Genomic DNA, 115,343 nt, shown 5'->3' on the forward strand with positions numbered 1-115,343 from the left:
GCTCAACGAGGCTAAAAAGCCCCCAGTAACCGGCGCCTCAAGCTACGCAACTGCCGCCTACTGTCGGCATCGAGGGAAGAGGCCACTACTACAAAATCACCACGCTGGGCATCATGATAAAGAACGCCAATGGTCTGGCGCAAGTCTTTATCTTTAATTATAACCTGCCGCTTTGCACGTACTTCGGCTAGCATTTTCAGCGGTATTGAATCGAGACGTCCCTCCCCTTCCTGAAATACCACTTCGTTTGCAGCATTGTACACGCGGGCTTCTTCCTCGGGTAGCGTACGATAAAACTGACGCAGATATCGCCGGTAAGAAGCTCGGCTAGCTTCGTCGCTCCGGTTGGTGCCATCCAGATAGACGTGAGCTACCACTCGGGTGCGGGCCAGTAGGTTAGCCGTAAAAAACTCCTGGCGTGATTGGTAGGTGAAATAGTATATCACTAGCGAAAACACCATCAGAGTGACGGCCAGAATGGCAGCAAACTGTAGCGCCAGACGCGTCCGAATGGTCATAAGAGAATACTAAATGATGCACTACTGCTGTGCTAAGGGCACAATTCTGTTGCTTACGGCCACTGACAGGTACGCAGCCAGCACAAAAAAGCCCCCACCCTATTCTTCCTTCATTACATAGCCCATTCCTACCAACGTGTGAATAAGCTTGGGAGAAAAATCCTTGTCAATTTTCTTGCGCAGGAAGTTGATATACACGTCAATAACGTTGGACCCTGTATCAAAGGATGTTTCCCAAACCTGCTCCAGAATATCGACCCGCGACACCACCCGCTCCTGGTTGCGGAGCAGGTATTCCAGCAAAGCAAACTCACGGGCCGTTAACTGAATAGTCTGGCTGGCGCGCTGCACCAGCTTGCGGCCCGGATCCAAAGTCAGATCGGCTAGGCGCAGAACAATTTCCGGTGATGGGCTCTCGTGGCGCCGCCGCACTAAGGCCCGAATCCGCGCCAGCAACTCCTGAAAGGCAAAGGGCTTCACCAGATAGTCGTCGGCGCCGGCATCAAGCCCCCGAATCTTATCATCCGTTTCGCCCAGCGCCGTCAGCATCAGAATAGGAACCGCAGAATTTTGGGTGCGCACCTGCCGACACACGTCTAAGCCGTTGAGGCCAGGCAGCAGATTATCCAGAATCAGCAGATCGTAAGGCTCAGCCAAAGCCCGTCGCAAACCAGTTGGACCGTCGGTTGCTACCTCTACGGTATGCTGCTGCTCAGTTAAGCCTTTTTGTAAGAAGGCCGCAACTTTAGGCTCATCTTCTACCAACAAAATTTTCATAGACAAGTATACGAACCGCCTTTCAGGAACAAAGATTTGCCCCCAAGTGGCTCTTATTGAATGGTGGAAAGCTGCTTCTGACCCGCTTCTTATCAAAGCCAAAAAACTTTAGTGATGTAAATCCGTAACTACCCGGAATTGTTAAGTACAAAATTTTATTATAAATATTTAACTATTTCTTGATATAGAATAGAATGCGAATTACTTTTACTATATAGTACTAAATAAGCTTGTCATTTTTACAGTTTCGCCTGCTTTTTGCTCCTGACTTTCATTCTTATTCACTGTCCCTCCTCTAGAACACACCACTTTTTTTATGATCCGTCCCCTCTACGCGTTTGCCATACTACTACTTAGCGGCATAACATCCTGTGTTTCAACCAAGGACATCAGCTATTTACAGGACTCCGATTATTCCGGCACTCAAGCCAAAGCAATAACCAATGAGCGTCAAGAGTACAAGCTTGCGACAAATGATGTACTGAACATTACGGTGCAAAGCGCACAGCCCGAACTGACACAGGTGTTTAATCTGAATACGGGCCAAGGAAACTTTATCAACGGTGACCCTGGCTCCCAGTATACAAACGGTTATGTTGTTGATGCGGGGGGCAATATTACGCTACCCACTGCTGGTCGACTGCCTGTTCGAGGGCTTACGGTATCAGAAGCCCAGCGCGTCATCCAGAATGCCGTAAATAACTATGTACGGGGCGCAACTGCTTCGGTTAAATTGGTCAGCTTTAAAATCACCGTATTGGGTGAGGTCCGCAATCCTGGCTACTTCTTTATCCAAAACCCACAGGCTACCATATTGGAAGCCTTGGGCCTCGCCGGTGATCTTACCCCGTTAGGCAACCGTCGCAACGTTAAATTGATCCGTCAGACCCCAACAGGCTCAGAAGTAGTATTGCTGAACCTTACCAAACCGAATTTGCTTTCCTCACCATACTACTACCTGCAGCCAAACGATGCAGTATATGTCGAGCCAGAGTCTGCGCTCACCCAACGGGCTAACCTCACCAACCTAAGCCTGGTATTCGCGGGCTTAACTACAATAGCCGTAATAACAAACTTAATTATATCTGCGAACAGGTAATATAAGCTTACGACAGCCTATGCTCTGCTGAACTATAGCGGCATAAACCCATAGTACGTACCTTGTATATAAACGCAGGCTTTTCCCTTTTCAGTTACCCAGATGAACAAGCAGGAATCTTCGGATGAGCTGAACCTGAGCAATTTGCTCTTCAAATTTGGTCGCTATTGGTATCTTTTCGTCATTATACCAATCGTGTTGCTGGCTGCGACTTGGCTCAAGGTTCAGACCACGTCACCAGTATACCGTTTTCACTCCACCATTCAGCTGGCCGATCGGGCGACGCCCGGCTCGCGCAATGTTCAGGAAAGGCTTACACCTACTGAAAGCCTGAATAACCTAACCAGTGTCGAAGATGAGATAAGTGTGCTTTCCTCTGCTTCGCTGGTACAGCAAACCCTCAAAAAGCTTGACTTTGAAGTATCTTATTTTGACGTTACCAACTCATTTCTCAATAAGCTTGGCGACTTAAAAATCCAGGAGCATTATCAGGATGCCGGCTATACAGTAAAGCTTGATACAATTGCCCCCAGGTAACCGGAGTGTCTCTATTTCTGGAGCTGCGCCCCGATGGATTTTATCATATTCAGGGCGAGGCAGATAAAGCATACCTAACGGATATGCGCACGGGTACCGTGCTGGAAACCATCGACGACTTTACTATTAACGAAGTAGTACGTCCCGGTCAACTGTTACGCACGCCACACTTAACTCTTACCATCACACCAACCGATTCCGTTAGGTCGTTACCCAAGGTAGCTAAGCGCTATTTCGTTATTAATCATCCGGATGCGTTGGTTGGTGAATATCAGGGCAAGTTGATTGTAGAGCCTACGGAGCGTTTTGCTCGAGTACTACGGCTCACCAGTAAAGGATCTGTAGCAAGTAAGGAAACGCGCTTCCTGAATACCCTCATGGAAACGTATGTGCTCAATGATCTGGTTGATAAAAACCGAAAAGGCAGCAAGACCTTTGAGTTCATCGAGTCACAGATTACGAAGGTTGCCGATTCTCTACGGCGTTCAGAAGCCGCGCTTGCCTCCTTCAGAGCTTCGCGCGGCATGGTTGACGTTGGCGTTCAATCAAGCTCAGGCATAGGTAAGATTAGCGAGTTAGAGAGCCAGAAGGCCCAATTATTGGCTACCCGGCGCACATATGAAAGCGTTTTAAGCGCTCTTCGTACTAATTCGAGTGAAGAGGCAGTTAGCACATGGGCAAGCGCAGGCGTTAATGACCCAGTACTCGATAACCAACTTAGCGACTTGGCACAGCTTACCAGCCAGCGTGCTGGTTTGGCTGTAAGTGCGAATGATGATAACCCAGTATTGCAGGCATTAGACAGCCGAATCCAAAGCCGTCGGCAGTCACTCCAGCGCAGTCTTGGAGGCCTGATACGCTCTTCCGATGCAACACTTGCTGATATAACCAATCGCTTGGCTTCCATCAAAACGGCCATTAATCAGATGCCGGAAAATGAGCGGCAGATGGCTCGTTTACGCACCCAAAGCACTCTGAATGATCAGAACTATAACTTCCTAATGCAGAAGCGGACAGAGGCAGCCTTGATGCTGGCGACGAACGTGAGCGACAAGAAAATAGTAGACCGCGCTCAATTGTCTGATAGTACCCCGGAAAGTCCCAAAGGCAAACAATTGTACATGTTTGCCGTATTGGCTGGGCTAATGCTTCCTGCTGGCTTTCTTCTGTTGCGCGACCGCACCGCTCAAACTGTTCAAAGTGCTGATGAGCTCAAGCGCGTTACAAATGCTCCATTCCTGGGTCTGATAGCCGATGCTGGTCGTAAAATCCGGTTGGCCCGGATGGAGATGCCGCGCTCCGCTGTTACAGAATCATTCCGGACTGTGCGTGTAAATCTGCAATATGTAGCGGCTGGCCCTGATCGACGTGTTATTGGCTTTACCTCCTCGACTTCCGGTGAAGGCAAGACATTTTGCTGCACCAATTTGGCTGCCGAATTAGCTCTTTCCGGCAAACGCACTATTCTGATCGAGACGGATATGCGTAAGCCTACTGTAGCGGGCTACTTTGGTTTCGACTCCCGTCATGCAGGCTTGTCTTCTTACTTGAATGGAGAATGCTCTTTGGCTGAAGCCATACAGCAGCCTGATATTCCTAACCTGACGATTCTAGCTGCGGGCCCCATACCTGAGAATGCGTTGGAGCTGCTGGAAATGCCACGCATGGCTACACTGATAGCTGAGTTGCGTAAATCATATGATTATGTAATTGTGGATGCTCCTCCTTTGGGCCTCGTATCGGAGTATTATATTCTGAATCAATACACAGATGTAACGATCTTTGTAGTTCGTCATCGTTATACACAGCGCAATATGCTATCGCAAGTACAGGATTTGGCTCAACGCCAAACCGGCAACCAGCAGCTTTATGTATTACTGAACGGCGTTAATTTCTCATCTACTTACGAGTACCGCTATAAGCGCGAATCGGCTTACTACACAGCTTAAATTCGCCATGCGTAACTGTCGAGCTTGACAGTTTTGCTCCAAGATTTCCTGTGTCAATGAGCCAGAATCTATCCTCACGTATCCTGCACAGCATTAAATGGACCACGACGGCCACCTTCGCGATTGCCGCGATGCAGGTAGGCTACAGTGCCTTAATGTCGCGCTTGCTTACTCCGGCCGATTTTGGCTTAGTTGGTATGGCTGGAGTTGTATTAAGCTTCGGCAGCTATTTCGCTCAAATGGGCTTGGAACAAGCCCTAATTCAACGTACCGAGTTAAGCGATGATGATGTACGGGTAGCCTTTACAGTTTCGGTTCTGCTAGGAATTACTTGTACTACAATACTCTGGTTTGCTGCTCCTTTAGTCCCACTCTATTTTAAGAACCCCCACGTCGTACCAATTCTACAGGTAATGGCGGTAAGCTTGTTAATTACTGGCCTATCGGCTACGGCTGTTAGCCTGCTCAAGCGTCGTATGGCCTTCGAGACACTCAGCAAAATCGAGGTCGCTTCCTATATAATTTCTTATGGCGGTGTAGGCTTAGGAATGGCGTTTCGGGGTCATGGTGTCTGGAGTTTGCTGGGAGCAACGATTACTCAAGGCATCTTATTAGGTATACTGGCTTATTGGAACGTCCGTCATAGCATACGCCCACTTTTTAATTGGAGTGTTTTTAAACCACTATTTGCCTTTGGTGGTAAAGTTTCAGTTATAAGCTTTCTGGAATTCCTTGGGGCCAATCTGGACCAGTTATTCATTGGCCGATTGCTGGGTGTGCGCATGGTTGGTATTTATAACAGGGCATTTATGCTGGTGTATTTACCCGTGCACAACATGACGACGAGCATAGCGCGGGTATTATTGCCAGCCTTCAGTACACTACAAAATGATCGTAAGCAATTATGCCAGTCTTATCTAACTACCCTTTCTCTTACTAGCTACATAGTATTACCTACATGTGTGGGAATAGCCACTACAGCCGAACCTTTGGTTCGGGTAATGCTCGGTGATCAATGGCTGGAAGCAATTCCTATCGTTAAGATCGTAGCCTTTGTTGTAGGGCTAAACATGCTTTCTACTTTTGGAGGCATTTTATTTGAATCACTGGCAGATCTCAACTTCAAGTTGGGTTTACAAGGCAGTTATGTAGTAGTTCAGGCATTGCTAATGATCTATGCTAGTCGATTCGGGCTGATAGGGCTGACGGGGGCTATGTTAGTGGGGGAGGTACTACGTCATATAGCTTATCTAGTAGCAGGTAGGCGTCTTCTAAGTTACTCTTTATTCGATATTGTATCGACTTACTTACCAGCTGTTGTAACTGCCTTAGTGGTAGGATCAGCTTCTTATGGGCTCACAGTACTCTTTACAGGTTCGGGAGTACCAGCCTTGGTGCAATTGCTGGCTCATATATTGCTTTGTGCATTTTTACTAATTGGGATGCTAACGGTTGGCATCAATCGTCCTATCCGCATGCAACTCGATGAGCACGTATTGAGCAAGCTTAGCTTTTTACGACATGCCCGTCCTTTTAGCCAGATGCGCTTGACGGTGGCTAAAGTACGGCTACGGTTAGCTCAGGTAATTCAACGCAAGCTTTTAGGCTCTATAGTAGGTAACTTGCCTGGTACCGCTTTGCGTTCTTTGGAAGAAGTGTGGGGTTGGGAGGCTGTTAAGCCACATGTGCGCACGATGCGCACCTTGTCATTACCTACTACTCAATACTATAGTTTTCCTGAACATTATCCGCCCTACTTCCGACGTCATAAATCATTTGAAGCACGGCTGGCATATTGGCTTTGCGATGTATGCGTAGCTCCCGCCAACGGGCTGACCTGGCTTCCAAACGTTGACTACGTATTATCTGAAAGCATTGGTGATGTACGCCGACTTATGGGCTGGGGCAATATAATGCCACACTTACACTTGCTACACACACGCCGTCCTACTCAACTCACTGAGACCGGCTTAGTAGTAGCAGCTGCACCTTCTCCATATTTTCACTGGCTTTTCGAGACCCTCCCCAACCTGCTTACCGCATTGGAGATAGCTCCTGATGTGCGAATTCTGGTTCCCACACATTACCCTGTATTTGTACGTCAAGCATTAGCGTTGCGACTAGGCGACAGCTTTAGTCAAAAAACTATTGTAGCTGACGAGCCTGTGCGCATCCCCAATTTGCTCCTGTTGCAAACCGAGGTTGATGCAGGCTTTGTGCCTCCCATAGCAGTGGATATACTGCGAACTACCTATATTCCGAACTACGAACAGTTGCCTTCTGGCCATCGTGATATTTATATTTCACGGCGTTATGCACCTAGAAGAGCTATGGCCAACGAAGTAGAACTTGAAAATGCTCTGCGTGAACGGGGATACGAAATAGTCTACTGCGAGAAATTAAGCTTTGCAGAGCAGATAAATTTATTTAGTCAAGCTAGAACAGTAGTTGCTCTTCATGGTGCGGGACTTAGTAATATAACTTGGTCCCCAAAGGGCTTCGGGTACTGGAGGTGTTTCCAAATGGTTATTTCAATGACTGTTATGCACGCTTGGCCATTCAGCTTGGGTTTGATTATAGCTATGCTACATGTGGGCAGGTTCAGGGCAAAACTGCTTCCGGTACGATTTCGGTAGCAGATGTATTAGCGCGCCTACCAACTCTAGCGCCTCAAGTGTCAGGGTTTGCACCTGTTCTTCAGTAAGCCTGTATGCTTAGGGCTATAACTTTAATTTGTTGTACTTAATGAAACCTAATTACTCTGTTCTGATTAGCAGCACTGATAGCTACTCCGATTGTTGGGTGCCCTTTTTTACTCTGTTCAAAAAATACTGGCCGCATTATCAAGGTAGAATATTCCTTAGCACTGAAACTAAAGACTTCTCCTTTCCTGGGCTAGATATTACATGTACGCGGGTAGCGCGCTTTACAGGAAGCGCTAATACCCCCCATGGCGAGCGTTTGCTAGAAGCTTTTAAGCAAATTGATACAGATATCGTCGTGTATTTACATGAGGACATGTTTCTAGACCATTTTGTATCGGAAGGAAAGGTACAAAAGTTTGCAGATACCATGCTTGAACACCAAATGACCTATATAGGCTTGGTAGAAAGTGGAAATCAAGGTCCATTTCATCAAAGTGAATTCCCTGACTTGTGGGAGGTTGATCATTCTGATTCGTATTTATTTAGTGCGATGGCTTCAATGTGGAATATCAGGCGCATAGCACGCTATTTTCGCGCTCATGAAAATCCATGGCAGACAGAGTTTTACGTCAACCGCCGGGTCAAACCTACTAAGGAGCGCTTCTACACTATTAATCGTGATCTTTATTCTTATCCTGACCGCGCCATTATGCCATTTGCTCCTGTCACAGGAATTTACAGGGGCAAATGGCACCGGGATGCAGTAGTAGAATTGTTTGCGGCAGAGGGATAGAGGTTGATTATTCTCTTCGGGGCTTTTATGCGCCCGGTATTGACGACGTAGATCCACCGAAGGAGCTTTCATTTAAAAAGCTGGTGTCAGTTGTTAAGTCTAGAATATGATGAATATTGTTACTAGTCTTTGCGTAGACGATACCACAACGCCAGGATCACTGTATCCACAGTTATTAAATATAAGCGCTAGTAAGCGGCGACAAGTGTACTGGCAGTGTGTGGCCGTATTTTTTGCAACATCTATTCGCTGCAATCCAAAAGCTAAACACATCCTTTACACAAACGATCAGGAATTAGCTACATGGAACGGCGTTGACTTTCGCGAGTTCTTAAATACTATAGGAGTAGAAATTAAACTGCTAGCCTTTGAAGCGTTTCGACCTCCAGAGCACTTCACTACAGAATTCCGAAACGCTTTTTACAAGCTCGATGTGCTTCGCGCTTTGTCTCATCCGGATGCGGGGCAATATAGTCTGCTCCTAGATTCAGATTGTGTTTGGACTCGGCCCGATCCAACGCTTACCCGTTTAGTACAGAGTGATGTTCTTTTGCTCTTAGATGCAGAGCCTAAATCATTGCCTGACACGAAAATACATGGACTAAGCCGCCGCGATATGGGCGACTTATACCGAGAACTCGATCCGGACTATCCAGTCGCTTCACCAATCCACTTTGGGGGTGAAATCATTGGTGGTAGCCGTGAGCGTTTAGCAGAGGTGATACAGGAACTTAGCAAAAATTGGGATCAAATAGTACGAGATTATCCTACTTCTCCACCCACTTTTCGCAATAACCGCAACATCTTTGATGGTGATGAGTACATAAGTAGTTTCGTGTACAACCGTCTGCCTCGTCCTTGGGCCGACGCCAGCCCTTATATTCGACGTATTTGGACTAGCTACAGGAATACAAATGTGCGCCCTTCAGATGCGTCACTTTCGCTGTGGCACCTTCCTAATGAGAAAACACAGGGTTTGCCTGTGCTTAGTCGCAGAGTAGTGAATCGTGATTCCCAATTCTGGAAATTGCCCCCGAAGCACTGGCAGACTACTTAGGTAGCTACCTCGGGGTTCCGCATCCTGTTTGGCGACCACGTCGTCTTCTCACCTTGGCTACCAAACTTCCACGGCTATTAATAATTGCAAAGCGGTTTCTCAATCGATCTGCTCCTGCTAGCTGAACCTTTTACTATTGACGTGTCCTGCGATGAGAATCGGACTTTCTACCCCTATAGATGTTGATGCATTACGGCCTTACTTAGATGTCGCTGATGCTGTTATCCCTAGTGGTATGGGGGCAGTGCCATCACTCCATTAATCCAGGGATTACTCGAAGCTGGTCACCAAGTATCTGTTTATTCATTAGATCCAAAGGTTACAACTCCAGTAGTACTACGTGGTTCTCAGCTGACAATTTATCTGGGCCATTTTCGGCCGCGTGCACGTCAGCGTTGTCCAGATCTGTTTAGGCAGGAAGGGAAGGAATTAGCCCGGTTTATTCATCAGGATAAGCCAGAAATTGTTCATGCCCACTGGGCTTATGAATTCGCATTAGGAGCACTGATGAGTGGTTATCCTCATCTAATCACTCTCCATGACAATCCATGGGTGGTTTTACGGTATGTCCCTGATGCTTATCGGGTGGTTCGTCTCTTGCTTAAACTACGGATCTTACGTTGGGGAAAGAATTTCACTGCTGTCTCACCGTATATAGCTGAGGCACTAAAGAGTAAGAATCGCCATCCAATCGTAGTGCCTAATGCGGTTCGCCCAGCTCCAGGAGGCCCTCGTTCATTTCCAACTGGTCCCCGACGGCGTATTATCTCAATGCAAGCGGAATGGTCGTCATTGAAGAATGTAGACACAGCCCTACTTGCATTTCGCGAGGTGCGCCAACGTCTGGGTTCAGACGTTGAGTATTGGCTGTATGGCCCCAACTATGGTTTAAATGGACAAGCTCATCAATGGGCTAAAGCACATGGGGTAGCTGAAGGTGTACACTTTGCAGGGAAAGCTACACACAATGAAATAATTACCCTTTTGCCTGATTTCGACGTAATGCTTCATCCATCACGTGAAGAATCTTTTGGAATGACCTTAGTAGAAGCAATGCAGGCTGGGGTTCCAGTAATAGCAGGAGCTAAATCGGGAGCAGTTCCTTGGGTACTTGATTATGGAAAGCATGGAATACTTACCGATATCAATTCGCCTGCAGCAATAGCGGATGCTTTGTGTCATTTACTGACTCAGCCCCAGCTGTATGAAAAACTAAGTAGAGAAGGAATCACAACTGTGCAGGAGAGGTTTTCGATACCTATCGTTACTGCGGCCTATGAACAGCAATACCGCCGGATACTTGGTCAAATTGCCCCCCAGGCTGTATCTACATTGTCTTACTAGTCTCGCTGATTACAGCTACCACTATGAAGCTACGTTATCGACTTTTATACGCTATTCCACTGTTGGCTATATTAATATTAGACGTTATTTTCTCAACTCTGATTACTGGGCGCATAGAGGTGGATGAGTTTGGAACTTCGGCTCCATCGCCACTTGATGGGTATCCTGCTTTAGTTATTGCCGGTTGCGTGCCTCTAAGTATTCTTTTGTATAAGTACCTGACCGGGATAGCTCGCTACGTATTCTGGTGTGCCCTAGCAGGTGTAGCCTTTCTGATGGCCGAATCGTACTTACGTTATGGTGTACCAGCGGTATATCCGCATGTGTTTCAGAAAATATTGGTGCTGTTTACCTTACCTGCTATGTATGGGGTATACAGAATAATTGGACGTATTACACTAGCAGATCTGATAAAAATGATCTGGGTAGCTCTAATTCTTAATGTGAGCCTTTTCAATCCTGAGGCTCTCAGTATGGGAGCTTTTGTCAATCACGAGCGAGGATTGGTGGCGTCGTCTGTTTATCTATTGGTTTTACCCTTGCTCTACCACTTTAATACATACCTGCAAACGCGCAAACTATTACAACTAGTACTGTTTTTTGTGGTTGCAACTGCCATCCTATTTTTTCAGCACCGAACCGTCTGGGTTGTATCCGTTCTTACTTTAACTATTAATGTTGCTCTGTTAATTCGTGCAGCTAGGCATCGTCTAAGTTTCAAGGCTTTATTACCTCTAATAGGCATTCCTATCATATTCTTACTCTTAACGCTGACTACGTTGGCAGTATCAAATCCTAAGGTACTAGCCAAGATATCCTCGAATATAGCTGACATTGAAAATTACGATAAGCAAGGTACAGGAGGATGGCGAGCCGCACAGGCAAAGTCTTACTGGCCTTTTATTGTTGATAATCCAATAGCCGGAATGCGGTTTAAAGGATTCGAGCTACCTATTCAATTCTATGATCCTGACCAACCAACCCTGGTAGTATTCCCTGATGGCCATGGTCACTTTTTACATAGTTTCTACATCGATGCTCTGTTCTATCTCGGGATAATAGGATTAATACTTTTATCCATGCCTCAGTTATACGCGCTTTTACAACTGCTAAAAGGCCCTGGCATGGACCCTGAAACCCTAACATGGAGCCTTTTCTTAGGGACTAGTTTGGTATATGGCTATTCGTACAGTCTACCTCCATACTTTTATGGCTTAGCTGGTTTCGCCTTTAATCGCATAATGACCTTAGCTGAACTTGCCTCTAATACTACATCTGAAAATCAGATTTCTACCTCTGTCAGTAGTCCTTCTCAGAGTACCCCAGCCGTTCCCCTATCAGCTTAATTCATGCTCGTCAACGCTTCAACTGGTTCTACCGATGCGACGAACGGTTCAATACCTCGTACGGCAGTTTTGTTTTTGGTCTTCAACCGCCCGGATGTAACGGAGCGTGTGCTGGCTGCCATTCGTGCTGCACGTCCACCCCGTTTATATATTGCCGCTGACGGTGCCCGGGCGGATCGGCCAAGCGAGGCGATTGCCTGTGATACGGTGCGTCGTCTGATAGAAACAGGCGTAGATTGGCCTTGTACAGTAAAAACACTTTTTCGGGATCAGAATCTTGGGTGCCGTCGAGCAGTGAGTACTGCCATTGATTGGTTTTTTCAACACGAGGAAGCAGGTATCATTTTAGAGGATGATTGCTTACCCCACCCCTCCTTCTTTTCTTACTGCGAAGAATTGCTTGACCACTACCGTGATGATACACGAGTAATGCACATAAATGGCAGCAACATCATGCGGGGTTGGGTCAAGGACCCTGATTACTCTTATTATTTCTCTCGCCATTCTGCTATTTGGGGATGGGCTAGTTGGCGTCGGGCGTGGCAGCACTATAATGTTGCTACCCCCTTGCTGCCCGAAATTCATAGCAAAAACTATTTATGGCGGCATTTCTTTAATCCCTTAGAAGCGCGCATGTTGTTACGTCCATTATGGGCGACACACACAGGTAAGCTTGATACTTGGGATTACCAATGGTCTTTTGCGCTACTTATTCAATCAGGCCTAAGTATCATGCCTGCCGTAAACCTAATTAGTAATATTGGCTTTGGAGAGGACGCCACTCATACAGTAAATACTTCCCACCCATTAGCTAATCTACCAACTGAGCAAATCCCTTTGCCCTTGCGGCATCCTAGCTTTGTAATTCGTGACACCGTTTCAGACTATCGGGAGCTACGTAGTACACTTCGCAATAAGATATTGGCTCGCTTGCGTTCCGTTACTACTTTATTATAAGCATGACGATGTTGTATATAACTATAATGCAACTGTTACTACAAAGTAAAATAATTACTATTGATTAGAGGAAGGAGATAGCTAATATGGTGTGTCCATCAGATTACGATATTTTTTGTTTAAAGCTCCTTATTGTTTTGAGCATTTAGCCTACTGCATAACATGCTCCCCCTACTCTCCCTGCACCGAAAATACTCCATATTTTACATTCTCTATGCTTTAGTGGTGCTGAAGTGATGCTTCGGCTGGCAGCTCCCACTATACAAGCTCAGGGTTTTGAACAGCATATGCTGGCCGACGGCGCCGTAGTAGGTGACTATGCTCCTACTTTGCGAGATGCAGGGTTCATAGTACATCACCGACCTTATAACAATTGGTCAATAGTGCATTTATGGCGCTTATACTGCTTTTTAAGGCAACACCAGTTTTCGGTAGTCCATAATCATACTGAACAAAATTTTTTTTGGTATCTCCTAGTAGCACGATTAGCACGTGTCCCTCGCCTTGTGTCTACTATACACAATAACTTTGTCTTCCGTGGTCAAGTACGCTGGCGTCGTAGCACTTACCGCTGGATAGCACGACGCTTATTCGGAGCTACTTTCACCGCTATCGGCCCTTCAGTAGCTCAAGTTGAAGCCCACACTTATTATAATCCTACTGTTCTGGTACCTAATTGGCTAGACGAGCAGCGTTTCATACCTGCCCATAACGCAGCAGAACGAGCAGAAGCGCGTCAGCATTTCGCTATTCCCACGGATGCCGTAGTTATAATATCAGTAGGTGGCTGCTCTGCTATTAAGAATCATAAAGTCGTTTTAGAGGCATTGAAAGCCTTACGACCAAGGGTAGCCCAACAGTTGATTTATCTACATGTAGGCGAAGGAATTACCCACGCAGCGGAGCAGCAGCAAGCACACCAGCTAGGAGTAAGCGATGCTGTAAAGTTCGTGGGCCAAACGCATAACGTGCGTCAAGCTCTATTAGCTGCTGATATTTATGCAATGCCCTCCTTGTTTGAGGGACTAAGCATCTCGCTCCTTGAAGCATTAAGTTGTGGCATACCCGCCGTGGTATTTGATGTATATGGGCAGCGCGACTTGGTAATTGAAGGTCAAACAGGCCGCTGTGTTCCTACGACTACTGAAGCATTCACAGATGCTTTGCAGGAATTGATTGAGCAACCTATCCTTCGCCAACGTTATGGCAAAGCTGGCCGTGCATTTGTTCAGCAGCACTATTCTATGCACGACTCTCTTTCTAAACTGTTACGTCTTTATGGATCTTCAGTTAAAAAAGATGCTTTACTAATTCAGTCAACTATACAGAATTAGTTGGCTTGATAAGCCTGTCTTCCCTCGTTTGCTTCTACTATGCTTCACATTGTTATTCCCGTTTTCAATCGCCTCTCGTTCACTTTAGCGTGCCTAGACTCACTACGTAAGCAGACTGATCAAGATTTTAAGGTAGTGATAGTAGACGATGGTTCTACAGACGGTACTGCGGCCGCATTAAATGACAAGTACCCTGAAGTGAAAGTGCTTACCGGCACCGGATCTTTATTTTGGACTGCTGGTGTAAATCTAGGCTTGCGTTATGCCTTGGATCAAGGAGCCACTTGGCTGATGACGATGAATAATGATGTTGTCGTCTATCCTGATTTTGTAGCCAACATGATGAAGGCGGCAAATAGCCGCCCACCTGCGCTTTATGGAGCGTATGAGTTAGATGCTGTAACACAAGAGCCTATCTATAGCGGAGGCTGGCTGAACTGGCGCACTGGCAGCTTTCGGCGCCTACTAGATGACGTGGCTCCGGATCAGCGTCGGGGGCAGTGGCCTAGTCAAAACTTACCTGGACGCGGCTTACTAATTCCGCGTGTCGTATTTGATCGGATTGGTTTGTTTGCGGCTGATATTCTTCCGCATTACTATGCTGATTATGATTTTACGCACCAAGCTCGTCTAGCTGGCTTTGAGGTTTACTTAAACTTTGACGCTCGTTTGGGTACGTATCCTGAAGAAAGCGGTGACCAGCATAATCGTAAGCGAAAGAGCTTGAGAAATTATTATAACCACTTATTCAGTATCAGAGGCGGGGCCAACTTGCGCGACTTTACTCAGTTTGCCCGGCGTAACTGCCCACCGCTTTATCTTCCGCTTTTCTTGGCTAACGGATATATGCGCAGAATTCTCGGATACTGGCTCTAACGCAGGGTTTTAAACCTGATAAGCAGGAAAAAAAGCCCCCACAGGCTACACTGTATTACAAAATACAGTGTAGCCTGTGGGGGCTTTTTTTCCTGCTTATCAGTCTATTTTCAAATTCTTGGCACTTAACATCTAAAATACCATACAGTCATCAGCTAATAATTATATTAATAAATACAGATACTACATATTTAGCCATGCAAAACTCAATACACACTATTATTGGAATGTTCATAAAAAAATAATTTTGTACTTATTATATATGATCGGTAAATAAACCGGATCTCAACATAAAATTTTAATATTTCCAAGTATGTAGATGCAATTCTCTTAATTAATCACCAAAAATGTTCAAAAAATATCGGCCTTATTATTGCAAAACAGGGTTTCTATCATTTATATTTATAAAATGGTTGTTCATAACTGACTGAATAAATATAAATGACAGCATTTACCTCTTTCTACTACTATAAGAATATTTACTATGTATACCTACTTATGATAAGCATGGTACAATTCTATAAATCTTGCAAAGGGGCATTTCAATTAGATTTTGTATAACATTCGGTGAGGCTCAATCCTCTCTAACTTACATTTTGAACGAAACATCTGGAGATAAATTAAACTCAAACTAATGAAGCGATTCTACTCTAAAGCTTTCATCAATTGGCTGTCCTCTGCATTCGTACTGCTATTGATGCTAAGTCCGGGTTCCTTACCAACCTGGGCACAATCCACTGAGGTTATTTATAGTGGCCCGATCTCCATTACCAGAGGCGGAACATACAGTGGAAACTGGCGGAGCCTAGACTCTAGGACACCTGCTATCTCTATCGAGACGTCGGAGCCAGTGATTATTGAGAACTCAAATATTCAAAGCGCGGGCATCCTGATAAGAGCACACCATCAGAACAACGATGTTACTATTCGTAATACACGTGGTCTTGGTCTAAAGCCTTCTATGGACAATGTGCGGCAAGGGCGCTTTTTTGATGCAAGCAATTTCAAAAATGCCCACTTAGAGCACAACTATATGGAGCAAACCTCTGGTATCTACTTAGCTAGTTACGTAGGGGACCGGAGCAGTAAGCAAACTATTAAAGTACTCTATAATCAAGCACGTAATATTGATGGCCGGTACCGCAACGGTGGTAAAGAGTTTGTGCAGTTTGTACAATTTAATGGCTTACAAGGCCTACGCGGAGTTGAGATTGCTTGGAACGAAATCATTAATACTCCTAACGAAAGTAGCGTTGAGGATAATATCAACTTTTATAAGTCGAATGGTACTGCCGATAGCCCTTTCTTAGTACACGACAACTATATTAAGGGAGCCTATCCTATACCTGCCACTGCAAACAGCTATTCAGGTGGAGGAATCATGCTCGGTGATGGAGATCCAACGTCCCTAGCTGAATCTAGTGGCTTTGTCAAATGCTACAATAACCAAGTGGTAGGAGTATGTAATTATGGTATTGCTGTCGCAAACGGCCATGATATTGAGATCTACAACAACCGTGTAGTATCTAGCGGTTATATTGGAGATCAATATTTATACTCCTCTAATGTAGGCATTTACACTTGGAATAGTACGACCAGTATTGATACTGATGCTTACTTCTTCAATATCTCAGCACACGACAATCAGGTTGGCTATGTAAAAAAAGGTCATTGGGAGGATAGAAATGATTTGTGGTTCCGCAACATTCACTACAGTAAGAATAATACCGCACTACCTAACCCTGTTACTCTTCAGACTGAACAAGCAGAGTGGACTTCTTGGCTAGAGAAGATTAAGAGCCAGAATATAACGCCTGGGCTAATTGTAAAAGCCCCTACGCCCGCACCGAATGTGGCCCCGAGCATAGCGCTGATGGCGCCCACCAATAACCTGGCCTTGCCGCTGGGCCAGACCCAGCTGCTGACGGCCACGGCCACGGATAGCGATGGCTCGGTGCAGAAGGTGGAGTTCTTTCAGGGCAGCGCCAAGCTCGGGGAAGTAACCGCCGCCCCGTATCAGCTCAACTGGACTGCCGCCACGGCCGGCACGGTCGCCTTCACGGCCCGCGCCACCGACAATGCCGGGGCTACCACCACAAGCGCCACGGTCACCGTCACCGTCAATCCTGCCCCGGAACCAGCCCCCACCCCGGCGCCCATTTTTGCACCTGCGCCCACGGCTCCAGCCAATGCTGCTTTTTATCGGGGAATTAATATTAATGGTAACTCCCTCACACTTGATGGCAATAAGTGGGAAGCCAGCAGCAGCGCAGCTAATGTAAATATTGAAGGAGAGTACTTCTCAAACCAGAACGTTACGCTCAATCCATCAACTGATGCGGAACGCACTCAGATGATTCGCTCATCAATCGGAAGCCGGAATGCAGGTATTGAGTTTTCGAATGTTTCTAACGGTAACTATTTCGTATACTTATACATATGGGAAGATAATTTCTCCATACGTTTCAACGTCAGTGTACAAGGCCAATTAGTTCAGAGTGATGTTGTGAGTGGGTTAGCTGGTAGCTGGACTCGCTTAGGACCATATGCGGCGGCAGTTACCAATGGTCAGTTGAGCATTAATGCTACAGGTACTGACAACGCAAATATCTCAGGGGTAGAACTATGGAAATCTACTCTTGCGCCAGCCCCCGCTCCAGCTCCTACGCCCGCACCGAATGTGGCCCCGAGCATAGCGCTGATGGCGCCCACCAATAACCTGGCCTTGCCGCTGGGCCAGACCCAGCTGCTGACGGCCACGGCCACGGATAGCGATGGCTCGGTGCAGAAGGTGGAGTTCTTTCAGGGCAGCGCCAAGCTCGGGGAAGTAACCGCCGCCCCGTATCAGCTCAACTGGACTGCCGCCACGGCCGGCACGGTCGCCTTCACGGCCCGCGCCACCGACAATGCCGGGGCTACCACCACAAGCGCCACGGTCACCGTCACCGTCAATCCTGCCCCGGCGCCTACGCCAGAACCTACTCCTACTCCGGCACCTACTCCTACCCCGGCACCTGCCCCAACGCCGACACCAACACCCGCTCCTGCCATAGCGCAGCTATATCGGGCGATAAATATCAATGGTGGGGCAATTACACTGGACGGTAATAAATGGGAAGCCAGTACTGGAGCAACTAATCTGCAGATCAGCGGCACTTTATTCTCTAACCAAAATGTCAAGCTGCGGTCGAACCCTGATGCTACTCGTGCGCAGATGATTCGCTCATCAGTGGGGGGCAAAAACGTAAAAGTGCAACTGGCTAATGTGCCTAACGGAGTCTATAACATATATGTGTATGTATGGGAAGACAACAAACCAGAGCGTTTCAGCTTAGCACTCAACAATAAGACTGTCTTAACTAATTATAATAGTGGTACAGCTGGCAATTGGGATAAAATAGGTCCTTTAGCGGTTACGGTTTCTGATGGATTTATTCGACTAGCGAGTTCTGGTGGCGATGCCAACATCTCCGGTATCGAGGTTTGGACCACTCCCGGCAGTACACCAGTTCCGAGCAGCACACCAACTACTCTAGCTACTACGAACTCGGTTTCTACCCAATCATTTCCTAATCCTTTTGAAGATGTAGTAACTATTCAAACCCAGCTGAAAACGGCTGAAACGATGAATGTTGCGCTCTTTAATCAAGTTGGTCGCCTAATTGAGAAACGGAGCATTAACTTCAGTGCGGGCGTTGCTCAAAGCAGTATCGACATGAGTTCTCTAAATCTGCCTACCGGCCGATACTACTTGATGTTCATGTCAGGAAGTTTGTCAGGCAAAACAATCAAATTGACCAAGTGACTTTCTTTCCTCATCAAACAGAAAAGCCTGACCTAAATGGTCGGGCTTTTCTGTTTGATACCTACCATGTGTGGACGGCAAATGAGATTACGGTTATGATTCGAATAGGCTTAGCAGGCAGAACTATATAACTGAATTTTTATCCGAATGTACAAGCCCGTTATATGCATTTTGACGAGTTAAATTCATAAAATCATTTTCTGAAGCTCTTGTAACCATGCAGCATAAATCGCTAAGGCATATCTGTTTAACTGTCCATAAATGGATTTACAACGCAATAAATTAATTTAATTTTTACATTAATTTATTGCACTTTAAAATTTTGCAAGTACATTTATTGATAATTGATTACAACAGGACTATATAGTTTCCTCATCTGTACATGAAAAGGGCTTTAATAACCGGTATCAAGGGTCAGGATGGCTTCTCCCTAGCCGAGTTACTATTAGAGAAAGGCTATGAAGTGCACGGAATCAAAAGACATGCTTCCCTGTTCAGTTACGAGCGAGCAGATGTGTCGTACCAGGCTGGTTGTCTGAACAATGTCAGTTTCAACTTACATTATGCTGACCTGACTGATGCCGCTACGCTCACGCGACTTATGCAAGAGATTCAGCCAGATGAAATCTATAATCTCGGGGCTGTTTCCTATATGAGCGCCCCATTCGAGACACCGGAGTATACTGTGGAAGTTAATAACCTTTGTACGCTACGAATTTTGGAAGCTGTCTGCGCAACCAATTTAGTTAACAGCGTACGCATCTATCAAGCGGCGGCTCCACAAACAAGCAATGCATTACAGCGGCAAGCTGAATCGAAACCCAAATCTCAGCATACTTCTTTCCCTTACATCACCACCAAGCTTTCATGTAGCCAGCTGATTGCTAAATATCGGGCGGCTAATGGGCTATACGCTTGCAATGGCTCCTTATTCAATTATGAGATTCCGCGTCGTGGCGAAACGACACTGATTCACAAAATTATTCAGGGATCTGTTCGTATTGCCTTAGGGTTGCAGGGCACGTTGTATCTCGATTCGCTTGAAGCGCGTCATGATTGGGGTTACTCTCAGGATTATGCAGAAGCTATCTGGCGCGTGTTGCAGCAGGAAACACCCGAAGATTATGTTATCGCTACTGCTGTTATGACTACCGTGCGTGAATTTGTACGCCTGACTTTTGCCGAATTAGGAGTTGACCTCGTGTTTCAGGGCGATGATGCTGGGGAGGTTGGCTACGTAGCAACCTGTCATAACCACGACTTTGCTTTAATGCCTGGCCAGACTGTTGTTGCAATAGATTCAGCCTATTATCGTGCCCACACCGTAGAACCATCATTGGCAGAAGCCAGCAAGTCTCGGCGGCAATTAGGATGGAAACCTCGCCACAATCTCCACTTGTTGGTGCAAGAGATGGTTCAGCATGACTTACGTCTCTTCAGTCGACAGACTTCCTTGATTAAATCTAGTCAGCAAGCGCTGCTTCAACCCAATTAATACACTGCCTCTTCTACCCAACCTCACCATTCTTTTCTTTCGCTTTACGTTTTTCCGATGGAGTTATCTGCCAAAATATATATTGCCGGTCACCGCGGCATGGTTGGCTCGGCCATTGAACGCCGCCTGCGAGCTGCGAACTACCAAAATTTGGTGACGCGTACTTCTCAAGAGCTGGACCTGCGCGACCAAGCAGCAGTTGCAGATTTTTTTGCCAATGAACGTCCAGAGTACGTTTTTTTGGCTGCCGCTCACGTGGGGGGCATTTATGCGAATAGCACCTATCCCTCCGATTTTCTTTATGATAATCTGATGATTCAGGCTAACGTGTTGCAGCAGAGCTATGTGCATCACGTTCAGAAGCTACTGTTTTTAGGTTCATCGTGCATCTATCCACGCCTGGCATCGCAGCCATTGCGTGAAGAATACCTGCTTTCCGGTCCTTTGGAGCAAACGAACGAGCCATATGCCATAGCCAAAATTGCCGGTGTGAAGCAGTGCCAGGCATATCGTCGGCAGCACGGCTGTTCGTTTATCTCGGCTATTCCCACGAATATTTACGGCCCTCACGACAACTACCACGCACAAAACTCGCACGTGTTACCCGCGTTGCTGCGCAAGTTTCACGAAGCCCGCATAAACGAGTCGCCTACGGTCGAAGTATGGGGAACTGGTACGCCCCGCCGCGAATTTCTGCACGTGGATGACTTAGCTGACGCCTGTCTTCACCTTATGCTACGCTACGATGGCTCGGAACCCATTAACGTAGGTACCGGCGAAGACATCTCCATTGCCGACTTAGCTCGCTTAATTCAGCGTATCACCGGTTACCGTGGAAAGCTTCGCTTCAACGCCTTAATGCCCGACGGAACACCCCGCAAAATACTGGATGTCAGCAAGCTAGCTGGCATGGGATGGCGCGCTTCAACCCCGCTCGACAAAGGCTTGGCTGCTGTTTATGCTTTGGCAGAGTGGGAGTCGGAACATCAATCGATGGGCGAATCGGTATCTACAAATTAGCCGTATCCATTCGCAAAAAAGCCCCCAGAAATTATCTGGGGGGCTTTTTTAATATGGTATGATTAATTAACCTTTTTGACTATATGCTATATGGCTGATAATAAACTGTTTACGCTTTCTAAGTATTTCTTTTTGGAGTAACGGTCTAATAGGCGCAATCTTGACTCATCAATCGAAGCATGACTCAAACTGAGTACTTCTTTTAGAGCTTGAGAAAAAGAATCAAAATTATTTAGTTCATATTGACCTGCCCTCACATCATGTGACAAGATCTCGGCCACGGCTGTATTGGCAACATAACAGACTGGAGTATTCAAGAAATAAGCCTCAATAGCAGGAAGCCCAAATCCTTCCATTTCAGATGGAAAAATTAGAGCGCGTGCCTTCCGAATAGTATCTACAAACTCAGCGTTGCTCAATCTGGATTTCAGCGTCACTCCTTTCATTGCATGGGCCATTTGTGTGACACCTGACGTAAAGTTTCCAACCATATACAAAGGCGGGACTTCCGACTCTACCGTTTGTAGTTGCTGCCAAAGCTGCAGAAATTGCAGTGTACATTTATGTGGCTGATCGGAGGCTAAATGCAATACATAATCACCTTTATCAGTCTGACTTGCAGGGGATAAATCTTCAAAATCTGAAGCCTCATAAGTCACATGGATTTCTGGAACTGCAATACTATATCGGTCAGCAAAGCTGAGAATCTGCTGCTTTGCATTCTGCGATACAGTAAGAATATGATCGCTCCGACGAATACTGGCTTTCATAAGTCCTAGCCAATAGGCTAAATCTAGGCGAGAGCGGGTTTCCGGGTAATGATCTGCATAGTGCTGCAGTAGGGTATCATGCATAATGCTGACCACTACTCCTTTGGGCTTACTCACATATGATATATAGCCCTTTGGATAAAGCCATATATCTGGCTTTAATCCGCTCAGAAAAAGCGGATGCAAATTATCAGTCAGGATTCGGGAAGCTTTTCCTCCATCAGTACGCCAAGGCAGAGCGTGCCGGTTTACATCCTGGTGCTCAAATTGAAAGGATGATTCGGATACAATCTGTGAAAGAGAATAAGCTGGCATTCCTACCAGACTTCCCATCAAGGTTTTAGTTATCGTTGTAATCCCAAGGCTGCGGTCACGATGCGGATTTTGGTCCGCTAAGTAAAATGCGATTTTTTTCATTTAAAACCTTAAGAGCTACGGCAGAACACAGTTTATTGCCTACTCTGCCGCAGTTAAATATTGACCTACAAGAATTTGTAAGCTCGCTTAATTGCGTGCACGATACACCGATTGCACTGGGCGACCCACCAAGTACTTATCAATTCCTTCATCCAGAGCCCGACGGTAAACCCCCAAGGCCTCATGCACGCGCTCAACAGTGGTGTCTACTACGGCTGGTGTATGGGAATAGCTGATTACAAAGGATGGCAGCAGCAATCCACGACGCAGCGTTTCTTGCAGGAAAAGGGTACGAAAAGCCTGCGAGGGCTGCCCTTGCGCATCGCGAGAACCATAAAAAAGGCAGCAGCTTTGCCCAAAAATAGGCACGTTCTCCTCTAAGCTATGATCGCGAACGGCGGCTAGTAAGCCCTGCCGCAACCGCTCGCCCTGCTCATTGAGATGCGCTATTACGGGCTCCTGCCGGTATATCTGCATTACCGCCCGAGCAGCCGCAAACGAATGCGATTCGGCACCATACGTTGTGGAAAGCAGGAACACCCGGTCCCGGTCTTTCTGACGCAAGCCACCTAATTCCATCAGCTCACGCCGGCCAGTGAGAGCTGCAATCGAGAAGCCATTGCCGAGCGCTTTGCCGAAAGCGCTCAAATCGGGTCGTACACCGTGCACTCCCTGTCCGCCGCTTATATGGGAGCGAAAACCTGCTACTATCTCGTCGAAGATCAGCACTACTCCGTGTTGGGTACAGAGCTCTCGAACGGCTTGCAGATAGCCCGGAAGTGGTGGCATATCGCGCTCCACTTCCATGATGGCCGCCGCAATCTTATTAGGATGGGCCGCAAATAAGGCCTCTAAAGAAGCAATATCATTGTAGCGGAAGTGCAGTGACTGTTCGCGTACGGCTTGTGGAATACCCGCGCTAATGGCTGTAGTGCCAATAAACCAGTCATCGACTGAGAAGAATGGATGATCAGCACACACGGCTATCAGGTCGCGGCCCGTGTAGGCGCGAGCCAGCTTGACGGCGGCGCTAGTAGCGTCAGAGCCATTTTTGGTAAACTTAACCATGTCGCCGGCCTGCGTCAGGTCCAGAAATTCCTCGGCGGTTGCAAGCTCCAGGGTAGCGGGTCGGCCAAAGTTTACCCCCCGCGTCATCTCGGCCTGCGCCGCAAGCACTACCGGCGCATATGCATGCCCTAGCGTGACGGAGCGCAGACCCATTCCATATTCAATAAACTCATTGCCATCTACATCCCACACCCGACAGCCCTCACCCCGCTCGATGTACGGCGCCATATGCTCCGGAAATTGATCATCTCCTTTTGCATACGTATGGCTGCCACCAGGAATTACGGCGTGAAAGCGCTCCTGTAGGGCTTTTGATGCGGCGAAGCTCGGCTCGGCGTGGCTACGGCTCACAGGCGTGACGACAGGGTTGGAAGATGAGTTCATAGCAGATGATACGTAGCAACAAGCAAATAATTTTCTAGTGTCTTACCTATTCGACGCGGGCGAGCAGGTCGCAGGCCACCAAAGCAGCGGCCGCGCGTGCTATCAGCGCGTAGGGCAAGCCCGATTGCTCCGCTATAGCAAGCAAAGAATGTTCTTCGTCGGAAAGGTTGAGCAACCACAGGAGCGCCATCTGCCAATCAGCGCCTTCTGTGCCACCGCCAACACCTTTGTAAAGCCCCCGACGGCCTAGTTGAGGCTCGCCATACGGACTTAGGTTACGGTATCGTCGATTAGTATCGAGCACGTCGCAGACTTGGCTAAATAAATCAATGGCTTGGCTCAGGTGCTCGGGGCGCACAAAATCGAGATTGTCGGCGGAGGTGTGATACTCGGCAAACTCCCCGAAAGGCGTGCGCGAAAGACAACCGACAGGCAGGTTAAAACCCGGTGAGCAATATTGGCGCTCATCGTAGCCGTAGGGCGAAAAGGGGCGTATCTCGTGCGGTAAACGCGAATCACGCAGTACCACGGCCACAGCCCGATCAACATCGGCGGCACCGCGGCGCGATTTCTTGTAGGTGAAATTGCTAGGACCACCCAGCAGGGTAGCAACCAGTCCATGCTGGATGTGCTGAACGGTTTCAGTGTTCCGGCTTAGCCACGTAATTGAGCCAATAGTGCCGGGAATAAATACAAACCGATAGGAATACTGACGCGGCTGCTCCGCTAAGTGCCGAGCCAGAAACGTAGCCACTGCCATACCCGAAAGGTTATCATTGGCCAGCGACGGATGACAGCAATGACAGGAGATTAATACTTCCTCCTCGCTGCTACCAAGTAGAAATAATTCCCCATACGTCAAGGCACCTGCTGTGTCCAAGGTGCTATCAATACAGACCTCATAGCGACCTTCCGGCAGTGCCAAGCGGTCGTGGTGGGCAAGACAGAAGCCCCAGTTGGGTTGATAATACGAGGTGCGATACGGTATCAGGTCGGGCTGATCGGGCAGCGAAAACAAGTGCTCCTCTAGTTCAGCACGCGTAAACCAACCTTGTACAGGCGTGCTGTAGTTGAGCACATGCAGGTTATGCTGCCGAAAATCAATAACCCGCTCCCCTTGCTCATTCTTCACCCAAGCATCCCTAATATTCCATTCGGCCGGCACGGTCCAGTCGAGAGCGGGCGTACCGCTGGGCACTTCATGAATGACCAGTTCGGGCAGATACTCGCGCAGGATAGCCAACGTTTCGCGCACGCCATTGCCGGTAATGCTGCGGCAAATGGGAAACAGCCGCTCCATCAATCCAAACGGCGTGCTTGGCTGCTCAGCGCCTTCCACCACAGCTGAGGAGGCCTGGGGGGCTTTTTTGGAGAGTGGAGAAGTCATGCGCAGAAACAGCAAACGTAAGTTGAACGCTACCCTAAGCCAAGAAGCTCATTACAGAGAAGCTGGGGGCTTTTTGGAATCGTATTGCTACCAACTCCCCAGCTTCTCTATTAAAATAAGCAGGCTTATTCGTAAACCTTAACTTCCGGAATGGGCACCACAAATTTGCCCCCCAGCTGCGAACCTCCGCCATTTGCTCCATGATTTCCTCCCGCAGATTCCAGGGCAAAATCAAGACATAATCGGGCTTGGTTTGCTTGATATGATTGGGGTGGAGAATAGGAATACGCGTGCCGGGTAGGAAGTTACCCTGTTTGTGGGGGCTCAAATCGACGGTATATTCCATGAAATCGGTGCGGACACCGCAGTAGTTGAGCAAGGTGTTGCCTTTGCCGGGCGCACCGTAGCCAACTACCTTCTTGCCTTCGCGAGCCGCCTCAATCAGAAAATCCAGCAGCTTGCGCTTGGTTTCCTTGGTCTTTTCCTCAAAGGCCGCATACAACGCCAAATCAAGGATACCAGCTTCTACTTCGCGCTCCCGCAACTCGGCCACGCGCGCCGTTACTGGCTGCGCTTCGTGGGCGGTGTGGCGGGCAAAGATGCGTAGCGACCCGCCATGAGTTGGCACCTCTTCCACGTCAAATAGCGTGAGGCCATGATGGGCAAAAATGCGCTCTACAGTATTGAACGACAGATAAGAGAAGTGCTCGTGATAAATCGTATCAAACTGATTTCCCTCGATCAGGCGCAGCAGGTGCGGAAACTCCATGGTAATAACGCCTTCGGGCTTGAGTAGCACCTGCATGCCGCCCACGAAATCGTTGATATCGGGTACGTGAGCCAGCACGTTGTTGCCCAGCAGCAAATCAGCCTGACCTACCGTTGTTGCTACGTGCTGAGCGGTGTCGCGTCCGAAAAAGCGCACCATCGTGTTGATGCCCTTTGCTTGCGCATATTCTGCCACGTTGGCGGCTGGCTCTACTCCCAGCACCGGGATGCCTTTTTCCACGAAGTACTGAAGCAGGTACCCATCATTGCTGGCAATTTCTACTACCAGGCTGCTGGAATTAAGGCTAAACCGCTCCGCAGCCATATCGGTGTAGCGCTGGGCATGGCGCAGCCACGATACCGAATAGGAAGAGAAGTAAGCATAATCGTTGAAAACCTCCGTGGGGCTGACAAACTCATCAAGCTGAACCAAGAAGCACTCGTTGCACACACGTGCATGCAGAGGGTAAAATGGCTCGGCCATATTAAACTCCGATGGCCGCACGTGGTTCTGACACAGGGGCGACGTGCCCAGATTGACGAACGTATAGGTAAGCGGCGTACCACAAAAACGACACGGACTAGCAGGCGGCGGCGCAAATTTAGTGTACGCTTCTTCAACTGCGCTGGCAGAAGTAGACAAGACAGAAGCAGTGGAGGATGGAGTAGATATTCCCATGATGTGGGGTAAAAAATCGTTTAGGACCTAAAAAAGTAAATCAGCGACACAGATTCAATTTCAATTATGGATTGCTGGCCGCTTTACAGCAATGGGTAAAGGATGTGGGCAAAACCGCGCCGTTTTACATTCTGACTGCTAGTTGAATATCCGGATGGTTACGATCTTTTTCAGATAGCAGCACAGGTTCAAAAGGCCATTCGATCCCAATGTTCGGATCGTTCCAGCGCAAAGCCCGCTCAGCTCCGGGCGTGTATTTGGCCGAAATCTGATACGATACGTCGGTATTGTCTTGCAGGGTGATGAAGCCGTGCGCAAAGTACTCAGGTACGAACAACATGCGATAGTTATCGGCGGTTAGCTCCACTCCTATCCACTGCCCATACGTAGGCGACTGCTCACGCATATCCACAATCACGTCGTAAATGCCCCCCGTGTGCAGCGCACGAGCTTGCTCTCGCCGTGGGGGGCAATTTGATAGTGCATGCCCCGCAAGGTGCCGCGCTTGGGGTTAGAGGATATACTAGCTTGCCGTGGCGGCTGATGAATGCCATGCGCGGCAAACTCATCTTCACACCACGCACGCGCAAAAAAACCTCGCTCGTCCGATAAGCGCTCCATATCGATAATAAAAGCGCCGGCTAGCTTAGTTTCAGTAAAGATCATCTTCTAATCGAATAAAAGTCCCTCCGCACGACTCGCGTTTTAGAAGGCATTGGTAATAGAAAGCTTAAGCGCTTACAGACTCGGTAGCTACTACTGCTGTATCAGCCCACTCCAAATCGGCGCTCAACTGTCCGCTTTCACGCAGAGCAGCAAGTACTTGCAAGCGCATGAGCTGTGACGAGCGGAAGCTGGTATCGTGAAAGCCCATGCTCATCAACCCATCCCGTAGCTCGGTTATAGTATCAGGCAAAGTACGTTGGGGCTGGTGCTGGGGGGCTAATTTTCGGAATAAGCTGAAGTCGACACGATACGAACGCTTATCAGGGGGCGCCGCCGCATTCAGGCTGACACTCGTACCGGGAATGGCAGTTGCTACCGCCTCCGCCAGCTCACGTACTTGATAGTTCCACTGGTCAGATCCTGCGTTTACGGCCAGAAAATCGCCACCGTTATCAGCCTCCCGACTGATGGCCCACTCAATAGCCCGCGCCATATCCTGTACGTGGATAAGCGGACGCCACGGCGTACCATCACTAAGAATGTTAATCTCTCCCGCGGCTACTGCGCCGGCCACAAAGTCATTGACTACCAAGTCTAGCCGCAGCCGGTCGCTCCACCCGCAGGCAGTAGCAAAGCGCAGACAAGTAACGCAAAAATTCGCATCAGCTAAGGGTGCTAAATCCTGCTCGCTTAACACTTTAGAGCGTGCATAAGCTGTTAGTGGATTCAGTGTAGAAGTCTCTGTTTTAGCGCCTTCACCTCCAGCGCCATACATACTACAGCTGCTGGCAAACACAAACGAACGCACACCTGCTTTCTTAGCCCGTTGTGCTAGCCCAATACCCGCCTGATAATTTACAGCCAAGGTTACATCCTCGTAGGCCGAACCCATCGGATCGTTGGAAATAGCGGCCAGATGCACGATGGCATCAACACCCTGAAGTAACTCCGTGGGCAAGTTGCGCACGTCACCGAAATACTGGCGGTCGAGGCGCGACTCAGGCAAGCGGCTTGCGCCGGTAAGACAATGGGCAAAGAAACCCATATCAAACCCAATCAGCTCAGCCGCAGGAAACTCCTGACGCAGGTGGCGTACGACGCCGGGCCCCACGTAGCCCATATTTCCGGTAATGAGAATGCGTTGCGGTTTCATATATCAACTTGGGAACGGGGCACTATTCTGTAGAGAAGTCAGCTAGGGGTAAAGTGGCTCCTGCACGTGGTACTCAATAATTTATTTAATCAGCAAGGGAGGCTGAGTTGCATACAGCTCATGGCCTTGGCTGTTTGAAGGCTGATCACTCCATACTTTCCATTTCGCTTTACCAGCGGCCCACATTTCCTCCAGCAGGTTACGGTCGCGCAAGGTATCCATGGGTTGCCAGAAGCCCGTATGACGATAAGCTACCAGCTGATTATCAGCCGCCAACTGCTCCAGGGGCCTTTTTCCCACACCGTTGCATCGGTTTCGATATAATCCAGTACTTGCGGCTCCAAGACGAAGAATCCTCCGTTGATCCACGGTGACTCGCCCCCCTCAGGCTTCTCAGTGAAGTTTGAAATCAGACTGCTGTCCTCCGTAAGGTTGAAGACACCAAAACGGCCGGGCGGACGCACTGCCGTAAGTGTAGCCAAGGCACCCTGCTGCTGATGATAAGCAATAGATTCGCGAACATTTACGTCACTCACACCATCACCGTAAGTAAGGCAAAAAGTATTGCCGTCCAGATAGTCGCGGACTCTGCGCAAACGCCCCCCAGTCATGGTTTCCTCCCCAGTATCAACCAAAGTAACGGTCCAGGGCTCGGCACGGTTGCGGTGTACTGTCATCTCGTTGCGGTCCAAACGAAATGTTACGTCGGCGTTATGCAGGAAATAGTCAGCGAAGTATTGCTTGATCAGATGGCCTTTATAGCCACAGCACACCACGAAATCAGTAATGCCATGGTGGGCATAGATTTTCATTATATGCCACAGAATTGGCTTACCGCCCACTTCCACCATCGGCTTGGGTCGGACGCCACTTTCCTCGCTAATACGAGTCCCATAACCACCTGCGAGTATAACTGCTTGCATGAGAAATAAAGTAAGAAGGAAGATAAAGCGTGAAATCAGCAAATATTACTCCATCACACATCAACTGTGCTAATTAACTAATCTTCTTCCTATATAATTATATTAATAGACGCATTATTTGTATTTTATTTCGGCTGTTGAACTAAAACACGTAAGTGTCAGACTTCCTCACTCAATCATGATACTGTCTTGATAGCAGCATCATTTCGAAACACAGTTCGCTGTGCCATCAGGTACAGAAAATGCGAATTGGTAATTAGGTAGCGTCTCCATAGTCTTTTTGGCTCCAGCCACAGTCGATACGCCCACTCCAGCCAGAGCTTGCGCGCCCACACGGGCAAGCGCTGCTCCAGGCCCGCATACACCGGGAAGGCCTGACCAACTCCCAGCATACAAGCACGAATCTGCCCTTGGTGTGCGGCCATCCAGCGCTCTTGTCGCGGGCAGCCCAAAGCCACGAAAACCAAGTCAGGATCTACGGCATTGATGGCGGCTACTTCGGCAGCATCTTCCTCAGGAGTCAGCGGACGAAAGGGCGGCGAATGGGTGCCGGCAATGCGCAGTGTAGGTAGCTCGCGCCGGGCACGGGCTACCATGGCTGCTAACACCTCCTCAGTTGTACCATAAAAATAAACGGACTGATTCCGCTGGGCGGCCTCAGCAAGTAAAGCAGGCAGCAAATCCATTCCAGCTACGCGTTCTTGCTGTTGCCCATGAAACCAGCCCACGGCCGCAGCCACAGGGCTACCGTCGGGTGATACGATGGCTGCACCATCCAATATTTTACGGAACCCAGGATCGTTATGGGCTTCCACTAACATATGCACGTTGGCAAAGCACACATAAGCAGACGTACGCGCAGCACCGAGCCGCAATATTGTATCTATAAAGTCAGTCCGGTTGCCCGTCGTAATACGAGTGTCCAAGACCTGTTGGCGTGGTAGAGCGGGAAGTGGCAATGGGTAATTTGTGATTAGTTAAGAACGACGTCCGGCGGGAACGAAGATCAAAGGTTAAAAGGAAAGGCCCCTAGCACGGTTGCCGACGATAGTCGTACGAACTGTGGCAGGGGCCTTTACGCAAAGTGCTGTTAGTTGGATACATGGGCAGAATTTGCCCCCCAGCGATGGTCTAGTAGGCGTTTTTCTCGCCGCGAACCATATTCCAAACCGTCTGGAAGATGATCTTCATGTCCAAACCGAATGACCAGTTCTGCACATATTTCAGATCATACTCTACACGCTTCTCCATGGTGCCGGCTTCGCGAGTTTCGCCGCGGTAGCCATTTACCTGGGCATAGCCCGTAATACCAGGAGTTACAGCATGACGCATCTGGTAAGTACGGATGTGCTTGGAGTACTCTTCCAGTTGGGAGAGCATGTTAGGGCGAGGACCTACCACTGACATTTGTCCCATCAATACGTTGAAGAACTGAGGCAACTCATCAAGGTTGTACTTGCGCAGGTATTTGCCAATGCGAGTGATACGCATGTCGTTTTTTGTAGCCTGCAACTCCGTTTGACCGTGGTTAGCCTGCATTGTGCGCAGCTTGTAGCAAGGAAACAGCTGGTTACGCTTACCGGGCCGCAGCTGCTTGAAGAAGATTGGGCCTGGAGAATCAAGTTTGATCAACAATCCCAGAATTCCCATCACTACCGGGAACACAGTAACGATAACCGTCAAGGAGAAGAAGATATCAAAAAGGCGCTTCATCGCCTGATTGGTACGCATTCCCAAGGGCTCATTCCGGATAGTAAGAATGGGCATGTGATCGTAGAAGTACACATTCACATCCTGGCGAACTGTGCCACTGAAATCGGGGACAATGCGGAAGGATAGGAAATGGTCATCGGCGAAGCGCGACAGGTCTTCGATAAGTTCGCGCTGATCGAGGGGCATTGCGAAGTAGATTTCATCTACCTGTGTTTTAGAGCAAAACTCCTTCAGGTCCGCAATAGAGCCTTTTACGAGAGACTGTAGATTGTCAGCAACCTTCTCATCCGTAAAGAAACCCAGGAACTTGTTGCTAGGATCGTGAGACTCAAGAAAGCGTTGTAATTCCTGACCACTGCTGCCGGTACCTACAATAATAAAGTGGGTATGTGCCCGAGCAATATGCGTGCAGTACATACGGTAGCCGAAGGCCAGCAGGAAACGACCAAGAGCTACACCTACTACTGATAAGCTGTACACTAACACCAGGTAGCGCACCATCAACCATTCCGTGTCGAACAGCATCGCCCCAGCCAGTACAAGGCTTGCATGAATCAGGAATGTACGAAACAGGTAGAGAAGCTTCTCAGGATAGGTAATCAGCCGATCTATCCGATAGATGTTAGCATACTCCTTTGACAGAATCCACCACAGCAGCCCAAAAATAGCAAAGAAGAAAGGGTAATAGCTGGTGAATTCCCAGCTGTCAAACAAGAAGAAGCCAGTAAGACGGAAAGCACCAAAGATGATGAGCACGTCCACCACGGGCAAGATGATGCGCGAAGCATCAGTGTAGTGTTTGTAGCGTTCCATGAGTTAGTACAAGTAGGCAGTAGGCAATGAGGAAGTGGTGTTTGGTTGTCTTGTACGCATACAAAGTAAAATCATTCTGTAGTTAAAACAATATTTTTTATAACTTTTTGTTGTAAAAAGATAATATTTTGTTAATACAACAATAATATTCCGTTACGCAACTTTACTAAATCCAGTAAAAAGCACATGTTACTATATTATTTAGTGATTTTATGTCCTTTTACTCACAACTACCTATAAGGTTTCATACTATTTCTGTCAAAATTGATACCACCAAGGCTATTGAGCCCTAATCTTGATGCTAAAGGAGGTGATATAGTTTACGCTTTAGAGGCCTGCACAAGCTCAACAGGAGGCATTTTCAGCCGCAAACATCTCATTTATAGACACTAGTAATATATTAAATATACGATACTGTGTATCAGGGACCTAGCGAAATATTCGGCTGATAAAAATTTTAAGAACCTGGAAATAGTGTAGAAAAAGCTTAAAATATTTTCCTTTATGCCATCCGAACCCTGTAATGTTCAGCGTAAGCTGAGGTGGCATAAGCGAAAACTTGCTTCGACCACCTTTGTATTCTTCATAATCGACTTCGTTAAGCTTATACCTGCAAGCCTTCATCAGACCCGCTCGGCGTGTATTACTTCCGAACTTCCTGTCAGCAAACTCACTTTTCAAGCAGTTCCGGGCGATAGCGTGCGCTTTTAATTCACCAGTTGTTATGGCAGCATCTTTAAACCAGGCACAAACAGATAAGGAAAAACAACGCGCGGCGGCACAGGCGTTGCGCTGGGTAAGCGATGGTATGCTGGTAGGATTAGGCAGTGGTAGCACAGCGGCTTATTTCATTCAACTGCTCGGCGACGCCCTTCGGGCTGGCCAGCTTCGCGTTCAGGCTACGGCTACCTCGCTGGCCAGTGAAGCCTTGGCTCGGAGCGTGGGCATTGCATTAGTAGAGCCCCGGCGCGGCTTGCGCTTCGACCTGACAGTGGATGGAGCCGACGAAATTGCCCCCCAGCTTGCTCTTGTCAAAGGCGGCGGTGGTGCTTTGCTGCGCGAGAAGGTGCTAGCAACCGCATCCGATTATCTGTTGATTATTACCGACTCCTCGAAACTGGTGCCACAGTTGGGCCGGTTTCCGCTGCCGCTCGAAGTTGTGCCGTTTGCTCTGCCGTGGGTGCTGGATGCCGTAGCGCAACTCGGCGGTGCTCCAACAGTGCGCATCGACCAGAAAAACGCCCCCCAGCCCGCTCTTTCCGACCAAGGCAACTTGCTGGTGGATTGTCATTTCAACTCTATACCCGATCCGGCCGGGTTGGCGGTTCAGCTTCAGGCCATTCCGGGTATCGTAGAGCACGGCTTATTTCTGGGTTTGGCGCGCGCTGCTATCGTCGCACAAGGTGAAGAATTGCTTGTGCTACGGCCGGATGTTGAGCCGACGGACGCAGCCGACTTTACGAAACTGCCATAACCTACACAGGCTTTACTTCCGCTCATCAGGAAGCTGCGCCGCTGCAGCACCATCTAAAAACCAATGCAATTCGCCAGAAACAGGGGTAATAAGCTGAGCCGGAAACTCCTCCACATGGCGTTCGGCAGTCAAGACGCGTTGCACGGCGGCGGCTTTATCGGCGCCATACACCAGGAAGGCAATTGCCTGAGCCTGATTGATTAATGGCGCAGTAAGCGTAATGCGGTAGGCTTGCTTTTCCTCCACAAAAACTTCCTTCGCCCCTGCTGCGGCTTCATGCAGTACCGGAGTATGCGGAAATAAGGAAGCCGTATGCGAATTATCGCCTAGGCCCAGCAGAACTAAGTCGAAACGCGCTTCCTTTTGGCCGAAATAGTGCTCGATTGTTTGGGTGTATTGCTGGGCCGCTTCAGCGGGATCAAGCGCGGTATCAACGGCAAAAACCTGAGAGGGCGCTATCTGCAAGGGCTCAAACAGAGCTTTCTTGGCGAGCAGGCAATTACTTTCCGGATCGGTGTGGGGCACGTAGCGTTCATCGCCGAAGAAGAAATGGACCTTTTCCCAAGCCACCCGAGTACGGTACGACGGCGAAGCTAAAAGCTCGTAGAACTTCTTGGGAGAATTGCCCCCGACAGCGCCACCGAGAATCGTCCGTGCTCGGCTACAGCCTGATTGGCCAGTTCAACAAAATAGTCAGCCAGGCTGGTCAGAACCTCGGCGGGCGTGGGGTAAATATGCAGCTGGGGGGCTTTATTCATGGCCATTGAGCGGGAGCGTAAACCAGTGAAATCCGTCGCGGGCGATGAGCGCCTCCGCTATTTCTGGTCCCCACGAGTCGGCCGAATAGTTGGGGAAGCTCTGGCTGGCCCTACCCTGCCACGAGTTCAGGATGGGCATGAGCAAATCCCAGGCGGCTTCTACCTGGTCGCCGCGCATAAATAAGGTTTGGTCGCCCAGCATGGTATCCAGCAACAGCGTTTCGTAGGCCTCCGGGGCCTGGCTAGTGTAGGTGCCTTTGTAGTCGAACACCATATCCACGGTGTTGAGCATCATGTCGAGGCCGGGGCGCTTGGCCTGCACCTGCAAGCGAATGCTCATTTCGGGCTGAATACTGATAACCAACCGATTCTGCTGCCAGCTTTCCGCGGTTTCGGGCGGAAACACAAAGTGCGGCACGTCTCTGAACTGAATGGTGATGCTGGACGCTGAGCGGTGCATGCGCTTGCCGGTGCGCACGTAAAAAGGCACATCCTGCCAACGCCAATTGTCTACGAAGAACTTTACGGCGGCGAAGGTTTCGGTATTGGACTTTGGGTTGGCCCCGGGCTCCTCCCGATAGCCCGGCACTTGCTCACCCTGCATCCAGCCCGCCGCATACTGCCCGCGCACCGCCGACTCGCGAATGTCTTCGGGTGTAAACCGGCGCATGGCCCGCAGCACGTCTACTTTGCGGTTGCGCACTTCATCGGCGGTAAAGTTGACGGGCGGCTCCATAGCCACCAGGCAAAGCAGTTGCAGCAAGTGGTTCTGAATCATGTCGCGCATGGCGCCCGCGCCGTCGTAGTAGCCGCTGCGCTCCCCTACGCCAAGCTGCTCGGTCACAGAAATTTGCACGTGCTCGATGTAGTTGCGGTTCCAGAGCGGTTCGAACAGGGCATTGGCAAAGCGGAAAGCCATGATGTTCTGCACGGTTTCCTTGCCCAGATAATGGTCGATACGATAGATCTGCCGCTCGTCAAAAATATCGGACAGCAGCCTGTTCAACTCCCGCGACGACTCCAAATCGTGGCCAAAGGGCTTTTCAATAACAATGCGCGTGCAGGTAGTATCGGAGGCGAGCTTGCTCTTGGCCAAGTTGGAGGCAATGGTTGGGAAGAACTCCGGAGCCACGGCCAAATAGTAAATCACGTTGGGCTGCACGCTCCACTCCTTCTTGTACTCGTCAATGCGCTGGCCAAATTTCTTATAGGTGGCCGCATCCTTCACGTCAGCCGCCTGATAAACGATGTGCTGGGCAAAGTCTTTCCACTTATCTTTTTCAGCTTTGCCGCTGCGCGAAAATTCGTTGATGCCGTCCAGCAGCTTCGCCCGAAACTCGTCGTCCGATAAGGGCGTGCGGCCACTGCCGATAATGGCAAAGTGTTCGGGCAGCCAGCCATCCAGATACAGATGATACAACGCCGGCGTCAGCTTGCGGGCATTCAAATCGCCGGTGCCGCCAAAGATGACGAAGATGGTGGGCTGAGTTTCTTTGGTGGAGCTCATGCGTAGGGTATAGCGAATGGGTTGAAGGATGGCCGCGGCCTACTTATTAGGAATGACTGGCTCTTCCGTTCTCTTTTCCGGGTCTTCCTGCACCGACTGTTTGTTGGCTGCGTCCTCGTGCACAGGCGTCCACTGGGTATGAAAGACGCCTTCGTGCCCAATCAGCTCGTAGGTGTGGGCGCCGAAATAGTCGCGCTGGGCCTGAATCAGGTTGGAAGGCAGGCGGGCGCTGCGGAAAGATTCAAAATAGCTCAGCGAAGCAGCATAGGCCGGCAGAGAAATGCCCCCCGCCACGGCCGCCGCCACTATTTGGCGGGTGCCGGGCACTGCTTCGTTTACGACAGCAGCTACCTGGGCATCCAGCAGCAGGTGCTCCAGCCCTGGGTTTTGCTGATACGCGTTGAATATATCATTCAGAAAACTGGAGCGAATGATGCAGCCGCCACGCCATATTTTGGCAATGTCGGCGAGCTGCAAATTATATTCATAGGCCGCCGAAGCTTTGGCCAGCAAATGCATGCCCTGCGCATACGTGACGACCATGCTGAAGTAGAACGCCTGCTCCAGGTTGCTCAAAAAAGCTCCCCGCTCCATGGCGGCCGAGGTGGCGGGCGCCGGATTGCTGTACAAGGTGGCCAGTTGCTCGCGCAAGCCTTTGTACTTGGATAAGTTGCGCATAGCCACGGCAGTGTCGATGGTCGGGACGGGTACTTCTAACTCCATGGCTACCTGCGAGGTCCACATGCCGGTGCCTTTGGAGCGGGCTTCGTCCTTGATATCGTCGAGCAGCAAGTGGTCGGTGTGGGGTGCGCGGAAAGCGAAGATGTCTTTGGTAATATCCAGTAGAAAAGACTGCAACCGGCCCGCATTCCACTGTGCAAACACCTCCCCGATGGCGGCATTGTCGAGGCCGGCGCCGCGCTTCATCACCTCATACGTTTCGGCGATAAGCTGCATCAAGCCGTACTCGATGCCATTGTGCACCATCTTCACGAAGTGACCAGCCGCACCCGGCCCGATGTAGGTTACGCAGGGCTCATCATTCACGCGGGCCGCAATGGCTTCAAACATGGGCTGCATTACCTGATAGGCCAGCTTATCACCGCCGGGCATCATGCTGGGGCCAAAGCGGGCGCCTTCTTCCCCACCCGAAATACCCATGCCGAAGAAGTGAAAGCCGGCCTCCCGGAGGACTGCCGCGCGGCGCGTCGTATCCGAGAAATGGGAGTTGCCGCCATCAATAACAATGTCACCGGGCGCCAGCAGGGGCCGCAACTCTTCGATAACGCTGTCCACAATTTTGCCGGCTGGCACCAGTAGCATAATGGAGCGGGGCGTCTGAATGCTGTCAATAAACTGCGTCAGATCGGTGAAGCCCTGCACTGGTTTGCCGGCGCCTTCTTCGGCCAGCAACGTTATTTTGCCGGGGTCTTTGTCGTAGCCTGCCACGCCAACGTTGTGGTCAGCGAGATTCAGGAGCAGGTTGCGGCCCATGGTACCCAGGCCAATCATTCCAAACGAATACTTAGTCGGCGTTGCGCTCATCATCTGTGCTTTTGGTGTTTAGGCTTGTCCTGCAGGCAGGCAAGTGTAAGCTAAGGAAATATTACGCTTGGTAGAAGGCTATAATGGCGCTTAAGTTGAAAACGCAGTTCCTCGGAATGCAAACGGTACGCAGCGTCGAGCAGTTGTAACACAACCATTATTTACCCGATTATTCATAACCTAATACGCTCTCATGATAGTAAGCGCCAAAAACGCAGACAGCAGAGCAGGCATCCACCACATAGCAGCGGCCGGACTGAGTAATACTTATGGAAACCCTCTTCTATGCGGGTCAATGTTGCCAGGCCACGTGGAATTTGACCCCTAGCCTCCGACGCGAAGATTTAGGATCGGTTTTCCAGCACCTGCGCACGAATGGCTTGCAGTTTCGGGCCATCCAAAGGTTTGGGAATTACGCTAGTAACTAAGCTGTATTCTTCAGCCTTCAGCTTATCTGATGGGGCCAAAGACGACGTAAGGATGTAGATGGAGCACCGCCCGGCCAGTTGAGACTCAAATGGCTTGATAGCATCCAGAAAGTCCCAGCCGCTCATGATTGGCATATTCAGATCCAGCAGAATGACGTCCGGCACCTGGTCTGGCAGTGTATTCTGAAGATAGTAGACGGCTTCCTGAGGCAGCTGAAATGAGGTGATACTATCGGTTATGTTTTCTCGCTGCAACAACTTGGTGGTGAGGAATATACTGATATAATCATCGTCGATCAGAACTATGTGCATGGCTCGTTTAAGGCAAGTATAAAAAGAACTGCGTACCCACTTCCACCTCGCTTTTGACCGCGATAGTGCCCCCCATCGATTCAATGTGCGCCTTTACCAGATACAAGCCCATACCGCGGCCCGAAGGCGAAGTATGAAAACGCTTGTATAGCTTAAACACCTCAGCACCCGCTTTCTCCTGATCGAAGCCCGAACCGTTGTCGGCGAAGGTGAGTTGGGCGCCACCTTCGGGATGTGGGCTGCCAGTAATGGTAATCAAAAGGGCGCGCTGCTGAGAGCGGTATTTGATGGAATTGGAAAGCAGATTCAGGAAAATGCTGTAGATATAGGCTCGGTTGCCGTGAGCGTGCAGGGCCTCGGGGAAATCACGAACAATTTGCCCCCCAGCCTTTTGCAGCGGCTCGTTCATCTCCTTCAGCACCAGGTCCAACACATCGGTAAGCCGGACGGGCGCGGGCAGATCGGCCACGTCCTGCTTGTCGCGCACTGTGAGAATGGTATTCATGTCCTGCAGCACTACATCGAGCTGCACGAGGCTGGTTTGCAGATGATTGAGCAACGTAGCCTGATCCGGATCGGGGGTCGTTAGGAGTTGCGACAAGCCCATGGCATTGGCCAAAGGCCCCCGCAGGTTATGCGACACGATGTAGGTAAACTGCTGCAGATCCTGATTTTGCCGGTGCAGATCCTGGGCTAACTTTTCCTGGCTGGCTTGGGCCTCATGGCGCAGCGTCACATCAGAAAAATACACGGACAGTCCTTCTTCCGAAGGAAAGGCTTTGACTTCCAGCCAGAGTCGCAGGGTAGCGTAGTATGCCTCAAAATGCACGGCCCGCCCCATAGAAAAGGCCTGATGATACTGATGATAAAACTCGCCGCCAACCTCGTCCGGGAATAGGGTCCAAAGGTTTCGTCCTAGCACATGCTGGCGGTCTACTTGCAGCAGGCGCTCTACCTCGCTGTTCAGAAAAGTCAGCCGCCACTCCCGGTCAAGCAGAAATACAGCGTCCGTAACACTCTCGAAAATAGTGTTGAGCTTTTTGGCTTGTTGCTCAATAAGCTGGTGAGAAGCAGTTAGATCTGTGATATCGCGGGCAACCATGTGCACGCCGCTCACTACCCCATCGACCAACAGCGGCACCTTTGAAATATTCAACACTTTCGGCTCCGCGCCGATAAACTGCACCGCTACGTCGAATTGAACTCGCGTACCCTGAAAAGCTTGCAGCAACTTTTCCCGAAACACTGCTATAAGCTCGGGCGGCAGGAAATCTGAAATATCGCGACCTAAGACATCTGCTCTTGAAAGGTGCAAAAGCTGCAGAAAAGGCTCGTTTACGTCCAGAATAACCCCATTGCGGTCCTGGAAAAGAATAATGTCTAGATTGTTCTCAAACAGCGACCGAAACCGCTGCTCGCTATTTACAAACTGAGCACTCTCACTCATAGGGGTTTTACTGGATGACATGGGATCCGCAATGCCAGAGCAAAGCCATTTGAATTCACTATCAGGGCTTTCTAGCGCACTACCAACAACAACTTCAAAGTACGGGCAAGGCAGACGGAAGTTCTACCGTGGAGTTCTGCCGGCGAGTTAGAGGCCAAAAGAATGGATCAGCGCCATGCCTCCTGTGGGGTTGTGCCTATGGTTGACTGAAAAACCACGCTGGGGGGCAAAACCCTTGTTTATTCGACCGTCTCAGACAAGTCGAGCCAGTTTGGTTGTATTCACTTTAATTTCCAGTTAGATTTCCGGCCCTTAGCTTTACCCACCCATTATTGCCTTTACACCCAAAAGGCACTGTTTTTTGCCAAGCTTCTCATGCCTCTAACTATTCACTCGCTTTATTACGAAAACGCAGTTGGTCGCCTCTTCGAGCACGCAGATGCGTACGCGGTGGTGCAGTACAAGCCGGGTAATCGCCAGTTCAGCGACTTCAAAACGTTTCTCATCCACGTTGGAAACCTACTAACTCGTCGGGGCTGGACTCATATACTGACCGATCAGCGGGCCATGTCGCCCTTTACCGATGAGGAGCGGGCGTTGATAAACCAGGAATGGATTCATAACGAGGAACGGAAAACCATTGCGGCAGTTCTGCTGCCCGATGATGTATTTGCCCGCTTATCTTCCACGCAGATTCTGCACGACGCCCGGGAAGGCAGCCTGTTTTACCATGTATTTCAGGACGAGGTGGCTGCCGCCACCTGGTTGCGCCAGACTCGCGGATAGAGTACAGACTTAACAAATAGTGGCAATTGCGGCCTCTTCGTGGTTAATTAAGCTTGCTCAGTCCGCTCTTTCCCACCTTATGCCATGCGCAAATCCCTCTCATTTGTACTAGTATCCGCAGCTATAGTCGGGTTAAACAGCTGTGATCCTGCCCAACCCGTGTCCTCTATTCCATCTCGGCAACCTGCTAGTACCGCGGCAGCAGCTTCCACCGAAGCGCAGGCCCGCGCGGCCGTTGTCCGCTTTGTAATGCAGCAGCCCAATGCCGCCCTCTACCAATTGGATTCGGCCCGTGTACTTGAAGTAGATGACCACTGGCAAATCCTGGTGCCCCGCACCGACTGGGCCGGCCGCATGCCCAACAAGGCCGCCTTCGACGTGGACAAGCAAACCGGCGCTGTCAGCCCATTAGCCGTGAAATAGAAAGGCACGACGCCCAACGGTTCAACCCTTGACACTAGTCCTCGCCAAGCTTCCTAGCGCTGGCCACATGTATCTCAACATCGCTTGTAGAGCAGATTGGAACGTAACAAACAGCGGCGCACGATTCTTAACCACAGCCTCGCTTAAAAGCTTCAGGCCGAAGGCTATTGGGGTTGACAGCCTTCGCTCGTCCAAGAGCTAACGACTTTTCATGCATTCGTTGAAACGGCTAATATCGTCGTGGCTATCAGATTCCAGTCCCTGTAGTGCGTGCATCAGCTGAGCCGGGACCGCAAGAGCGAGATGATCAGTGTGCCGATAGTACCGGAAGGCACGTCTCCCCATAATGAAATCAGAATATAAAAGCGAAGTGTTTCCCTACAAGACATATAGGGTGTCCTGCACGCTCCCAATGCAAGGTGCTGAGAAAAGAAATTTTTGAATTTTTATAATAAATCACCCAATTCCTTCATCTGCAAACAAGATACAGGAAGGCACTACAGGCTTTCTGGCTTAATTATTGGCTAATATTCTGTAAAAGTTATATTATAATAATTCTTATAAAATATTATTTATCTCCGCTGAGCTAACGTTCCCATATGCCTGCTTCATACCTCCGAAAAAACATTCTATTAGCCGCCAGTCCGTTGTTGTTGCTCCTTTTAGGGGTAAATCTGCCGCCTATCAACTTACCCTATACAATTGATACGACCAGTTTGGTGATGCCGGTAAGTGAATGGACTCTAAGCCGGGCCCAGAACGGAAACTTAATTTCCACCTTAAAGGATAACCGAACGGGGAAACTAAGCGCTTTTTCGGTTTCCGTCTTTCAACGGGGAGACCAGGCCAACTTTCAACTTAATCCCCAGATTTATCACCTTCCGCGCCTCAGTCAGGGGGATACGGTGGCCAATATGTACTCCAATCAGGATCAGGAACGCCTGGTACAATTACAGGGCGAACTAGCCGTTCAGCAAGCTGAACTGCAGCTGGTTAACTCCGGACAGAAGTCGGCAGATGTGGAGGGCGTCGCCCAGCAGCTCGCTCTGGGCCAGCAGGAACTCGCGACCCAGCGCCAACTGACGGCCCGGGCACACGCCCTGCACCAAGACTCATTACTGTCCCGTCAGGAATACGAATTGGCCGTGAACATGCTGCGCGTGCGCGAATTGAATGTAAGCATGATCGAAGCGGGCTTGAAGTCAGCGAAGACCGGCGGGAAGCCCGAACAGATTCACGTCATCAGAACCCGAATCACGTCGCTCCAGCAACAGATTCAGCATATCCAACAGAGCTTGAAAGAGCTGACCGTGGTTTCACCCGTTTCGGGCACGGTGCTGCTGCGTAAAGCCTCCATAAATCCGACGGAAGAAGTACTGGTGTCAGTAGCGGATAATTCGGCCTTCGTTGTGCTGCTGCCCGTGAACTACATAGAAAGGAACTACGTGAACGTCGGGCAGCCGCTGGAGGTCGCGGTTACGGGCACTACCCACACTGCCTTGGGCCACATCATCGGCATTGATAACACGGTGCAGATCGTGGATGGCCGGCAGGCATTCTTCGTTACGGCCGTGATTGACAACCAGCAGACGCCCCTCGTGCCGGGTATGGTGGTGCGAACCACGATCTCGTGCGCGCCCCTTTCCATCGCTGGCCATGTAGCCCGCACCATGGAATCGCTGGTCCGCTACTAAGCTTCGATTGCCCGTTCTAGCAGGCCTTCCACCCACCTTACTGTTACGCTCCGAAATAAGCCTTTCTGCTTATGCACCAAGACGTTCAAGCAATTTTTGACTTTTCGATTACGGTTCGGGAGGTCCTGGGCAATACGCTCTGGGCGACGCTGTGCGGGCTGCTTATTTCCCTTTTCTACGTGCAGGCCTTTCGGCAGGTAAGTTACTCAGTAGGCCTCATCAAGTCCATTGTGATGCTGACCATGATCACCGCCTTTGTGATGATGGTGGTCGGGGACAACTTAGCGCAGGCTTTTAGTATGGTGGGTATCCTCTCCATTATCCGATTCCGAACCGCGATGAAGGGGGCACAAGACTTTATGTTTCTCTTTTTTGCGCTTGCCATTGGCCTAGCCTGTGGGGAAGGGTTGTATTCTGTCGCCCTGATCGGTTGTCTGCTGATTGGCGTGGTTACCATGGCCATGACATACGGACTGGCCCACTCACTACAGGAGGATTTGATTCTGACTATTCTACGCAGGGCAGCCGGCAGCATGGAGCGTGACTATGCTCCTATCCTGGCTGCGCATTGCAGGCGCCACAAGGTGTTGAGCATGCAGACGTCCCAGACCAAACAAGGCCCGGTAACTCAATTAGTTTACGCCGCAAGCTTGAAAAAAGGGAGTAGCCGGGAGGGCATAGTGGAGGCCTTGCAGGAATTAGAAGGGGTAAAGCAGGTTACGCTGGCTGCCGAAGAATAGTAAGAATTTGCCCCCCAGCTTTCGCTGATTACGTCCTTCTCAGCCTCTCCCTTCTTCTATGCCACTGACAAACTCGATACCTACACTTAAGCTCTCTTTCCTCCCCAAATGGGTGTGGGCGTGCCTTTTTGGCTGTTTGTACAGCTTGGGGGCCCAGGGCCAACAACGCTGGACCTTAGCCGACTGCTTGGCATTTGCGCAAACGCATAATCTGCAGGTCCAGCAAGCTGGCCTGCTGCAGGATAAGAGCGTCGTGCAGCAGCAGGCCGCCAAAAACGCGGCTTTGCCCACGCTGCATGCCCGGGTGCGCACGGCCGGCAACTGGGGCTTTTTGATCGATCCGTCTACAAATGAGCTATCGGACGAGTTTAATTTCGGGAACCAGGCCGCGCTCAACTTCAACCTGAATGTGGTAAATGGGCACGCCACAGCGTATCAAGGGAGGCTGCGCCGGGACCAGGTGGCGGCCGCCACCTATGATTACCAAGCCAGCAGTAACGCACTGACCGTTCAGATCCTGAATGCCTATTTACAGGTACTACTGGGGCAGGAACAGCTCCGCAACGCCCAGCAGCGGGAGGAATACGCTCAGGAGCAGGAGCGAAAAGTACAAGCCCAAGTCAACAAAGGAGTGCTTAGCAAGCGGGATTTGCTCCACCTGCAAGCCCAGGTTTCGGCGGAGTCGCTACTACGGGTGAGGGCCGAGAACAGCGTGGAGAAAGCCCTTTTTGCGTTAGCTCAGGTGGTGGGACTTCCATTCAATGAAAGCATGGCGGTGCAGCCCGTGGAAATTCCAACCACGTGGCAGACGACCAGCCTAGCGACACCAGAAGCCTTGGTAATATCGGCCACCAGCCTCCCTGATGTAAAAGCGGCCCAGGCCAAAGTGGAGGCTGCCCAAGCAGCCGCGCAGCTGGGACGGGCACTCTACAAGCCCTCTTTGGCGCTGACAGCCCAGTTGGCCACGCGTACCTCGAATTACAAACCCGGTGGGTTCGACACACAAGTGCTGGACAACCTCAATCGCCGCGTAGGGCTAGCCCTCAACGTGCCGGTATTCAACCGATTCCAGTTGCGGACTACGGATCAACTGGCTAAGCTGGAGGTTGAATCTGCGAAGCTGGCCTATCAGCAAGTGGAGCGAGACCTGAAAGGAAAAATTATGGGAGTCTGGCTTGAGTATAGAGCGGCCGCCAAGACGTACCAGGCACTCGCGCAGCAGTATGCCCTGATCAGCGAAGAGCACCGTTACGGGGCCAAACTCCTGGAACTGGGGGGCATCAGCGCGGTGGAGTACAGCCTCACACGCAGCCGGTTGGCAACGGCCCAATCTGAGCTGGTACTGGCCAAGTACGACTGCTTTTTCAAGCAGACCCTGGTGGGCTTTTACCAAGGAAACGGCCTGCCAGTGGGCCTCTAGCGACGGGTACCAGAAAATGAAGCCGTCAGCCCCCTCTATTACTAATTTCCTTTCCTTATCCTTTTAACCTGGTTATGAAAAAAAATTTATTGTACGGGGTGTTGTTGCTGAGTTTGGTTTCGTGTGCGGGGGACGCAGAAGATCCGAAGCCTGTCACGACGGCCGCTTTTACTAGCAGTCGTAGCGTCGTAGAAGTCAATGAGCCCGTTGCGTTCACGGATGCTTCCCAGCATGCGGAACGCTACTTGTGGGATTTTGGAAACGGTCAAACCTCCACCCTGGCGGCGCCTTCCATTACGTATGCGGCGACGGGCACTTATACCGTGTCACTTACGACATATACGGCCGACAACCAGCCTACCTCGACTACCCAGTCCATCAAAGTTGGCAAGCGGTATCTGCGGGAGATACAGATTAAGGCGCTCGACTTCCTTGCCCCCGACGGCACGAGCTGGGATGCAGGGGGAACAGGGCCGGACGTATTCCTGCAGTTGAGGCCCACCTCGGCAACCGAAGCCCCCTACGCGAAAACGAGTGTCTTCAACAATGTGAAGCCGGCAGACTTGCCGCTTGCCTTTGCGGCCAGCGCGGAATTGACGCCGGGTGAGTGGACTGTTGTCGTGCGGGATGAAGATTCCGCCTCGGATGATAAAATGCGGGAGTGGTCATTGCCAGTGGCCGGGCCAACCCCTAATCGGGATGCCCAGGGTAATGGGTACTACACACTTCAGGGCCCGTCAGATAATCCGTCGGCCTGGTCAGTGATCCTTCGCTACGAAACCCGCTAATCCCGGACGAACTAAGATTAACAAGTAAACCCGCACCAAGTCCCGCGCAATGCGAGGCTTGGTGCGGGTTTATTTTACGATTCTTTAATCCGGCTTCAGGGGTTTCACTACCGGACCTTCCTGAACAGCTTGTGAAGCTTTAAGCGGCACTCCATTGAGGGTAACATTCTGAAATTTCACATCTGAATACTTGTTCGGAAAGGCAGCCGTTTCAGCCGTTGCGTCCACGTTTTTGAAGGTGATGTTCGACACTTTATCACCCGGGTTGCCATTCAGCACCGCAAACTGCTTGGTTTTCACCTTAACATTGGAGATAGTGATGTTGCGGATGATGCCAAAGGGCTTTTCGGTGCTGCCCGCCATATTGAAAAACTGCGTCCAGGGCGAGAGCGTGACGATGGTGCCGCAGCGGCCGGTCACGTTGTCGATGGTAATATTTTCGTACACCTGATAGGTATCGGGGCGCATTTTGAAAAGCAAGAGCGGCCGGTCGTTGTCTACTTTGCAGTTGCGCACGGTGATGCGGTTGGCGTGAATGCATTCACTACCCATAGTGACGGCCGCGTGTACTTCCCCAAAGGTGACGTTCTCGATCAGCACATCTTCAATGGGGCCATTTTCGGGGAGCTTATGAGCATTAGGGCCTTTGCCGCCCTTCATGACGATGCCATCATCATTAACCGAGATATAGCAGTTGCGGATGGTTACTTTCTTGCACACGTCGATGTCCACGCCATCGGTGCTGGGGCCTTCACCGGCCGGAACGGCGAGCGAATGTCGCAGCCCTCGATCAGCACGTTGTTGCACTGGTAGAGGTGGGTGGTCCAGAAGCCGGCATTGCGCATCTTCACGTCTTTGATGGTCACGTTATCAGAGCCCCAGATAAAGAGCAGGCGGGGCCGGTGCACTTCCAGGTTGGTAGACGACTTGCCAAGTTGCCGCATGGAGTCCCGGTGCGCCCAGAACGCTTTCCAGAACCGCAGTCCGTTGCCGTCGATGGTGCCCGGGCCCGTTATCCGGAAGCCGTTGACCTTGTAGGCATTGACGAGCGCCGCGTAATAATCCTGGCTTTGGCCCTCCATGCGCGAAGGAATCAGGGGGTAATGGGCAATGTCATCGGAGCCCTTGAGCTTGGCACCGGCCAGCAACCGTAGATGGGTACGGGGCTTGAAAAACAGCGCCCCGCTCAAAAACACCCCCCGGGGAATCACCACCGTACCGCCGCCATCGGCATTAGCTTTATCGATGGCGCGCTGAATGGCTTCGGTATTGAGTTGGGTGCTATCAGCGCCCGCCCCAAATTCAGTGATGACGTAGTCTTTGGGTTGGGCTCCTTTGCTGGTAGGAGTATCAGCCTGAAAAGGCAGCCAGAAAGCGGTTAGCACAAGAGGGAACAGAGCTAGAAGAACTTTCATAGGACGAAAAAAGGAGGTATGAGGCAAAGAAGCGGGTTCCCCGTGGGAGTACCGTTCTGTAGTTACCTGCTAACGGTATTTAAACCGGCGGAGCCCCTGCCCCTGGCATAGTTCTATGGCCCTACTCTCACCCTACCCGGGAATTTTGCCCCCCAGCTTACTACCCTATGCCCGTGCCGTGCGATGTGCCCGGTTCAGAGCTCACCCCGCCGGGACTTTTAGCCTGATGGGAAGCCCAACCCTCACTCGCTTCCCGGAGTGGCTGACCAGCCGCCCCCTAAAGCCCGATATAATTCAATGAGCAGCAGAAATTGCTCCCGGCGGGTGTTGGCTAAGTTAAGCTCTGCTTCTAGGGCGCTCCGCTGGGCCGTGATTACCTCCAGATAGGTGGCGTAGCTGGCCGTGTACAGATCATTGGAAATCTCGACGGCTTTGGTGAGGGCTACCACCTCCTGCGCCTGCAGCTCGTACACGCGGCGGTAGTTTTCCACCCCGCGCAGGCTCGTGGTTACCTCCTGAAAGCCAGTTTGCACGGCCTGCTGGTAGCCGTAGTAGGCGGCTTGCTGCTGCGCAGTGGCCTGGCTGAGAGCGGCTTTGAGGAAATTGCGGTTCAGGAGCGGGGCCGATAAATTCGCCAGCGCCCCCAGGGCCAGCGAGCTGGGCGTGGCAAAAAGCAGCGAAGACTTGTAGGCATTCAGGCCAACGTAAGGCGACAGCGTGAGGGCGGGCAGGAAGGCGGCGCGGGCGGCAGACACGTCGGCGCGGGTGGCGACCAGCTCCAGCTCGGCGCGCTGCACATCGGGGCGACGCAGGAGCATGGTGGAGGGCAAGCCGGCCACCACCACGGCCGGCAGCTCCTGCTCCCGGATGGGGCGCCCGCGCCGGATGGGCTGGGGGTAGCGGCCCAGCAGCCGGTTTATCTCGTTTTCGGCCCTAATGATGCTTTGATTTACTACTGCTTGCAGGCTCTGGGTACGCAGCAGCTGAGCCGTGAACTGCTGCACGGCCAGCTCCGTCGCCCGGCCGCCCAGCTTTTGCAGCTTCACGATTTCCAGGGCCCGCTCCTGCAAGCGCAGGTTTTTGCCGATTACTTCATTCTGGGTGTCCAGGGCCAGCAGCTCGTAGTACAGACTGGCAACCTGCGCCACCAGGGCCGTCTGCACCAGGCGGCGGCCTTGCTCCGTGGCCAGCAAACGCGCAATAGCGGCCTTGCGCCGGCTGCGCAAACGGCCCCAGATGTCTATTTCCCAAGCACTACTGAGGCCCAGAAAATAATCGGTGGTGGGCGTAGGAATGGCGCGGCCGTCGTTGGTGGTATTGGGGCCGCGGGTGCCATTGGGCGGAAAACGGTCGACGCTGACGGAGGCGCCCGCATCTACGCGGGGCAATAATGCGCCGCGCGCGATGCGCACGTTGGCCCGCGCTACCTCCACGCGCTGCAGGGCAATGAGCAGATCAGGATTGGCTTGCAGGGCCGTGTCCAGCAGCCCTACCAGGCGCGGATCGGCGAAAAACTGGCGCCAGGGAATGGCGGCAATACTACTGGTATCGGAGCCGGCGCCGGCAAACGTAGCGGGCGCGGGGGCAAATTCTGCTTGGCAATGGGCTGACTTACCTGGCAGCTGCTCACCAACAGCAGCCCCGCCGCCAAGGCCAGCCACTGCCGGGTGCGGCCGGAGAAAGATGATTTATTGGAAGCTATCAACGGATTCATACAACAGAATTAAACAGTCGCGGGCTCGGCCTCCATTAGCACAGGCTCCGATAATGGCTCTTCTTTCGCCGGCTTTTTATCCCGGGAAAACAGCACGTACAGGCCCGGAATCAGGATTACGCCGAAGATGGTACCGATGAGCATGCCGCCCGCCGCCGCTGTGCCGATGGAGCGGTTGCCCAGCGCGCCCGCTCCGGTGGCGAGGCAGAGCGGAATCAGGCCGGCCACGAAGGCGAAGGAGGTCATCAGGATGGGCCGCAGGCGGGAACGGGCGCCTTCCACGGCCGCGTCGAGCACAGAAGCACCTTCCTGGCGGCGCTGCACGGCAAATTCGATGATGAGAATGGCGTTTTTACCCAGCAAGCCTACTAGCATCACCAGCGACACCTGGGCGTAGATGTTGTTTTCCAGCCCCAGTAATTTCAAGGATAAAAACGCCCCGAAAATACCCGTGGGCAAGCTCAGCAGCACCGGCAGCGGCAGAGCAAAGCTCTCGTACTGAGCCGCCAGCAGCAGATACACGAACACGAGCACAATGCCGAACACGTACAGGGCCTGGTTGCCGGAGATGATCTGCTCGCGGGTCATGCCGCTCCACTCGTAGGTGTAGCCGCGGGGCAGCTCTTCGGCGGCCACGCGGGCCACGGTGCTGATGGCGTCGCCGGAGCTGAAGCCGGGGGCCGCGTCGCCGTTGAGCAGAGCCGAGGTGTACATGTTGTAGCGAGTGAGCTGCTCGGGGCCGTACACGCGCTCCAGGCGCACAAAAGTGGAGAAGGGCACCATCTCGCCCCGGTCGTTTTTCACGTACAGGTTCAGCAAATCGTCGGGCTTGGTGCGGAAGCCGGGGGCGGCCTGCACCATCACCTTGTACATCTGCCCGAAGCGAATGAAGTTGGTGGCGTAGTACGAGCCCATCAGGGTTTGCAGGGTTTGCATGGCCCGCGCCACGGTCACGCCCTTCTTGGCGGCCAGGTCGTTGTCCACGTGAATCAGGTACTGCGGAAAGCTGGGGTCGAAGCCGGAAAAGGTATTATCCACCACGGGTGTCTTGTTCAGAGCCGTAATAAAATCCTGCGTTACGCGGGCCGTCTGCTGCAAGTCGCCGCGGCCGGTGCGGTCGAGCACGCGCAGCTCGAAACCACCGGCGTTGCCGAAGCCCGGCACCGTGGGGGGCAAAAAGAACTGAATCTGGGCGTCGGTGATGCCTTTGGTTTTGGCCGTGAGCTCCGCCATCAGCTCCTGCACCGACTGCCGGCGCTGGTCCCAGGCTTTGAGGTTGATCATGCCCATGCCGTAGGAAGCGCCCGACACGTCGTTCATCAAACTAAAGCCCGCCAGGGTCGAGACGGACTCCACGGGCTCCAGCTTCTGGGCCACGCGCTGCACTGCGTCGAGCACGCGACCGGTGCGCTCCACGGTGGCGCCGGGCGGCGTCGTCACGTTGATGTAAATCATGCCCTGATCTTCGGTCGGGATAAAGCCGGTGGGCAGAATGGTGCTGACGCCCCAGGTAGCGGCGAAGAAAAACACCAGCAGCCCCACCGTGACGAGGCGGCGCGCGGCCAGAGTGCGCACCAGGCGCTGGTAGCCGTCGGCGAAGGACTCATAGCGGCGGTTGAAGCCGGCAAAAAAGCCCCCAGCAGCCCTTTTCGCTCCTCCCCTTCCGCCACGGGCTTAAGCAGAAGCGCACACAAAGCCGGCGTGAGCGTGAGCGCATTCACACCTGAGATAACAATGGCAATGGCCAGGGTCAGCGAAAACTGGCGGTAAAACACGCCCACCGGCCCATCCATGAAGGAAACCGGAATGAACACGGCAGCCATAACCAGCGTGATAGCCACAATAGCCCCGCTGATTTCGCCCATGGCCTTGAGCGTGGCATCCATGGCGCTGAGGTGCTCCTCGTGCATTTTGGCGTGCACCGCTTCCACCACCACAATGGCGTTATCGACCACAATACCGATGGCCAGCACCAGGGCAAACAGGGTGAGCAGGTTGATGGAAAAGCCCAGCATCTGCATAAAAAACAGCGTACCGATGAGCGCTACCGGCACGGCCAGGGCCGGAATAAGCGTCGAGCGCCAGTCCTGCAAAAACAGAAACACAATCACGAATACCAGCAGAAAGGCCTCCACCAGCGTGCGTAGCACCTCGTGAATACTCGCGTCGAGGAAGCGCGACACGTCGTAGCTGATGTTGTAGTCCATGCCGGGCGGGAAGGACGTGGCTTTCAACTCTACCATGCGGGCCTTAACCTTTTCAATTACTTCGGAGGCGTTAGAGCCGGGCAGCTGCTTGAGCATGATAGCCGCCGAGGGCCGCCCATCCGACTTCGACAGCATCCGGTAGGTCTGCACGTCGAACTTCACGTCGGCCACGTCTTTGAGGCGAAGCACCGAGCCGTCGGCATTGGCCCGGATTACCACGTTTTCGTACTGCTCAGGCCGAAACAGCTTGCCCGTATAGCGCAGCACGTACTGCAACACCTGGGCCTGCTGGCCCGAGCTTTCCCCGGTGCGACCGGGGCAGCCTCCACGTTCTGGGCCTGAATAGCCGCGATGATTTCCTCGGTCGACACGTTGTAGGCCAGCATGCGGTCGGGCTGGAGCCAGACCCGCATGGCGTACTCCCGAGAGCCCTGAATCTCGGCCAGCCCCACGCCCTTGATGCGCTTAAGCTCCTGCAATACATTGATATCGGCGAAGTTGTAAATAAACTTCTCGCCCACCGTGGGGTCGTCACTCACCACGTTCAGGTACATGAGCATGGAGTTCACCTCCTTTTCGGTGGTTACGCCGGCCCGGATTACTTCTTCGGGCAGCTCGTCGATGATTGTGGTCACGCGGTTCTGCACGGCCACGGCCGCGATGTCGGGGTCGGTGCCCACCTCGAAGAACACCTGAATAAGCGTCGTGCCATTGTTAGTGGTCACGGTGCTCATGTAAGTCATGCCCGGCACCCCATTGATGGCCCGCTCTAGGGGCGTGGCCACGGCTTTGGCGCACACCTCGGCGTTGGCGCCGGTATACTTGGCCTTCACCGCCACCGAGGGCGGCACGATGTCGGGAAACTGGGTGATGGGCAGGGTAAAAAACGCCAGCACCCCCAGCAGTGTGATAAAGAGCGAGATAACCAGCGACAGGACGGGGCGCCGGATGAATATGTTGAACATAGCAATGAGTTATTCTGGTCGGATAATGATCTGCGTGACGGGCGGCGTCTTACTCCGCGGCCACCAGCATGCTGCTCAGCGTGACCGGGCGGGGGGCAATTTTAGCCCCATCGCGCAGGTCCTGAATGCCTTCGCAGACGACCCGCTCGCCGGGCTTCAGACCCGCCTGCACAACGTAGAAAGCCGAGAGCCGGGTTTGGGGCACGAAGTTTTTGCGGTGCACCGTATTCTGCTTATCCACCACATACACGTAGTTTTTATCCTGCACCTCAAACACGGCCGTTTGGGGCACCAGCACGGCATCGGGGACAGTGTTGGTGAGGCGCACCTTGCCCGTGGCTCCGTGTCGGAGCAGGCCGGTGGGGTTGTCAAATCGGGCCCGAAACGCGATGGAGCCGATATTAGACTTGAACTGCCCCTCCACCGTTTCGATTTTGCCCGCCGAGGGGTACGTCGTGCCGTCGGCCAATACCAGGCGCACCACGTTGGAACTGCGGGCCGGGTCCTGCTGGCGGGTTTTCACGTATTCCAGGTACTCTCCCTCCGACACGTTGAAGTAAGTAAATACCTCCCGCGCGTCCGACACGGTAGTGAGCAGGGTGCCATTGGCAATAAGGCTACCGACTTTGAGTAGTTCCCGGTTCAGTACCCCATCAAACGGAGCACGCACGGTGGTGTAGTCCAGCATCAGCGACGCATTGGCTACCGCAGAGCGGGTTTCCGCTATGGTCGATTGGGCGGCCCGCAGCTTGGCCTGGGCCACATCGAGCTCGGTTTTGGAGATGATATTCTTCTCCGTGAGCATGCGCACGCGGTCCAGCTCTAGGTCGGCGACGCGGGCCTGGGCCGTGGCGTTGCTCAGCGCGGCGCGGGCGCGGGCTACCCGGGTGCGGTACTCGGCATCGTTTATCTTAAAAATGGGCTGCCCTTTCTTCACGGGTTGACCTTCATCCACGTAAATCTTCTCCAGAAAGCCTGCTACCCGCGCTCGCAGCTCTACGTTGCGCACCGCCTGAATATCAGCCACGTACTCGCGGGTCAGCACCGTATCGCGGGCCACGAGGCGGGTAACGGGCAGCTCCGGGGTTTCCTCAACGAGGACGGCGCCGCCCTCCCCTTTGGTGCCACAGCCAAAAAAGCCCCCCAGCAGGAGAGCAAGCATCCCGCAAAGCCACGGCCGGCGGTTGGTGAAGGAAGAAGGGCTGGGTTGGCGATACACTGCGGTAGTGGTTAAGGTTGGGGGGCTTTTTTTAGTCGTTGAACTGGGCCAGCGGCTCGGCGGTAGCAGGGGGCATGTACCCCAGCAAGCTGTCTTTGCGGTGCTGCTCGGCCTGACAGCGGGCCAGCAGCCGCTGGGTGAGTTGGAGCTCGGCAGCGGTTTCCGTGGCGTCGGGCTCCTCAGTCAGCGCGGGCGTTGCGGGCTGGGTCGTGCGCCAGCTCAGCAGATAGCAGTTCAGCCCCGCCGACAGCACCAAGGTGGCAATCAGGAGGTAAGTCAGGGCTTGGTGGCGGGTGTTCTTCTGCATGAGTATGCGCTCCAGTGTAGTACAAAGGAGGCCCCACCACATTAGAATGAGATGAGAAGCAGATTAGAAGATATTAAAAAGCCGGCGGCTGGTGGCCTTATTCCGCCACAGCCGGCAGCCACACACCGACCGTACTGCCCTGGTTCAGCACAGAAACCAGCGTAATTTGCCCCCCGTGCAGCTGCACAATCTTCTGGGTGAGGGCCAGGCCCAGGCCATAGCCCGGCTGAGCGGTACCGTTGGCGGCGCGATACAGCGGCTCAAATACCCGGCGGATTTCATGCGGCGCGATACCGATCCCGGTGTCCGTCACGCGCACCTCCAGCGTCTGTGCGTCGGCGTAGCCCAGGCTCACCGTCACGGAAGCTTGGGAGTATTTGCAGGCGTTATCGAGCAGATTAAAAATAGCCGTCGTCAGTAGCTGAGCGTTGCCGGGCACCATAAATACGTCGGCATCAGTGGTAGGCAGGGGGCCAAATTCCAGGCGCAGGTCGCGGTCGGGACACTTGGCGCGGGCGTAGTCCAGTGCCTGCGCTACGCACTCGTCCAGGCGCACCGGCTCCGTGGGCAGCAAGCCCGAATCGGCTTTGGCCAGGGCCAGCAGGCCATTCGTAAGCTCGACCAAGTGACGCACTTCCTCGATGCCGGAGCGTAGGCTCTGGCGGGTGTCGGCCAGCGTCGCGTCGTAGTCGAGGGAGGTTTCCAGGGTGCCCAATAAGTTGGCCAGGGGCGTGCGCAGCTGGTGGGAAGCGTGGGCCAGAAAGCTCTTCTGCGACTCAAAGGCCTGCTCCAGGCCGGCCAGCATTTGATTAAACGTAATGGCCAACTGTGCAATCTCGTCGCGCTGGTTGCCTTCATCCACGCGCTGACTCAGGCTGGAGGCGGTAATTTTTTCCACCTGCCGCACCACCCGCGAAATCGGCTTGAGCGACTCATCGGCGAAATACCAACCCGCCAGAATGATAAGCACCAGTGCCCCCACGTTGCCCACGAGCAGAATCAGCCGGAGCTTTTCGAGCTGAGCCCAGCCAAACTCATCAATACCCGAAGTGAAAATCCGGTAGGCTCTGCCCTCATGCTCATAAAGCAGGCCCACCGTTTCGCGCCGGCCCGTGGCAAAGTGTACGGGCTTTTCAGGTGTAATCCTGCTCAGGTACAGCATGTTCTGCGCCTGACTTATTGTATCGGAACTGAGGTAGAGCAAGCGGCCACCGGGCCCGTAGATGCTCACCTGCTCGCCCACCAGCGTCAGCAGGTCGCGCCGCCGGAAAGCCCCGAAAAACCCTTTCGACAAGCTGCCCCGCTTAATCAGCATGCGGCCCGACAGGGCCGCTTTGCCCGTGAGGCGATTGGTGAAGCGCTGCTCGCGGGAGGCGGCGTGGAAATAGTACACGAAAGCTGAAAAGCTGAGCTGAATGGCCAGCACCAACAGGGTAAAGCGCAGAATCAGTTTGTTGCGGATCAGCATGGGCCGGGGCTATCCTTCACGCAGCACGTAGCCCATACCCACAACGGTATGAATAAGTTTGGGCGAGAAGTCACGATCCAGCTTCTTACGCAAGTAGCTCACATACACGTCAATGACGTTGGTATTGGTGTCAAAATCCAGCTCCCACACCCGCTCGGCGATATCCACCCGCGACACGATTTTTCCCCGATTCAGCAGCAGGTATTCCAGCAGCGCGTACTCGCGGGTAGTCAGGTCGATGCGCTGGCCCTGGCGGGTGACGGTTTTGGCGTCTAGGTTCAGTTCCAGGTCGGCCAGGCGCAGCACCTGTTTTATTGCCGCCGCGTCGGAGCGGCGCTTGGTGAGCGCGCGGGCCCGGAGCAGCAACTCCTTGAAAGCAAAGGGTTTGACCAGGTAGTCATCGGCGCCCGCCTCAAAGCCCATGACTTTATCGTCGAGGCTGTCCAGGGCCGTCAGCATCAGCACGGGCAAATGGCTGTTATCGGCCCGAATGAGGCGGCACAGCTCAAATCCGTTGATATAAGGCAGGTTTACATCCAGAATCACCAGCTCGTAGATATGCTGTTGAAACAGGGACCGGCCCATCTGCCCGTCGTAGGCTACGTCCAGCTCGTAGCCTTCGTTCTCAAAGCCTTTTTTAACAAAGGAAGCCAACTTGGGCTCGTCCTCCACGAGTAGTATTTTCATTTAATATCCGTTGTGAATAACCGCTCCCTATTAATCCGGTCTTGCTATTCCGATGCCTGGCCGCTCCGGTCGAACCCTTGGTACAACTGGCCTGCCGCAAACTTTGGAACTGATGTAGTACGTACGGGCCGGCTTCCTGCTTTAGCCCGCTGATTAGGAGCCAAAGGAGCGCGTTGGAGGTAGTCAAGGCAATACTACCGATGCTAATACTAAGCCCAAGGTATTCTGTCGAAATAAATCCTTTTTGGGACAAAAATATTCTAAAACCAATAATAATTATTACGAATTTTTGAAGATATTCAATAGCACATTCAGCGGAACCCCTGATATACGTGGGTCTACCCCTTCCCGTGTCAGATTCCCGCTTTCCTTATTGGTTCTAATGAGCACCTCACATATCCATTCTTTCTCTTTCAGCCTACTGCCATGAATTCAATCCTCCGTTACCTGCGCTGGCGGCTGCTCGTGCTGCTGCTACTAGGTTGCCTGAATAGCTGCCAGTACTTCTATCCGGAGAAAGAAAATCCAATTCCTCGTCCTCCCGTCTCCCGGGGCCAAGACCTGTTTGTCTCGGCCACCCAGATTGTGACTATGCCTAAGGCCCAGCTTCAAGCCTTAGCGACCAATGCTGGCTTTGGCGCTTTTGCCCCCCAGCTGCTCTACGACGTAACTTTTTACAAATTTATTTATAAGACTACCTACCAAGGCCAGCTGCTACAAGTCTCGGGTTTGCTAGGAATACCTTTAAATACCCCCCGCCCACCGGCCCTGCTCAGCGCCCAGCACGGCACCATGTTCCGTCATGCCGATGCGCCCTCGAACTTCCCCGCTACCTTCAGTGGCTTGGAACTGTTTGCTTCCGCTGGCTTTGTCACTATCATCCCCGACTACATTGGCCTGGGCGTGTCCCAGCACCTGGTTCAGCCTTTTTACGACAAACAGAGCTCGGCCGCGACCGTCGTGGATATGCTGAAAGCCGCCCGCTACTACTTGCAGCGGCAGCAAGTGCCTCTCAACCAGCACCTGTTTCTGGTTGGCTACTCCCAAGGCGGCTACGTGACGCTGGCTGCCCAGCAGGAGCTGGAAACCAACCCCCGGCACCAGCTGCCGCTTACCGCCGCCGCGGCCGGGGCGGGCGGCTACGACCTGCCGGGCATGCTCACCGGCATTGCCACGACGCCCACCTATGTGAACCCGGCTTTTCTGGCCTTGTTTCTACAAGGCTACAACACGACTTACGCCTGGAACCGCCCCCTGACCGACTTCTTTCGGGCCCCGTACGCGGCGAAGATTCCAGCCCTGCTCGACGGCACCAAGACCCGGGAGGAAATCAATGCGGAGCTGACTACCAGCCCGGCCACGTTGTTTACCCCCGCCTTTTACGCCGGCCTTAATGCCCCCACCGGCGAAGTGGTCTTGCGGCAACAGCTGGTCGCCAACAGCTTTTTCGGGTGGGCCCCGCAGCGCCCCACGCGCCTTTACCACGGCACGAACGATGAGAGCGTATTCTTTGCCACGTCCGTCTCCACCTTTGCCCAGTTTCAGGCCGCCGGAGCGCCTAATGTGGCCTTCTTCCCAATCCCCGGCGGTACGCACCAGACCAGTATTGGCCCTATGATGGCCAATGCCCTACCCTGGCTGCAAAGCCTGGATCAATAACCGTAAAGTTGATGCTTTGAAGAATCTCATGGCATGGGCTTCATCCGAACTTTGATTCCCTGGCTTCCAACTAAAATGGAAACATGTAAGCCAGTTCTCTTATGGACCGCTGAGCCCAGCAAAGGCGGTAGGCGCGGTAGTTGGGCTTGGTTAAGCTTGACGGCCACCCACTGCAAGGTATAGTCTTGGGCCAACAACAATCCCGTCAGACAGTTAGCCTGGTGCTCGCGGGCGTTGGTGCTCCCGCTCCTCCCACTCGCCTCTATCGGAAAAGCGGATTTTCGACCCCGTGATGGCAATTTCTCCCAAGTGCTTGGCGACTTCGTAGCGCAGGTTGGCATCCAGGTAGGTATAAACCTGGTGACACACCACAACAAATACCACCAGATACGCGGCGGCCACCAGCGCGGCGGTAGCTAGCATATAGTGCAGGGCAATCCGGCTTTTAAACGTCAGGGCCATCTAGTCGCGGGCGACATAGCCAATGCCGCGAATGGTTTGAAGATAATCTTCGTCCTTGCTCAGGCGCAGCTTTTTGCGCAGGGCATTCATGTACACGTCAATCACGCCGGTGTTGTACTCGAAGCGAATGTCCCATACGTTCTCGATGATGCTCTGGCGGCGGCACACGTTGCCTTTGTGGCGCAGCAGATACTCTAGCAGCGCAAATTCTTTCTGGGTCAGGCTCACTTCATCACCCCCGGAACACCTGATGAGTGGCCACGTCCAGTCGGATGGGGCCGACGGCAAACTGCTCGGTAGAGGCCGGCCGCGGGCGCAGCTGCACCCGGATGCGCTCCAGCAGCTCATCAAAGTGGAACGGCTTTTTGATGTAGTCATTGGCCCCGGCCTGCAAGCCGGCAATGGTATCCTGCACGGTGTCTTTGGCAGTCAGAAAAATCAGCGGCGTAGCTATGTGCGCCGCCCGCAGCTGCCGGCAGATTTCCAAGCCCGTGAGGCCGGGCAGCATCCAGTCCACCAGCAGCAGGTCGTAGGGCTGAGCGAGGGCTTGAGCGAGACCAGCAGGACCGGTATCGGCCACATCCACGGCGTAGGCTTCCTCCTCCAGGCCTTGCTTGAGGAAACGGGCAATGCCGGGCTCGTCTTCTACAAGTAAGTAAAATGCGCATACCAGTTGGGCAGTAAGTAGGCACGGGAGACAACGCGCGGCCGGCCGGTTTCCAAGCTACGAACCTAACGCTATTCCGAAGCCGAAGATGCAGTTGGGCCCGGTGCAAGCTGCATTTTGAGAAAATCTTAAGGCATTTGTAAGCAGCTTTTGAGTCTTAGGGGCGTTCTTTGCCCCTTGAAACTTAGCCGGCCCGGCCGGAATTGCCCCCCAGCTATGCAGTCTTTCGTTGCCCTGCTCCTGTGCGTGCTGGCCCTGGCCGGTGGCTTACTGCCCCGCCACGACCTGGCTGAGCTGGGCCGGCTGCCGCGCTTGCTGGAGCATTACCGTCAGCACCAGGCTACCTTCGAGGCCCTCACTTTCGCCGAGTTTCTGGCCCTGCACTACGGCCGCCCAGGGCAGGCCGCACCCACGCCGGAGCACCAGGGCTTACCCCTGCACGACGGCCACTATGCCCCGGTGCCCGTTATCTGCACGGGGCCGCTGCTGGTATGCCTGCCAGTGGTAGGCTTCCGCGCCTGGCCCGCGCTGGCTTACTCCCCCGCCGATAGCCCGCGATACCCCGGTGGCCACGCGCCGGCCTGCTGGCAGCCGCCCTGCGCCTGAGCCGCTCGCCGGCCAAGGTGCCGAGTTTCTGCTTTCTTTTATTATGGTGTTTTATGGTGCCTGTCGGCTCTTTTGCTGAGTGCCGACGGCAGCGCTTCGAAGAGTAGCCCCGAGCTACTGCGCCCCCGCCGAGGCTGGGGCCGCGCCGCCCATTTGCCCATTTTACCTTTCCCGATGCTTTCTAAAATTATTGCTGCCAGCATCCACAACAAGCTGTTTGTAGTGCTGCTGGTGCTGGCCCTCATCGGCTGGGGCGGCTATTCGCTCGTACACCTGCCGCTTGATGCCATACCTGACGTGACCAACAATCAGGTGCAGGTGCTTACCCAAAGCTCCTCCCTGGCCGCCCAGGAAGTAGAGCAGCTGCTCACCGTGCCCCTGGAATTGCAGCTGCGCACTATCCCCGGCGTGACGGAAATCCGCTCCATCTCCCGCTTTGGGCTGTCGGTGATTACGGTGGTATTCGACGACGACGTGCCTACGCTGCAAACCCGGCAGCTGGTGGCCGAAAAGCTAACCACCGCCCAGGTCGACCTCGGCGGCACTCTGCCCCAGATGGCCCCGATTACCACCGGCCTGGGCGAGATTTTTCAGTATACTATTGCGGTCAAAAAGGGCCACGAAAACCAGTACTCGCTGGCCAAGCTGCGCGACGTGCAGGACTGGCTGGTGAAGCGCCAGCTGGCCGGCGTGCCCGGCGTGGTGGACGTGAGCAGCTTCGGCGGCATGGTGCGCCAGTATGAGGTGAGCGTAAATCCCGACCGCCTCAACGCGGCCGGCGTGACCATGCCCGAGCTGTTTGCGGCTTTGCAGAACAACAATGCCAACACCGGCGGCAGCTACCTGGAGCGCGGCCCCAACGCCTACTTCATCCGGGGCGAGGGCCGCGTGAACTCGCTTCAGGATATTGGTACCATCGTCATCAAGCAGGCCAGCCAGAACGCGCCCCTACTGGTGCGCGACGTGGCCGACGTGCGCTTCGGCCACTCGGCCCGCTATGGGGCCATGACCCGCAACGGCCGGGGCGAAACCGTGGGCGGCATCGTGCTCATGCTCAAGGGTGCCAGCTCCGAGCAAACCATTAAGGGCGTGAAGGCACGCGTGGCCGAAATTCAGCAAAGCCTGCCGCCGGGCCTGGAAATACTGCCGTTTCTGGACCGCACCAAGCTCATCGACAAAGCCATTCACACGGTGAGCACCAACCTGCTGGAAGGTGGCGTAATTGTGGTGCTCGTGCTGCTGCTGCTGCTGGGCAACCTGCGCGCTGGCCTAGTGGTGGCTTCCATGATACCGCTGTGCATGCTGTTTGCGCTGGGCATGATGCGCACATTTGGCGTGTCGGCCAACCTAATGAGTCTGGGGGCGCTGGACTTCGGGCTGATTGTGGACGGGGCCGTGATTATCGTGGAGGCCATGATTTTCCATATTGTTCACTTCCGCGCCCAGACGGAGCACGAAACCATGGACCAGGTGGCCGAAACGGCCGCCACCCGCATGATGCGCTCCGCTTTGTTCGGCCAGTTCATCATTCTTATCGTGTACTTTCCCATTCTGGCGCTGAGCGGTATTGAGGGCAAGATGTTCCGGCCGATGGCGCTTACCGTGAGCTTCGCCATCATCGGGGCCATGCTGCTGTGCCTGACCTACGTGCCGGCTGTGTCGGCGTGGGCCTTGCGCAAAGACATCAAGGAGGAAGGCACCGTGGCCGACCGCCTCATGAAGTTGCTGTACCGCGGCTACCGGCCGCTTATTGCCGGGGCGCTGCGCCTGCGCGGAGCAGTGGTGGCCGGCGCCGTGGGGCTGTTGGTGCTGACCGGCTGGCTGTTTTCGCGCATGGGGGGCGAATTTATCCCCCAGCTCGACGAGGGCGACTTTGCCGTGAACGTGACTCTGGCTCCGGGCTCCTCGCTCAGCCAGAGCATTGCCACCACTACCCAAGTGCAGCAGATTCTGCTAAAGAACTTTCCCGAAATCGAGCAGGTAGTGGGCAAAATCGGCACTTCTGAAATTCCCACTGACCCAATGGCCATGGAAGACTCCGACCAGATTGTGATTCTTAAGGACCAGAGCGAGTGGACTTCGGCCGACTCGCGGGTGGAGTTGGCCGACAAGATGAGTGCCGCCTTGGCCGACGTACCGGGCGTGAACCTGGAGTTTCAGCAGCCCATACAGATGCGCTTCAACGAGCTAATTTCGGGTGCCAAGTCGGACATCAGCATCAAGATTTACGGCGACGACCTGGCTTTGCTCTTCGAAAAAGCCACCCAGGCCGCCGCCCTCATTCGCCCGCTGGCCGGCGTGGGCGATTTGAAGGTAGAGCAGATTGCGGCCCTGCCCCAACTGCGCGTGACGTATGACCGCCAGAAGCTGGCCCAGTACGGCCTGAACGTACAGGACCTGAACACGCTGCTGCGCGCCTCCTTCGCCGGCGACGTGGCCGGGCAGGTGTACGAAGGCGAGCGGCGCTACGACCTGGTGGTCCGCCTCGACAGCCTGAGCCGGCTGGGCCTGGGCGACCTGCGCAACCTGTACGTGGATACGCCTGGGGGGCAAAAAGTGCCGCTGGAGGAAGTAGCCACCGTAGCCTACCGCAGCGCCCCCGCCCAGATTTCGCGCGACGATGCCCGCCGCCGCATCAACATCGGGGTGAACGTGCGCGGCCGCGACGTGCAGAGTCTGGTGCAGGAAATTCAGGGCCGCCTAGATCAGGGTCTGAAATTGCCCCCCGGCTACACCGTCAAGTACGGCGGAGCGTTCGAGAATTTGCAGCAGGCCAAGGCCCGCCTGAGTGTGGTGGTGCCCATTTCGCTGCTGCTGATTTTTCTGCTGCTTTACCTCTCATTCAACTCCCTCAAGCAAGCCGCTTTAATTTTTACGGGCATTCCGCTGGCCACCATCGGCGGCATTCTTGCCTTGTGGCTGCGCGATATGCCCTTCAGTATTTCGGCCGGCGTGGGCTTCATTGCGCTGTTTGGGGTGGCGGTGCTCAACGGTATTGTGCTGGTGGCCAGCCTCAACGAGCTGGCGCTGGCCGGCGTGCGCAACGTGCGCGAGCGGGTCATGCGCGCCACGGCCGAGCGGTTCCGCCCGGTGCTGCTCACGGCGGCCGTAGCCTCCCTGGGTTTCCTGCCGATGGCCCTGAGCAACTCGGCTGGCGCGGAAGTGCAGAAGCCCCTGGCCACGGTGGTCATTGGGGGCTAATTACGGCCACCCTGCTCACCCTGCTGGTGCTGCCCGTGCTCTACACCTTCTTCACGAATGATGACGAGGAAGCACCAACCGCCGAAATGCCCCCCACCGCTCCAACTCCCGGTACCCGTCCGGCTGGTACGGCTCCGGCCGTGGCGTTAGGCCTGGCGTTATGGCTATTGCTGCCCCTCGGCGGCTTCGCCCAAACGACGCCGACGGCCCCGCTAACGCCGCCCGTGCCCACCGGGCCGCTGACGCTGGAACAGGCGTTGCAAACTGGCCTGAGCCAGAACCTGTCGGTGCAGGCGGCGGCGCTGTGGGTGCAACAGCAGCGCGCCCTCACCCGCACCGGCTACGACATTCCGCGCACCGTGCTCGACTATCAGCGCGGCCAGATTTCGGGCGGGCTGATTGACCAGAGCTTCAACGTAATCCAGCAAACCGCCCTGCCGGGCGTGTACGCCGCCCAGCGCCGCCTGCTGGAAAGCCAGGCCCTCACGGCCGAGCAGCGGGGCCGCGTGCAGCGTCGGGAGCTAAGCCAGAACATCCGCAGCAGCTACTACCAGCTGCTGCTCAGCTACCGCCGTGCCGCCCTACTGCGCCGCCAGGACAGCCTTTACCGCCGCGCCGCCCGGGCCGCCCGCATCCGCTACCAGGTGGGCGAAACCAACCGCCTGGAACAAGTATCGGCCGAGGCCCGCTCGCAGGAATTGCAAAACCGGCTGGCTACTACATTAGTCGATATCAGCGTGCAGCAGCAGCAGCTGGCTTTGCTGCTGGGCGCCGGCGTGGGCCGCATTGATACGCTGGCCAGTGTGGTAGCGCTCCTGGGTGCCGCCGACACCACGGCCCTGTCCGCCGACTCCAACCCGACACTGGGCTTACTGCGGCAGGAGGCGGCGCAAAGTCAGTTGCAAACCCGCGTGGAGCAGCTGCGCCGCCTGCCCGACGTGCGGGTGGGCTACTTCAACCAAAGCATTAATAAGGAGCGCGGCTTTCAGGTGGCGCAGGCCGGAATTTCGGTGCCGCTGCTGGGTGGGGCGCAGAAAAACCGCGTGGCTGCGGCCCGCATCGGCGAGCAGGTGGCCGAAAACCAGCTGACCTACGCCACCACCCAGCTCGCCGGGCAGGCCCAACAGCTGCGCCAGCAGCTGCGTCGCGCCCGCGCCTCCCTCGATTACTATGAGCAGGCGGCTCTGCCGCAAGCCCGTCTCATTCTGAGCACCGCCGAAAAGAGCTTCCGCGCCGGCGACATTGATTACGTGACTTATGTGGTGAATACCGAGCCCGCTTGGCAGATTCAGCAGGCCTACTTGGAGCAGGTGAGCCGCTACAATGAGTTCGTTATTGCCCTGCAAGCCCTGAACGGTGCCGACTAATCTCCTGTTCTTCTGCACTCTACTTTCCTAATTGGCTACTCAGCGTTCCGGCGCTCCTGCTTTATGAGATTTCCCTTGTCTTTCCCATTCCCTTCTTTCTTGCTGACTCTAATGCTGACGGGCCTGCTTACCGGTTGCGGCGATTCAGCCGCCAAAACCGAACCGGTCAACGCTCCCGCCGCTTCTGTCCACCCCGACCAGGTCACGATTTCCGCCGCTCAAGCCAAGGCCGCGGGTATCACGCTGGGGGGCTTTTCCCGCCAGAATATGGCTTCCGAAGTGCTGGCCAACGGCGTGATTGACGTGCCGCCCCAAAACATGGTGTCCATTTCGGCGGTGCTGGGCGGCTATGTGCAGCAGGTGAAGGTGCTGCCCGGTCAGTTCGTGAAAAAGGGGGCCGTGGTAGCTGTGCTCCGTCACCCCGACTACCTCAAGGTCCAGCAGGACTACCTGCAAAGCCGGGCCCGGGTGCAGTTTCTGACCCAGGACCTGGAGCGCCAACGCATTCTCGACGTGGAAGACGTGGGGGCCAAACGCAAGCTCCAGCAGGCCCAGGCCGACTACGCCACCGAGCAGGCCGCCGTGCGCAGCCTCGCCGCCCAGCTAACTCAGCTAAACATTTCGCCCAGCCGCCTGGCTGCCTCCGGCCAGATTCAGCCCACCGTCGCGCTGACTACGCCGCTGGCGGGCTACGTGAAAACGGTGGGCATCAACCCCGGCCAGTTTGTGAACCCCCAGGACGTGCTGGTGGAAGTGGTGGACCGCTCCGATTTGCACCTCCAGCTCAAGGTATTTGAGCGCGACATTGCCCGCGTACAGCTGGGCCAGCCCATCCTGTTCACAGTGCCCAGCCGCCAGACCGCCGGCGAAATTCTGCGGGCGCGCGTGTTTCTGGTGGGCAAAGCTTTCGACGACAACGCCCGCACCGTGACCGTGCACGCCCACCTCGAAGGCCGCGCCGCCGAAACTCTGCTGCCCGGCCAGTACGTGGCCGCCCGCATCCAGACGGCCGGCCAGCGCGTGCGCACCCTGCCCGAGGAGGCCATTATTCAGGCCGGCGAGCTGAGCTACGCCTACGCACAAACCGCTGCCACCGACAGCACCGCCACCTTCCGGCGGGTGAAGATCAAGCCCGGCGCCGCAGCCCACGGCGACGTGGCCGTAACGCCCCTGGAAGCCGTGCCGGACACAACCCGGCTGGTGCAGCGCGGCACGTATTTCCTGGATGCCGAGCGCGGCAAAGGCCAGGCCGACGAGGAGTAACCGGCACCGGACCGGGCTAGTTGGGGGGCTTTTTTAAGACAATCTTAAGACGGCGCGCATACAAAGCCCAGCCAACAACGCGTTATTCGCATAGTTCAATTACACTCGCCTTGCAGCGACGCTTCTTTTGCGTGAGCTGAAGTGGTCTTGTGGCTTGGCTAACGAACCAATTTAGCCTTAAAAATTCAACTTGACTCATATAATTAGTTATTCTGCTCGATTGTCAGCCGCGGCTTTGCGCTGTTGCCATCGGCGGTGTGCCCGAGTAAGCCGGCTTGCTTTTGTTTAATTCTGCCGAACGTCGAATGGTTTAATAGTCAGCCTGCATTTCTTAAGACTTACTTAAGAAACTATCGCGGCGGAAACCCTGATGTAGGGAACACGGTTTGCGTTTTTAATCCGGTTTTAATATCTTCTCTCCTCTATTTTTCCGCCATGCGTTTCCTCTCGTTTTGTCTGTTGCTGCTGCTAACCATAGCGGGCGCGCAGGCCCAGGCGCCGGTCATCACCTGGCACACCGACCTTGCCGGGGCCTTGCAGCAAGCCAAGGCCACCCACAAGCCCGTGCTGGCGTTTTTTCGGGCTCCGACTGGTGCAAGCCGTGCATCATGCTCAAGCAGGAAGTGTTCGATCAGGCGGAGTTTCAACGCTATGCTCAAAATCGCTTCGTGCTGGCCCGCTTCGATTTTCCGCGCAGCAGGAAAAACAAGCTGCCCGCGGCGCAGCAGAAAGCGAACGAGGAAGCGGCGGCCCAGCTCAACAAGGAAGGCTCCTTCCCGCTGGTGGTGCTGCTCTCGCCGGAGGGAAAGGTGCTGGCCAAAACCGGCTACCGTCCCGGCGGCGCGGCGGCCTATGATGCTTACCTCACGCAGTTGTTGGCCAAAAAATAAGCCCCATGTGCACCTTCCCCAAGTGGTCTGCCAGCCTTCTAGGCACGAGCCGCGCTACTTGTGGTGCTGGCTGGGGGGCAAATTTCGGCGACCCCGGCGGCAGCCAAGCCCCGCAACTTCACCCGCTCGGCCTACCTGATGGGCTCGCACTTTACGTTCACGGCCGTATCCGTACTGGGACTCAACTTCGCAGATCACGCAAATCAACCGCCAAGCCGGCCTGCAGCCCGTGGTGGTCGATCAGGAAGTGTACGACCTGATTGCGCGTACGCTCAAGCTCTCGAAACGCAGCGGCGGGGCATTCGATATCACCTTCGCCGGGGGCCATGCCGATGTCCCCCGGCGAGTACGTCTCCGTCAGTTCCCAGGCCGATACTGAACGGGGCGGGCTCTGCTACCGCTAGTGTTGCTGGTGAGGGGCTCCTGCGGTATTGGGAGATCCTGGTTTCATGAGCGGGTCGTGCCGCGAGCCAACCGCCTCGGATAATAGAATCCGCAGCGGCCTGGTGTATATACCGGGTTCTTACAAACTCACCCTACTCAAAGCCCCTTCAGCATTTTATAAAAACCTTCGGCATAGGTATCACTGATGGGAATGAGGTGGTCGGCAATTTGAATCCGGTTTTTCTCGATGTGGTCAATTTTGTCAATGGCGACCAGGAAAGACCGGTGCACGCGGGCAAAATCCTGGGCGGGCAGCAGTTCTTCCAGCTTGGCAAAGCTGAGCAGCGTCATAATCTTCTCTTCCCGGGTATGAAGCCGCAAATAGTCTTTCATGCCCTCCACAAAGAGAATATCGCGGGTCGCTACTTTCTGGATGCGGTGGCCGACCTTAAGAAAGATATACTCCTGCTCGGGCTTGGCTTCCGCTTTTTCTTCCTTCTTTTCCAGGGCGGGTGGGGGGCTTTTTTCCTGGTACAAACGTAACACGCCCTTGTAAAACCGCTCAAACGTGAAGGGCTTCAACAGGTAGTCCTTCACCTCCAAGTCGTAGGCCTTCAGCGCATACTGGTCGTAGGCGGTCGTCAGGATAATCAGGGGCTTGGGGTTGAGCATCGGGATGAAGCTTAGCCCATCCAGATCCGGCGTGTTGATGTCCAGAAACAGCAGGTCGGGCTTGTCTGCCGCCAAATGAGCGGCGGCCTCCAAAGGGCTCACGAAGGTACCTTTCAACTCCAGGAAAGAGACTTTTCGGATGTATTCTTCCAGTATTTCCTGGGCTAGGTGCTCGTCCTCAATGATGTAGCAGGTGAGCTTGTCTTTCATGAGCCTGTACTTGAAGACCGTGGATGGTGAGCGTGACGGTGAAGGTTTCGCCCGTGTTCTGAATAGTCAGCGTATGCTGGCCAGGATATAACAAAGACAGCCTTTTCCGGACATTGGGCAACCCAATGCCGCCTGGTTCTTCCAGCGGATTAGCCGATTTTAGGCCGATGGGGTTCTGCACGCGGAAGGCCAGGACATCTTCTTTTACCTCCACTCTTACCTTCAGGTCGCCGGGCTCCAACCGGGCGGGGCTGTGCTTGTAGGCGTTTTCCAGCAGGTGAATGAACAGCAAGGGAGCAATGTAAGAGGATTCCGTCGCCCCCGCTATCTGCAGGTCGACCACCGGACTGTTCTTGTAGCGGAGCTGCTGCAAACTCACGTAATCCCGCAAATAGTCCAGTTCCCGGGTTAGCGGCACCGTGGCCGCATTCGACTCATAAATCATGTAGCGCATCAGCGAGGCCAGGTGCATGACCGCCTCCGGGGCGGCGGGCGCCTGCTTATACACCAGCGTGTGAATGTTGTTGAGGGTGTTGAACAGAAAGTGCGGATTGATCTGCGACTTCAGGTAATACAGCTCCGCCTCTACGGCCTGCTTTTCCAGCTGCTCTTTCTGGATGGTATTGAGCACCAGCGTCTCCGTGACCCGGGCCAGCCAGCTCAAGAAGAGAAAGATGGGAACCGTTGTAATCAGGCTCATGGAATAAAACCCAAAATCAAACGGCTTTTGATGGAAAAGCAAAAAAGGCAAAGGCCCGGTCAACGCAATTCCCGCCAGCGGGAGCCAATAGTCTCGGTCTTTTCTCTGACTGGTATACTGAGTTAATAGATAAAAATGACTGTAAAAAACATACAGGCAGGTCGCTATAAATCCGGCGGTGGTGGAACGCCAGTGGGCGTCGGTGTCACTATGTAGTTGCAAGCCAACCAACAAGGTGAACAAGCCCCAGACGAATAGGTGAATTAGCCAGAAGATTCTTTTGACGCGTTCCATCGCACAAAGGTGGGGTTTTCGGCGGTTGCCCCGGCCACCGTCTCGACCAGCTGGTAAGGCTAATCTACGAGCGGCGCAAAGGAGCCGGCCAGTGCGTTGGCGGCAGCAAAGCCTGAGTTGGTCGAGTGCTTCTCCGCATCAGCATATTGCATTTCGCTATCCGCTTCGGTACTAATTGCTTCGTCCTGAAACAGAGAAAGCAGGCATTGATCAAAGTGCTTCACTTCCCTCCTGCTGAAAGATAAACCGAAGCCAATCCGATACCATGGGAAAGCACCCGCTGGGCCTGACCATCCGCAACGTCTCCAAAAAGTATGCGAATGGCGTGCAGGCATTAAATAATGTAACGCTGGATATTCCGCCGGGCATGTATGGGCTGCTCGGCCCGAACGGCGCGGGCAAATCAACCCTTATGCGCACGCTGGCCACGCTGCAGGAGCCCGATGGGGGGCAAATATTTTTGGGAGACATCGATGTAGTAAGCCAGAAGGAGGCGGTGCGCCAGACGCTGGGCTACCTGCCCCAGGAGTTCGGCGTGTACCCCAAAGCCAGCGCCGAGGAACTGCTCGACTACTTCGCGGTGCTGAAAGGAATTACCAACCGGGCGCTGAGAAAAGCCACCACCGAGGCCCTGCTCAAGCAAACCAACCTCTGGGACAAGCGCAAGCAGAAGCTGGGGGGCTTTTCCGGGGGCATGAAGCAGCGCTTTGGAGTGGCTGTGGCCCTGCTGGGCAACCCGCGGCTGCTGATCGTCGACGAGCCCACGGCGGGCCTGGACCCCGCGGAGCGCGTGCGTTTCCTCAACCTGCTCAGCGAATTAGGGGAAAACAGCGTGGTCATCCTTTCCACTCACATTGTGGAAGATGTATCGGAATTATGCACCAACATGGCCATCATCAACCGGGGGCAGATTTTGCTGGAGGCGCAGCCCCTGGAGGCCGTGGCCTCCCTCAACGGCCGCATCTGGCGTACACTGACCGATAAAAGCAACCTGCCGGCGCTGCAGCAGGAGCACCAGATTATTTCGGCCAAGCTCTTGAGTGGCCGCACCCTGGTGCACGTGTATAGCCTGGATATGCCCGGCAACGGCTTTGAGCCGGTGGAGCCGGATTTGCAGGATGTGTATTTCAGTGCCCTGACGGGCTGCTTCGGCCCGGCCAGTGCGCAGCCGATAGTGGAGAGGATAGCGCTATGAGGCTCCAACGGATTTTTGCGCTGGAATTCAGTTACCAGCTCCGCCGCGCCACCACCTGGCTCTACTTCGGGGTACTGTTGGTGATTGCTTTTCTGATTGTCGTTGCCAATTACGCCTCCGATGCGCGGGACGGGTATTTTTTACTTAATGCGCCCATCGTCATTGCGGCTGTCACGGTGATATGCAGCGTGAAGTGGCTGGTAATCGGCGCGTCCGTGGCGGGCGACGCGGCCGCCCGCGATGTGCAGACGCGCATGCATTCGCTTACCTACACGGCCCCCACCAGCAAAGCGGTCTACCTGGGCGGGCGGTTTCTGGCCGCCTTCGCCCTCAGCGTCCTGCTGCTGCTCGCTATTCCGCTAGGCATACTCATTGCCATGCATTTTTCCGGAATAGAGGCTGATATTCTGGGTCCGTTCAGGGCGGCAGCCTACCTGACTACCATTTTCTTTATTCTGTTACCCAACGCCTTTTTCGCGACGGCCCTGCAGTTCTCGCTCTCGGCGCTTAGCCGTCGAGCCATGGCAAGCTATCTGGTAGGGGCGTTCCTGTTCGTAGCAGCCTACATAGTAGGGCAAGGGCTGCAGAATACGGGGCAGTGGGGAAATCTGGTAGACCCCACGGGCTTCACCCCGGTGCTGAGCCATCTGTCCAATGACTGGAGTCCGCTGGAGAAGAGTACGCGCCTGTTCCTGTTGGAGGGTTCGTTTCTCGCCAACCGCCTCCTGTGGCTCGGCATCTCGCTGGGCGTGCTGGCGTTCACCTTTTTCCGTTTTCAGTTCGTGTTACCGGAAGCCAGCCAAAAACAGCAGCCGGTGCCACAGCCACCGGTAGAAGCGGCGGCCCGGGAGAAGCTCAGTTGGGGAACCGGGGAAGCGCTACCGCCGGCCAGGGGCGCGTATAGCTGGGCCACGCAGCTACGGCTCATCGCCTGGAAATCCTTTCTGCAACTCGCCCAAAGCAAGGCCGGTTTTCCCCTACTGGCCGTCCTGGCCCTGATGATGGCGCTGGCCCTGCCCGGCAATCTTAAGGGCCGAGGCGTGCCCTTGCTGCCCCGCACCGACTTTGTGCTGAATTCGCTGACCTCCTCCCTCACAGAACCAGAGCCTTTTTGGATTCTCATCGCTTTGCTAACCATTTTCTACGCCGGAGAGCTGGTCTGGCGGGAACGGGAAGCGGGCCTGAGCGACATTGCCAACGCGGCGCCGGTGCCGGAATGGGTTCTTTTCCTGAGCCGCTTTCTGGCGCTAAGCCTGATAGTAGTAGGCTGGCTGGCCTTCCTGATGATAGCGGGAATAGCCGCGCAGGCGGGCATAGGCGGGGCGAGGGCCGAAATCGGGCTGTACGTGCAGGTATTGTTTGGGCTACAGCTGGTCGATTGCCTGCTTTTGGCCCTGCTGGCCCTCTTGGCGCACGTGCTGGTCAATCAGAAATACGTGGGTCACTTAGCGGCACTGTTGGCCTATGGCTTTATCGCCTTCGCCCCCAACCTGGGCATCGAGCACAAGCTGCTCGTCTTTGGCGCCAGTCCGCCGTGGTCCTACACCGATATGGCGGGTTTTGGCTCGTCGCTGGCGCCCTGGCTGTGGTTTAAAGGGTACTGGGTAGCGTGGGCGCTGTTGCTGGCGGTGGCTGGGGGGCTTTTTTGGGTACGAGACCGGGAGGGCAGTTTTGCATCGCGGCTCCAGCTGGCCCGTCGGCGCTTCACGCGTTCCACCGCCCTGGTTGCGGCAGTGGCTCTGGGGGGCATTTTTACCCTGGGCGCGTTCGTCTTTTACAACACCAACGTGCTGCACGGCTATCTAAACTCCTCAGAGGCCACGGCCCAGCGCGCCGCCTACGAGCAGCGCTACCGCCGGTACCTGAACGCGCCCCAGCCTCTGCTGACCGGAGTAAACCTACAGGTGGAAATCTATCCGAAGCAGCGGGCAGCGGCAATAAAAGGCACCTACCTGCTGGTGAACAACAGCCCGGCCCCATCGACTCGGTGCATCTGGCTACCGGAACGGGCGTGGAAACCACCGCCATCAGCTTTGACCAGCCCTTTAAGCAGGTTCACTTGGACGCGGAGCATGGCTACCACATGTACGCCCTGGCCCGGCCCCTGCCCCCCGGCGATTCGCTACGCCTCCGCTTTCAGGTGACGCACAAACCGGGGGGCTTTTCCAACAACGGAGCCGACGCACAGGTGCTGCAAAACGGCACCAGCTTCCGGAATCTGGAGTGGCTGCCGGTGCTAGGGTACCAGCCCTACCGGGAGCTGGATGAGGCCGGCGCCCGGAAAGCCTATGGCCTACCCGCCCGGCCCGCCACCTACTCGCTCTACGACGTGGTGGCTCGTGGGTATGCCCCATTTCCCGAGCAGATCAGCTTTGAGGCCGTAGTGGGCACGGAAGCCAACCAGACGGTAGTGGCGCCGGGCACCTTGCGCCGGACCTGGATTAAAGCGGGCCGCCGCTACTTCCATTACGCCACCGATGCGCCCATCCGGAATGAGTATGCCTTTTTCTCGGCTAACTACGCGGTACAGGAAGGAAAATGGCGCAGCTCGTTGGCAGGCCCGAATCAGGAGGTTGCCATTCAGATTTTTTACCCCCCAGGGCAAACGGAAAACCCGGCGCGGATGGTCCGGAGCGCGCAGGCTTCGCTGGATTATTATACCAAACAATTTGGGCCCTACCCGCACCGTCAACTCCGCTTTGTTACCCATGCTAGTTATGCCTTCGGGCACCACGCCGCGCCCATGAACATCACGGCGGAAGAAGGCTTTTTCCTGCTGAACCCGAAGGCTGACGAGCGGGGCTTTGACCTGGTGACGGCCGTGGTGGCGCACGAGGTGGCCCACCAGTGGTGGGGCAACCAGCTCAAACAAGCCTACGTGGAGGGAGCCGGCCTGATCACCGAAAGCCTGGCGTGGTACTCGGCCTTGGGCGTACTGGAGCACAAATACGGTCCGGAGCACCTACAGGCGCTCCTGCGTTTCCTGCGGGAAGAGAACAAAACCCCACGCACCCGGGCCGCCAAGCCCCTGCTGCAGGCCGACGACTTTTACCAGAACTACCGCAAAGGACCTTTCGCCCTGTACGCGCTAAGCCAATACATCGGATGGGACCGGGTAAACGGGGCACTCCGCAAGTTGCTGGCCCAGCACCGCCCCGGCACGCGTCCCTTCGCAACCTCACTGGACCTCTATCGGGAGCTGCAAGCAGCCACACCCGACTCGCTCCACCCGCTCCTGCACGACCTCTTTGAGGCCAACACCTTTTGGGAGCTGGAGACCGAATCCGCCACCACTCAACAGCTGAAAGGCGGCACCTGGCAGGTAACGCTCAACTTGCAGGCCAGCAAGCTGGTAGTGGATAGCGCCGGCACCGAAACGAAGCTACCAATGAAGGATTGGGTGGAAATCGGCGTCTTCGCCCCCGCCGCGGCGGGGAAGGAAGTCGGCAAACAGCTCTATCTGCAAAAGCACCTTATCAGGTCCGGCCAGCAGACGCTCTTGTTGATGGTCCCTGAGCGACCCGCTCAAGTTGGTTTGGATCCGCGCCAGCTATTAATTGATGGGAAGCTGCAAGACAAATACAAAGCCGTGCAGTCAAAAAATTAGCCCTTTAACAGCTTGTCACTTTTAAGTATCAATATAATGATGAAAAGAGGGCAGCAAAAGAACGTTAAGACTATCTATTCGCCAGAAGTAGGCAGCTGTACGGCAAAATCGGATGTTTTGCCTATCTGTTTAACACCACCCGATCTTGTCCGATAATTAGTACACGCTCTACAAATTCGCTAATTATTGGCGATGGTTCACAGGAAACTCAGTGGAGCGGGGCCTGCGACCGCAGCAACTGCGCGTTTATTATACGCTAACCCTGACTTTTCCCGCCGAGATGAACTTACTACGATTTATCTTCTCGTTGCCATCAATAAATGGGCGTGAAAAAAGATTTTAATGGCAACCGAGCAATACTATACTGTGATGTGTTCCATATAAATTATTAAACCCCATAAAACACTTATTATTAGCGTTTTATGGGGTTTTGGTGGGCCCACTTGGAATCGAACCAAGGACCTACTGATTATGAGTCAGTTGCTCTAACCGATTGAGCTATGGGCCCGGTGCGTTGGCAACCGTATAGGTTGGTTTCGGCGGTGCAAACTACGACTTTTGCCCGTCAATTTGCAACGCTATTCTCTAAAAATGCCCCCCAGCCCTACTTCGCGCCGCCTGCCAAACTTGCTTTTCGACTTTGGCGGCGTGCTCATCAACATCGATTATCAGCGCCCGATTGAGGCCATGCGTCGCCTCACCAGCGTGGGCAGCACCATTGAGTACAACCAAAAAAATCAGTCGGAGCTGTTTGACCTACTGGAAACTGGGCGCATTACGCCGGCCGAGTTTCGGGATGGTTTGCGCAGTGGCTACCAGCTTACGGCCACTGATGAGGAACTGGACGCGGCTTGGAACTCTATTCTGCTGGATGTGCCTGCTGACCGGCTGGCTTTGCTGGCTGAACTGCACAAGCAAGGACACCAGATGGCGCTACTCAGCAACACCAACGTGATTCATATAGAGGAAGTAAACCGGCGGCTGAAGGTGACGTATGGGTTTGAGCACGGCATTGCCGATGTGCTGGACCGCGTGTTTTACTCCCAGGAAGTAGGGTTGCGTAAGCCCGGCCCGGAGATTTTTGAGCATGTGCTGCGCGAAATGAACTGGCAGGCCGAGGAAACTCTTTTCATCGAAGACAGTTCTCAACATATCGAAACGGCGCAGCGCCTGGGCTTGCACACGCTCTTCCTGGCCCCGCCACTCACGCTCACCGAAGCTTTGCCTGCCGCTATCCGTGCCTTCCCTCCCTCTGCCTGACGCCCCGGTGCCCTCGCCTGAAAATGCCCCCCAGCGACCCCGCTACCGCGGCTACTTTCGTCGCCACCGCGGCGAGTTCAACGCCTACAAGCCCCCACGCCGCGCTGGCGTGTGTATACACTGCATCTGCTGCTGTTTGTTATCACGCTGATAACCACCACGCTGGCCGGGGCGGAATGGATGACGGGCCGTACGTTTTTTGATCCGCGCACGGCGGAGTCGCTGAGCGTGTGGCTTACGCGGGCCGAAATTCGGGAAGGGCTGTGGTTTTCGCTGCCGTTTCTGGGGGTGCTTACGGTGCACGAGTTTGGGCACTATTTTACGGCGCGCTACTACAAAGTGCGGGCAACGCTGCCGTATTACATTCCGTTTTTTACGGGCTTCTTTAATACCATCGGTACGTTTGGGGCGGTCATTCGCATCAAAGACCGGATTTTCTCCCGCAAAGAGTTCTTCGATATCGGGCTGGCGGGGCCGCTGGCTGGTTTTCTGGTGGCTATACCGGTGCTGATGTACGGCTTCACCCATTTGCCCCCGCTGGAGTACTTGTTTCAGGTGCACCCTGAGTACCGCGTATATGGGGCCGATTATGCGCAGTATGTCTACAAAAGCGCTGACGGCGGTGGTTTGGTGCTAGGTAAGTCGCTGATTTATCAGTTTCTGGAATCGTGGCTGGCTGACCCGGCGCTGCTGCCCCACCCCAATGAGCTGATGCACTATCCGGTACTGCTGGCCGGCTCGCTGGCGCTGTTCTTTACGGCCCTCAACCTGTTGCCGATTGGGCAGCTCGATGGGGGGCATATTTTGTACGGCTTGCTGGGTTTTCAGCGCGCTAATCAGGTGTCGGCCATACTCTTTATCGGATTTATCTTTTATGCCGGACTGGGTCTGTTTACGGTTGATAGCTCGAATGACTCGCTGCTCTATGGCGGACCGATTTATCTGCTTTATCTGTTCACGGTATTTCGGCGGGCAGTGCCCACGCCGCGCCGGGCGCTGATGCTGGTGTTGGGCGTATTGGCGGCCCAATTGGCGCTGAGTCTGGCGGTGCCGGGCATTGAGGGTAATCCGGGGTGGCTGGTGTTCGGGTTTCTGCTGGGCCGCGTGATGGGCATTTACCACCCGCCGGCCCCCGACGAAAGTCCGCTGAGTGCGGGCCGTAAGGTGCTGGGTTGGGTAATGCTGGCTATTTTTGTGCTCTGCTTCACGCCTTCGCCCTTTGGCTAAGTCGGTGTTTGCAACATCGCTTGTTTTCTTACTCTATGCTACTTGAACAACGCCGCCTGACGCAAATCACGCAGCTGGCACTTCGCCCCCACGGGCTATATATCTGTCGAAAAGACCGGCGTGGTCTGGTTACGCTGGAAGTGGAGATGCCTTACGAGGAGGTGCTGCCCGTGCGCGTGGAGCGCCGCCAACACCGAGTGATTTCCCAATGGCAAGTGCTGGGGTTTGTGTTCTTGTTACATGCCTTAAATAACGGCTTGAGGCAGGCAGACGATTTGTATACGCTAATTGCTTTTGGCGTTAGCATAGCTGCAATGGCCATATATTGGTATGGTTGCCGCAACTGGTGGAATCACTTTATTCTGAGCACCACCCACGCCCGCGTGGTGCTGGTCGACCGCCCCAATGAGCGCAAAGCCCTCTTCTGCTTCACCGAAGCGCTGGAGCAGCGTACTAAGGATTACCTGCGCGAAAACTACGGCAGCATCAACCCGCTGGGCCTGATTGAGCCCCAATTACAGCGGCTGCGCTGGCTGCACAAGCTGGAAGTCCTCACCGACAAAGAAGCCCGCGCCCTCTCCACCCGCCTCACCGGCCGCATGGACAATTCACCGCTTCTGAGTATGGGTCAGGAATTGGAAGCACCCTATGCGAATTAGAAAAAGCCCCCAGAAATGTTTCTGGGGGGCTTTTTTGTACTGTTGATCGACAGATTCTAACGTCCTTCCAGCGCAGCTACGCCGGGCAGTTCTTTGCCTTCCATGTACTCCAGCAACGCGCCGCCGCCGGTGGAGATGTAGCTTACGCGGTCGGCGTAGCCCATCTGGTTGACGGCCGCTGCTGAGTCGCCGCCGCCGATGAGACTGAAGGCGCCGTTGGCGGTAGCCTCGGCAATAGCAGCTGCTACGAACTCAGTGCCGGCTGAGAAGTTCGACATTTCAAACACGCCCATCGGGCCATTCCAGAGGATAGTGTGGGACTGGCGAATGATGGCGGCGAAGTTCTCGCGCGACTCCGGGCCGATGTCCAGACCCATCCAGCCGTTGGGAATGTGGTGGTTGGGGGCCGTTTCTACGTTGGCGTCGTTGGCGAAGCGGTCGGCAATGAGCGAATCGGTGGGCAGCACGAGGTTTACGCCTTTGTCTTTGGCTTTTTGAATCAGATGGAAAGCCAGATCGAGCTTATCGGCTTCGAGCAATGAGCCGCCGATGTCGCCGCCTTCCGCCTTGGCAAAGGTGTAGGCCATGCCGCCACCGATTAAGAGATTATCAACCTTATCTAGCAGCTGCTCAATTAGTTGAATCTTATCAGAAATTTTGGCGCCGCCCATAATAGCGGTAAACGGACGCTCGGCCTGGGTGAGCACGCGGTGAGCATTTTCCAGCTCGCTTTGCATCAGGTAGCCCGCTACGCGGTCTTGGGGGGCAAAATACTGCGCGGCCACGGCCGTGGAGGCGTGGCGGCGGTGCGCGGCGCCGAAGGCATCGTTCACATACACGTCGCCCAGCTTGGCCAGTTTCTCGGCGAAGGCAGTGTCGCCGGCTTCTTCTTCCTTGTAAAAGCGCACATTCTCGCAAAGCAGAATCTGGCCGGGTTGCAGCGCAGCGGCCATTTTAGCGGCGTCGGGGCTCATCACATCATTGGCAAACAATACCGGCGCGCCGTATTCCTCCTGCAAGCGCGATACGATGCTTTGCAGGGAGAATTTCTTTTCCGGACCACCCTTGGGCCGGCCGAGGTGGGAAAGCAGAATGACGCTGCCGCCATCGGCCAGAATCTTGCGAATGGTGGGCGTAGCGGCCCGGATGCGGGTGTCGTCGGTGATGCGCAGCTCGTCGTCGAGGGGCACATTGAAATCGACGCGCACCAGGGCCCGCTTGCCGGCGAAGTTGTATTGATCGAGAGTTTGCATATAAAGAAAAGGATTAGGTGTAATGCTGCACTACGGCGCCGCGTAGTTCGCTTTTTTTTGATACGGATACAAAGGCAACTACGTAGATCGAATCAAATGCTGCCAATGACTTTCTACCTTTATCGGCCAGTACAACCCTCTACCGGCTACACTTAGCAAGTTGTTTTTATTTTATGAAGCACAAATACCTTTGTTTGATCCCCGCGCTGTTTCTAACCCACTTAGCCTTCGGACAGCAGCTACGCTTTGGCGTTAAAGGTGGCCTTAACTATGCCAAACCACGCATCAGGAATGTTGTCGGGCCCGACCGATTGCTGGGTATCAACGGTGGCGTGGTCTTACGCTATTCTTTTGCAACGGACGGCTTCTGGAACGTTCAGCCCGAATTGCTATTCTCCGCGAAAGGCGCCAAGGATAAGTACGGCAGAACAGTTACGGGTGAGCGCGCTACGTACAACTACCGCCAAAACTATCTGGAATTGCCTATTCTGGCGAAAATTAATACCCACGGACTCACCTTCGAAGCCGGCCCGCAGCTCGGGTACTTGCTCAGCTTTAGCGACAACAACGATAACCCGCTATACCAGCGGCCGCAGCGGCAGGACTACAACAGCGTGCAGCTAGGGTATATCGTTGGGGTGGGCTACGAACTGCCCACAGGCTTGAGCCTGACACTGCGCTACTCCGACGACATTACCGGCATTTATGCTGCATCTGCTGCTCCCCGAAATTCTGTTTTGCAGGCGCAGTTGGGTTACCTATTTGGCATGAAATAGCCATGCGCCTTTAAACGCAGGCGCCAAGCGGCCACGCAGCAACGTTAAGCCGCTCGAAATTCCCCGTACCTTTGCCCTACGTATGAAAATAGGCATCTTCTTCGGCGGCCCGTCGCGTGAGCGGGAAATATCCTTTGCGGGCGGCCGCACTGTGTACGATAATCTGGACAAAGGCTTGTTTCAGGCCGTGCCCATCTTTGTGGACAGCCGGGGCAATTTCATTTTGCTCGACTGGCACTACATCTATAAAGGCACCATCCGGGACTTTTTCCCGCCCGTATCGACCCTGCCGCCTTCTGAGCACCGCTTGCAGGTGTATCTGGAAAGTCTGGGCGAGCTAAGCCAGGAAGAGCAAGACCGCATCATTGCGGAAGTTGGCCGGCGCGTGCAGCCCCAGGAGCTGCGTGAGCTGATGGATTTCGCCTTCCTCGCTCTGCACGGCCCCGGCGGCGAAGATGGCGCCATCCAGGGCTTGTTGGAGTGGTACGGCATTCCGTATTCCGGCTCCGGCATTCTGCCCTCCGCTTTCGGTATTGATAAAATTGCCCAGAAAAAGCTGCTTCACGCCCTGAACCGGCCCACCCCCGCTTTCCGCGTCATCAGTACGGAAGAGTGGGACGCCGCTGACCCGGAAGCTACGCTTGACTACCTGGTGCGCGAGCTGGGCTTGCCGCTGGTGTTCAAAGCGCCGCGCCAGGGTTCGAGCATTGGCGTTTCGATTCTGCGCGAGAAAAATGCCCCCCAGTTTGTGGCGGCCGTTGAGCGCAGCTTGTTTCGCAAAACGCTGACGCGTGCCGAGTGGCAGGGCAAGAGTGACGAGCAAAAGATTCTGTGGCTACAGCAGCTCACCGATATCCGGGAAGGCATTGGCCTACCAGTTACGCTGGAAGTTAAATTTGAGCAGTTAGAGGTGAGAGGCGAGAATTTGCCCCCACTAACGACCAAATCATTTATCATCCCGAGAAGCTGCTGTACACCCTCAACGAGCAGTTTGAACGGGCTGAGCAGGTGTTGCTAACCAACATCGATGGTGAGTCGCAGGTGCTGGTGGAGAGCTTCGTGGCGGGACGCGAGTTTTCGTGCATTGTGGTCGAAGATCCGAACGGTGAGCCGCTGGCTTTGCCCCCACCGAGATCGTGAAGGGCGAGGAGATGTTCGATTACCGCTCCAAGTACCTGCCCGGCCTGAGCCGCAAAATCACGCCCATCGACCTGCCGGAAGACAAGATTCAGGAGATTCGGGAGGCTTGCCAGGAGATGTTCCGCACCTTCGGCTTTCAGGTGTACGCCCGCTTGGATGGCTTTATTCAAGCCAGCGACGGCAGCTTGTTCCTGAATGACCCGAACACTACCTCGGGCATGTTGCCGGCATCTTTTTTCTTCCATCAGGCCGCCGAAATCGGGCTCAATCCGTCCCAGTTTCTAACGTATCTGATTCGCACCTCGCTGGCGGCGCGGCGGCGCGCAGGTATGCAGCCAGTGCGTCTGGGGGGCATTTTGGCCCGCCTCGATGCGGCCGTGGCCTCGCGCCAGCGGCAGGAGCAGCAGCGCACCAAAGTAGCCGTGATTATGGGCGGCTATTCCTCTGAGCGCCATATTTCGGTGGAAAGCGGCCGTAATATCTACGAGAAGCTAAGCTCCTCCGTAAAGTACGAGCCCATCCCCGTTTTCCTGACAGGCTCAGCGCAGGAACACAAGCTCTACGTGCTGCCTATTAACGTGATGCTCAAGGACAACGCCGACGACATCCGCGAAAAAATTGAGTACGCCGAAGCCGGCCACGAGTTGCACCCAGTGTTGGCCAAGATTCGTCGGGAAGCAGAGGCTATTACTGGCACTTACGCAGGTCAGCCCACGGCCCAGCCCCGGCGTATTTCCTTCGAGGGGCTGGCCGAAATGGTCGATGAGGTGTTCATTGCTCTGCATGGCCGGCCCGGTGAAGATGGCGCTTTGCAGAAAGAGCTGGAGCAATTTGGTTTGCCCTACAATGGCTCCGGAGTCGAGTCGAGCAGCATTACCATCAACAAATTCGAAACGAACCGCCGCCTGCGTGAGGCCGGCTTGCGCGTAGCTGAGCACCGCATGGCCAACCGCCTGGAGTGGCAGGCCGACGCCGAAACCTTCTACCGCTCGCTGGAAACGCAGTTTCACTATCCCTTCATCGCCAAGCCCGCCGACGACGGCTGCTCTTCGGCGGTGAAGAAAATCAAGAACCGGCAGGAGCTAGAAGCTTTTAGCCAGCTCATCTTCCGCGACCAGGAAGACCTGCTGCCCGAAGCGGCCCGCACCCTGCACCTGGGCTTTAAAGAGGAGTTTCCACAGAAAGATGCTTTCCTGGTGGAAACCCTCATCAGCCGCGACGGCGCCCAGCATTTCCTCGAAGTAACCGGCGGCTTGCTTACCCACTGGCGCCCCGATGGCTCCCTGAACATCGAAGTGTTTGAAGCCTCCGAGGCCCTGGCTACGGGCGAAGTACTGAGTCTGGAAGAGAAATTCCTGGCCGGCGAAGGCCAAAACATCACGCCCGCCCGCTACGCCCCCGACCCCACGGAGCGGCAGCGCATTTCGGAGGAAGTAAAAAAGGAGCTGCGCCGCGTAGCCGAGGTGCTTAATATTCAGGGTTATGCCCGCATCGATGCTTTCGTGCGCGTGCGCGAAACCGGTGCCGTGGAGGTACTAATTATTGAGGTAAACTCGTTACCCGGTATGACGCCCGCTACTTGCATTTTCCACCAAACGGCCCTCAACGGCTACACGCCCTACGATTTCATCGACCGGATTCTGGAATTCGGCAAAGAGCGCCAGCGCAAACTACAAGTGGAAACCAAAAGCAAGTAGCACGACAACTCCCCTCCTTGGTAAGGAGGGAACGCGACGCCGCAGGCGACGCTGGGGTGGTTACGGCCGTTGTTTAGTTGCTTAGCTTGAACAATGAAAGTCAGGCGGTCATGCAGAGCACAGCGAAGCATCTCGCGTGCTGATGTTGAGTCACTAATCTTAGTAAACACGCGAAATGCTGTGCTCTGCATGACCGCCTTCAGAAACAGATAAACAACATCAGCAACGATTCAACCACCCCAATTTCCGCTACGCGAAAATATCCCCTCCTTGGTAAGGAGGGGAGTTGGTCGTTCTTTCCGCTCTTCCCGCTAATTTTGCTTCTCCTAACTTCTAGCTCCCAGCTCCTAGCTTCTCCCTAATGGCTTTTCTTAAATCCGATACCCCACTCGACGTTCTGAAGCACTTGGTGGTAATTGGCTTGGCGGTGGCTTTGCTGCTGTTCGGTTTCTTCTTTGTGTACCTGCCCATGACCACCAACCACGGCGAAACTATCGTGGTGCCCAAGATTACTGGCATGCGTCAAAGCGACTTGGAAGACTACCTCGACGAGCGCAACCTGCGCTACTTTGTCGACGATTCCAGCTACAGCCCCAGTATCCCGGCTTATACGGTGCTCACGCAAGATCCGGCCCCGGGGCAACAGGTAAAGGAAGGCCGCAAGATTTACATCTCGGTGAGCATGAAAAACCCACCGGTCATCAAAATGCCCAAGCTGACGGAAGGCTCTGTGAAGAATGCACAGATGATTTTGGCGAGCTACGACCTAGTAGTAGGCGAAATCCAAAAGGTACCCGATCTGGCCCAAAACTCGGTGTTGAAGCAACTGGTGAACGGTAAGGAAATAGCGCCAGGCTCACCCATTGCCAAAGGCACGCGCGTAGACTTAGTGGTAGGCGACGGTCAGGGAAATCAGGAGTTTCCAGTGCCCAATGTCATCAATATGCCTGCTGATGAGGCCTCTACCTTACTCGTAGGTCAGGGCTTGCAGGTGGGTGAGATTTTCTATCAGCCCGCTGAGGAAGGCCAGGTGGAAGGCACCATTGTAAGGCAACGCCCCGTTGCCGCGCCTGGCGCTACCATTCGCATGGGGCAGCTGGTCGATTTGTGGGTGGCAGGCAACGAGCCTCTGAAGGCGGTGCAGTAAAAAGCTTGCTACGCTTCTTGCAAAATTTCTCTGATCCGCAGCCGTTTACCTTGCGTAAATTGCTGTCTATGATCTACCCGAAACTTCTACTATCCTTACTCACGGTTGGCTTGCTGGTGCCTTTAACTGGAATGGCGCAAGTAGTTACGCCACTCGATGCAGATCCAAGCCGCCAATCTACTATTCGTACACCTCCCGTAGCGCGGCGCGGCACGGCGGTAACCTTGCCTTTATTCGATGATTTTGCCCCCCAGGGTGAGGGTTTGCCTAACCCGCAGTTTTGGGAGCCAGGCGGGGGCACGCTAGTGAATAACCGCTTTCCGGTAGCGCCGCCATCCAGGGGCGTGGTCACCTTCGACGGGCTCTCGGCTACTGGGCAGCCCTACGGTAGTTCCTCGGCGTATAACGATACCGATACGCTCACGTCCCAGCCCATTGACTTGAGTGGTCTTTCGGCTGCTAATGGCGTGTATCTAAGTTTTTTCTGGCAATCGGGAAGTATTGTGGGTCCGCCTAAGGCTAACACCGGGAGCCAGCCTGTGCGCCTGGAATTGGAAATGCTGGACAACACAGGCCTGTGGCAGCAAGTGTGGGTACAGCTGAGCACAGGAGCGCGCACCAATTTTCAGCAGCAGCTTATTGCCGTCGACCAGGCCCGGTACCTGCATCCGGCTTTCCAGTTTCGGTTTCGGGCGACGGGCAACCTTGCCAACACCCGCGACGCCTGGAGCCTCGACTACATCCTGCTGAACCGGGGCCGTTCTGCCACCGACAACTCCTTCCGCGATATTGCCACCAGCGCTCCGCTCACCAGCCTGCTGCGGCGCTTCGCGGCTATGCCCGTAGAACAGTTTAACGCCAATGCCGCAGGAGAGCTAAACCCAAACACGTTTACAACCATCAACAACTTTGATGTGGGCCCCGCTCCTACGCCTATTGCTTGGAACGGCACATTGCAGGTGCTACCAGCTGGCCCAAGGGCTACTTTCCTGACAGGTAACAAGTCGCTGTCGGCAAGGCAGCAGCAGGACGTAATTGCGGGCGATGTGCGCATTTCTCCGTTGCCAAATACGCCTGCTGCCAAGCGTGTTACGCACCGTATTGCCATTCAAACCAACGAAACCAACCCGCTTACTTTATCCAACGATACTATTTCGCGCGTTACGGAGCTAGCCGATTTTTACGCGTACGATGATGGCTCGGCGGAAGCTACCGTAAGTTTGCCGGCGTTGTCTACGGGGCCGGCCAGCTACCTCGCCTACCGCTTCGACCTGAACCGCCCCGACCGGGTACGGAGTGTGCGGATTTATCCGTCGCCAACGGGTGTCAACCGCGTGATCACAATGAATGTGTGGGATCAGGACCCGCAAACGAATCTGCCTACGGCCGAGCCGAAAGCCTCCCAGACCTTTACCATTCCGGCAAATTTGCCCCCCGGACAAGCGTTTGTTGATATTGCTTTTCTGCAGCCCGTGAATGTGAGCGGCACTTTTTATGTGGGCTATGGTCAGGCGTCACTGGGCTTTTTTATTCCTTTTGGCATCGACCTGAACAGTACAGTCCCGGAAGGTTACTTGCTGACCAATGCGGCCAATGCCTGGACGGTAACCTCAACAACGCCCGCAGGTGCGCCCCTGATCCGGCCAGTAATGGCGGGTAGTACCGTTACGGCCGGCACCAATCCCGCCCTGGCTGCCAGCATCAGCGTTTATCCTAATCCGAGTGCTGGGCTGGTGCGGGTGCAGGGTCGCTATCTGCGCGTTGCGGTGCTTGATGCTGTAGGTCGAGTTGTCTGGGAGCAAACAGACGCGCAAGCTGGCCAGTCAGAGCTTGACTTACGAAATCTGCCATCTGGCGTATATATAGCGCGATTTTTACTTCCTCAAGGGCAGGTTGTTACGAAGCGTTTAGCACTAAATTAATACACTAGGACACAACAAAGAAAGGTTGCGCAATGGATGAGTTAAATTTTCTTCCTAAACTACGCTCCGAAACCGACGCCACTCCTCCACAAACAGTCCCCAATACTATGAGCGATATTACTTCTGAAGAGTTGAAAAAGCGGCAGGCCGCTGGTGAAAAGCTGGTCATTCTGGACGTACGTGAAGGCTGGGAATACGAAGAATCGCGTATTGAAGGCAGCCAGCACATTCCACTGGGCTCTTTGCCTCAGCGCGTGGATGAGCTGGAAGACTTTAAAGAAGGTGAAGTCATTGTGCACTGCAAGGGCGGCAGCCGATCCAACTCAGCGAAAGCTTTCTTAGCCCAAAATGGCTTTCGCAATGTGCGCAACCTGATTGGGGGCATTACCGCTTATCAGCAATAAGAAGCCAAATACTCGCTGTTGAGTTTGCTGTTAGCCATACGTATCAACGGCAAAAAGCCCCCAGCCGCTTACTGTCGGCTGGGGGCTTTTTGCCGTTGATGTATTTCATCTTTTTAAGTAAGATCAAAATATTTCCTGCTCACTATCAAATAGTTAAAGCAATTTAGCATATTTGGTTGTACACAATTTAATTGTACGCGTATAGGTTGCAAATTCATTCCTAATCCATGACCAAGGAGGCCAGCGCATCATCCGAATCTTTGCTGAAGCTGGACAACCAGTTGTGCTTTCCGCTGTATGCGCTTTCCCGCTTAGTGACCAAGGCCTACCAGCCTTACCTCCAGGCTCTTGACCTCACGTATCCACAGTACCTTGTGCTGCTCGCGCTGTGGGAACATAGGGAGTTGACGGTTAAAGCATTGGGCGAGAAACTCTTGCTCGATTCCGGCACTCTTACTCCCTTACTCAAGCGCATGGAGCAACGCCATCTGCTCAGCCGTACCCGCGACGCGCACGATGAGCGGTCGGTGCGCGTCGCGCTGCTGCCTGCTGGTCAGGAGCTGCGCGCTAAAGCCTGTGAAGTGCCGCAGCAGATGTTGCACAAGCTCCACCTTTCGCCAAGTGCGGCAGAATCTTTACGTACTCAGCTTCAACAGCTTATTTCTGATCTCACTTAATACGAAGTGAGCATTTTCCATTTCTAATACACTCATGAGTTACCAAAAACTGTATACCGCCAAAGCCAGAGCAACCGGCGGTCGTGACGGCCGCGCTATTTCGTCCGATAATGTCATTGACCTTGCCCTAACCACGCCTAAAGAAATGGGCGGTCCGGGTAAGGAAGGCGCCACCAACCCTGAGCAGCTATTCGCCGCTGGCTACGCAGCCTGCTTTGATAGCGCTCTCAACCTCGTAGCTCGTTTTGAGAAGCAGACTATTGCGGGCAGCTCCGTAGCCGCCGATGTCAGTCTGGGCCACGTAGGCGACAAATACGACATTGCCGTAGATCTGCACGTCAATATTCCCGGCTTAGAGCTAGCGCACGCCGAAGACCTGGTGGCCAAAGCGCATCAGATCTGCCCTTACTCCCGTGCTACTCGCGGCAATATTGAAGTAAACCTAACGACGACCACGCACGCCTAAGCGATTGTTACATAAAAAGAGGGCGCAGCCAATTGGCTGCGCCCTCTTTTTATGTGCTGATGTTATGCCCGCAGTTTTCCATTCGGTTCATACTGGAGCACGCGTGTATCCACCAGCTCGCGCAGCAGTTGGGTAACGGTTTCAGCTTGCTGGGGGGCAAATCGGGTGAGTAGCTCGCGCGGGGTCTGGGGGGCTTTTTGCAGCAATTCCACGAGCTGCGTGCGCAAAGCAGGACTGGGGGCAGACGGTTGCTGAGCCTTCTTTTTGGCCAGGCAAAAGTCGCAGACCCGACAAGCAGGGGCGTCCATCTCGCCAAAATATTCCAGCAATAACTGCTGCCGGCACCGGCCCCCAATGCTGTACTGAATGACGGCTTCCGTCTGGTGCTGGGCCAATTCGCGGGCCGCCCGCAGGGCCGGCTGATTCAGCGGGAGCTTGTCTACATCGTGTCGCGGGGTGGTAAACAGGGCCTGGGGGGCATTATGCTGGGGCTGGTACTGCAATATGCCCGAGCGATGCAGAAACAGCAGCAGTTTGCGCACCTCCACCACGCTCAGGCGCAGGTGCTGAGCTAAGCTGTTCTCCGATATTTTCTGAAAGCCCGCAAAGATTTCGCCCCCGTTCATGCGCAGCAAAGACTTAATCAGCTTGTCGTGAGTCGCGTTGGCCACCTGAAACCGGTACAAGTCGTTGTGGTCAATGGGGATGTACACGCGTGCCGGGTTGTTCACCGCTTCGTTTATCTGCACCAAACCTTGCCGCGCTAGCGCCTTCAAGGCATTATGCGCGTCGAGGGCTTTGATGCGGTAGGTTTCAGCAAACTGCTGAATGTCGAAGTCAAACGCCACCAGCTCCCCACCCCCCACAGCCGTGCGCGAGAAGTTGGCCAGGGCCTGATATACGCGGCGCACAGTATCCAGAGGCGGGTGAGCCAGTTCGGCACGGCGGCGCTGCTCGGCCGCCTCATTGGGACCAGCCAGCAGCACGGCAAAGGCGTATTTCTCGTCGCGCCCGGCGCGCCCGGCTTCCTGGTAGTAAGCTTCCAGCGTATCGGGCGCGTCGAGGTGCACGACGAGGCGCACATCAGGCTTGTCGATGCCCATGCCGAAGGCGTTGGTGGCTACTATGACGCGGGTTTTGTTCTGCATCCAGTCCTGCTGGGTGCGGTGGCGCTGCTCGCTGGGCAAACCCGCGTGGTAAGCCGCCGCCGACACTTTGTGGTGCTGCAGAAATGCCGCCGCATCTTCCACCTGCCGGCGCGTGCGCCCGTACACGATGGCCGTTTTGTCGGGACCTACACCGCGCAATACTTCCTGTAAGCGGCGCAGCTTATCCTCGGTTTGCAGGACAGAATATGACAGGTTAGGCCGGGCGAAGCTTTGCTGAAAAACCTGGTGATTAGGCCCAAACCGCAGCCTTTCGATAATGTCCGCTTTTACGGGCTTAGTTGCCGTAGCCGTAAGGGCAATGACCGGCACCTTGGGCAGCAACTCGCGCAACTCGGCAATCTGGAGATAAGGCGGCCGGAAATCGTAGCCCCACTGCGAGAGGCAGTGCGCCTCATCCACGGCCAGCAGGTTCACCTTCATCTTGGCCACCCGCACCCGAAACATCTCCGTCAGCAGCCGCTCCGGCGACACGTACAGAAACTTCACCGGTCCGTACACGCAGTTATCCAGCGTCTGGTCGATTTCCTGGTGGCTCATGCCCGCGTACACCGCTTCCGCCTTTATGCCCCGCGCCCGCAGCTGCTCTACCTGATCTTTCATCAGCGCAATCAGCGGCGACACCACCACGCAAATGCCCTCCCGCGCCAGCGCCGGCACCTGAAAGCACACGCTTTTGCCCCCCCAGTCGGCAACAAGGCTAACGTATCCTGTCCCGCCAGCACCGACCGAATAATATCCTCCTGCAACGGCCGAAACGCCGTGTGGCCCCAGTGCTGGCGCAGCAAGTGCAGGATGTCGTCGGTGGGGAGAGGCATGGTAGGGCAAAGGTAAGGCTGGCCGGGCTAGCCCCAACTCAAACCGCAACTCGTGTTTAGCTAAAGAAGCGTAAGCATTACTGCTTCCATAACAGTCACAATGCTCAAACTCCCGTCTTTAGGTTGACACAAAAAAGTCTCTATTATAGGAGCCGGAGCCATGTATATTAGCCATCGAAAATATTTTGACACTCAGCAAGTCGTATTGGTCATGAGCAAATTGATGGTCGTTCTTGGGTTGGGTTTGATGACGGGCGGGGCGCAGGCCCAATCTGCGGCGGAAGCAGCCGAACCTAAGCAACAATATCTGGCCGAGCAGAAAAGTACGGGTAAGACTTTCGGGGCGTACTTCTACCCCCGGTATAGCCAGCTGTATACCTTAGCGCCGGCGGCTTTCGTAGCCAAGATGGATTCAGCCCGGCGGGTGTTTGATGCCTTGCTCGACCGACATGCTCCGCAACTGGAAGTCCGGTTTGTAGAGGAACAGCGCACAGAAACCCGCTTCTACTTCGACCGCCTGTTGCTCGACTACCCCGATGCTCACCATACCTACACAGGCCAGACGGCGCCTTTGCCGGCGGCCATAACCCGGCGCCTGCGCCGCAACCTAGCCGACTTTGACCAGCCGGCGCTGCTTACCAACAATGATTTTAAGGAGTATTTCAGATCCTACCTGCGGCTGCAAGTGCGGCAGGAGTTGCGCAAGCCCGCCTACGCCCGCCACGATAACAAGTGGCTGCAGGCCACCTGGAAGCTACTGCCGCGGCTCATCCGCAACCAACAGTGTCGGGAATTTTGGCAGCAGCATTATCTGTATGAGCACCTCGACAACCACGGCGTAAAAAACACGGCTGACCTGGTCAGTCGCTTCAATGCCAGCTGTCAAGACACAGCTTATCGCGGTAAGATCAACCGGTTATACGAGCAGGAGCTAGCCGGCCGGCGCAATCACCTGGTGCGCACCTACAAAACCGTAGGGGCGCAGACGCTGGATCTGCACCTCTTTGGAGCAGTACCGAGCGGTACTGGGCAGCCGCGACCGGCCATCGTGTTCTTTCACGGTGGCAGCTGGTCGGAAGGCAAGCCGGACTGGTTTTTTGGAACCTGCGAAGATTTTGCCAAACGCGGCTGGGTGGCCTGCGCCGTAGAATACCGCACGGTGGATCGGCACAACACCCTGCCCTTTGCCGCCGTACGCGACGCCCGCTCAGCCATGCGCTGGCTACGACAGCACGCTGCCGAGTTGGGCCTAGACACGGCGCGCATCGTGGCCACGGGCAACTCAGCCGGCGGGCACCTGGCGGTGGCTACGGCCCTGGCTACCGGCTGCGACGAGCCCACGGATGACGTGCGTTGGAGCCCTCGACCCAACGCGGTAGTAGCCAACGCCGGCGTGTACGACCTTACCACCTCCGGCAATGCTTGGATCAGTAAAGACCTGCCGGACAAAGCTCAGGTCCGCAGCATTTCTCCTCTGCACCTAGTCGGCCCGGGTATGCCCCCCATGCTTCTGCTGCACGGCACCCAAGACGGCAACGTGCCTTTTGCCACCGCCGAGGCTTTCTACCAAGCCGCAACTGCGGCCGGCAACCGCGTCGAGTTGGAGACCTTGCCCAACGCCGGGCATTTCATCTGGTTTGATCCGCGTTTTGGCAAGCAGGTTTACGAACGCCGCAATTCCTACTTGCAATCGTTGGGCTATTGAAGCAGGCCGACGCCAGCAGTAACTGCTAATGTCGTCCGTGTTGGGTCTTTATTAGCCGCAACAGTAAGCCACCAACCAACGCAAAAAAGCCCGGCTCCAAACGGAACCGGGCTTTCTGTATATGTAATGAGTTGAACCTTAAGCAGCAGCCGACTCGCCGTTCTCACGGTCTTCGATGGCCTTGCGCAGCTTAGCCACAGCCTGGGTAGCACGCTCCTCGTCCAGACGGTTGATGTTAAGCAACATCTTGGTCTTCTCCTGGCGCGTAATCACCGGGTGGTTGAGCAGACGGATAATCTCCTCCTTCTGCGCAGCCGTAGCATACGCAATGGCAGGGGCCGGAGCCTCAACAGGCTCAGCAGGTATGGCCTTCATGGGCGTAGCCTCAGCAGCTACAGTGGCGGGAGCAGCAGCAGGGGCTACGGTCAGCGCGGGCTTAGCCTCGGGCTGGTTGCCACCATACTCCATCTCCTCAGCAGGCGTAGGCTCGTAGCCGGCAGCGCGAATGATCCAAGCGAGGATATTGCGGTATGCCTTGCCAATAGCACGCGTCTGCGCCATGCTCATGATGGCAAACTCCTGGTAGAACTTCTTACCCGACTCTTTATTCGAGCATACAGCAAAGCCAGCGCCTACTGTATGACCCGAACGCAGGTCGAACAAAGTTACTTTAGCTTGATATTTCAACTCCGTCTCGGTGCTGACATTGATGACGTGGTCAACGATGGGCACGATGCCCAAGCGCGAGCCAGCGTACTGCCAGCCTTCCACGTTCACAAACTCTTTGCCCTGCACTGTCGTCGTGAGCTTGTTGTCTTTAATGAACTTCGCCAGATCAGTAGCCAAGTGCAACGTCTCATCGGAGCGCGAAATATCGTAGCTCTCAATCTTGCTCTTGCGAGCTTGTTCTTTAACGGGTTTGGTTACTTCGTTCATGGCGGTTTCCATAAGTGTCCTGTAGTACGTTTTGTTATTTGGGTATATAACTAAAGATACGTGCGAATGGTGCAAAAAGCGCGCTTTTTATATGTAATTTTTATCTCTGATTATCAGTAAGTTATGAATTAAATTCCTAAAATTTTTAGAAAACTAAAAAACAGGTACTTCTTAGCTCACTAGCAACGCTTTTGTGAAGTGGCCTGGTTTCAATTTAACAGCATAAAAATGCCCCCAGAAACCATCTGGGGGGCATTTTTATGCTGCTTAAGAGGCGGTCATGCAGCGTGCAGCGAAGCATCTCGCGTGCTGACGTAGGATTACTAATCTTATATCAGCAGGCGAGATGCTTCGCTGCGCGCTGCATGACCGGCTAGAGATAACTATTTAGTAACGAAACTCTACTCCGTGATGTAGCCGTCTTTCATAGTAATAGTCCGGTCGGCCATTTCGGCGAGCTGGTCATTGTGCGTTACAATGACGAAGGTCTGGCCTAGCTCTTTGCGCAGCAGAAAGAAAATCTGGTGCAGTTCCTGGGCGTTCTGCGAATCGAGGTTGCCGCTGGGCTCGTCGGCGAAGATGATTTCGGGCGAGTTGATCAGCGCCCGCGCCACCGCCGTACGCTGCTGCTCCCCACCCGACATTTCGGAAGGCTTGTGGTCGGCGCGGCGCTCCAGATTCAGCATACCGAGCAATTCGCGGGCCCGCACGCGCACTTCCTTTTCGGAGCGACCCGCCAGATACGCTGGCAAGCACACATTTTCCAAGGCCGTGAACTCGGGCAGCAGGTTATGAAACTGGAAGATAAAGCCGATATGGCGGTTGCGAAACCGCGCCAGATCGGAGCGCCCTAAGGAGCTAACCGACTGTCCATCAAACAATACCTCGCCCGTATCCGGATTATCCAAGGTGCCCAGAATGTGCAGCAAGGTACTTTTGCCCGCCCCGACGAACCAACGATGGACACGATTTCCGACTTCTCAATCGTCAGGTCGATGCCCTTGAGCACTTCCAGCGTGTTGTAGCTTTTGCGAATATTGATGGCCTGCAGCAAACGATCAGCGAATTGGGGTGAGCAGTTGGGAACGAACAAAGCTACGGATCAATCGCAGATTATGGCGTCAGATTCAATTCCTTAGCGAGTGAGGCAGCGCTGGGGGGCAAATTCCAGTTCTGCTGCTTTCGTTTTAGCTTCAAGCGGCTTATAATTGGTTGATAATCTGTTTATGCCAAATTCCCTGCTGTTCCGCCGCTGGTGGGCTGTTGTTCCATTGCTAACCATTCTGGGTCTGGTGACTGTGCTGGCGGCTGGCTGGTGGTGGCCACGCACGGCTCCCTCGTACCCAATCACGGCTGCTACGGCGCGGTTTAGCATCTCGGCCAACCTGGCTAACCGGATGCGCGGCGTAAGCTGGGTTGGCAGCGACTCCATTACCGATATTGAGCTGGCGCCGCTGACCCGGCATAATGTTACCTGGATAGCCCAGACGCCCTTTGGCTGGCAGCGCGGTGCCACCTCCCCCACCATTGGCATGAATACGGGCCGCGGCCGCGTGTACTGGGGCGAAAGCGACGCTGGCCTGATTCAAACAGCCCAACTAGCCCGTAAGCGCGGCCAATATATCTTGCTCAAACCTCACCTTTGGGTGCGCGGCGACGGCACCTGGCCCGGCGACATCCGTATGACCTCCGAGGCCGACTGGAAAGCCTGGTTTCAAAGCTACACGACCTTTATACTGCACTACGCGGAGCTAGCCGAGCATCAGAAGCTCGACGGCCTGTGCATCGGAACCGAGCTAGAGCAAACGACTACTGCCGCTCACGAAGCCGAGTGGCGCACCCTGATAAAGCAAATTCGCCAGGTGTACCACGGCCCGCTCACCTATGCCGCCAACTGGAGCGGCGAGTATGAGCATATTCGCTTCTGGGACGCGCTGGACTACATTGGCATTCAGGCTTATTTTCCGCTCACCAAAAACAGCAAGCCTACCAAAGCCGAGCTACTGGCCGGCTGGCAGCCCCACCTGAAGGCCATCGAGCGGGTGCAGAAACGCTTCAGCAAGCCCGTAGTTTTCACCGAAATGGGCTATAAATGCACCCCGGATGCAGCCGTTGAGCCGTGGGTGTGGCCGGATCGCACCGCGGCTTTCCTGCAACTCGATGAAGGCACGCAAGCCGCCTGCTACGCCGCTATGTTCGAGACATTTTGGCCCAAAAGGTGGTTTGGGGGGCTTTTTGTCTGGAAATGGTATCCGAAACTAGCCGCCGACGGCCCCGCCCGGCGTCACGCCGACTTTACGCCCCAGCATAAGCAAGCTGCGCAGGTAATGGCCCAGTGGTTTGGCAAGTAGCTTGGGGATAAGTAGCAACCCGCGTCGCATTTTTGCCTACTTTCGTGCACTGAACACCACCCCATCATCCCATTGAACTGACCTCTATGAACATTCACGAGTATCAGGGTAAAGAAATTCTCAAAAGCTACGGCGTACGCATTCAAGAAGGCGTCGTGGCCGATACGCCCGAGGAAGCCGTAGCCGCCGCCAAGCGCCTGACTGAAGAAACCGGCACCAGCTGGTACGTTATCAAAGCGCAGATTCACGCCGGTGGGCGGGGCAAAGGAGGCGGCGTAAAGCTGGCCAAGAACCTGGAGCAAGTGAAGGACATAGCCGGCCAGATCATTGGCATGCAGCTGGTTACGAAGCAAACGGGTGCCGAAGGTCGCAAAGTGCATAAGGTGCTTATTGCCCAAGACGTGTACTACCCCGGCGACTCAGAGCCCAAAGAATACTACATGAGCGTATTGCTGGATCGCTCAACGGGCCAGAACGTGATTATCTATACCACCGAGGGCGGCATGGACATCGAGGAGGTGGCCGAGCAGCACCCCGAGAAGATTCACCGCGAGCACATTGACCCCCGCGTAGGCTTGCAGGGCTTCCAGGCCCGCAAAATCGCCTTCAACCTCGGCCTCACCGGCGACGCGCAAAAGGAGATGGTGAAGTTCGTAACGGCGCTTTACAAAGCCTACGACGAAACCGACTCGGCCATGTTCGAAATCAACCCCGTGTTGAAGACCTCGGACAACAAGATTTTGGCCGTTGACGCCAAAGTAACCCTCGACGAAAACGCCCTCTACCGCCACAAAGACTTCGCCGCCCTGCGCGACACCAACGAGGAAGACCCGCTGGAAGTAGAAGCCTCCGAGTCGAACCTGAACTATGTGAAGCTCGACGGCAACGTAGGCTGCATGGTGAACGGCGCCGGCCTGGCCATGGCTACCATGGACATCATCAAGCTCAGCGGCGGCGAGCCGGCCAACTTCCTCGACGTAGGGGGTGGGGCCAACGCCCAGACCGTAGAAGCTGGCTTCCGCATCATCCTGAAGGACCCGAACGTGAAGGCCATCCTCATCAACATCTTCGGCGGAATCGTGCGCTGCGACCGGGTTGCGAATGGTGTAGTGGAAGCTTACAAGAACATCGGCGACATTAAGGTGCCCATCATCGTGCGCCTGCAAGGCACCAACGCCGAGGAAGGCGCCCGCATCATCGACGAGTCGGGCCTGAAGGTATTCTCGGCCGTATTGCTGAAGGATGCTGCTCAAAAAGTAAAAGAAGTACTGGCATCCCAGAACGCATAGTGCCACTGCAAATTCAGCAAAAAGCCCCCAGATTCTTTCTGGGGGCTTTTTTATGTGTATTTAATAGATGGGAAAACCAAGCTGTTGCGCTCGTATTTTCAGTTGCGTTGAAGCTTGTTGGTTTTCACTCTCTACTTAGCCGTGTTGGGCTACACCAGCATTTTCGCTAGCTTCTACCGGAATAGCTTTGCCCATCACTCGCAGCTCTACTTCCATATTGCCGCGGGTGCCTACTGAATAAGGACAGATTCTATGCGCCTGACGTACCATCTCAATGGTCTTTTGCTCGTCGAATTTTTTCAAATCGACATCAAGAATAGCGCTCAAGCCATACGCCTCGCCTTCCTGAAACAGGGTTACGGAGCATTTAACTTCACTCTGTGGATCGAGGCGGTCGCCGGCACGCTGGGCTATTACTAGCAGCGCCTGCTGAAAACAGGAAGAATAGCCGGCGGCAAATAGCTCCTCAGGGTTGGTAGCGCCTTTTTTGCCCCCCAGTCCCTCCGGCACAGACATATCCAGATCAATGATGCCCGTGGCGGAGCGTACGTGGCCACTGCGGCCACCAACAGCCGCAGCATCGGCCGTGTAAAGCGTTTTTTTCTCGTTAGTAGACATAAGGTATGAGTTCGGATTGTGTGCTAGAGTTAACTCATTTTCGCGCTCTAAGGTTATACGGCCCCACTGAACTGCGCTAAATGCCCCCACGTTTGGCTAGGCGTATTTTTCTCTCTACTTTTGCCCACCTTCCGGTCACGTCGTACAACGGATAGTATGAGAGTTTCCGAAGCTCTTGATCTAGGTTCGATTCCTAGCGTGACCACTTATAATATTCTAAAAGGCCCTTTGCATTACGTAAAGGGCCTTTTTGTTTTTCACATGAAGTCTTTTTGATGAGAAACCTAGATTTGCTTCGCTATTCTCTGTCTAGTATAGAGCGCCCTGTGGAGCACAGCTTAGGATATAGCGGCGAATAGTAAATCGAGAAGCATTTAGCTATATTACTCGTTCGAAATAATCTCTATCATGAGATTATAAGGTAGGAAAGGGTATCATTTTTGAATTCCGTTCACTCCTTTACTAACTCTGCAAATACCCTCTTGCGCAGCTAACTCATCTTTATAACTTTATGGAAGTACATCTACTTAATACCACCTCAGATTCTCAACCGCTCAGCAATAAATCCAAGCATAAAGCTGTGCTAGCTAGTCAGCATTGGGTTGTGACGGATAATGAGACAGCGCGTAAAGTGAAGTATATTTTCCGCCCAAATGGCGACTTGTTAATCACTCAGATAAAGGCAGGCAAAGGTTCCAATTGATTGCTCCCGGACTTACGGAGCAGACAGTAGGTAGTTAACTCTGCTTGCTGCTTTTGTGTTCGGCTCCCTCTTCCGGCTTTCCTATCTACTTATACTCCGTCTGCGTTCTCAGGCTAAGCCTCTCCGCAACAGTGGCAACATGCTTCTGCTGTTAAGCGCTCTTGCTCAGAGTCACCCGACAATAAAATCATTACCGAAAAAGATGGCAAGGATTAGTTACGCGTTTGTTCAAAAGCCAATTACTTAATAGCATTTTCCGTAAACGTTTAAGTAATCCTATGATGCCACAATGGCTTACTATTCATCTATAAAAGTCTGATATTAAATTATTTACTATAGATTATAAATGTATATTAGCCTTATGAGAGCCACTTCTCATTTGTAACTATACTATTATGGCTACGTGGATAATTGCGCACCAAACTTGGTTGCTGGCCTTAACCGGAATACTGATTTCCATTTTAGGAGTGAATACTATACTGAACAGGTGGCAAGCTATTGTATTGAAGAATCGTAGGGAGACTAGCATCAGTACAATTGGGAGTAATCGACCGGATTTCGATTTAGACAATACTTCCTCTCATACCCCAGAACACTAACTAGATGCTACTAACGCCATTATCGCCACAAGTAATTGAGCCAGTAATAGTGTGACTGTTATTACAAACGAGGAAATATTCGAACTGTATTACACATAATTTCAGTAGCACAGGTTATAACTTATATGCTTATCAGTCAGGTATTTGTATAGCCTGTGCTTGCATAGCTCTTGGAAGCCCAGTAGGGCTTAAACAGTGTGTTATCATATATATAATAAAGCAAATGCAATAATTATTGGTATTGAATTATAACTTTCTTAACTTGGCCTATATTTATAACATTTGTGATTTTTACCGGAATATATGACGGAGTGGTTAATTGAGAATAGAGAATGGTTAGGTACTGCTATTCCTTTCTCTGCTATTATGAGTGCAATTATTTTTTTGCTTTTAAGCAGTAAGGATAAACCTGCAGCTCCTCAACAAGAGCGCAAGGGAATACTGTGCCTTTTATAAGCAATGGTTTGGGATATGCTGTCAGTAATAAGATAGAGTTTCCAATCCTTATGCCTGAGCATAAGCAGATTGCGTTTATAAAATAAGTCGGTATTTGGGAAGTCATGATCCGGCCAAAGACTTGTAGCTAGAGTGGCGTGTGCCTTCTATAGCGAGTTATCCAATCGGGCGCAAATTCGTGCCCTACATATAGCCTAAAAGGCTGCCCCCGTAGTAACGGGGATGAACAATTTAGAGGAGACCAAAGGAAAAGGCAGATAGCACCGGAAGTGGAGTTTCAGCGTCGCATCCATTCCAGTCCCTCAGATAGACCTGATTATTCGCTGGAAGCACTATACGTGTCCGATTGGTGAGCATCACTACTCACTTTTGGCAGGAATAGGAAGAGCCACGCGTACTGTAGTTCCCCGATCGGGATGGGAGTCGAGCGAAAAACGCCCCCCAAGTAGCTCAGCACGGTTGCGAATACTGATAATGCCCATACCTGGGTCGGAAACGACTAATGGAGATTCAGGCATTCCTTGGCCATCATCCTGCACACTAAGAACAATCTGATCATCCTCGTGCTCCACCTGGATGTGTACTTGGTGGGCATTAGCATGCTTGATTGCGTTGCTCAGCAGCTCCTGAACAATGCGGTACACGGACAGCTCCAGGAGTAACGGGCGGGGCTGATCCAGACCAGTCAGATGCAGGTAAACTTTCAGCTTGCTCTGCGGAATATGCTTAACCAGCTCTTGTAGCGCCACCTCTAAGCCAAAGTCTTCTAGGATACCGGGCGTCAGTTGGTGCGAAACATTGCGCGTGGCCTGAATTGCTTCGTTGAGCACTTGCAACACAGCCGGATCGGGGGGGCACGGCCCTCCATTCTCAAGATTAAGCTTGGTCACGTAGAGCAGTTGGCCGACTCCATTGTGTAGTGCCTCAGCGATACGCTTGCGCTCCGCCTCCTGGGCGGCAAATACAGCCCGCACGATGGTTTGCTGGTGCTGACGCTGAAGCTGAACAGCATCGGCAAGCATGCGGTTGCGCTCGGTTATGTCACGAATGGTAATCAGGATACCGGTCACTTCGCTCCTGTCAGTGTTTTTCAGGGGCACATAATATATGTCGTAGCTACCGGGTCGGAGCCTTAAGGTGTGATTAAATAATGTAATGGGCTTCCCCTTAAGGACCTGCTCCAGCACGTTCCTTATCTCGGGCGTTTCGAGGAGATGAGGAAGCACCTCGAAAAACGACCGACCCAACGCCTGCTCTTCCGGCACAGAGGTATACTGGACGGCGTTCTGATTCCATGCAGTCACGCATAGGTTGAGATCTAGCGATACCAGACAGTCAAGGCTGTGGTCAATTACCTGCTTGCTAAAAGCCTTCTCGGCATGTAGTTTTTTCTTCCTCTGCTCCGACTCAGTGATATCAAGGGAGAAGATGACAGCTTCCTGCTTTGCCTTATCGAAATAGCCAAAGTTCTGGTAATACACTTCTTTGCCTTCCCAAACAACATGGCTTATCGTACTAATAGAATGGCCGGCTAAGAGGCGGCGCATGTGCTCGGCCTCATCAGGAAACCCATCAAAAATGCTAGCTCCCTGCAACTCATTATCCTGGATCCCCAAGGGGCGCAAACCTAAACCTATGAGTTCCAGAAATACTCCCGTATGGTCGAGTTTGGTCAACACCACCGGCATATCATGCACTATGTGTTCCAGAAGGCGATTTTTGTAACTTAGCTCCTGTTGGGCCTGGCGATGGGCACTGATATCACGCATTACTCCCAACAGCCGATCCGGTTGACCCTCTCTTTTTTCTATTTCGCCCCGAAACCTGACATAGCGAACCGCATTGTCGGCGCACATCACTCGAAACTCCAGCACTACGGATTGACTAGTTTGTTGCGACTTCGTCAGAACCTCGCCGGCTTGGTCCAAATCTTCGGGGTGCACTTGCCTGACAACTTCGGTGTGCGGCAACGGGCCTGATCCGGGGGCAAACCGAGTAGAGTACGGGCGCGCTCATCAAGTACCACCTCTTTGCTCCCTAAGGTGTACATTACGGTGCCTACACCGGCAGCATCCAACGCCCGCTGCTTGTCTTCCTCGCTCTCACGGCGGCGCTGCTCGGCCATTTTGAGTGGGGTGATATCGCGCCAAACAGCATGCAGGAGCGTGTGCGTGTCCATCTGGACTGGCGTAAGCAGGATTTCTCCCCAAAACTCTTCACCCGTGCTGCGCTGCCCCAGCCACTCGTAGCGGTAGCGTCCCTGCGCCGCAGCCAGGCGGCAGTAGTCGTCGGCGCGCTCGCGGCTGGAATGACCGTCAGGTTGCTTCTGGGGGCAAATTCAGCAACATGGCGGCCCAGAAGCTGTTGCTTATCAGTTTCCCCAACCAGCGCCAGCAATGCCGCATTGCAGTCGACGAAGTGGTTATCCACCAGCAGAAATACGGCATCGCTGCTGTACTCAAACAGCCGGTGAAACTTGTCGGCGGTGGGGTCGGCCGCGGCCGTGGTGTGGGCCGCAGCTTGTTGCAGAGCTTTTATCTGCTTTTGAGCGCGGTGCAGTTCCTGCTGCTGCAAGGCCAGCATGGTTTGATAGAGCAGCTCGGCGGGCGGCTCCGCAGTCAGGTGGGGCACGTCAGTGGCGGTCAGGTGCTGGAGTGCCTGCTGACGCAGCGCACTGATTTCCGAGGCTATGGGAGAAGGAAAGGATCTACTCATGATCAAATCAGCTGGCTGCAGCATGCATGAGGCCATTGCTAGCCGAACGGTTCGTGTATTGGCAAATTTGCCCCCCAGCGCATGATGAGGCTGAAGTAGTAAGCCACTGCCCTGCAGCGTGCTTTCTACACATAAGCGATACTCAATTTGGGGTTTATTTGTAAGCCAAGCAATACTTGAGCAAGCAGGAGTTAGTCCAGCAGGCCGTGCTCAACGGCATATTTGATCAACGCGGCTGTATTTTTTACCTGGGTTTTTTCCAGAATATTCTGGCGGTGTGTTTCCACTGTGCGCCGGCTGACAAACAGCTTTTCCGCAATGGCGTTATTCGTAAGGCCTTCCGCAATGAGCCGCAGAACCTCCAGCTCCCGATACGACAGGCCGTCCACTTTTTTGGTTTCTGCGGAAGCTTCTGGGTGTAAAACCTTTTGCAGCAGCGATAAGCCAATGTCGCTGCACAGAAAGCGCTTGCCACTTGAGACGGCGCGGATAGCCGCGATTATCTCAGCCTGATCCGCGCTTTTGAGAATGTAGCCTGCGGCGCCAGCATCCAGCGCCTGCCCTACGTACCGCTCGTGCGCCAGCATGGTGAGTACCAGCACGCGAATTTCCGGAAACTGCTCCCGCAGCAAAGGCAGCGTGGCGAAGCCATCGAGAACCGGCATTTGCAGGTCCATGAGCACAATATCGGCGGGTGTAGTGGGCAGACGATCAAGAAGTTCCTGCCCATTGCTGGCATCGCCCACGATAAGCAGGCCGGGAACGCCCGTTAGCAGGGCCTTCATGCCGTCGCGAACAAGGGAGTGGTCATCGACCAAGAATAAGCGAATCATGGGAGAACACTTAAGTAAAATTTCGAACCGCACTACTGAGCAGCTAGCTAAGCGGCCCATCTCCCCGCATTTGTATATGAATGTAAGTAATTGCAAATGAGCTAAAAAACAATTCTGAGCGGGGAGGTATTCAAAAGCTGGAAAGGGCTAAAATAAATTTAAAAAAGCCCCCCATTTATTTTTTATCAGAGTATAAGGCACTACAAATCGTACAAGTCCAAAACCACACTACCGGCTCTTTGCTCCACAATTATATAGGATCCTACTATATAGTATCAATGTATTCTATACTAATTAACTTATGACCGCTATTTTATCTGATCGATTATCGGCCGCTTTTCGCTTAACTGACCGGCTTTGGCACCTGCGCGGCGACGATGCCCTGCTCATGGCCGTTGACCGGGGCGGCGTACCTATTGGCTCGGTGCTGGCCCGGCTGCTGGGTTTTCCGCTGGAGTTCTTGTCGGAAACGGAGGATCGGATTGGTGAATTACCGGAGGAAAACGCCGAGGTGGCAGAGCCAGCCAACGTGGAAGACAAGCCATCGGCCCGCATGGGCCAGACGCTGATTGTAGTAGACGATGGCACGGCCGCCGAGACGCGACTGGCTGCGGCCCTGCGTATTGCCCGCTCCCGCCAGCCCGCCCTGCTGGTATTAGCACTGCCGGCAGCGCTGCCCGCCACTACGGCTCGCCTGCGCACCATGGCCGATGCCGTGATATACCTGCAAAGCCCCCCACATGCCAAAGCGGTGGAGGAATGCTATGAGAAGCTGCCCCCGGTAACCGATGCGGAGGTAGCGGAAGCAATGCGCGCAGCCAACCCGTAAAGCTCTGAAGTAGCGGCTGTTTTCTATCCACCACTTCGGCTACCAAATCTAGCGCTGTAGCTTGCGCAGCGCCAGCAGGCATAAGGCTACGGAGCCCGCCACCCGAATCTGGCCGCTGAGAATCATACTTTCTACCTGCCCGAGGGGAACTGTCAGCACTTCAATGTTTTCGGTCGGGTCGAGCTGTTGGGTGGCTACAAGGCGTGCGTTGCGGGCCAGAAAAAAGGAAATAGTGTTCGTGTCTTTGGTGGGGTTATCACTGACTTCCAACAATAACTCTACCTCGTCGGACGTGTAGCCGGTTTCTTCCAGCAGCTCGCGCCGGGCTGCCTCCTGGGGGCTTTTTCGCCTTCGTCTATCACGCCGCCCGGCAGCTCAACGAGTATCTGGCCGAAGCCATGCTTGTACTGGCGAACCAATACAACCTGCTCGTCTTCGGTCAGGGCAAATACCAGCACCACATTGGCCCGAACGCTCACAAAATAATCGTCGAGCTGTTGCCCGTCGGGCAGCTCCACATGGTCGCGACGAACTTTATACCACGGATGATCGAAGACCAGCTCAGATTTGAGCGTCTTCCAGGGCTCTATTTTTTTGGTCATGCTGTGTCTGGCAGAAATCAGAAGGCAAGGTACTAAACGCCCCCGCAGCGGGAACAAGCACCCGCGTTTACAGCTGTGCAGACAACATCCGGCAGACGCGTTTTGGCTTGGGTATTAGAACAGTGACTGGTATCTGGGTATCTTGTAAAATATTGTAGCTGCTATTCGCTTGGCTGATTATGCGTGTCAACACGAAGCTGTTACTACTACCTACATCAAAATAGCTTCTTTCAACGGTGAACAGTTCTGCCCAATATTTCCACAATGCCGCCGCGGCCATTACCTATCACGCGCCGGGCTATATACGGGTTACCTGGCAGCCAACGGCCGTATCAGTGGCCGATTTGCAGGCGATTTATGAACATATACTGCGCGCCCTGCGCCATTACGGCTCTACTCAACTAATGAGTGTGCACGGGCAGCGGCCACCGATGCCGCCGCAAGTGCAGGAGTGGCTCACGACGCAGTGGGTACCGCGGGCCATTGCAGAAGCGGGCTACGACAAATGTGCCGTGGTAGAAGCCGAAGCGCCTCTAAGCCGGCTCGCAGCCCGCTCCGTTGGTACGGGCCTCACCCAAACGCTACGCTACAACTACTTCTCAACGGTGCAGGAAGCGGCTGAGTGGCTCCAGATAAAATAGCGAACTATTTGCCCCCAGGCTTTTCCCACTGTCCTCGCTCGCCATTTGGCCCCGATGATAAACGTACTGGGTGGCGCTGGCCATCAGTGGCTGGCTGCTTAAAGTAAAATAGGCATTCTCGGTGCGGGTACGAAACGAGAGGATAGACGCCGTTGTCTGCTGGCCTACCCACTCCTCCCCCAGCGGACCACTGCTTGGCGGGCCGTAGAGCCGAACAAATTCCTGGCGTAGGCCGGCTATGGCCTCAGTGCCAGTGACAAGCAAGTCGATGCGGTAAAGGTGCTCGTCGAAAAAGCGGTAGTGAATCTGGCGGAGCGGATAGCTTAGGTACAGCAGCTCTTCCTGCTCGCGGGCATACGTGGCTACGCGGGGGTCATGCAGGGCCGATACGAGAACCAGCCCTCTCAGCTCAGCTACTTTCTGTCCAAACCGGTCTTCGCGGAAGCCATTCTGCTGATCAAGGTAACGCGTGCTGCCGACCATTACTTTTAACTGATATTGAGCTAGGATTGACAGTCTTGCCAGGGCAAATATATAATTTTTATGGGCTGCTGCAAATGTTGCTTCATTCAAGTCAGGTAGCTGGCCCATTGATTTAAAAGATTCTAAAACAGCGTCGAAATCTACTTAATAGCACTCTTCGGCTATCAGCACCGAGAGCTTACAGGATATGCGGCGGCTTTAATCAGCTGCTGAGCTTGCTTCTAAAATCCAATATTGCTGCGTTATCGTATAGTAAAGCAATTCCGACCATTTCTTAATTTAATTGTAATGAAAAAGTCATTGTTGACTACCCTCGCTTTCGCCTTTACCATAGGCATGAGCACGCCGGCCCTGGCCCAAACCACTACTAAAACCAAGTCGGACGCCGACAAGATTAAAACCAAGGAAGACGGCAACATGTCGAAGACCAAGATGGCCGACGACGGAAAGATGAAAATGAAAGGCAAGACGGCTGCCGGCGACAAAATGAAAGCCAAAGGCAAGCCCGGCAAAGCCGCTGAAACGATGGTAAATGCCGCCGACCTACCCATGAGCAGCGCCGAAGGCGTGATGGTGGGCGGCGCGATGATGGTGCCCAGCAAAGACATCGTCGATAACGCCGTGATGTCGTCGGAGCACAGCACGCTGGTAGCGGCCGTGAAGGCGGCTGGCTTGGTGGAAACGCTGAAAAGCGCCGGACCCTTTACCGTATTTGCTCCCACCAATGCCGCCTTTGAAAAGCTGCCCGCTGGCACGGTGAATACGCTGGTAATGCCCGAAAACAAAGCCAAGCTCACGACTATCCTGACTTACCACGTGGTGCCCGGCGCCGTGCGCGCCGCCGACCTGCAAAACGGCCAGACCTTAACTACCGTGCAGGGCGAAACTCTCACAGTGATGAAAAACGGCAGCAGCGTGATGCTAAAAGACGCAAAAGGCGGCATGGCTACCGTTACCACCGCCGATGTTATTTCGAGCAACGGCGTAACCCACGTTATCGACAGCGTGCTGATGCCAGCAAAGTAAGCTGCTGCTCAGCAATAAAAAGCCCCCCGGAGCAGTGTCTGGGGGGCTTTTTTATGAACCGCTCGGTTGGTGGTACGCAGCGGCAGGTTAGGCTTTTAGTACCGCGATTCTGGCCTGATCGTTTGGGCTGGCCTTGTGTCGAACAAAATATTTTTGCGGGCGGCAACAGTTGTTGAGTAAGCGTTTTGCGTAGAAAGAGAACAGTGCCCAGAAGGGCCATCAACCACTACCAACTTATGAAAGACTCTTCGAAAAAAGCCCCCAGAACCCCGACGAGCAGCATCCACGTCGCAGTACCCAAAACCAACCGGCCACTGCGGCTGATCCAAATGCCTCGTTTCCAGGCACCGGTGATGAGCACCGACCCGGCGAAAACCTTTACACGCTGCCTGAGATGCAGGAGCCGCAGCCCCGCAACCCAGCGGAGCCACAGTCTAAATCGGCCGCTGAACCTGCCACCGAAATGTCGATGCTGGACCGCGAAACCCACGGCCAGCTTCTTGATGAGCCCGCTGCGGACGGTAAATCGGGCATCAGCGACAGCGTCATCAACCCAGTCATTGCGCAGTCGAGTCGCCTCGAAGACAACAACCGCGACCAGTAAACGGATTTTCTTATTGCTGAAATAACGCCCACGGGCGGCGCGAACTATACCATTCGCGCCGCCCGTGGGCGTTATTTCGATACTAAGTCTTCGTATTCAGCCTGATTACGCTTCACGAAGGCTTCCACAAAATGGCAGCTGGTCAGCACCTTAAAGTTCTGGTCGCGGGCGTAGTTTAGGGCTGTGCGGGCCATTTCTTCGCCCACTCCCTGCCCGCGCAGATTTTCATCCACGAACGTATGCGTGAAGTCTATGGTGTCGGCGGCGGGCAGGCTGTAAGCCAGCTCGGCTTCGTAGCCATGAACGGTGGCGTAGAAGGATTGATCTTCCTGATTATGAATGACGGAAACGGCCATGTGATTGGAAATTTTAAAGGGAAAAATACTGTATGGCCACCGCTCGCGGGCGGGGCAACTTGTTATTCCCTACGCGGCCGGGGCCAAATGGGTGGAATTTTGTTGACCCTTCAACCCCGCTTTTGCGTACTAGCCAACTAGTTGCCTGACAGAAAACGTCTTGCTACATCTTCACACCTCACTCCACCTCTTCTATGAAAACACAAGCAGATAAGCCAGCTACGGATGATAACAACAACCGCCCGTTGGCCGAAAATGAGAAAATAGGCGCCAAGTTGGCCAATAAGCCCGTTGGTCAGCGGTCAACCCAGAATTCGGATACGCCTAACTACGGCGATTTTGGTCATGCTCCCCTTTCCGATGAAGAAATGAACGGTCCGGTAGCTGCGGGCACCAACCATGGCGCCGCCGCATCGAGCACGCCAGCCCCCGACCAACGCGGCGCGGCACCTCAAAACCTGAACAATGAGGCCGTGCGCACTACCATGAACGACGAATCGGACGACCGGCGCGAGGCCGCCAAGCTCGACGATCCGCGCTACGGCAGCGGCACCCGCAACTGGGAAACCGCCGAGCCCGCCAACCGCACCACGCAAGCTGACATTGATACGGACGAGGAATATCGCCCGGCCTCCAGCTAAGCTGACGCCAGTTTCCCGAGAAAAGCCGGGTGTCGCGTGGTGCGAGGCCTGGCTTTTTCGTTCACTTTGAAACCAAGCCCCCATGAAAACACCCGAAGAACAAGCCAGCAACCAAAAGATTAATCCCGCCGCCACTCAGCCCACCGAGGCGCCCCGCGTGGATGCTGCCTCCGATGAAAGCGCCGGCTCGGCCGCCATGCTGGACGCCGCCACCCACGGCCAGGTGCTGGATGGCACCACTCCCGACGAGGACACTTCCGACATGACGGATGAGCGCATGAACCCCGGTGCTGATCAGGCATCGGCTGAGGACGATAGCTAGAGTATAAAGTCTGTATTGCACAAAAGCCCCCAGCATATTTTGGGGGCTTTTTTTATGCGCTTTGGGAATGGTTTAGCAAATCAGCTCTGGCTTACTGCGTAGTCCACTCCGCCCAAACAAACGAGCCTACTGAGCTGAGGCTTTTGATGAAGGCGAAGTACTGGTATACTTGCACCGATTACGACTGCCCCCAACGCGCTGCGTTTGTTGCAGCGCATTGGGGTCCGCGGGTTGCGCACTTTCTTTTCACGCCCATGCCAACACTATCTACCCTTACGGCCGCTCACTGGCCTTCTGTAGAAGCGATTTATAAGCAAGGAATTGCCACCGGGAACGCCACGTTCGAAACCCAAAGCCCGAGCTGGGAAACCTGGAATGCGGGACATCTGGCGCACTCCCGTCTGGTAGCTACCGATGCCGACGGCAACGTGCTGGGCTGGGCGGCTCTGTCGCCGGTGTCGGGGCGGTGCGTGTACGGGGGCGTGGCGGAGGTGAGCGTGTATGTAGCCGATGCCGCCCGTGGGCAGGGTGTTGGCCGGCAGCTGCTGGGCGCGCTGATAGCGGAGTCAGAGAGGAACGGTATCTGGACCTTGCAGGCAAGTATTTTCCCCGAGAATACGGTCAGCATTCGTTTGCACGAAACCCACGGCTTCCGGATGATGGGTCGGCGCGAGCGCATTGGTCAGCTGGCCGGCGTGTGGCGCGACACGGTGCTGCTGGAGCGCCGCAGCACGGTGGTGGGGGCTTAATACTGTATTCCGATTTCTTTATACTTACTTGCCCCGCCGCTGAACGCGCCTGCTTATCCAAAAAGCCCCCAAGTGGCCCATTGCCATCGGTAAGGTATCCTGAGGGCAGCGGCGGCGTATAGCAATAGATACCTTAGCCTCCTTAATCAGCCGCTATGCCTGCTCCTCTCCTACTGCTCACCGATTTTACGCCCGCCGCCGACCTCGCCCTGACCTACGCCGCCGCTATTGCCGCTGAGTTGCAGGCGCCCATCGTGCTGCTGCACGTACGCCGCACGTCCCTGCTCGATCCGGAAGCTTTAAGCGGTCGCATTCCGCACCGGAGTGAGGGCGAAATTGCTACGGAACTAAGCAGTCGTACGGCCGGGCTAACGGTACCCGTCACGGTCGACATTTCCAACGACCTGCTGGAAGACGCGGTGGCGGCGGCCGTAGCCCAGCATCAGCCCCAGCTTATCGTGCTGGGTCGCCCCGATTATAACAAGCCCGATGAGCTCATCGATACAACCTCGCTGAACCTGCTGCGCCATACGCCCGTGCCCCTGTTGGTAGTGCCTATTACGTCTCCAGCCAGGCCAAATCTGGGCCGCGTAACCATTGGAGCCGATAATCAGCCCTTTTCCCTGAGCCCGCAGATAGTAGCGTTTGGTCAGAATCTGCTGAGCGCCTTCAACGCCGCTATAAACGTTGCGCACGTGGTGGAGCCCGAAGACGACGACAACTCCTCGCTCGCTTGTCAGCAAGTAGAGAACAGCGGGCTAACGGCTGGTTTTCAGCGCGTCACGATGCGTGGGCAGCGCCACTTGCGCCCCGTGGAGGGTATTTTGGCGGCGGTAGAAGAGGATGACGCGGGCTTGCTGATTCTCATTGCAAGGCGGCACAGCATTCTGCAACGGATGTTTTACCAAAGCGTATCGGCGCGAGTGGTACGACATAGTCAGGGCCCGGTGCTGGTATTGCCGGCTCAGCCTTAGGCTTCAGCCAGAACAGACGACTTTTTGACCGTAAGAAAGGGCGGTGTTTTCGCGGAAGCAGTTTGCGTCAATTTTCAACTAATGCAAGGCGGAAGAGAAGCAAGGTTTTGCGTCTCTACCGCCTTCTGGTAGCCAATAATAACACGTAGGCTGCTTACCAACGCCAGCCCAGCTGCACGCCGCTGTACCAGTTGCGGCCGGGCGCGGGCTGAAAATAGCGCTGTCCGAAAGCGTTCAGGTCGTTGCCGAGGCTGTAGCGCCGGTCGGTGGCATTTTCGAGGCCCGCGAAGATGTCGGCTTCCAATTTGCCCCCCAGCACCCGCCGCCAGCCCGCGCGCGTGGCAAACGTCCAGTAGCCGGCGGCGTACACGGTGTTGGCGTCGTTGAGCGGAATCCGGGCTTGATGGCTGAGTGTGGGCTGCAAGTAAAAACCAAGCTTCTGATTGAAATCGAGGCCGGCGGAGAGCGTGTGTGGGGCGGTGCCGGTGAGGCGGTTGCCGCTGTAGTCCTGGTCGCCCTGCTGATAGTCGCGGAAGCGAAAATGGTTGTAGGCGTAGCTGGCCCAGGCGCGCAGGCTATTGGGCAAGATGTTAGCCGAAGGAGTGAAAGTGCCCCTCGCTAAAGACCCCAATACAGGACGCAACAACCAGCCGCTCACGGCAGCCTCTACACCGCGCTGGCGCGTAGAACCGGAGTTAAAAAACACGTTTACGCCCGCATCCGTGGTGCGCGTAACAATGGTTTGCTTCAAGCGGAAATCAAACAGGGCCACGTCGAAAACTAGGCGATTATTGAACAGATTACCTCGCGTACCTAGCTCGTAGCTGCTGCCGCGCTCGGCTTCCAGGTTTCTATTCAGACTACCATCGGAAGGTCGAATCTCTTCCTCGCTGGGGGGCGAAAATCCGCTGCTCACGCTGGCATAGGCGGATATCTGGGAGGTAATTTCCTTGAGCAGCGCCACCCGCGGCGACACCACCGGCTGAAAGTTGCGCCGAAACGCAAAGCTATCCGGCCGCGCCGCCGCATCCGACACCCGCGCAATGCGGTAGCGCAACCCGTTCAGACTGGCGCCCGCCGTAAGCAGAAAATTTGCGGGCAGTTCCCAGTCGGCCTGCGCGAAACCGAAGCCCACGCTGGTACTGATTTCATCATCGTAGCGTAAGGGGCCGGGCGTGCCGCGGCGGTTTTGGTAGTTGCGTGCGTTTTCGAAGCTATTTTGAAATTCGCCCCCTGCGCTTAGCCGCAACAAGCGGCCCGCCAGCGCGGCGCGGTAGCCGAACACGGATCGCCCACCCCAGCCCAGCGAAGTATTGCGCTCCAGATCAACCAGAAACGGCGTTTTGATGGTGGTGCCCGAGGCGTAGAGTGTCGTCTTGTTCGACCAGCGGCTTGTGAACTGATAATCGTGGGTTACGCCCAGCAGCGCCGTCCGCGACGCGTAGCCCGCCCGCTGATCTACGGTGCCAAGCTGAGTGCCCACGGTTGGCCGGGCCTGGCGTGGGTTCTGCTCAAACTGCGCTCTGGTCAGGCTGCCAGGAATCTGATAATCCAGATCAGTATAGAGGGCGCTTACGCTTACAGTGCGCTGCTCCGAGGGGGCAAATTCACCGTCCAGAGTCAGCACATCACGGCGCAGGGCGCTATTCTGGCGGTAGCCATCAAGAGTTTGACGCGTGTATTGGGCACGCAAACTGGCTTTAGCCGAGCCGGTTTCGGCCGCTACTGAGTAGCGCCGGAGCCCGAAGCTGCCCGCCGTGAAGCCGGCCTGCACCCGCGCCTCGTCGGGCGCGGGCCGACGGGTATTGAGCAATATGGCGCCGCCCGTTCCGGCTCCGTACACGCTGCCCGCCGGCCCTTTTATTACCTCAATACGCCCAATAGAAGCCGGATCGAGCAAGTTGAGCGGACTGCTGCCGCTGGCTTCAGTGAAAGGAATATCATTGTAGTAAAGCTTCACGTTGCGCACCCCAAACGGGGAGCGAAGGGTGCTACCGCGTACGCTAAGGCGGTAGCTGGCCGTGGCCCGCTCCTCCAGCCGCACGCCCGGCAGCGTGTTCACGGCTTGGGTCAGGGAGGTTTGATTGAAGCGGTCGATAACAGTGGCGTCGAGCACGCTCACGCCGGCCGCCGTGCGCCGCAGCGGCAGGTTCTGGCCGTAGCCGACCACCGTGGCCTCGGGCAAGCGCACGGTGCGGGCGGTGTCGGGGGTCTGGGCGCGAGAAGGAAGCTGAAGCAGCAAGAGCAGCGGCAGGAGCTGGCAGTAACGAAGAAGCATTGGGGAAGTGTAGCGTAACCCTTGCCCGAACGGGAAACCAGCGACACAGGTTGGTAAAAAAGCCCCCAGACTGATTTATACCGTTCATATATTCCCTCATTACGCTGAGCAGGCTTCCTTTTACCGGATTTCTGATTTTTGATTACTCCCTATGAAGTCCAAGCCCCCTGCTCCTGTCATCGTTTTCATCACGGGTGCTTTCGTGACGACTAGCTGCTGGGATCAGTAGAAACTGTTTTTCGAAGGTGAGGGCTACACATGCTATGCCCTGCCCTGGCCCCACAAGGATGCCCCGGCAGCGGCGCTACGCCGCCAGCATCCGCACTCGCCCATCGCGCAAAACGGCCTGCACGACGTGCTGAAGGTATACACGGATTGCATTGCTCAGCTACCAGCCAAGCCTATCGTTATCGGGCACTCCTACGGCGGGCTCATCGTGCAGCTTTTGTTGCAGCAGGATGCGGCGGAGGCGGGTGTGGCCATTGAGTCGGCACCGCCGCTGGGCGTGGTGGCGCTGAGCTGGACGCTGGTGCGCTCGGTGCTGCCCATGCTGGGTTTGTTTTCCTCCTCCAAAACCACCTTTCTGCCCAGCTTTACGCAGTGGCAGTACGCTATTGCCAATGGCCTGCCGCTAGCCGATCAAGAGTCCTCCTATGAACGCCTAGTGGCCCCGGAATCGAAGAAAGTAATTCGGGAGGCTCTTAGCCTGCGGGCTCGCGTTGATTTTCGCCGGCCGCACGCGCCGCTACTGTTTCTGGCCGGCGGCACCGACCGAATTATGCCCCCCGCGTTCAACCGCGCCAACTTCCAGCGCTACCGCCATGCGCAGTCCGTCACCGACTACCACGAGCTGCCCGGCCGGTGCCACGCCATGCTGGGCCAATCTACCTGGCGGGAAGACGCAACGTTTGTGCTGCGCTGGCTAAGTAAGATGGAATTGGCCACAGTCACTTTCCGGGCTTAGAAACGGGTATACGCATCTACAAAACTGCGGTATCTCGCGTGCTGATGCTAGAATAGTAACTGTCATGCAGAGCGGCAGCGAAGCATCTCGCGTGCTGACGAAGGATTAGTAATCAGTCGTCAGCACGCGAGATGCTTCGCTGCCGCTCTGCATGACCGCCTTTATCAAAACTAGCTTAGGAATATTGGCTTATTCTTACCTTACATCACCTCACGCACCATCTTCACTCATGCTTTACATCCCGCGCCGCCACCGTCGTAAACTGCTGCTTCCGCCGGGCCTGCTGGCGCTGGCGTTTCTGCTGTTGCTGGGGTGCGGAGTGATTGCGCCCATTGTGAAAGAACGCACTAAGGCGATTTTACAAATGACAACACCTGTACTTCCTCCGGCGGATGAATATGAGAGAAAATACTGGGTATCTACTCAAGAGCTAGTGAACATGCGAAGATGGATAAACTTTGAAATAACTGGCAACTCGCTTTTGGATTGGTTTAACTGGCAACAGGCTCAGCATAATATACTGAATTTGCACAATTCATCAGACTCAATTAGTGGCACAAGAATCTATTTTCGTCAGAGTGCTAAATATGAGTACATGATAAGAGCTCTTTCTTATCTAAATGAAATTGGTGTAAGAAAGTATGTATTAGATATGCGTACGCCTGTTACAACATTATATGCATTAGAAGTACCCCAAAGAGGCGTTTTATTCACTTGTGGAACCGATACAGGTGAAGTTTTTGATCTTACTACACATTTCAAGGAAGCGTTTGACAAACTAATGCTCAAATACAATCTGCAATTGGCAGATTTGTCCTCTTGGTTTATCGCAGGATTAGCACTTGTGATAATGTCAATTAGAAAGCTAGCCGCGTCAGCTTTTTCGTAACATAACCTTATACAGTTGAGTTGAATAGAACGACCTTATCTATTCAGCTATGACCATTCTTAAAAATACGCTTACCGCCGCGGCGCTTTGCTCGGCCCTGACTGGTGCTGCTCAGAACGATTACCAGAAAACCGTAACGGCTTCCTACAAAGGCAATATCTTCAAGCCCGGCCAGGTGGAAGCCACCGACGCCCGCGTGGCGCAGTTGAAAGCCCCCGCTGGCTTCGCCGTCACCAAGTTTGCCGACAAGCTCGAAAAACCCCGGATGCTGGCTGTGGCGCCCAACGGCGACGTGTACGTGAGCAACCGCGACAAAGGCACCGTCACGCTGCTGCGCGATACCAACAAAGACGGCAAAGCCGACCTCACCAAGCAAGTAGCCCAACGCGATAATCTGCACGGCTTGGCTTTAAAAGATGGCAAGCTCTACATAGCCGCCGTGCGCGAAGTGTACGCCGCCGACGTGAAGGCTGATGGCACGCTGAGTGAGCTAAAAACGCTCTACAAAGACCTGCCCGACGCCGGTCAGCACCCCAACCGCACCCTCAACTTTGGGCCCGATGGCAAGCTCTACCTCTCTGTGGGCAGCACCTGCAACGCCTGCGACGAGCCCAACAAGGAAAACGCTACCCTGCTGGAAATCAAGCCCGACGGTTCCGGCCGGCGCGTGGTGGCTAAGGGTTTGCGCAATACTATCGGCTTCGGCTGGCACCCTACTACCAAAGTGCTCTACGGCTTCGACCACGGCATCGACTGGCTCGGCGACGAAGACCAGCGCGAGGAGCTAAACGAGATAAAAGAAGGCGCCGACTACGGCTGGCCCTTCGTGTTTGCCGACGGCAAAGCTAACCCCGCCGACGAGCCGCCCCGCGGCCTGACCCACGAGCAGTATGCAGCCAAAACCGAGAAGCCTAAGCTGCTCTATACCGCTCACTCGGCTCCGCTGGGAATGGTATTCAACACTGGGGGGCAATTTCCGAAGGAATACCAGAACGACGCCTTCGTGACCATGCACGGCTCCTGGAACCGCGCCGAGCCCAGCGGCTACAAAATCGTGCGCGTACACTTCAACGACCAGGGCCAACCCGAAAAGTTCGAGGACTTCGTGACGGGCTGGCTGGTGAATAACAACAAGGAGCAGTTCGGCCGGGTGTGCGGCATCGCTCAGCACGCCGACGGCTCCCTATTGGTTTCCGATGACGCCAATGGAGTGATTTATCGGGTAGCGTATGCTGGAGCCGCGCCGGGGGCAAATCTGGGAAGAAAACGCAAACAGGTAGTTAAGATCAAAGATCAAAACAATTGTTGGCAATTACTTAAATTAAGTTGCGGAGCTGGGCTAGTTCCGCAACTTGAGTTACTTACTCCCAAATGCAGTTCGCTTCCGTTAGAATAATAGGCTGGCCATCCGTAATCACAATGGTATGCTCGTGCTGGGCCACAAAGCTGCCGTCTTTGGTGGCCAGCGTCCAGCCGTCGGGGAGCTGATGAGCTAGGCTGGCACGGGTGGAGATAAACGTCTCGACAGCCACCACTGATTTCTTCTTGAAACGCTTCAAGTTGTAGCGGTCGTAGTAGCAGGGTATTTCCGTGGGCTCCTCATGCAGGCTGCGCCCGATGCCGTGCCCCACCAAGTTCTTAATCACCCGATAACCCGCTTTGCGCGCTTCGCCTTCAATTAGCCCGCCGATATCAGCAATGCGTACGCCGCCGCGAATGCGGCTGAGAGCGGTGCGTAAGATCTGCCGGGAGGCATCGACCAACGGCTGGTGATTGTGAATATCAGCCCCGAGCACAAAGGAGCCGCCGTTATCGGCCCAGTAACCGTCCAGCTCCGCCGACACGTCAATGTTCACCAGGTCGCCGTGTTGCAGCACCTTATGAGCCGACGGAATGCCGTGCGCCACTTCGTTATTCACGCTGATGCACGTCCAGCCGGGAAAGCCATAGGTAAGCCGCGGAGCCGATTTAGCCCCTAATGCCGCCAGAATACGTCCGCCGTATTCATCTACCTCTTTGGTCGTCATACCCGGCTGGGCATACTCGCGCATTTGCTTCAGGGTGGTGCCTACGGCTTCGCTGATGCGCTGAAGACCGGCTAATTCTACGTGCGAGGTGATGGACATGGGGCAAAGGGTTTGGCTCTCAGATGTTGTTGCTGGTCCGCAACTTGCGTTATTTAAGCTTGGCGACGGGCGTTTTGCTGGTCATCACGCCGGCGGGTATCGTTTGAGCGGCGGCAATGTTGTCGAGGCGACTGGGTTTGGTGGCCTCGTCGCGGCCGGCGGCCAGCAATAGTTGACCGTGCTTGGCGTAGTCGTTCCAGCGGCGGCGGAAGGCGGGCTGCTCGTCGGTGGCCTTCGGAAAATAAGCCCATTCTTCTACTAGGTTGGTGGCTTTATTGACCAGTATCTCGTAGCGGTTTTGGGGCGTCACGCCTACGTTTTTGAAGGTCATTTGCAGGATGTCGGCCGCGGCGCCGTCCATGGTTTTGCCTTCGCCTTTGTACGTCAGCGTCACGCCGGAATCTTTGAGCTTAAAGGGCATCACGAGCCAGTAGGAGTTGTTTATCCAGATGGGCGTGAGCCGGTCGAGCACTTTTTGGCCGGCGGGCGTGGCCGAAATATCCTGGCCGCGGCTGTACACTTCGCCTTTCTTGGTGTTGAGGTTGTAGTTGGCTACCAGCGTGTCGCGTTCCCAGTGAAAGTCGCCAGTGTATTTGTCCCAAATCTGATATTGCCCCCCAAAGAAGCTCCAGGCCAAATAGCGGGTATTGCGCCAGGCATCGTAGCCGCCCATGGCGTTCATTACCTTATCGGCAATAGCGATGGCCTTTGGATCGGAGCCGGCCTGGTCGAACCCTTCGGCGGCTGGGTAAGACCCTTTCTTCGTCTGCGTTTTTTGGGCCTCAGCCGAGCCAGTCAGCATCAGCATACTGAAAACGGCAACGGCAGCCAGGCGCGGAAATAAAGAAAACGGACGCATAGAATAAGGTAATAAAGTGGGTAGAGGCCAAGAGCGGCGGCACTGCAAGATACAGCCAAGTTTCGTCCTTTAGCACAGCACGAGTCCGCCGCAGAACGTCATGCAGAGCGGAGCGAAGCATCTCGCGTGCTGACATTAGTTTACTATTGCAACGAAGCGGGCGAGATGCTTCGCGTTGCTCTGCATGACCGCCTTTTAGCTCACAACCTCTGCCCACGAGCTGCTTCGCTGCGCGCTGCATGACGTTCTTTTTGTGCTAGCCCCGTGGTATAATTCATCACTAAATAGGCAGCTTTTGTAGCTTTGAACTTCTATGGCCGCCCTCCCACCCGACCTGCGCAAAGCGCTGCTGAGTTTGCCCCAAAAGGAAAAAGATCAGCTCCTTACCCGCCTCGTAAGTCAGGACGCGGTGCTTACGGAGCAGCTGGCTTTCCGCTTGCTCGAAGGCCCGGAGGCGCTGGACGACCGCCGCACCTTTCTGCGCACCCAGATCGATGACCCCATTCGCGGCTACCACCAAACGCCCAATGACCTGCTGGTGATTGTGCGCCAGCTACAGGCACGGATTGGCTACCACGCCAAAATTACGGGCGACACTTTCGGCGAAGTAGAGCTGACGGTGCGCCTGCTCAACCGCGTATTAGAACACCAGCCCGCCACCGTGGCTCGCCTGCACGGACCCACCCAACCGCTGCTTCAGCACCTGGCCCGCCGTGCGCAGGAGGCTCTGCGGCAAGCGGAGAAGCTCCACCCCGACTATCACCTGGAGCTGGCCGATGACGTTAACCTGCTGCTCACCGGCCTGTGGGCATCGGGGGCGGCACCGCTGGCGCGGGAGCTGGGCCTGCCGCCGCGCTGGGGGGCAATTTGACGCCTAGCTTCCTGATAAATCAATAATGAAGAAGTAAGGACGACGACCAACTTCCTCCTGACCAAGCAGAGTATATTTCCGCTAAGCGAAATTTGGGGTGGTTGTAGACGTTGGCGGGCATCCTTTATTTGGCAAAAACAGTACATAGAAACAGTTCCTCCATCTATTATCCGGTGGTGAGCCCGCGCGGGCTGCCGCTTTTGCCGAACCTATATGTCGTACACTCCCAAACCCGAAAATATGCGCGTGCCCAACCACCTCTCCGACGCTGAGCTGCAACAGGCATTGGATGAGTTGGATAGCAAAATCAAGACGCTCCAAAACCGCGCCCACGCCACCACAGCCAGCTCGCACCACACCTACCATGAGCACGTGGCGGCCCTGGAAGTAAAGCGTGCCAAGCTGGCCGAAATGCTGGGCCGGGATACCGACAGCACAAAGCGCGAATCCAGCACCTGGGACGAAATCCGGCGCGGCATTGATACGCTGCGCGACGATTTGCGCAACCTGATTTAAAGTGGTGAAATTGTGAGGGGTA

General features: G+C 54.3%; 101 protein-coding genes, 2 tRNA genes and 6 pseudogenes. 60 read left to right on the forward strand and 49 right to left on the reverse strand.

Annotated features, from left to right (window positions below; translation table 11 throughout):
• Nucleotides 1–11 precede the first annotated feature (11 nt).
• Both H9L05_RS22830 and H9L05_RS00535 read right to left on the reverse strand, forming a co-directional pair.
• The gene (locus H9L05_RS22830) at nt 12–518 is read right to left on the reverse strand and encodes a hypothetical protein (RefSeq protein WP_223284641.1); all 507 of its coding nucleotides are present in this window, start codon (nt 516–518) and stop codon (nt 12–14) included.
• A gap of 99 nt (nt 519–617) precedes the next feature.
• Nucleotides 618–1,295 carry a response regulator transcription factor gene (locus H9L05_RS00535; protein ID WP_187732590.1) on the reverse strand — a complete coding sequence of 226 codons (678 nt, stop codon included), beginning with the start codon at nt 1,293–1,295 and terminating at the stop codon, nt 618–620.
• Between the two features lie 316 nt (nt 1,296–1,611).
• On the opposite strand from H9L05_RS00535, the gene H9L05_RS00540 reads away from it, so the two are divergent.
• From H9L05_RS00540 to H9L05_RS00610, 14 genes are all read left to right on the forward strand, one after another.
• Entirely contained in the window at nt 1,612–2,394 is a 783-nt protein-coding gene (locus H9L05_RS00540; protein ID WP_223284642.1) for a polysaccharide biosynthesis/export family protein, read from the forward strand.
• Between the two features lie 102 nt (nt 2,395–2,496).
• On the forward strand, nt 2,497–2,931 hold the full coding sequence (locus H9L05_RS00545) for a Wzz/FepE/Etk N-terminal domain-containing protein (protein WP_187732591.1): 435 nt from the start codon (nt 2,497–2,499) through the stop codon (nt 2,929–2,931).
• An 83-nt stretch (nt 2,932–3,014) separates the two neighbouring features.
• Nucleotides 3,015–4,880, forward strand: coding sequence for a polysaccharide biosynthesis tyrosine autokinase (locus H9L05_RS00550; RefSeq protein WP_187732592.1), 1,866 nt, complete (start codon nt 3,015–3,017; stop codon nt 4,878–4,880).
• Between the two features lie 56 nt (nt 4,881–4,936).
• A complete protein-coding gene (locus H9L05_RS00555) occupies nt 4,937–7,516 on the forward strand; it encodes an oligosaccharide flippase family protein (RefSeq protein WP_187732593.1) in 2,580 nt (859 codons plus the stop codon).
• 109 nt (nt 7,517–7,625) lie between these two features.
• Entirely contained in the window at nt 7,626–8,318 is a 693-nt protein-coding gene (locus tag H9L05_RS00560; RefSeq protein ID WP_187732594.1) for a hypothetical protein, read from the forward strand.
• A 220-nt stretch (nt 8,319–8,538) separates the two neighbouring features.
• Entirely contained in the window at nt 8,539–9,375 is an 837-nt protein-coding gene (locus H9L05_RS00565; protein ID WP_187732595.1) for a hypothetical protein, read from the forward strand.
• A 261-nt stretch (nt 9,376–9,636) separates the two neighbouring features.
• Entirely contained in the window at nt 9,637–10,719 is a 1,083-nt protein-coding gene (locus tag H9L05_RS22835) for a glycosyltransferase family 4 protein (RefSeq protein ID WP_223284875.1), read from the forward strand.
• A gap of 23 nt (nt 10,720–10,742) precedes the next feature.
• Nucleotides 10,743–12,065 (forward strand): O-antigen ligase family protein, encoded by a 1,323-nt coding sequence (locus tag H9L05_RS00580; RefSeq protein ID WP_187732597.1) that lies wholly within the window; start codon nt 10,743–10,745, stop codon nt 12,063–12,065.
• A 3-nt stretch (nt 12,066–12,068) separates the two neighbouring features.
• Nucleotides 12,069–13,022 (forward strand): glycosyltransferase family 2 protein, encoded by a 954-nt coding sequence (locus H9L05_RS00585; RefSeq protein WP_187732598.1) that lies wholly within the window; start codon nt 12,069–12,071, stop codon nt 13,020–13,022.
• A gap of 233 nt (nt 13,023–13,255) precedes the next feature.
• A complete protein-coding gene (locus H9L05_RS00590; protein ID WP_187732599.1) occupies nt 13,256–14,356 on the forward strand; it encodes a glycosyltransferase in 1,101 nt (366 codons plus the stop codon).
• Between the two features lie 39 nt (nt 14,357–14,395).
• Nucleotides 14,396–15,232 (forward strand): glycosyltransferase family 2 protein, encoded by an 837-nt coding sequence (locus tag H9L05_RS00595; protein WP_187732600.1) that lies wholly within the window; start codon nt 14,396–14,398, stop codon nt 15,230–15,232.
• Nucleotides 15,233–16,265: 1,033 nt separating this feature from the next.
• On the forward strand, nt 16,266–19,037 hold the full coding sequence (locus H9L05_RS00600) for an Ig-like domain-containing protein (protein ID WP_187732601.1): 2,772 nt from the start codon (nt 16,266–16,268) through the stop codon (nt 19,035–19,037).
• Between the two features lie 382 nt (nt 19,038–19,419).
• Complete coding sequence (locus H9L05_RS00605) at nt 19,420–20,532, forward strand: GDP-mannose 4,6-dehydratase (protein ID WP_187732602.1); 1,113 nt, start codon at nt 19,420–19,422, stop codon at nt 20,530–20,532.
• Between the two features lie 57 nt (nt 20,533–20,589).
• Nucleotides 20,590–21,552, forward strand: a complete 963-nt coding sequence (locus H9L05_RS00610) for a GDP-L-fucose synthase family protein (RefSeq protein WP_187732603.1) — start codon at nt 20,590–20,592, stop codon at nt 21,550–21,552.
• A gap of 86 nt (nt 21,553–21,638) precedes the next feature.
• Here the strand turns inward: H9L05_RS00610 and H9L05_RS00615 are convergent, their stop codons facing one another.
• The 10 genes and pseudogenes from H9L05_RS00615 to H9L05_RS00655 form a co-directional block, all read right to left on the reverse strand.
• Nucleotides 21,639–22,739, reverse strand: a complete 1,101-nt coding sequence (locus tag H9L05_RS00615; RefSeq protein ID WP_187732604.1) for a glycosyltransferase — start codon at nt 22,737–22,739, stop codon at nt 21,639–21,641.
• Between the two features lie 87 nt (nt 22,740–22,826).
• Entirely contained in the window at nt 22,827–24,191 is a 1,365-nt protein-coding gene (locus tag H9L05_RS00620) for a glutamate-1-semialdehyde 2,1-aminomutase (RefSeq protein ID WP_187732605.1), read from the reverse strand.
• Nucleotides 24,192–24,237: 46 nt separating this feature from the next.
• Nucleotides 24,238–25,578 (reverse strand): DUF4910 domain-containing protein, encoded by a 1,341-nt coding sequence (locus H9L05_RS00625; protein WP_187732606.1) that lies wholly within the window; start codon nt 25,576–25,578, stop codon nt 24,238–24,240.
• 34 nt (nt 25,579–25,612) lie between these two features.
• Nucleotides 25,613–26,989, reverse strand: coding sequence for a class I SAM-dependent methyltransferase (locus tag H9L05_RS00630; RefSeq protein ID WP_223284643.1), 1,377 nt, complete (start codon nt 26,987–26,989; stop codon nt 25,613–25,615).
• A 160-nt stretch (nt 26,990–27,149) separates the two neighbouring features.
• Nucleotides 27,150–27,691: pseudogene (gene rfbC / locus H9L05_RS26615) on the reverse strand (dTDP-4-dehydrorhamnose 3,5-epimerase).
• A 64-nt stretch (nt 27,692–27,755) separates the two neighbouring features.
• Complete coding sequence (locus H9L05_RS00640) at nt 27,756–28,844, reverse strand: NAD-dependent epimerase/dehydratase family protein (protein WP_187732608.1); 1,089 nt, start codon at nt 28,842–28,844, stop codon at nt 27,756–27,758.
• An 81-nt stretch (nt 28,845–28,925) separates the two neighbouring features.
• On the reverse strand, nt 28,926–29,144 hold the full coding sequence (locus H9L05_RS25615; RefSeq protein WP_317175207.1) for a hypothetical protein: 219 nt from the start codon (nt 29,142–29,144) through the stop codon (nt 28,926–28,928).
• Nucleotides 29,096–29,767, reverse strand: a complete 672-nt coding sequence (rfbF, locus tag H9L05_RS00645; protein WP_317175053.1) for a glucose-1-phosphate cytidylyltransferase — start codon at nt 29,765–29,767, stop codon at nt 29,096–29,098. The genes H9L05_RS25615 and rfbF overlap by 49 nt, the downstream gene beginning before the upstream one ends.
• A 176-nt stretch (nt 29,768–29,943) precedes the next feature.
• Nucleotides 29,944–30,693, reverse strand: a complete 750-nt coding sequence (locus tag H9L05_RS00650) for a WecB/TagA/CpsF family glycosyltransferase (RefSeq protein WP_223284644.1) — start codon at nt 30,691–30,693, stop codon at nt 29,944–29,946.
• A 205-nt stretch (nt 30,694–30,898) separates the two neighbouring features.
• Nucleotides 30,899–32,293 carry an exopolysaccharide biosynthesis polyprenyl glycosylphosphotransferase gene (locus tag H9L05_RS00655; protein ID WP_187732610.1) on the reverse strand — a complete coding sequence of 465 codons (1,395 nt, stop codon included), beginning with the start codon at nt 32,291–32,293 and terminating at the stop codon, nt 30,899–30,901.
• Between the two features lie 724 nt (nt 32,294–33,017).
• Between H9L05_RS00655 and rpiA the strand changes: the two genes are divergently transcribed.
• Entirely contained in the window at nt 33,018–33,767 is a 750-nt protein-coding gene (gene rpiA / locus H9L05_RS00660) for a ribose-5-phosphate isomerase RpiA (RefSeq protein ID WP_187732611.1), read from the forward strand.
• A 12-nt stretch (nt 33,768–33,779) separates the two neighbouring features.
• Here the strand turns inward: rpiA and pgl are convergent, their stop codons facing one another.
• From pgl to H9L05_RS00685, 6 genes are all read right to left on the reverse strand, one after another.
• Entirely contained in the window at nt 33,780–34,415 is a 636-nt protein-coding gene (pgl, locus tag H9L05_RS00665; protein ID WP_223284877.1) for a 6-phosphogluconolactonase, read from the reverse strand.
• On the reverse strand, nt 34,361–34,525 hold the full coding sequence (locus tag H9L05_RS22840) for a 6-phosphogluconolactonase (RefSeq protein ID WP_223284645.1): 165 nt from the start codon (nt 34,523–34,525) through the stop codon (nt 34,361–34,363). Before H9L05_RS22840 ends, pgl begins: the two co-directional genes overlap by 55 nt.
• Nucleotides 34,518–36,032, reverse strand: coding sequence for a glucose-6-phosphate dehydrogenase (gene zwf / locus H9L05_RS00670; RefSeq protein ID WP_187732612.1), 1,515 nt, complete (start codon nt 36,030–36,032; stop codon nt 34,518–34,520). Before zwf ends, H9L05_RS22840 begins: the two co-directional genes overlap by 8 nt.
• Nucleotides 36,033–36,071: 39 nt before the next feature.
• Entirely contained in the window at nt 36,072–37,580 is a 1,509-nt protein-coding gene (gene gndA / locus H9L05_RS00675) for an NADP-dependent phosphogluconate dehydrogenase (RefSeq protein WP_187732613.1), read from the reverse strand.
• 341 nt (nt 37,581–37,921) lie between these two features.
• A complete protein-coding gene (locus H9L05_RS00680) occupies nt 37,922–38,317 on the reverse strand; it encodes a response regulator (protein WP_187732614.1) in 396 nt (131 codons plus the stop codon).
• Between the two features lie 7 nt (nt 38,318–38,324).
• Nucleotides 38,325–39,764 (reverse strand): sensor histidine kinase, encoded by a 1,440-nt coding sequence (locus tag H9L05_RS00685; protein ID WP_187732615.1) that lies wholly within the window; start codon nt 39,762–39,764, stop codon nt 38,325–38,327.
• 375 nt (nt 39,765–40,139) lie between these two features.
• Here H9L05_RS00685 and H9L05_RS00690 point away from each other — a divergent pair, with 375 nt between their 5' ends.
• The 6 genes from H9L05_RS00690 to H9L05_RS24575 all read left to right on the forward strand — a co-directional run bounded on the left by H9L05_RS00690 (nt 40,140) and on the right by H9L05_RS24575 (nt 45,615).
• Nucleotides 40,140–40,550 (forward strand): hypothetical protein, encoded by a 411-nt coding sequence (locus tag H9L05_RS00690; protein ID WP_187732616.1) that lies wholly within the window; start codon nt 40,140–40,142, stop codon nt 40,548–40,550.
• Nucleotides 40,551–40,709: 159 nt separating this feature from the next.
• Nucleotides 40,710–40,973, forward strand: a complete 264-nt coding sequence (locus H9L05_RS00695) for a hypothetical protein (protein ID WP_187732617.1) — start codon at nt 40,710–40,712, stop codon at nt 40,971–40,973.
• Between the two features lie 914 nt (nt 40,974–41,887).
• Nucleotides 41,888–42,667, forward strand: coding sequence for an HlyD family secretion protein (locus H9L05_RS00700; protein ID WP_187732618.1), 780 nt, complete (start codon nt 41,888–41,890; stop codon nt 42,665–42,667).
• A gap of 71 nt (nt 42,668–42,738) precedes the next feature.
• Nucleotides 42,739–43,407: a DUF4956 domain-containing protein gene (locus H9L05_RS00705; protein WP_187732619.1), complete on the forward strand. Its 669-nt coding sequence runs from the start codon at nt 42,739–42,741 to the stop codon at nt 43,405–43,407.
• 58 nt (nt 43,408–43,465) lie between these two features.
• Nucleotides 43,466–44,827, forward strand: coding sequence for a TolC family protein (locus H9L05_RS00710; protein ID WP_187732620.1), 1,362 nt, complete (start codon nt 43,466–43,468; stop codon nt 44,825–44,827).
• 74 nt (nt 44,828–44,901) lie between these two features.
• Nucleotides 44,902–45,615, forward strand: coding sequence for a PKD domain-containing protein (locus H9L05_RS24575; RefSeq protein WP_187732621.1), 714 nt, complete (start codon nt 44,902–44,904; stop codon nt 45,613–45,615).
• A gap of 84 nt (nt 45,616–45,699) precedes the next feature.
• Here H9L05_RS24575 and H9L05_RS24580 read toward each other — a convergent pair whose 3' ends face one another.
• The 8 genes and pseudogenes from H9L05_RS24580 to H9L05_RS00755 all read right to left on the reverse strand — a co-directional run bounded on the left by H9L05_RS24580 (nt 45,700) and on the right by H9L05_RS00755 (nt 55,597).
• Entirely contained in the window at nt 45,700–46,347 is a 648-nt protein-coding gene (locus H9L05_RS24580; protein WP_187732622.1) for a glycosyl hydrolase family 28 protein, read from the reverse strand.
• Nucleotides 46,320–47,030, reverse strand: coding sequence for a glycoside hydrolase family 28 protein (locus H9L05_RS24585; RefSeq protein ID WP_187732623.1), 711 nt, complete (start codon nt 47,028–47,030; stop codon nt 46,320–46,322). The genes H9L05_RS24580 and H9L05_RS24585 overlap by 28 nt, the downstream gene beginning before the upstream one ends.
• Nucleotides 47,031–47,272: 242 nt before the next feature.
• Nucleotides 47,273–48,691, reverse strand: coding sequence for an efflux transporter outer membrane subunit (locus tag H9L05_RS00730; RefSeq protein WP_223284646.1), 1,419 nt, complete (start codon nt 48,689–48,691; stop codon nt 47,273–47,275).
• Nucleotides 48,692–48,753: 62 nt separating this feature from the next.
• Nucleotides 48,754–51,916: pseudogene (locus tag H9L05_RS26620) on the reverse strand (efflux RND transporter permease subunit).
• 49 nt (nt 51,917–51,965) lie between these two features.
• Complete coding sequence (locus H9L05_RS00740; RefSeq protein ID WP_223284647.1) at nt 51,966–53,135, reverse strand: efflux RND transporter periplasmic adaptor subunit; 1,170 nt, start codon at nt 53,133–53,135, stop codon at nt 51,966–51,968.
• 31 nt (nt 53,136–53,166) lie between these two features.
• Nucleotides 53,167–53,442 (reverse strand): hypothetical protein, encoded by a 276-nt coding sequence (locus H9L05_RS00745; RefSeq protein ID WP_187732624.1) that lies wholly within the window; start codon nt 53,440–53,442, stop codon nt 53,167–53,169.
• A 97-nt stretch (nt 53,443–53,539) separates the two neighbouring features.
• Nucleotides 53,540–54,910: a HAMP domain-containing sensor histidine kinase gene (locus tag H9L05_RS00750; RefSeq protein ID WP_187732625.1), complete on the reverse strand. Its 1,371-nt coding sequence runs from the start codon at nt 54,908–54,910 to the stop codon at nt 53,540–53,542.
• A gap of 9 nt (nt 54,911–54,919) precedes the next feature.
• On the reverse strand, nt 54,920–55,597 hold the full coding sequence (locus tag H9L05_RS00755; RefSeq protein WP_187732626.1) for a response regulator transcription factor: 678 nt from the start codon (nt 55,595–55,597) through the stop codon (nt 54,920–54,922).
• Between the two features lie 426 nt (nt 55,598–56,023).
• Here H9L05_RS00755 and H9L05_RS00760 point away from each other — a divergent pair, with 426 nt between their 5' ends.
• Nucleotides 56,024–57,256 (forward strand): alpha/beta hydrolase, encoded by a 1,233-nt coding sequence (locus tag H9L05_RS00760; RefSeq protein WP_187732627.1) that lies wholly within the window; start codon nt 56,024–56,026, stop codon nt 57,254–57,256.
• Nucleotides 57,257–57,469: 213 nt separating this feature from the next.
• On the opposite strand, the gene H9L05_RS00765 is transcribed toward H9L05_RS00760, so the two are convergent.
• The 3 genes from H9L05_RS00765 to H9L05_RS00770 are packed head-to-tail and all read right to left on the reverse strand — an operon-like array spanning nt 57,470 to nt 58,391.
• Nucleotides 57,470–57,718 carry a hypothetical protein gene (locus tag H9L05_RS00765; protein WP_187732628.1) on the reverse strand — a complete coding sequence of 83 codons (249 nt, stop codon included), beginning with the start codon at nt 57,716–57,718 and terminating at the stop codon, nt 57,470–57,472.
• Nucleotides 57,719–57,946, reverse strand: a complete 228-nt coding sequence (locus tag H9L05_RS25620) for a helix-turn-helix domain-containing protein (protein WP_308422009.1) — start codon at nt 57,944–57,946, stop codon at nt 57,719–57,721. It abuts the gene before it with no gap.
• A 4-nt stretch (nt 57,947–57,950) separates the two neighbouring features.
• Complete coding sequence (locus tag H9L05_RS00770; protein ID WP_308422024.1) at nt 57,951–58,391, reverse strand: response regulator transcription factor; 441 nt, start codon at nt 58,389–58,391, stop codon at nt 57,951–57,953.
• A gap of 210 nt (nt 58,392–58,601) precedes the next feature.
• Here H9L05_RS00770 and H9L05_RS00775 point away from each other — a divergent pair, with 210 nt between their 5' ends.
• The 6 genes and pseudogenes from H9L05_RS00775 to H9L05_RS00795 form a co-directional block, all read left to right on the forward strand.
• On the forward strand, nt 58,602–58,991 hold the full coding sequence (locus H9L05_RS00775; protein WP_187732629.1) for a hypothetical protein: 390 nt from the start codon (nt 58,602–58,604) through the stop codon (nt 58,989–58,991).
• A gap of 174 nt (nt 58,992–59,165) precedes the next feature.
• Nucleotides 59,166–62,192 carry an efflux RND transporter permease subunit gene (locus tag H9L05_RS00780; protein WP_317175054.1) on the forward strand — a complete coding sequence of 1,009 codons (3,027 nt, stop codon included), beginning with the start codon at nt 59,166–59,168 and terminating at the stop codon, nt 62,190–62,192.
• 26 nt (nt 62,193–62,218) lie between these two features.
• The gene (locus H9L05_RS25625) at nt 62,219–63,559 is read left to right on the forward strand and encodes a TolC family protein (RefSeq protein WP_317175055.1); all 1,341 of its coding nucleotides are present in this window, start codon (nt 62,219–62,221) and stop codon (nt 63,557–63,559) included.
• A 99-nt stretch (nt 63,560–63,658) separates the two neighbouring features.
• Complete coding sequence (locus H9L05_RS00785; RefSeq protein WP_187732630.1) at nt 63,659–64,822, forward strand: efflux RND transporter periplasmic adaptor subunit; 1,164 nt, start codon at nt 63,659–63,661, stop codon at nt 64,820–64,822.
• A gap of 608 nt (nt 64,823–65,430) precedes the next feature.
• Complete coding sequence (locus H9L05_RS00790; RefSeq protein WP_187732631.1) at nt 65,431–65,712, forward strand: thioredoxin domain-containing protein; 282 nt, start codon at nt 65,431–65,433, stop codon at nt 65,710–65,712.
• Between the two features lie 187 nt (nt 65,713–65,899).
• A pseudogene (locus tag H9L05_RS00795) lies at nt 65,900–66,091 on the forward strand (FAD:protein FMN transferase); the annotation flags it as partial.
• Nucleotides 66,092–66,252: 161 nt separating this feature from the next.
• Here H9L05_RS00795 and H9L05_RS00800 read toward each other — a convergent pair.
• From H9L05_RS00800 to H9L05_RS00810, 3 genes are all read right to left on the reverse strand, one after another.
• Nucleotides 66,253–66,978 carry a LytR/AlgR family response regulator transcription factor gene (locus tag H9L05_RS00800; RefSeq protein ID WP_187732632.1) on the reverse strand — a complete coding sequence of 242 codons (726 nt, stop codon included), beginning with the start codon at nt 66,976–66,978 and terminating at the stop codon, nt 66,253–66,255.
• Nucleotides 66,947–67,678: a sensor histidine kinase gene (locus tag H9L05_RS00805; RefSeq protein ID WP_223284648.1), complete on the reverse strand. Its 732-nt coding sequence runs from the start codon at nt 67,676–67,678 to the stop codon at nt 66,947–66,949. The genes H9L05_RS00800 and H9L05_RS00805 overlap by 32 nt, the downstream gene beginning before the upstream one ends.
• A gap of 353 nt (nt 67,679–68,031) precedes the next feature.
• A complete protein-coding gene (locus tag H9L05_RS00810; RefSeq protein ID WP_187732634.1) occupies nt 68,032–68,196 on the reverse strand; it encodes a hypothetical protein in 165 nt (54 codons plus the stop codon).
• Nucleotides 68,197–68,237: 41 nt separating this feature from the next.
• Here H9L05_RS00810 and H9L05_RS00815 point away from each other — a divergent pair, with 41 nt between their 5' ends.
• From H9L05_RS00815 to H9L05_RS22860, 3 genes are all read left to right on the forward strand, one after another.
• Nucleotides 68,238–69,167: an ABC transporter ATP-binding protein gene (locus H9L05_RS00815; RefSeq protein WP_373285358.1), complete on the forward strand. Its 930-nt coding sequence runs from the start codon at nt 68,238–68,240 to the stop codon at nt 69,165–69,167.
• On the forward strand, nt 69,164–71,311 hold the full coding sequence (locus H9L05_RS22855; protein WP_223284649.1) for a hypothetical protein: 2,148 nt from the start codon (nt 69,164–69,166) through the stop codon (nt 71,309–71,311). The genes H9L05_RS00815 and H9L05_RS22855 overlap by 4 nt, the downstream gene beginning before the upstream one ends.
• 479 nt (nt 71,312–71,790) lie before the next feature.
• Nucleotides 71,791–72,774, forward strand: a complete 984-nt coding sequence (locus H9L05_RS22860; RefSeq protein WP_223284879.1) for a M1 family aminopeptidase — start codon at nt 71,791–71,793, stop codon at nt 72,772–72,774.
• Nucleotides 72,775–73,205: 431 nt separating this feature from the next.
• On the opposite strand, the gene H9L05_RS00825 is transcribed toward H9L05_RS22860, so the two are convergent.
• Nucleotides 73,206–73,282: transfer RNA gene (locus H9L05_RS00825), tRNA-Ile, on the reverse strand.
• 62 nt (nt 73,283–73,344) lie between these two features.
• Between H9L05_RS00825 and H9L05_RS00830 the strand changes: the two genes are divergently transcribed.
• The 3 genes from H9L05_RS00830 to H9L05_RS00840 all read left to right on the forward strand — a co-directional run bounded on the left by H9L05_RS00830 (nt 73,345) and on the right by H9L05_RS00840 (nt 75,920).
• Nucleotides 73,345–74,034, forward strand: a complete 690-nt coding sequence (locus H9L05_RS00830; RefSeq protein WP_223284650.1) for an HAD family hydrolase — start codon at nt 73,345–73,347, stop codon at nt 74,032–74,034.
• Between the two features lie 111 nt (nt 74,035–74,145).
• Complete coding sequence (locus H9L05_RS00835; RefSeq protein WP_223284651.1) at nt 74,146–75,261, forward strand: site-2 protease family protein; 1,116 nt, start codon at nt 74,146–74,148, stop codon at nt 75,259–75,261.
• Nucleotides 75,262–75,296: 35 nt separating this feature from the next.
• Nucleotides 75,297–75,920 (forward strand): hypothetical protein, encoded by a 624-nt coding sequence (locus H9L05_RS00840; RefSeq protein WP_187732635.1) that lies wholly within the window; start codon nt 75,297–75,299, stop codon nt 75,918–75,920.
• 56 nt (nt 75,921–75,976) lie between these two features.
• On the opposite strand, the gene H9L05_RS00845 is transcribed toward H9L05_RS00840, so the two are convergent.
• Entirely contained in the window at nt 75,977–77,173 is a 1,197-nt protein-coding gene (locus H9L05_RS00845; RefSeq protein ID WP_187732636.1) for a phosphoglycerate kinase, read from the reverse strand.
• A gap of 194 nt (nt 77,174–77,367) precedes the next feature.
• Here H9L05_RS00845 and H9L05_RS00850 point away from each other — a divergent pair, with 194 nt between their 5' ends.
• From H9L05_RS00850 to H9L05_RS00880, 9 genes are all read left to right on the forward strand, one after another.
• Complete coding sequence (locus tag H9L05_RS00850; protein ID WP_187732637.1) at nt 77,368–77,949, forward strand: porin family protein; 582 nt, start codon at nt 77,368–77,370, stop codon at nt 77,947–77,949.
• 82 nt (nt 77,950–78,031) lie between these two features.
• Nucleotides 78,032–78,967: a D-alanine--D-alanine ligase gene (locus H9L05_RS25630; RefSeq protein WP_317175056.1), complete on the forward strand. Its 936-nt coding sequence runs from the start codon at nt 78,032–78,034 to the stop codon at nt 78,965–78,967.
• Nucleotides 78,961–79,089, forward strand: a complete 129-nt coding sequence (locus tag H9L05_RS25635; protein ID WP_317175057.1) for a hypothetical protein — start codon at nt 78,961–78,963, stop codon at nt 79,087–79,089. Before H9L05_RS25630 ends, H9L05_RS25635 begins: the two co-directional genes overlap by 7 nt.
• Nucleotides 79,086–80,786, forward strand: coding sequence for a D-alanine--D-alanine ligase family protein (locus H9L05_RS25640; protein WP_317175058.1), 1,701 nt, complete (start codon nt 79,086–79,088; stop codon nt 80,784–80,786). The genes H9L05_RS25635 and H9L05_RS25640 overlap by 4 nt, the downstream gene beginning before the upstream one ends.
• Nucleotides 80,787–81,147: 361 nt before the next feature.
• Entirely contained in the window at nt 81,148–81,933 is a 786-nt protein-coding gene (locus H9L05_RS00860; RefSeq protein ID WP_187732638.1) for a PASTA domain-containing protein, read from the forward strand.
• Between the two features lie 68 nt (nt 81,934–82,001).
• Nucleotides 82,002–83,855 carry a T9SS type A sorting domain-containing protein gene (locus tag H9L05_RS00865; protein ID WP_187732639.1) on the forward strand — a complete coding sequence of 618 codons (1,854 nt, stop codon included), beginning with the start codon at nt 82,002–82,004 and terminating at the stop codon, nt 83,853–83,855.
• Nucleotides 83,856–83,962: 107 nt separating this feature from the next.
• A complete protein-coding gene (locus H9L05_RS00870) occupies nt 83,963–84,259 on the forward strand; it encodes a rhodanese-like domain-containing protein (protein WP_187732640.1) in 297 nt (98 codons plus the stop codon).
• A gap of 227 nt (nt 84,260–84,486) precedes the next feature.
• Entirely contained in the window at nt 84,487–84,936 is a 450-nt protein-coding gene (locus H9L05_RS00875; RefSeq protein ID WP_187732641.1) for a MarR family winged helix-turn-helix transcriptional regulator, read from the forward strand.
• Nucleotides 84,937–84,970: 34 nt separating this feature from the next.
• Nucleotides 84,971–85,402, forward strand: coding sequence for an organic hydroperoxide resistance protein (locus tag H9L05_RS00880; protein ID WP_187732642.1), 432 nt, complete (start codon nt 84,971–84,973; stop codon nt 85,400–85,402).
• 62 nt (nt 85,403–85,464) lie between these two features.
• On the opposite strand, the gene H9L05_RS00885 is transcribed toward H9L05_RS00880, so the two are convergent.
• Together H9L05_RS00885 and H9L05_RS22865 are read right to left on the reverse strand one after the other, a co-directional pair.
• Entirely contained in the window at nt 85,465–87,240 is a 1,776-nt protein-coding gene (locus H9L05_RS00885; RefSeq protein ID WP_223284652.1) for a RecQ family ATP-dependent DNA helicase, read from the reverse strand.
• Complete coding sequence (locus H9L05_RS22865; RefSeq protein WP_223284653.1) at nt 87,180–87,386, reverse strand: hypothetical protein; 207 nt, start codon at nt 87,384–87,386, stop codon at nt 87,180–87,182. Before H9L05_RS22865 ends, H9L05_RS00885 begins: the two co-directional genes overlap by 61 nt.
• 211 nt (nt 87,387–87,597) lie before the next feature.
• On the opposite strand from H9L05_RS22865, the gene H9L05_RS00890 reads away from it, so the two are divergent.
• A complete protein-coding gene (locus H9L05_RS00890) occupies nt 87,598–89,091 on the forward strand; it encodes an alpha/beta hydrolase (RefSeq protein ID WP_187732643.1) in 1,494 nt (497 codons plus the stop codon).
• Between the two features lie 138 nt (nt 89,092–89,229).
• On the opposite strand, the gene H9L05_RS00895 is transcribed toward H9L05_RS00890, so the two are convergent.
• Together H9L05_RS00895 and H9L05_RS00900 are read right to left on the reverse strand one after the other, a co-directional pair.
• The gene (locus H9L05_RS00895) at nt 89,230–90,039 is read right to left on the reverse strand and encodes a hypothetical protein (RefSeq protein ID WP_223284654.1); all 810 of its coding nucleotides are present in this window, start codon (nt 90,037–90,039) and stop codon (nt 89,230–89,232) included.
• A gap of 389 nt (nt 90,040–90,428) precedes the next feature.
• A pseudogene (locus H9L05_RS00900) lies at nt 90,429–91,081 on the reverse strand (ABC transporter ATP-binding protein).
• A 172-nt stretch (nt 91,082–91,253) separates the two neighbouring features.
• Here H9L05_RS00900 and H9L05_RS00905 point away from each other — a divergent pair.
• Complete coding sequence (locus H9L05_RS00905) at nt 91,254–92,378, forward strand: glycoside hydrolase family 113 (RefSeq protein ID WP_187732644.1); 1,125 nt, start codon at nt 91,254–91,256, stop codon at nt 92,376–92,378.
• Nucleotides 92,379–92,464: 86 nt separating this feature from the next.
• Nucleotides 92,465–93,667 carry an ADP-forming succinate--CoA ligase subunit beta gene (sucC, locus tag H9L05_RS00910; RefSeq protein ID WP_187732645.1) on the forward strand — a complete coding sequence of 401 codons (1,203 nt, stop codon included), beginning with the start codon at nt 92,465–92,467 and terminating at the stop codon, nt 93,665–93,667.
• Between the two features lie 135 nt (nt 93,668–93,802).
• Here sucC and H9L05_RS00915 read toward each other — a convergent pair whose 3' ends face one another.
• Nucleotides 93,803–94,285, reverse strand: coding sequence for an Ohr family peroxiredoxin (locus H9L05_RS00915; RefSeq protein ID WP_187732646.1), 483 nt, complete (start codon nt 94,283–94,285; stop codon nt 93,803–93,805).
• 133 nt (nt 94,286–94,418) lie between these two features.
• Here H9L05_RS00915 and H9L05_RS00920 point away from each other — a divergent pair.
• A tRNA-Arg gene (locus H9L05_RS00920) sits at nt 94,419–94,490 on the forward strand.
• A gap of 1,912 nt (nt 94,491–96,402) precedes the next feature.
• Here H9L05_RS00920 and H9L05_RS00925 read toward each other — a convergent pair.
• The 4 genes and pseudogenes from H9L05_RS00925 to H9L05_RS00935 form a co-directional block, all read right to left on the reverse strand.
• Complete coding sequence (locus H9L05_RS00925; RefSeq protein ID WP_187732647.1) at nt 96,403–98,013, reverse strand: sensor histidine kinase; 1,611 nt, start codon at nt 98,011–98,013, stop codon at nt 96,403–96,405.
• Nucleotides 97,947–98,381 (reverse strand): PAS domain S-box protein, encoded by a 435-nt coding sequence (locus H9L05_RS26625; protein ID WP_394368479.1) that lies wholly within the window; start codon nt 98,379–98,381, stop codon nt 97,947–97,949. Before H9L05_RS26625 ends, H9L05_RS00925 begins: the two co-directional genes overlap by 67 nt.
• Nucleotides 98,381–98,794, reverse strand: a pseudogene (locus H9L05_RS26630) (PAS domain-containing protein); the annotation flags it as partial. The gene H9L05_RS26625 and the pseudogene H9L05_RS26630, both read right to left, overlap by 1 nt.
• Before the next feature lie 155 nt (nt 98,795–98,949).
• Nucleotides 98,950–99,591, reverse strand: coding sequence for a response regulator (locus tag H9L05_RS00935; RefSeq protein WP_187732649.1), 642 nt, complete (start codon nt 99,589–99,591; stop codon nt 98,950–98,952).
• A gap of 301 nt (nt 99,592–99,892) precedes the next feature.
• On the opposite strand from H9L05_RS00935, the gene H9L05_RS00940 reads away from it, so the two are divergent.
• Nucleotides 99,893–100,420, forward strand: a complete 528-nt coding sequence (locus tag H9L05_RS00940) for a phosphoribosyltransferase family protein (protein ID WP_187732650.1) — start codon at nt 99,893–99,895, stop codon at nt 100,418–100,420.
• A gap of 48 nt (nt 100,421–100,468) precedes the next feature.
• Here the strand turns inward: H9L05_RS00940 and H9L05_RS26635 are convergent.
• Nucleotides 100,469–101,022 (reverse strand): annotated as a pseudogene (locus tag H9L05_RS26635) (NUDIX hydrolase).
• Nucleotides 101,023–101,258: 236 nt separating this feature from the next.
• Between H9L05_RS26635 and H9L05_RS00950 the strand changes: the two are divergent.
• Nucleotides 101,259–101,663, forward strand: coding sequence for a hypothetical protein (locus H9L05_RS00950; protein ID WP_187732651.1), 405 nt, complete (start codon nt 101,259–101,261; stop codon nt 101,661–101,663).
• Here the strand turns inward: H9L05_RS00950 and H9L05_RS00955 are convergent.
• Nucleotides 101,622–102,146 (reverse strand): hypothetical protein, encoded by a 525-nt coding sequence (locus H9L05_RS00955; protein WP_187732652.1) that lies wholly within the window; start codon nt 102,144–102,146, stop codon nt 101,622–101,624. The genes H9L05_RS00950 and H9L05_RS00955 overlap by 42 nt on opposite strands.
• Before the next feature lie 525 nt (nt 102,147–102,671).
• On the opposite strand from H9L05_RS00955, the gene H9L05_RS00960 reads away from it, so the two are divergent.
• Both H9L05_RS00960 and H9L05_RS00965 read left to right on the forward strand, forming a co-directional pair.
• Nucleotides 102,672–103,172, forward strand: a complete 501-nt coding sequence (locus H9L05_RS00960; RefSeq protein WP_223284881.1) for a fasciclin domain-containing protein — start codon at nt 102,672–102,674, stop codon at nt 103,170–103,172.
• 394 nt (nt 103,173–103,566) lie between these two features.
• Nucleotides 103,567–103,776, forward strand: a complete 210-nt coding sequence (locus H9L05_RS00965; RefSeq protein WP_187732654.1) for a hypothetical protein — start codon at nt 103,567–103,569, stop codon at nt 103,774–103,776.
• 71 nt (nt 103,777–103,847) lie between these two features.
• Here the strand turns inward: H9L05_RS00965 and H9L05_RS00970 are convergent, their stop codons facing one another.
• The gene (locus tag H9L05_RS00970) at nt 103,848–104,132 is read right to left on the reverse strand and encodes a GNAT family N-acetyltransferase (RefSeq protein WP_187732655.1); all 285 of its coding nucleotides are present in this window, start codon (nt 104,130–104,132) and stop codon (nt 103,848–103,850) included.
• A 194-nt stretch (nt 104,133–104,326) separates the two neighbouring features.
• Here H9L05_RS00970 and H9L05_RS00975 point away from each other — a divergent pair, with 194 nt between their 5' ends.
• The 4 genes from H9L05_RS00975 to H9L05_RS00990 all read left to right on the forward strand — a co-directional run bounded on the left by H9L05_RS00975 (nt 104,327) and on the right by H9L05_RS00990 (nt 106,818).
• A complete protein-coding gene (locus tag H9L05_RS00975) occupies nt 104,327–104,773 on the forward strand; it encodes a hypothetical protein (protein WP_187732656.1) in 447 nt (148 codons plus the stop codon).
• A gap of 82 nt (nt 104,774–104,855) precedes the next feature.
• A complete protein-coding gene (locus H9L05_RS00980) occupies nt 104,856–105,095 on the forward strand; it encodes a hypothetical protein (RefSeq protein WP_187732657.1) in 240 nt (79 codons plus the stop codon).
• Between the two features lie 254 nt (nt 105,096–105,349).
• Complete coding sequence (locus H9L05_RS00985; RefSeq protein ID WP_187732658.1) at nt 105,350–105,844, forward strand: GNAT family N-acetyltransferase; 495 nt, start codon at nt 105,350–105,352, stop codon at nt 105,842–105,844.
• A 155-nt stretch (nt 105,845–105,999) separates the two neighbouring features.
• Nucleotides 106,000–106,818, forward strand: a complete 819-nt coding sequence (locus H9L05_RS00990) for a universal stress protein (RefSeq protein ID WP_187732659.1) — start codon at nt 106,000–106,002, stop codon at nt 106,816–106,818.
• 154 nt (nt 106,819–106,972) lie between these two features.
• Here H9L05_RS00990 and H9L05_RS00995 read toward each other — a convergent pair whose 3' ends face one another.
• Entirely contained in the window at nt 106,973–109,096 is a 2,124-nt protein-coding gene (locus H9L05_RS00995; protein ID WP_187732660.1) for a TonB-dependent receptor family protein, read from the reverse strand.
• Between the two features lie 232 nt (nt 109,097–109,328).
• On the opposite strand from H9L05_RS00995, the gene H9L05_RS01000 reads away from it, so the two are divergent.
• The 3 genes from H9L05_RS01000 to H9L05_RS01010 all read left to right on the forward strand — a co-directional run bounded on the left by H9L05_RS01000 (nt 109,329) and on the right by H9L05_RS01010 (nt 112,345).
• A complete protein-coding gene (locus H9L05_RS01000) occupies nt 109,329–110,060 on the forward strand; it encodes an alpha/beta hydrolase (RefSeq protein ID WP_187734152.1) in 732 nt (243 codons plus the stop codon).
• Nucleotides 110,061–110,211: 151 nt separating this feature from the next.
• Entirely contained in the window at nt 110,212–110,949 is a 738-nt protein-coding gene (locus H9L05_RS01005) for a hypothetical protein (RefSeq protein WP_187732661.1), read from the forward strand.
• A gap of 49 nt (nt 110,950–110,998) precedes the next feature.
• Complete coding sequence (locus H9L05_RS01010) at nt 110,999–112,345, forward strand: PQQ-dependent sugar dehydrogenase (RefSeq protein WP_187732662.1); 1,347 nt, start codon at nt 110,999–111,001, stop codon at nt 112,343–112,345.
• Here H9L05_RS01010 and map read toward each other — a convergent pair.
• Complete coding sequence (map, locus tag H9L05_RS01015) at nt 112,311–113,075, reverse strand: type I methionyl aminopeptidase (RefSeq protein ID WP_187732663.1); 765 nt, start codon at nt 113,073–113,075, stop codon at nt 112,311–112,313. The genes H9L05_RS01010 and map overlap by 35 nt on opposite strands.
• Before the next feature lie 49 nt (nt 113,076–113,124).
• Nucleotides 113,125–113,934 (reverse strand): DUF6503 family protein, encoded by an 810-nt coding sequence (locus tag H9L05_RS01020; RefSeq protein ID WP_187732664.1) that lies wholly within the window; start codon nt 113,932–113,934, stop codon nt 113,125–113,127.
• Nucleotides 113,935–114,247: 313 nt separating this feature from the next.
• Here H9L05_RS01020 and H9L05_RS01025 point away from each other — a divergent pair, with 313 nt between their 5' ends.
• Together H9L05_RS01025 and H9L05_RS01030 are read left to right on the forward strand one after the other, a co-directional pair.
• A complete protein-coding gene (locus tag H9L05_RS01025) occupies nt 114,248–114,805 on the forward strand; it encodes a hypothetical protein (protein WP_187732665.1) in 558 nt (185 codons plus the stop codon).
• A 213-nt stretch (nt 114,806–115,018) separates the two neighbouring features.
• Nucleotides 115,019–115,321, forward strand: a complete 303-nt coding sequence (locus H9L05_RS01030; protein ID WP_187732666.1) for a sll1863 family stress response protein — start codon at nt 115,019–115,021, stop codon at nt 115,319–115,321.
• The last annotated feature ends 22 nt before the right edge of the window (nt 115,322–115,343 follow it).

This window comes from Hymenobacter qilianensis (genome assembly GCF_014489555.1).
Lineage (GTDB): Bacteria > Bacteroidota > Bacteroidia > Cytophagales > Hymenobacteraceae > Hymenobacter > Hymenobacter qilianensis.

What these genes read in the sequence shown, in the direction of transcription:
- H9L05_RS00980 (WP_187732657.1), top strand. Translation starts at nt 104,856, where the DNA reads ATGAAAACACCCGAAGAACAAGCCAGCAACCAAAAGATTAATCCCGCC.
- H9L05_RS00840 (WP_187732635.1), top strand. Translation starts at nt 75,297, where the DNA reads ATGCTACTTGAACAACGCCGCCTGACGCAAATCACGCAGCTGGCACTT.
- H9L05_RS00620 (WP_187732605.1), bottom strand. Translation starts at nt 24,191, where the DNA reads ATGAACTCATCTTCCAACCCTGTCGTCACGCCTGTGAGCCGTAGCCAC.
- H9L05_RS00580 (WP_187732597.1), top strand. Translation starts at nt 10,743, where the DNA reads ATGAAGCTACGTTATCGACTTTTATACGCTATTCCACTGTTGGCTATA.
- map (WP_187732663.1), bottom strand. Translation starts at nt 113,075, where the DNA reads ATGTCCATCACCTCGCACGTAGAATTAGCCGGTCTTCAGCGCATCAGC.
- H9L05_RS00965 (WP_187732654.1), top strand. Translation starts at nt 103,567, where the DNA reads ATGCAGGAGCCGCAGCCCCGCAACCCAGCGGAGCCACAGTCTAAATCG.
- H9L05_RS00780 (WP_317175054.1), top strand. Translation starts at nt 59,166, where the DNA reads ATGCTTTCTAAAATTATTGCTGCCAGCATCCACAACAAGCTGTTTGTA.
- H9L05_RS00610 (WP_187732603.1), top strand. Translation starts at nt 20,590, where the DNA reads ATGGAGTTATCTGCCAAAATATATATTGCCGGTCACCGCGGCATGGTT.
- H9L05_RS22865 (WP_223284653.1), bottom strand. Translation starts at nt 87,386, where the DNA reads ATGCCTCTCCCCACCGACGACATCCTGCACTTGCTGCGCCAGCACTGG.
- H9L05_RS00880 (WP_187732642.1), top strand. Translation starts at nt 84,971, where the DNA reads ATGAGTTACCAAAAACTGTATACCGCCAAAGCCAGAGCAACCGGCGGT.
- H9L05_RS22860 (WP_223284879.1), top strand. Translation starts at nt 71,791, where the DNA reads ATGGTCCGGAGCGCGCAGGCTTCGCTGGATTATTATACCAAACAATTT.
- H9L05_RS00970 (WP_187732655.1), bottom strand. Translation starts at nt 104,132, where the DNA reads ATGGCCGTTTCCGTCATTCATAATCAGGAAGATCAATCCTTCTACGCC.
- H9L05_RS00960 (WP_223284881.1), top strand. Translation starts at nt 102,672, where the DNA reads ATGGTAAATGCCGCCGACCTACCCATGAGCAGCGCCGAAGGCGTGATG.
- H9L05_RS00750 (WP_187732625.1), bottom strand. Translation starts at nt 54,910, where the DNA reads ATGCTGATCCGCAACAAACTGATTCTGCGCTTTACCCTGTTGGTGCTG.
- H9L05_RS01025 (WP_187732665.1), top strand. Translation starts at nt 114,248, where the DNA reads ATGGCCGCCCTCCCACCCGACCTGCGCAAAGCGCTGCTGAGTTTGCCC.
- H9L05_RS00915 (WP_187732646.1), bottom strand. Translation starts at nt 94,285, where the DNA reads ATGTCTACTAACGAGAAAAAAACGCTTTACACGGCCGATGCTGCGGCT.
- H9L05_RS00990 (WP_187732659.1), top strand. Translation starts at nt 106,000, where the DNA reads ATGCCTGCTCCTCTCCTACTGCTCACCGATTTTACGCCCGCCGCCGAC.
- H9L05_RS24585 (WP_187732623.1), bottom strand. Translation starts at nt 47,030, where the DNA reads ATGAAAGTTCTTCTAGCTCTGTTCCCTCTTGTGCTAACCGCTTTCTGG.
- H9L05_RS00890 (WP_187732643.1), top strand. Translation starts at nt 87,598, where the DNA reads ATGAGCAAATTGATGGTCGTTCTTGGGTTGGGTTTGATGACGGGCGGG.
- gndA (WP_187732613.1), bottom strand. Translation starts at nt 37,580, where the DNA reads ATGATGAGCGCAACGCCGACTAAGTATTCGTTTGGAATGATTGGCCTG.
- H9L05_RS22855 (WP_223284649.1), top strand. Translation starts at nt 69,164, where the DNA reads ATGAGGCTCCAACGGATTTTTGCGCTGGAATTCAGTTACCAGCTCCGC.
- H9L05_RS00865 (WP_187732639.1), top strand. Translation starts at nt 82,002, where the DNA reads ATGATCTACCCGAAACTTCTACTATCCTTACTCACGGTTGGCTTGCTG.
- H9L05_RS00775 (WP_187732629.1), top strand. Translation starts at nt 58,602, where the DNA reads ATGCAGTCTTTCGTTGCCCTGCTCCTGTGCGTGCTGGCCCTGGCCGGT.
- H9L05_RS00655 (WP_187732610.1), bottom strand. Translation starts at nt 32,293, where the DNA reads ATGGAACGCTACAAACACTACACTGATGCTTCGCGCATCATCTTGCCC.
- sucC (WP_187732645.1), top strand. Translation starts at nt 92,465, where the DNA reads ATGAACATTCACGAGTATCAGGGTAAAGAAATTCTCAAAAGCTACGGC.
- H9L05_RS00935 (WP_187732649.1), bottom strand. Translation starts at nt 99,591, where the DNA reads ATGATTCGCTTATTCTTGGTCGATGACCACTCCCTTGTTCGCGACGGC.
- H9L05_RS00815 (WP_373285358.1), top strand. Translation starts at nt 68,238, where the DNA reads ATGGGAAAGCACCCGCTGGGCCTGACCATCCGCAACGTCTCCAAAAAG.
- H9L05_RS00640 (WP_187732608.1), bottom strand. Translation starts at nt 28,844, where the DNA reads ATGAAACCGCAACGCATTCTCATTACCGGAAATATGGGCTACGTGGGG.
- H9L05_RS00540 (WP_223284642.1), top strand. Translation starts at nt 1,612, where the DNA reads ATGATCCGTCCCCTCTACGCGTTTGCCATACTACTACTTAGCGGCATA.
- H9L05_RS22830 (WP_223284641.1), bottom strand. Translation starts at nt 518, where the DNA reads ATGACCATTCGGACGCGTCTGGCGCTACAGTTTGCTGCCATTCTGGCC.
- H9L05_RS24575 (WP_187732621.1), top strand. Translation starts at nt 44,902, where the DNA reads ATGAAAAAAAATTTATTGTACGGGGTGTTGTTGCTGAGTTTGGTTTCG.
- H9L05_RS01020 (WP_187732664.1), bottom strand. Translation starts at nt 113,934, where the DNA reads ATGCGTCCGTTTTCTTTATTTCCGCGCCTGGCTGCCGTTGCCGTTTTC.
- rfbF (WP_317175053.1), bottom strand. Translation starts at nt 29,767, where the DNA reads ATGCAAGCAGTTATACTCGCAGGTGGTTATGGGACTCGTATTAGCGAG.
- H9L05_RS00550 (WP_187732592.1), top strand. Translation starts at nt 3,015, where the DNA reads ATGCGCACGGGTACCGTGCTGGAAACCATCGACGACTTTACTATTAAC.
- H9L05_RS00995 (WP_187732660.1), bottom strand. Translation starts at nt 109,096, where the DNA reads ATGCTTCTTCGTTACTGCCAGCTCCTGCCGCTGCTCTTGCTGCTTCAG.
- H9L05_RS00615 (WP_187732604.1), bottom strand. Translation starts at nt 22,739, where the DNA reads ATGAAAAAAATCGCATTTTACTTAGCGGACCAAAATCCGCATCGTGAC.
- H9L05_RS00765 (WP_187732628.1), bottom strand. Translation starts at nt 57,718, where the DNA reads ATGGCCCTGACGTTTAAAAGCCGGATTGCCCTGCACTATATGCTAGCT.
- H9L05_RS00560 (WP_187732594.1), top strand. Translation starts at nt 7,626, where the DNA reads ATGAAACCTAATTACTCTGTTCTGATTAGCAGCACTGATAGCTACTCC.
- H9L05_RS00790 (WP_187732631.1), top strand. Translation starts at nt 65,431, where the DNA reads ATGCTCAAGCAGGAAGTGTTCGATCAGGCGGAGTTTCAACGCTATGCT.
- H9L05_RS00535 (WP_187732590.1), bottom strand. Translation starts at nt 1,295, where the DNA reads ATGAAAATTTTGTTGGTAGAAGATGAGCCTAAAGTTGCGGCCTTCTTA.
- H9L05_RS00585 (WP_187732598.1), top strand. Translation starts at nt 12,069, where the DNA reads ATGCTCGTCAACGCTTCAACTGGTTCTACCGATGCGACGAACGGTTCA.
- H9L05_RS25630 (WP_317175056.1), top strand. Translation starts at nt 78,032, where the DNA reads ATGAAAATAGGCATCTTCTTCGGCGGCCCGTCGCGTGAGCGGGAAATA.
- H9L05_RS00875 (WP_187732641.1), top strand. Translation starts at nt 84,487, where the DNA reads ATGACCAAGGAGGCCAGCGCATCATCCGAATCTTTGCTGAAGCTGGAC.
- H9L05_RS22840 (WP_223284645.1), bottom strand. Translation starts at nt 34,525, where the DNA reads ATGAATAAAGCCCCCCAGCTGCATATTTACCCCACGCCCGCCGAGGTT.
- H9L05_RS00710 (WP_187732620.1), top strand. Translation starts at nt 43,466, where the DNA reads ATGCCACTGACAAACTCGATACCTACACTTAAGCTCTCTTTCCTCCCC.
- H9L05_RS01010 (WP_187732662.1), top strand. Translation starts at nt 110,999, where the DNA reads ATGACCATTCTTAAAAATACGCTTACCGCCGCGGCGCTTTGCTCGGCC.
- H9L05_RS00905 (WP_187732644.1), top strand. Translation starts at nt 91,254, where the DNA reads ATGCCAAATTCCCTGCTGTTCCGCCGCTGGTGGGCTGTTGTTCCATTG.
- H9L05_RS00940 (WP_187732650.1), top strand. Translation starts at nt 99,893, where the DNA reads ATGACCGCTATTTTATCTGATCGATTATCGGCCGCTTTTCGCTTAACT.
- H9L05_RS00555 (WP_187732593.1), top strand. Translation starts at nt 4,937, where the DNA reads ATGAGCCAGAATCTATCCTCACGTATCCTGCACAGCATTAAATGGACC.
- H9L05_RS00800 (WP_187732632.1), bottom strand. Translation starts at nt 66,978, where the DNA reads ATGAAAGACAAGCTCACCTGCTACATCATTGAGGACGAGCACCTAGCC.
- H9L05_RS00605 (WP_187732602.1), top strand. Translation starts at nt 19,420, where the DNA reads ATGAAAAGGGCTTTAATAACCGGTATCAAGGGTCAGGATGGCTTCTCC.
- H9L05_RS00895 (WP_223284654.1), bottom strand. Translation starts at nt 90,039, where the DNA reads ATGGAAACCGCCATGAACGAAGTAACCAAACCCGTTAAAGAACAAGCT.
- H9L05_RS00860 (WP_187732638.1), top strand. Translation starts at nt 81,148, where the DNA reads ATGGCTTTTCTTAAATCCGATACCCCACTCGACGTTCTGAAGCACTTG.
- rpiA (WP_187732611.1), top strand. Translation starts at nt 33,018, where the DNA reads ATGGCAGCATCTTTAAACCAGGCACAAACAGATAAGGAAAAACAACGC.
- H9L05_RS01005 (WP_187732661.1), top strand. Translation starts at nt 110,212, where the DNA reads ATGACCGCCTTTATCAAAACTAGCTTAGGAATATTGGCTTATTCTTAC.
- H9L05_RS00685 (WP_187732615.1), bottom strand. Translation starts at nt 39,764, where the DNA reads ATGAGTGAGAGTGCTCAGTTTGTAAATAGCGAGCAGCGGTTTCGGTCG.
- H9L05_RS00690 (WP_187732616.1), top strand. Translation starts at nt 40,140, where the DNA reads ATGCCTCTAACTATTCACTCGCTTTATTACGAAAACGCAGTTGGTCGC.
- H9L05_RS00955 (WP_187732652.1), bottom strand. Translation starts at nt 102,146, where the DNA reads ATGGTCGGCAGCACGCGTTACCTTGATCAGCAGAATGGCTTCCGCGAA.
- H9L05_RS00755 (WP_187732626.1), bottom strand. Translation starts at nt 55,597, where the DNA reads ATGAAAATACTACTCGTGGAGGACGAGCCCAAGTTGGCTTCCTTTGTT.
- H9L05_RS00760 (WP_187732627.1), top strand. Translation starts at nt 56,024, where the DNA reads ATGAATTCAATCCTCCGTTACCTGCGCTGGCGGCTGCTCGTGCTGCTG.
- H9L05_RS00680 (WP_187732614.1), bottom strand. Translation starts at nt 38,317, where the DNA reads ATGCACATAGTTCTGATCGACGATGATTATATCAGTATATTCCTCACC.
- H9L05_RS00600 (WP_187732601.1), top strand. Translation starts at nt 16,266, where the DNA reads ATGGAGCAAACCTCTGGTATCTACTTAGCTAGTTACGTAGGGGACCGG.
- H9L05_RS00745 (WP_187732624.1), bottom strand. Translation starts at nt 53,442, where the DNA reads ATGCAGAAGAACACCCGCCACCAAGCCCTGACTTACCTCCTGATTGCC.
- zwf (WP_187732612.1), bottom strand. Translation starts at nt 36,032, where the DNA reads ATGAGCTCCACCAAAGAAACTCAGCCCACCATCTTCGTCATCTTTGGC.
- H9L05_RS01030 (WP_187732666.1), top strand. Translation starts at nt 115,019, where the DNA reads ATGTCGTACACTCCCAAACCCGAAAATATGCGCGTGCCCAACCACCTC.
- H9L05_RS00545 (WP_187732591.1), top strand. Translation starts at nt 2,497, where the DNA reads ATGAACAAGCAGGAATCTTCGGATGAGCTGAACCTGAGCAATTTGCTC.
- H9L05_RS00705 (WP_187732619.1), top strand. Translation starts at nt 42,739, where the DNA reads ATGCACCAAGACGTTCAAGCAATTTTTGACTTTTCGATTACGGTTCGG.
- H9L05_RS00805 (WP_223284648.1), bottom strand. Translation starts at nt 67,678, where the DNA reads ATGAGCCTGATTACAACGGTTCCCATCTTTCTCTTCTTGAGCTGGCTG.
- H9L05_RS00625 (WP_187732606.1), bottom strand. Translation starts at nt 25,578, where the DNA reads ATGACTTCTCCACTCTCCAAAAAAGCCCCCCAGGCCTCCTCAGCTGTG.
- H9L05_RS00975 (WP_187732656.1), top strand. Translation starts at nt 104,327, where the DNA reads ATGAAAACACAAGCAGATAAGCCAGCTACGGATGATAACAACAACCGC.
- H9L05_RS00700 (WP_187732618.1), top strand. Translation starts at nt 41,888, where the DNA reads ATGTACTCCAATCAGGATCAGGAACGCCTGGTACAATTACAGGGCGAA.
- H9L05_RS00595 (WP_187732600.1), top strand. Translation starts at nt 14,396, where the DNA reads ATGCTTCACATTGTTATTCCCGTTTTCAATCGCCTCTCGTTCACTTTA.
- H9L05_RS00985 (WP_187732658.1), top strand. Translation starts at nt 105,350, where the DNA reads ATGCCAACACTATCTACCCTTACGGCCGCTCACTGGCCTTCTGTAGAA.
- H9L05_RS00870 (WP_187732640.1), top strand. Translation starts at nt 83,963, where the DNA reads ATGAGCGATATTACTTCTGAAGAGTTGAAAAAGCGGCAGGCCGCTGGT.
- H9L05_RS00845 (WP_187732636.1), bottom strand. Translation starts at nt 77,173, where the DNA reads ATGCAAACTCTCGATCAATACAACTTCGCCGGCAAGCGGGCCCTGGTG.